At 69.3% G+C, this 102636-nt stretch carries 82 protein-coding genes and 2 tRNA genes (1 of these 84 cut by a window edge); 56 read left to right on the forward strand and 28 right to left on the reverse strand.

Translation table 11 applies throughout. The features are described from left to right. The 3 genes from ABE505_RS06670 to ABE505_RS06680 form a co-directional block, all read left to right on the forward strand. Nucleotides 1–424: the 3' end of an SPOR domain-containing protein gene (locus ABE505_RS06670; RefSeq protein WP_346443229.1), read on the forward strand. The gene continues 560 nt to the left of window position 1, outside the view; 424 of the gene's 984 nt are visible here — the last part of the coding sequence; its start codon lies off the left edge, out of view; the stop codon is at nucleotides 422–424. Between the two features lie 79 nt (nucleotides 425–503). Further along, a complete protein-coding gene (gene purF / locus ABE505_RS06675; RefSeq protein WP_346443227.1) occupies nucleotides 504–1970 on the forward strand; it encodes an amidophosphoribosyltransferase in 1467 nt (488 codons plus the stop codon). A gap of 8 nt (nucleotides 1971–1978) precedes the next feature. Continuing rightward, on the forward strand, nucleotides 1979–2794 hold the full coding sequence (locus ABE505_RS06680; RefSeq protein WP_346446164.1) for a ferritin-like domain-containing protein: 816 nt from the start codon (nucleotides 1979–1981) through the stop codon (nucleotides 2792–2794). 15 nt (nucleotides 2795–2809) lie between these two features. Here ABE505_RS06680 and lpxH read toward each other — a convergent pair whose 3' ends face one another. Further along, the gene (lpxH, locus tag ABE505_RS06685) at nucleotides 2810–3544 is read right to left on the reverse strand and encodes a UDP-2,3-diacylglucosamine diphosphatase (RefSeq protein ID WP_346443224.1); all 735 of its coding nucleotides are present in this window, start codon (nucleotides 3542–3544) and stop codon (nucleotides 2810–2812) included. A gap of 95 nt (nucleotides 3545–3639) precedes the next feature. Here lpxH and gltX point away from each other — a divergent pair, with 95 nt between their 5' ends. Both gltX and ABE505_RS06695 read left to right on the forward strand, forming a co-directional pair. Next, nucleotides 3640–5043: a glutamate--tRNA ligase gene (gltX, locus tag ABE505_RS06690; RefSeq protein WP_346443222.1), complete on the forward strand. Its 1404-nt coding sequence runs from the start codon at nucleotides 3640–3642 to the stop codon at nucleotides 5041–5043. A 136-nt stretch (nucleotides 5044–5179) separates the two neighbouring features. Then, nucleotides 5180–5677 carry a transcriptional repressor gene (locus tag ABE505_RS06695; protein ID WP_346443221.1) on the forward strand — a complete coding sequence of 166 codons (498 nt, stop codon included), beginning with the start codon at nucleotides 5180–5182 and terminating at the stop codon, nucleotides 5675–5677. 142 nt (nucleotides 5678–5819) lie between these two features. Here ABE505_RS06695 and ABE505_RS06700 read toward each other — a convergent pair whose 3' ends face one another. After that, entirely contained in the window at nucleotides 5820–8054 is a 2235-nt protein-coding gene (locus ABE505_RS06700) for a TonB-dependent receptor (protein ID WP_346443219.1), read from the reverse strand. Between the two features lie 73 nt (nucleotides 8055–8127). On the opposite strand from ABE505_RS06700, the gene ABE505_RS06705 reads away from it, so the two are divergent. Both ABE505_RS06705 and ABE505_RS06710 read left to right on the forward strand, forming a co-directional pair. Continuing rightward, on the forward strand, nucleotides 8128–8523 hold the full coding sequence (locus ABE505_RS06705) for a MerC domain-containing protein (RefSeq protein ID WP_346443217.1): 396 nt from the start codon (nucleotides 8128–8130) through the stop codon (nucleotides 8521–8523). A 109-nt stretch (nucleotides 8524–8632) separates the two neighbouring features. Then, a complete protein-coding gene (locus ABE505_RS06710) occupies nucleotides 8633–8815 on the forward strand; it encodes a 30S ribosomal protein THX (protein WP_047137582.1) in 183 nt (60 codons plus the stop codon). A 131-nt stretch (nucleotides 8816–8946) separates the two neighbouring features. Here the strand turns inward: ABE505_RS06710 and ABE505_RS06715 are convergent, their stop codons facing one another. Beyond that, nucleotides 8947–10173: a dipeptidase gene (locus tag ABE505_RS06715; protein WP_346443215.1), complete on the reverse strand. Its 1227-nt coding sequence runs from the start codon at nucleotides 10171–10173 to the stop codon at nucleotides 8947–8949. Between the two features lie 23 nt (nucleotides 10174–10196). Next, nucleotides 10197–11420, reverse strand: a complete 1224-nt coding sequence (gene hutI / locus ABE505_RS06720) for an imidazolonepropionase (RefSeq protein ID WP_346443213.1) — start codon at nucleotides 11418–11420, stop codon at nucleotides 10197–10199. Nucleotides 11421–11629: 209 nt separating this feature from the next. Between hutI and ABE505_RS06725 the strand changes: the two genes are divergently transcribed. Together ABE505_RS06725 and ubiM are read left to right on the forward strand one after the other, a co-directional pair. Next, a complete protein-coding gene (locus ABE505_RS06725; RefSeq protein WP_346443211.1) occupies nucleotides 11630–12877 on the forward strand; it encodes a formimidoylglutamate deiminase in 1248 nt (415 codons plus the stop codon). Nucleotides 12878–12975: 98 nt separating this feature from the next. Beyond that, nucleotides 12976–14160, forward strand: coding sequence for a 5-demethoxyubiquinol-8 5-hydroxylase UbiM (gene ubiM, locus ABE505_RS06730; protein ID WP_346443209.1), 1185 nt, complete (start codon nucleotides 12976–12978; stop codon nucleotides 14158–14160). A 64-nt stretch (nucleotides 14161–14224) separates the two neighbouring features. Here the strand turns inward: ubiM and ABE505_RS06735 are convergent, their stop codons facing one another. The 3 genes from ABE505_RS06735 to ABE505_RS06745 form a co-directional block, all read right to left on the reverse strand. Beyond that, nucleotides 14225–14761 (reverse strand): methylated-DNA--[protein]-cysteine S-methyltransferase, encoded by a 537-nt coding sequence (locus ABE505_RS06735; protein WP_346443207.1) that lies wholly within the window; start codon nucleotides 14759–14761, stop codon nucleotides 14225–14227. Beyond that, the gene (locus ABE505_RS06740) at nucleotides 14758–16278 is read right to left on the reverse strand and encodes an AlkA N-terminal domain-containing protein (RefSeq protein ID WP_346443205.1); all 1521 of its coding nucleotides are present in this window, start codon (nucleotides 16276–16278) and stop codon (nucleotides 14758–14760) included. Before ABE505_RS06740 ends, ABE505_RS06735 begins: the two co-directional genes overlap by 4 nt. Nucleotides 16279–16366: 88 nt before the next feature. Further along, nucleotides 16367–17644: an ectonucleotide pyrophosphatase/phosphodiesterase gene (locus ABE505_RS06745; RefSeq protein WP_346443203.1), complete on the reverse strand. Its 1278-nt coding sequence runs from the start codon at nucleotides 17642–17644 to the stop codon at nucleotides 16367–16369. Between the two features lie 215 nt (nucleotides 17645–17859). On the opposite strand from ABE505_RS06745, the gene ABE505_RS06750 reads away from it, so the two are divergent. Further along, nucleotides 17860–18177: a hypothetical protein gene (locus ABE505_RS06750; RefSeq protein WP_346443201.1), complete on the forward strand. Its 318-nt coding sequence runs from the start codon at nucleotides 17860–17862 to the stop codon at nucleotides 18175–18177. Between the two features lie 63 nt (nucleotides 18178–18240). Here the strand turns inward: ABE505_RS06750 and ABE505_RS06755 are convergent, their stop codons facing one another. Then, nucleotides 18241–18948 (reverse strand): ThuA domain-containing protein, encoded by a 708-nt coding sequence (locus ABE505_RS06755; protein ID WP_346443199.1) that lies wholly within the window; start codon nucleotides 18946–18948, stop codon nucleotides 18241–18243. A gap of 156 nt (nucleotides 18949–19104) precedes the next feature. On the opposite strand from ABE505_RS06755, the gene hutU reads away from it, so the two are divergent. The 8 genes from hutU (at nucleotide 19105) to ABE505_RS06795 (ending at nucleotide 27483) form a co-directional block, all read left to right on the forward strand. After that, nucleotides 19105–20778: a urocanate hydratase gene (gene hutU / locus ABE505_RS06760; protein ID WP_346443197.1), complete on the forward strand. Its 1674-nt coding sequence runs from the start codon at nucleotides 19105–19107 to the stop codon at nucleotides 20776–20778. A gap of 139 nt (nucleotides 20779–20917) precedes the next feature. Then, a complete protein-coding gene (locus tag ABE505_RS06765; protein WP_346443195.1) occupies nucleotides 20918–22630 on the forward strand; it encodes a leucine-rich repeat domain-containing protein in 1713 nt (570 codons plus the stop codon). A gap of 127 nt (nucleotides 22631–22757) precedes the next feature. After that, the gene (msrB, locus tag ABE505_RS06770; RefSeq protein WP_346443194.1) at nucleotides 22758–23222 is read left to right on the forward strand and encodes a peptide-methionine (R)-S-oxide reductase MsrB; all 465 of its coding nucleotides are present in this window, start codon (nucleotides 22758–22760) and stop codon (nucleotides 23220–23222) included. 127 nt (nucleotides 23223–23349) lie between these two features. After that, on the forward strand, nucleotides 23350–24723 hold the full coding sequence (locus ABE505_RS06775; protein ID WP_346443192.1) for an MFS transporter: 1374 nt from the start codon (nucleotides 23350–23352) through the stop codon (nucleotides 24721–24723). 148 nt (nucleotides 24724–24871) lie between these two features. Continuing rightward, a complete protein-coding gene (locus ABE505_RS06780) occupies nucleotides 24872–25240 on the forward strand; it encodes a hypothetical protein (RefSeq protein WP_346443190.1) in 369 nt (122 codons plus the stop codon). Nucleotides 25241–25551: 311 nt separating this feature from the next. Beyond that, nucleotides 25552–26067, forward strand: a complete 516-nt coding sequence (locus ABE505_RS06785) for an MgtC/SapB family protein (RefSeq protein WP_346443189.1) — start codon at nucleotides 25552–25554, stop codon at nucleotides 26065–26067. Between the two features lie 91 nt (nucleotides 26068–26158). Continuing rightward, on the forward strand, nucleotides 26159–26974 hold the full coding sequence (locus tag ABE505_RS06790) for a hypothetical protein (protein ID WP_346443187.1): 816 nt from the start codon (nucleotides 26159–26161) through the stop codon (nucleotides 26972–26974). A gap of 272 nt (nucleotides 26975–27246) precedes the next feature. Continuing rightward, entirely contained in the window at nucleotides 27247–27483 is a 237-nt protein-coding gene (locus ABE505_RS06795; RefSeq protein ID WP_241945614.1) for a hypothetical protein, read from the forward strand. A gap of 54 nt (nucleotides 27484–27537) precedes the next feature. On the opposite strand, the gene ABE505_RS06800 is transcribed toward ABE505_RS06795, so the two are convergent. The 4 genes from ABE505_RS06800 to ABE505_RS06815 all read right to left on the reverse strand — a co-directional run bounded on the left by ABE505_RS06800 (nucleotide 27538) and on the right by ABE505_RS06815 (nucleotide 29260). Beyond that, complete coding sequence (locus ABE505_RS06800; protein ID WP_346443185.1) at nucleotides 27538–27801, reverse strand: hypothetical protein; 264 nt, start codon at nucleotides 27799–27801, stop codon at nucleotides 27538–27540. A 153-nt stretch (nucleotides 27802–27954) separates the two neighbouring features. Then, the gene (locus ABE505_RS06805; protein ID WP_346443183.1) at nucleotides 27955–28203 is read right to left on the reverse strand and encodes a hypothetical protein; all 249 of its coding nucleotides are present in this window, start codon (nucleotides 28201–28203) and stop codon (nucleotides 27955–27957) included. Between the two features lie 98 nt (nucleotides 28204–28301). Next, nucleotides 28302–28697, reverse strand: coding sequence for an MAPEG family protein (locus ABE505_RS06810; RefSeq protein ID WP_346443181.1), 396 nt, complete (start codon nucleotides 28695–28697; stop codon nucleotides 28302–28304). 23 nt (nucleotides 28698–28720) lie between these two features. Next, nucleotides 28721–29260, reverse strand: a complete 540-nt coding sequence (locus ABE505_RS06815; protein ID WP_346443179.1) for a type 1 glutamine amidotransferase domain-containing protein — start codon at nucleotides 29258–29260, stop codon at nucleotides 28721–28723. A 178-nt stretch (nucleotides 29261–29438) separates the two neighbouring features. Between ABE505_RS06815 and ABE505_RS06820 the strand changes: the two genes are divergently transcribed. From ABE505_RS06820 to ABE505_RS06845, 6 genes are all read left to right on the forward strand, one after another. Continuing rightward, nucleotides 29439–31826: a DEAD/DEAH box helicase gene (locus ABE505_RS06820; protein WP_346443308.1), complete on the forward strand. Its 2388-nt coding sequence runs from the start codon at nucleotides 29439–29441 to the stop codon at nucleotides 31824–31826. A 10-nt stretch (nucleotides 31827–31836) separates the two neighbouring features. Next, nucleotides 31837–32709, forward strand: a complete 873-nt coding sequence (locus ABE505_RS06825) for a ribonuclease H-like domain-containing protein (protein WP_346443177.1) — start codon at nucleotides 31837–31839, stop codon at nucleotides 32707–32709. 339 nt (nucleotides 32710–33048) lie between these two features. After that, nucleotides 33049–34407 (forward strand): amino acid permease, encoded by a 1359-nt coding sequence (locus ABE505_RS06830; RefSeq protein WP_346443175.1) that lies wholly within the window; start codon nucleotides 33049–33051, stop codon nucleotides 34405–34407. Nucleotides 34408–34430: 23 nt separating this feature from the next. After that, a complete protein-coding gene (locus tag ABE505_RS06835; protein WP_346458270.1) occupies nucleotides 34431–35093 on the forward strand; it encodes a class I SAM-dependent methyltransferase in 663 nt (220 codons plus the stop codon). 73 nt (nucleotides 35094–35166) lie between these two features. Beyond that, entirely contained in the window at nucleotides 35167–36180 is a 1014-nt protein-coding gene (locus ABE505_RS06840) for an alpha/beta hydrolase (protein ID WP_346443172.1), read from the forward strand. Between the two features lie 113 nt (nucleotides 36181–36293). Then, on the forward strand, nucleotides 36294–37595 hold the full coding sequence (locus ABE505_RS06845) for a hypothetical protein (protein WP_346443171.1): 1302 nt from the start codon (nucleotides 36294–36296) through the stop codon (nucleotides 37593–37595). Between the two features lie 30 nt (nucleotides 37596–37625). Here the strand turns inward: ABE505_RS06845 and ABE505_RS06850 are convergent, their stop codons facing one another. Next, entirely contained in the window at nucleotides 37626–39464 is a 1839-nt protein-coding gene (locus ABE505_RS06850; protein ID WP_346443169.1) for an ABC transporter ATP-binding protein, read from the reverse strand. Nucleotides 39465–39604: 140 nt separating this feature from the next. Then, the gene (locus ABE505_RS06855) at nucleotides 39605–40633 is read right to left on the reverse strand and encodes an NADP-dependent oxidoreductase (RefSeq protein ID WP_346443167.1); all 1029 of its coding nucleotides are present in this window, start codon (nucleotides 40631–40633) and stop codon (nucleotides 39605–39607) included. A 76-nt stretch (nucleotides 40634–40709) separates the two neighbouring features. Here ABE505_RS06855 and soxR point away from each other — a divergent pair, with 76 nt between their 5' ends. After that, nucleotides 40710–41165 carry a redox-sensitive transcriptional activator SoxR gene (soxR, locus tag ABE505_RS06860; RefSeq protein ID WP_346443165.1) on the forward strand — a complete coding sequence of 152 codons (456 nt, stop codon included), beginning with the start codon at nucleotides 40710–40712 and terminating at the stop codon, nucleotides 41163–41165. A gap of 60 nt (nucleotides 41166–41225) precedes the next feature. Here soxR and ABE505_RS06865 read toward each other — a convergent pair whose 3' ends face one another. Next, nucleotides 41226–42986, reverse strand: a complete 1761-nt coding sequence (locus tag ABE505_RS06865) for a DUF2207 domain-containing protein (protein WP_346443163.1) — start codon at nucleotides 42984–42986, stop codon at nucleotides 41226–41228. A 203-nt stretch (nucleotides 42987–43189) separates the two neighbouring features. Here ABE505_RS06865 and ABE505_RS06870 point away from each other — a divergent pair, with 203 nt between their 5' ends. Further along, nucleotides 43190–43702 (forward strand): DUF4019 domain-containing protein, encoded by a 513-nt coding sequence (locus ABE505_RS06870; protein ID WP_346443162.1) that lies wholly within the window; start codon nucleotides 43190–43192, stop codon nucleotides 43700–43702. Between the two features lie 55 nt (nucleotides 43703–43757). On the opposite strand, the gene ABE505_RS06875 is transcribed toward ABE505_RS06870, so the two are convergent. After that, a complete protein-coding gene (locus tag ABE505_RS06875) occupies nucleotides 43758–43979 on the reverse strand; it encodes an RNA-binding S4 domain-containing protein (RefSeq protein ID WP_346443160.1) in 222 nt (73 codons plus the stop codon). Nucleotides 43980–44171: 192 nt separating this feature from the next. On the opposite strand from ABE505_RS06875, the gene ABE505_RS06880 reads away from it, so the two are divergent. Then, nucleotides 44172–45266 carry a sensor domain-containing diguanylate cyclase gene (locus tag ABE505_RS06880; protein ID WP_346443158.1) on the forward strand — a complete coding sequence of 365 codons (1095 nt, stop codon included), beginning with the start codon at nucleotides 44172–44174 and terminating at the stop codon, nucleotides 45264–45266. Here the strand turns inward: ABE505_RS06880 and ABE505_RS06885 are convergent. Together ABE505_RS06885 and ABE505_RS06890 are read right to left on the reverse strand one after the other, a co-directional pair. After that, complete coding sequence (locus tag ABE505_RS06885; protein ID WP_346443157.1) at nucleotides 45256–46197, reverse strand: DMT family transporter; 942 nt, start codon at nucleotides 46195–46197, stop codon at nucleotides 45256–45258. The genes ABE505_RS06880 and ABE505_RS06885 overlap by 11 nt on opposite strands. 76 nt (nucleotides 46198–46273) lie before the next feature. After that, the gene (locus ABE505_RS06890; protein ID WP_346443155.1) at nucleotides 46274–46864 is read right to left on the reverse strand and encodes a Fe-Mn family superoxide dismutase; all 591 of its coding nucleotides are present in this window, start codon (nucleotides 46862–46864) and stop codon (nucleotides 46274–46276) included. 116 nt (nucleotides 46865–46980) lie between these two features. Here ABE505_RS06890 and grxD point away from each other — a divergent pair, with 116 nt between their 5' ends. From grxD to ppnN, 5 genes are all read left to right on the forward strand, one after another. Next, on the forward strand, nucleotides 46981–47301 hold the full coding sequence (gene grxD, locus ABE505_RS06895; protein WP_241945631.1) for a Grx4 family monothiol glutaredoxin: 321 nt from the start codon (nucleotides 46981–46983) through the stop codon (nucleotides 47299–47301). Beyond that, nucleotides 47298–48056, forward strand: coding sequence for an SDR family NAD(P)-dependent oxidoreductase (locus ABE505_RS06900; protein ID WP_346443153.1), 759 nt, complete (start codon nucleotides 47298–47300; stop codon nucleotides 48054–48056). The genes grxD and ABE505_RS06900 overlap by 4 nt, the downstream gene beginning before the upstream one ends. Beyond that, complete coding sequence (locus ABE505_RS06905; RefSeq protein WP_183426170.1) at nucleotides 48053–48652, forward strand: YhgN family NAAT transporter; 600 nt, start codon at nucleotides 48053–48055, stop codon at nucleotides 48650–48652. The genes ABE505_RS06900 and ABE505_RS06905 overlap by 4 nt, the downstream gene beginning before the upstream one ends. A 259-nt stretch (nucleotides 48653–48911) precedes the next feature. After that, nucleotides 48912–52172, forward strand: coding sequence for a TonB-dependent receptor (locus ABE505_RS06910; RefSeq protein WP_346443150.1), 3261 nt, complete (start codon nucleotides 48912–48914; stop codon nucleotides 52170–52172). 115 nt (nucleotides 52173–52287) lie between these two features. Then, nucleotides 52288–53676: a nucleotide 5'-monophosphate nucleosidase PpnN gene (ppnN, locus tag ABE505_RS06915; protein WP_346443148.1), complete on the forward strand. Its 1389-nt coding sequence runs from the start codon at nucleotides 52288–52290 to the stop codon at nucleotides 53674–53676. A gap of 24 nt (nucleotides 53677–53700) precedes the next feature. Here ppnN and ABE505_RS06920 read toward each other — a convergent pair whose 3' ends face one another. Then, nucleotides 53701–54720: a histidine kinase gene (locus ABE505_RS06920; RefSeq protein ID WP_346443147.1), complete on the reverse strand. Its 1020-nt coding sequence runs from the start codon at nucleotides 54718–54720 to the stop codon at nucleotides 53701–53703. A 147-nt stretch (nucleotides 54721–54867) separates the two neighbouring features. On the opposite strand from ABE505_RS06920, the gene ABE505_RS06925 reads away from it, so the two are divergent. The 6 genes from ABE505_RS06925 to ABE505_RS06950 are packed head-to-tail and all read left to right on the forward strand — an operon-like array spanning nucleotide 54868 to nucleotide 61412. After that, nucleotides 54868–55395: a GspH/FimT family pseudopilin gene (locus ABE505_RS06925; RefSeq protein WP_346443146.1), complete on the forward strand. Its 528-nt coding sequence runs from the start codon at nucleotides 54868–54870 to the stop codon at nucleotides 55393–55395. After that, nucleotides 55386–55889, forward strand: coding sequence for a type IV pilus modification protein PilV (gene pilV, locus ABE505_RS06930; protein ID WP_346443144.1), 504 nt, complete (start codon nucleotides 55386–55388; stop codon nucleotides 55887–55889). The genes ABE505_RS06925 and pilV overlap by 10 nt, the downstream gene beginning before the upstream one ends. Continuing rightward, on the forward strand, nucleotides 55886–56740 hold the full coding sequence (locus tag ABE505_RS06935; RefSeq protein ID WP_346443142.1) for a prepilin-type N-terminal cleavage/methylation domain-containing protein: 855 nt from the start codon (nucleotides 55886–55888) through the stop codon (nucleotides 56738–56740). The genes pilV and ABE505_RS06935 overlap by 4 nt, the downstream gene beginning before the upstream one ends. A gap of 17 nt (nucleotides 56741–56757) precedes the next feature. Next, nucleotides 56758–57318, forward strand: a complete 561-nt coding sequence (locus ABE505_RS06940; protein WP_346446157.1) for a PilX N-terminal domain-containing pilus assembly protein — start codon at nucleotides 56758–56760, stop codon at nucleotides 57316–57318. A gap of 3 nt (nucleotides 57319–57321) precedes the next feature. Next, the gene (locus ABE505_RS06945) at nucleotides 57322–60981 is read left to right on the forward strand and encodes a PilC/PilY family type IV pilus protein (RefSeq protein WP_346446155.1); all 3660 of its coding nucleotides are present in this window, start codon (nucleotides 57322–57324) and stop codon (nucleotides 60979–60981) included. Between the two features lie 2 nt (nucleotides 60982–60983). Then, the gene (locus tag ABE505_RS06950; protein WP_346443137.1) at nucleotides 60984–61412 is read left to right on the forward strand and encodes a type IV pilin protein; all 429 of its coding nucleotides are present in this window, start codon (nucleotides 60984–60986) and stop codon (nucleotides 61410–61412) included. Nucleotides 61413–61588: 176 nt separating this feature from the next. Here the strand turns inward: ABE505_RS06950 and ABE505_RS06955 are convergent. Together ABE505_RS06955 and ABE505_RS06960 are read right to left on the reverse strand one after the other, a co-directional pair. Next, nucleotides 61589–61665, reverse strand: a tRNA-Asn gene (locus tag ABE505_RS06955). A 91-nt stretch (nucleotides 61666–61756) separates the two neighbouring features. Beyond that, nucleotides 61757–62284 (reverse strand): GspH/FimT family pseudopilin, encoded by a 528-nt coding sequence (locus ABE505_RS06960; RefSeq protein ID WP_346443135.1) that lies wholly within the window; start codon nucleotides 62282–62284, stop codon nucleotides 61757–61759. Between the two features lie 179 nt (nucleotides 62285–62463). Between ABE505_RS06960 and uvrB the strand changes: the two genes are divergently transcribed. The 6 genes from uvrB to nadS all read left to right on the forward strand — a co-directional run bounded on the left by uvrB (nucleotide 62464) and on the right by nadS (nucleotide 74781). After that, nucleotides 62464–64497 (forward strand): excinuclease ABC subunit UvrB, encoded by a 2034-nt coding sequence (gene uvrB / locus ABE505_RS06965; protein ID WP_346443133.1) that lies wholly within the window; start codon nucleotides 62464–62466, stop codon nucleotides 64495–64497. A 320-nt stretch (nucleotides 64498–64817) separates the two neighbouring features. After that, complete coding sequence (locus ABE505_RS06970) at nucleotides 64818–73430, forward strand: glucoamylase family protein (RefSeq protein WP_346443307.1); 8613 nt, start codon at nucleotides 64818–64820, stop codon at nucleotides 73428–73430. After that, nucleotides 73427–73684 carry a hypothetical protein gene (locus ABE505_RS06975; protein ID WP_346443131.1) on the forward strand — a complete coding sequence of 86 codons (258 nt, stop codon included), beginning with the start codon at nucleotides 73427–73429 and terminating at the stop codon, nucleotides 73682–73684. The genes ABE505_RS06970 and ABE505_RS06975 overlap by 4 nt, the downstream gene beginning before the upstream one ends. A gap of 2 nt (nucleotides 73685–73686) precedes the next feature. Next, on the forward strand, nucleotides 73687–74028 hold the full coding sequence (locus tag ABE505_RS06980) for a hypothetical protein (protein WP_346443129.1): 342 nt from the start codon (nucleotides 73687–73689) through the stop codon (nucleotides 74026–74028). A gap of 148 nt (nucleotides 74029–74176) precedes the next feature. Further along, a complete protein-coding gene (locus tag ABE505_RS06985; RefSeq protein ID WP_346443127.1) occupies nucleotides 74177–74491 on the forward strand; it encodes a hypothetical protein in 315 nt (104 codons plus the stop codon). Further along, complete coding sequence (gene nadS / locus ABE505_RS06990) at nucleotides 74491–74781, forward strand: NadS family protein (RefSeq protein WP_346443126.1); 291 nt, start codon at nucleotides 74491–74493, stop codon at nucleotides 74779–74781. The genes ABE505_RS06985 and nadS overlap by 1 nt, the downstream gene beginning before the upstream one ends. A 679-nt stretch (nucleotides 74782–75460) precedes the next feature. On the opposite strand, the gene ABE505_RS06995 is transcribed toward nadS, so the two are convergent. Further along, nucleotides 75461–75535 (reverse strand) — tRNA-Val (locus ABE505_RS06995). A gap of 143 nt (nucleotides 75536–75678) precedes the next feature. Then, nucleotides 75679–78399 (reverse strand): TonB-dependent receptor, encoded by a 2721-nt coding sequence (locus tag ABE505_RS07000; RefSeq protein WP_346443124.1) that lies wholly within the window; start codon nucleotides 78397–78399, stop codon nucleotides 75679–75681. A 214-nt stretch (nucleotides 78400–78613) separates the two neighbouring features. Here ABE505_RS07000 and ABE505_RS07005 point away from each other — a divergent pair, with 214 nt between their 5' ends. Continuing rightward, nucleotides 78614–81217, forward strand: coding sequence for an alpha-amylase family glycosyl hydrolase (locus tag ABE505_RS07005; RefSeq protein ID WP_346443122.1), 2604 nt, complete (start codon nucleotides 78614–78616; stop codon nucleotides 81215–81217). Nucleotides 81218–81409: 192 nt separating this feature from the next. Further along, nucleotides 81410–82507: a YncE family protein gene (locus ABE505_RS07010; protein WP_346443121.1), complete on the forward strand. Its 1098-nt coding sequence runs from the start codon at nucleotides 81410–81412 to the stop codon at nucleotides 82505–82507. A 93-nt stretch (nucleotides 82508–82600) separates the two neighbouring features. Here ABE505_RS07010 and ABE505_RS07015 read toward each other — a convergent pair whose 3' ends face one another. Beyond that, on the reverse strand, nucleotides 82601–84805 hold the full coding sequence (locus ABE505_RS07015; protein ID WP_346443119.1) for a TonB-dependent siderophore receptor: 2205 nt from the start codon (nucleotides 84803–84805) through the stop codon (nucleotides 82601–82603). Between the two features lie 174 nt (nucleotides 84806–84979). On the opposite strand from ABE505_RS07015, the gene ABE505_RS07020 reads away from it, so the two are divergent. After that, the gene (locus ABE505_RS07020; RefSeq protein WP_346443117.1) at nucleotides 84980–85909 is read left to right on the forward strand and encodes an oxygenase MpaB family protein; all 930 of its coding nucleotides are present in this window, start codon (nucleotides 84980–84982) and stop codon (nucleotides 85907–85909) included. Nucleotides 85910–85933: 24 nt separating this feature from the next. Here the strand turns inward: ABE505_RS07020 and upp are convergent, their stop codons facing one another. Both upp and ABE505_RS07030 read right to left on the reverse strand, forming a co-directional pair. Beyond that, nucleotides 85934–86566 carry a uracil phosphoribosyltransferase gene (gene upp, locus ABE505_RS07025; RefSeq protein ID WP_346443305.1) on the reverse strand — a complete coding sequence of 211 codons (633 nt, stop codon included), beginning with the start codon at nucleotides 86564–86566 and terminating at the stop codon, nucleotides 85934–85936. 115 nt (nucleotides 86567–86681) lie between these two features. Further along, a complete protein-coding gene (locus ABE505_RS07030) occupies nucleotides 86682–89495 on the reverse strand; it encodes a TonB-dependent receptor (RefSeq protein WP_346443115.1) in 2814 nt (937 codons plus the stop codon). 263 nt (nucleotides 89496–89758) lie between these two features. Here ABE505_RS07030 and ABE505_RS07035 point away from each other — a divergent pair, with 263 nt between their 5' ends. From ABE505_RS07035 to ABE505_RS07045, 3 genes are read left to right on the forward strand one after another with little or no spacing between them, the layout of a single operon-like run. Beyond that, the gene (locus ABE505_RS07035; RefSeq protein ID WP_346443113.1) at nucleotides 89759–90898 is read left to right on the forward strand and encodes a phytase; all 1140 of its coding nucleotides are present in this window, start codon (nucleotides 89759–89761) and stop codon (nucleotides 90896–90898) included. Between the two features lie 20 nt (nucleotides 90899–90918). Beyond that, complete coding sequence (locus tag ABE505_RS07040; RefSeq protein WP_346443111.1) at nucleotides 90919–92304, forward strand: metallophosphoesterase family protein; 1386 nt, start codon at nucleotides 90919–90921, stop codon at nucleotides 92302–92304. Beyond that, nucleotides 92301–92933 (forward strand): inorganic diphosphatase, encoded by a 633-nt coding sequence (locus tag ABE505_RS07045; RefSeq protein WP_346443110.1) that lies wholly within the window; start codon nucleotides 92301–92303, stop codon nucleotides 92931–92933. The genes ABE505_RS07040 and ABE505_RS07045 overlap by 4 nt, the downstream gene beginning before the upstream one ends. Nucleotides 92934–93041: 108 nt before the next feature. Here the strand turns inward: ABE505_RS07045 and ABE505_RS07050 are convergent, their stop codons facing one another. Together ABE505_RS07050 and ABE505_RS07055 are read right to left on the reverse strand one after the other, a co-directional pair. Then, nucleotides 93042–94472: an amidohydrolase family protein gene (locus ABE505_RS07050; RefSeq protein ID WP_346443108.1), complete on the reverse strand. Its 1431-nt coding sequence runs from the start codon at nucleotides 94470–94472 to the stop codon at nucleotides 93042–93044. A gap of 139 nt (nucleotides 94473–94611) precedes the next feature. Continuing rightward, complete coding sequence (locus ABE505_RS07055) at nucleotides 94612–96111, reverse strand: aminotransferase class III-fold pyridoxal phosphate-dependent enzyme (protein ID WP_346443106.1); 1500 nt, start codon at nucleotides 96109–96111, stop codon at nucleotides 94612–94614. A 180-nt stretch (nucleotides 96112–96291) separates the two neighbouring features. On the opposite strand from ABE505_RS07055, the gene ABE505_RS07060 reads away from it, so the two are divergent. From ABE505_RS07060 to secF, 6 genes are all read left to right on the forward strand, one after another. Further along, a complete protein-coding gene (locus ABE505_RS07060) occupies nucleotides 96292–96723 on the forward strand; it encodes an Lrp/AsnC family transcriptional regulator (RefSeq protein WP_346443303.1) in 432 nt (143 codons plus the stop codon). Between the two features lie 95 nt (nucleotides 96724–96818). Continuing rightward, entirely contained in the window at nucleotides 96819–97868 is a 1050-nt protein-coding gene (queA, locus tag ABE505_RS07065) for a tRNA preQ1(34) S-adenosylmethionine ribosyltransferase-isomerase QueA (RefSeq protein ID WP_346443104.1), read from the forward strand. 177 nt (nucleotides 97869–98045) lie between these two features. Then, nucleotides 98046–99182 (forward strand): tRNA guanosine(34) transglycosylase Tgt, encoded by a 1137-nt coding sequence (gene tgt, locus ABE505_RS07070; RefSeq protein WP_346443102.1) that lies wholly within the window; start codon nucleotides 98046–98048, stop codon nucleotides 99180–99182. Nucleotides 99183–99298: 116 nt separating this feature from the next. After that, nucleotides 99299–99637: a preprotein translocase subunit YajC gene (gene yajC / locus ABE505_RS07075; protein WP_183426274.1), complete on the forward strand. Its 339-nt coding sequence runs from the start codon at nucleotides 99299–99301 to the stop codon at nucleotides 99635–99637. A gap of 71 nt (nucleotides 99638–99708) precedes the next feature. Next, nucleotides 99709–101592: a protein translocase subunit SecD gene (gene secD, locus ABE505_RS07080; RefSeq protein WP_346443100.1), complete on the forward strand. Its 1884-nt coding sequence runs from the start codon at nucleotides 99709–99711 to the stop codon at nucleotides 101590–101592. Between the two features lie 13 nt (nucleotides 101593–101605). Then, a complete protein-coding gene (gene secF / locus ABE505_RS07085; protein ID WP_346443098.1) occupies nucleotides 101606–102568 on the forward strand; it encodes a protein translocase subunit SecF in 963 nt (320 codons plus the stop codon). Nucleotides 102569–102636 lie beyond the last annotated feature (68 nt).

Genomic DNA, 102636 nt, shown 5'->3' on the forward strand with positions numbered 1-102636 from the left:
GCTCGACGCCACCGCGACGCCGACACAGACGCCGACACAGACGCAGCCGCCTGCACCGACGCCGGCCCGGCCCACGCCGGCAACGCCACCGGCCGAGCCGACGCGCACCGCGCAGACGCCGCCTCCGGCGCCCAAGCCGGCGCCCGCCGCGACACCTGCCCCTGCGCCGGCGCCCGCGCGCACCGCCGAAGTGGGTTTCGTGGTGCAGCTTGGCGCCTTCAGCCAGGCCGCCGAGGCCGAACGGCTGCGCGATCGCCTGCGCAGCGCCGGCATCACCGCCTTCACCGACAGCGTCACGACCGACAAGGGGCGCCTGACTCGGGTCAAGGCCGGCCCGGTCGCCAGCCGCGGCGAGGCCGACCAGCTCAAGGCGCAGGTGCGCGCCAAGGTGGGCGTCGACGGTCTGGTGCGGTCGCATCCCTGAGGCCAGGGCCGAACGGGGCTTGCCCCTCTACTCTCTATTCAATGGCGCGCACCGCGCGCCCAGCAGGACTGGAATCGCCATGTGCGGGATCGTCGGGATCGTCGGAACCTCCGAAGTCGCGGGTGCGCTGTATGACGGCCTGACCGTCTTGCAGCACCGCGGGCAGGATGCGGCAGGCATCGCCACCGCCAATGGCACTGCGCTGCGCGTGCAGAAGGGCAACGGCCTGGTGCGCGACGTGTTCGATGCCAAGACGATGGCGCTGTTGCGCGGTCGCGTCGGCATCGCCCATTGCCGCTATCCGACCGCGGGCAGCGAGGGCAGCGACGAGGCCCAGCCGTTCTACGTCAATTCGCCGTTCGGTATCGCGCTCGCGCACAACGGCAACCTGGTCAACACCGACCAGTTGCGCCAGCAGGTGTTCGAGACCGATCGCCGCAACGTCAATACCGAGTCCGACTCGGAAGTGCTGCTCAACGTGTTCGCGCACGAGCTCGACCGCGAGAAGGCCTTGACCCCCGAGGCTGCGTTCCGCGCGATCGAGGGCGTCAACCGCCGTGCCCGCGGCGGCTACGCGGTCGTGGCGACCGTGCTGGGCCTGGGGCTGGTCGCGTTCCGCGATCCGCACGGCATCCGTCCGCTGGTGCTCGGCCGCCGGCAGAGCGAGGAGGGCACCGAGTATGCGGTGGCGTCCGAATCGGTCGCGCTCGACATCCTCGGCTTCGAGCGGCTGCGCGACGTCGAGCCTGGCGAGGGCATCGTCGTCACCGCGCGTGGCGAACTGCACCATCGCCAGTGCGCGCCGCGGCAGGCGCACGCGCCGTGCATCTTCGAGTACGTGTACTTCGCGCGTCCCGATTCGATGATCGAGAACATCTCGGTGCACAAGGCGCGCATGCGCATGGGCGTGACCCTGGGCGAGAAGATCCTGCGGCTGCGCCCCGACCACGACATCGACACGGTGATCCCGATCCCCGACACCTCGCGCGACTCCGCGCTGGAGATCGCCAACGTGCTGGGCGTGAAGTACCGCGAGGGCTTCATCAAGAACCGCTACGTGGGCCGCACCTTCATCATGCCGGGGCAGGGCGAACGCGCGAAGTCGGTCAAGCGCAAGCTCAATCCGATTCCGCTCGAGTTCCGCAACCGGGTCGTGCTGCTGGTCGACGATTCGATCGTGCGCGGCACCACGTCCAAGCAGATCGTGCAGATGGCGCGCGATGCCGGCGCCAAGAAGGTCTACCTGGCCTCCGCCGCCCCGCCGGTCCGTCACCCCAACATCTATGGCATCGACATGCCGTCGGTCGATGAACTGGTTGCGCATAACCGCACCGAGGCCGAGATCGAGTCGTTCCTGGGCTGCGACTGGTTGATCTACCAGGACTTGGCCGATCTCGAGGCGGCGGTCGCCGGGCCCAAGTTCCCCGACCTGCGCTTCGACAGTTCGTGCTTCAGCGGCGAATACGTCACCGGCATCGAGCCGGGCTACTTCGAGCGCCTGCGCCAGCTGCGCTCCGACGAGGCCAAGAACAAGCGCCGCGCGTGAGCGCGGCGGTGTCCGACGCGCCCGACCTGCTGGCCGCGGCGCGCCAGTGCCTGGACGCATGCGACCCCGACCTCAAGGTCGCATTGACCCGCCAGCACGCCGCGCGGCACCGCGATGGTAGGCTGCCGCTGCCCCTCGATCCGCCGCCGCCCGACCCCATCCGCATGCCCGGTCGGCCGCCGCGTCCGCGACTGGTGCATCCACGCGAATTGCCGCGGCGAGGGCTGGGCAGCGACGAGGGGCGCGCGGCGTTCCTGCACGCGATTGCCCACATCGAGCTCAATGCGATCGACCTGGCTTGGGACGCGGTCTACCGCTTTCGCGGCCTGCCTGATGCGTTCTACGCCGACTGGGTCGCAATCGCCGACGACGAGGCCCGACATTTCGTGCTGCTGCGCGATCGCCTGCGTGCGTTCGGCCGCGACTACGGCGATTTCGACGCGCACAACGGGCTGTGGGAAATGTGCGAGAAGACCGCACATGACGGCCTGGCGCGCATGGCGCTGGTGCCACGCGTGCTCGAAGCCCGCGGTCTCGACGTGACCCCCGGCATGATCGTCAAGCTGCGCGCGCTCGGCGACGATGCGACCGCCGACATCCTCGAGATCATCCTGCGCGAGGAAATCCCACACGTCGCGGCCGGCAGCCGCTGGTTCCGCTGGTACTGCGCCCGCGACGGCATCGCCCCCGAGCCCAGGTTCCGCGCACTGCTGGCCGATTACGCGCGCACGGTGCTGCACGGCCCGTTCAATCTCGACGCCCGCGCCGCCGCCGGATTCAGCGCCGAGGAACTCGCGGCCTTGCAGGCGGTGGCGCAAGGGTAGGGCATCGCCCGCCGTCTACAGCGCCGACAGGTCGAAGCGGCCATCGGCGCTCGCGCGCAGCACCGAGCCCTGCTCGAACCAGTCGCCGAGCACGATGCGACGGCAGGCGCGGCCGGCGACCTGCAGGTCGTGGATCGCGGGGCGGTGGGTGTGGCCGTGGATCATCGTGTCGATGCCGTAGCGGACGAACCACTCGGCGACGGTGGCCGGCGCGACATCGGTCACCGTCTCCATCGTGCCGGCCTCGCGCAACGCGGCCGCACGCGCCTGGCTGGCCGTGCGCGCCTGCTGCGCGAACGCCAGCCGCGCGGCCAGCGGCTGGGCGAGCATCTGCGCCTGCCAGCGCGGGTCGCGGGTCTGGGCGCGGATCGCCTGGTACTCGACATCGTCGGTGCACAGCAGGTCGCCGTGGGTCAGCAGCGCCGGCCGGCCATGGAGCAGAATCACCGCCGGGTCGGGCAGGATCCGCAGGCCCGCGCGCCGCGCCCAGGCGTTGCCGACGAGGAAGTCGCGGTTGCCGTGCATGAAGGCCACCGGCACGCCCGCATCCGACAGCGCGCGCAGACGGTCGGCGACCAGTGCGCCAGCCTCGGACGGATCGTCGTCGCCGACCCACGACTCGAACAGGTCGCCGAGTATGTACAGCGCCTCGGCCTGTCGTGCCTCGCCATCGAGGAACGCGGCGAACAACTCGGTGATCGCCGGGCGCGCCGGGTCGAGGTGCAGGTCGGACAGGAAGTAGGTCGTCATCGCGCCATTGTAGAAGCCCCTCCGCCCTGCGGTGCGTCCCGGTGACGGGGGCGGCGCGGGTAGAATGCGCGGTTTCCCTGTTCCGAGCGTTCCGCATGAGCTGCCGTACCCGCTTCGCGCCCAGTCCCACCGGCTACCTGCACATCGGCGGCGCACGCACCGCGCTGTACTGCTGGCTGGAAGCGCGCCGCCGCGGCGGGCAGTTCGTGCTGCGCATCGAGGACACCGATCGCGAGCGCAGCACGCAGGCCGCGATCGACGCGATCCTCGAGGCGATGGACTGGCTCGGCCTGGATTACGACGAAGGCCCGATCTACCAGACCCACCGCCTCGACCGCTATCGCGAGGTCGCCGAGCAACTCGTCGCCGACGGCAAGGCCTACTACGCCTACGAGTCGAAGGACGAGCTCGATGCCATGCGCGAGGCGGCGATGGCCCGTGGCGACAAGCCGCGCTACGACGGTGCCTATCGCGAGCGTGGCGAAGCGCGCCGCGAAGACCCGAACCGGGTGATCCGGCTGAAGAACCCGCTCGAAGGCACGGTCGTGTGGGAGGACAAGGTCAAGGGGCGCATCGAGATCGCCAACAGCGAACTCGACGACCTGGTGCTGTTCCGCCCGGACGGCTACGCGACCTACAACTTCGCCGTCGTCGTCGACGATCTCGACATGGGCATCACCGATGTCGTGCGCGGCGACGACCACGTCAACAACACCCCGCGGCAGATCAACATCTACCGCGCACTCGGCGCCGAGCCGCCGGCGTTCTCGCACCTGCCGATGATCCTCGACGAGTACGGCGCCAAACTGTCCAAGCGCACCGGCGCGGCGGATGTGATGCAGTACCGCGATGCCGGCTACCTGCCGCATGCGCTGCTCAACTACCTGGTGCGGCTGGGCTGGTCGCATGGCGACCAGGAGATCTTCTCGATCGACGAGATGCGCGCATTGTTCGATCTCAAGGACGTCAACGCCAAGGCCTCGCGTCTGGATCCGGCCAAGCTCGGCTGGCTCAACCAGCAGTACCTCAAGTCCGATGATCCGGCCGCAGTCGCCGCGCATCTGGTCTGGCACCTGCGCAACGATGGCTACGACCTGTCGACCGGCCCGGCGCCGGCCGATGTGGTGGTCGCGCTGCGCGACCGGGTGCAGACGCTCAAGGAAATGTCCGAGCGCGCGGCGGTCTGGTACCGGCCATTGACCGACTACGACGACAAGGCCGTCGCCAAGCATTTGAAGGCCGAAGCGCGGGCGCCGTTGGCCGACGCGCGTGCGCGGCTGCTGGCGCTGCCCGACTGGACGGCCGAGGCGATCGGCGTGGCGTTGCACCAGACCGCGGAGACGCTCGGGCTGGGCATGGGCAAGGTGGCCCAGCCGATGCGGGTGGCCATCACCGGCACCCAGGTCAGCCCGGACATCGGGCACACCGTCTATCTGGCCGGCCGCGAGGAAGCCTTGCGCCGGATCGAGGCCGCGATCGCGATGATCCCCGACGCCTGAACGCGCGCGGCGGTCGCCGCGGCGCTGCATGCGACGCGGAGCGCAGCACCTCCCGGGCCTCGTCGCGGCAGTAGGGGCGACGCGCGCTGCCAGGGCACGGCTTGAGTCCCCGCGCCGGCGCCTCCATCATCTAGGGATGGGAACGATCAACGCCTGCACGGATCCGCATCATCACGTCGACGACGCAGCCGGGTTCGTCCGTGCGGTCGAACGTGCCTGCAGCGAGCGGGGGCTGCGCCTGACGCCGATCCGGGGCCACGTGCTGGGCCTGATCGCCAAGGCCGGCAAGCCGCTGAAGGCCTACGACCTGCTCGACCAGGTCCGCGATGGTGGGGGGCCGGGCGCGGCGGCGCCGCCGACCGTCTACCGAGCGCTGGACTTTCTATTGGCCAACGGCTTCATCCACAAGTTGCAGTCGGTCAACGCGTTCGTTGCCTGTCACCATCCCAGCACCGCGCAGCATTCGGTGCCGTTTTTGATCTGCGATCACTGCCACAGTGCGGTGGAGCTGGAAGACGAAGCGGTGGTCGCCTCGCTCGATGCGCGCGCCCGCACGCTGGGCTTCGTGCCGCAGGCGCAGACGCTGGAAGTGCACGGCCTGTGCGCGCAGTGCGTGGACGTGGGCACCCTCTGAGCCGCGGCGGATCGGCCTGCATGCGCTGCGCAGGCGCAGGCCCGATGCAGGGCGTGCATGCAATGCCACGGCGCGGCGATGTCCCGCCCCGGCGAGCCGGGGCGGGAGGTGGGCACGCGGTGCCGGGCGGATCAGGGCGAGGTCAGAAGTACACGCGGATGCCGCCTGCGATCGTGCGGCCGGGCAATGGAGCGTAGTTGCGCAGCAGCGAGGTATGGGCGCGTGCCTCCTGGTTGGTCAGGTTGCGACCGTCCAGGAACAGTTCCCACTGCGTGCCGTCGGCCTCGCCCAGGCGCCAGGCGACACCGGCGTTGACCAGGGTGTAGCCCGGGCTCGGGTCCTCGAGCGCGGCGACGCGATCCTGCTTCTGGTAGCGCACTGCGCCGACATTCGCGCGCCAGCCGCCCAGGCTCCAGTTGAGGTCGGCGCCGATGCGCGCCGGTGCGATGCGTGGCAGGTTGCCGCCGAGCGGGATGTCGGCGTGGTAGTGGTGGGCGTGGTCGCCATGCGGCACGTCGAAGTGCACGTGTCGGGTCCCGCTGCCGTCGAGCTCGGCGCGCACGAGGTCGCCGAATACGCGCAGGTCGAAGTCGCCCGCGTCCGATTCGACCAGGTGGAACTTCGCCTCGGCCTCGGCGCCGCGGAATGTCGCATCGCCCTGCGTCCACAAGCGCACCGGGAAGCCCTGCTCGGCGACGCCGGTGTCGGCCAGGTAGGTGTAGCGGTCGAACCGGGTCTGGTAGACGGCGGCCTTGAACTCGACGCGGTCGGTATGCGCATGCAGGCCGACTTCCAGGCGCTGGCCGCGTTCGGTGCCAAGCTCCGCATCGCCGATCTCGATCGAGCGGGTGGCGATGTGCGGGCCAGCCGCAAACAGTTCCTCGTTGGTCGGTGCGCGCTCGGACACGTCCGCGCCCAGGCGCAGGTCGAAGACCTCCGACAGATGCCAGATCGCGGCGCCCGACAGGCTGCTGGCGTCGAACTTGCGCGATGCGCCTGCCGCCGGATCGATCTCCACACGTTCGTGGCGGCCGCCGAACTCGAGTTTCACCGGCCCCCATTCCTTCTCCTGCACGACGAACAGGCCCAGCGTATCGGTCACGCTCGGCGGCACGAACGCTTCCTCGCCCACGGCACTGAAATCGACGTGACCGACCTGCAGGCCGAATGCGCCGCGCCAGCCTGCGACCTCGTTTTGCACCGCTTCCAGGCGCGCCTCGGTGCCCTTGTTGGTGAAGCGCGTGGCTGCCAGCCCACCCTCGAGCTCGACGTGTTCGTAATCGTTGTAGGCCGCGCGCAGGTTCAATGCGCTCAGGAACGGCAGCGGATCGTAGATGCCGCCTTTGAGGTCGATCCGGTTCTGCACCATGTCGATGCGCACCGAGCCGTGGTCGTGGCCCTCTTCGCCATGGTCGTGATCGTGATGGCCGTGGTCATGGTCATGATCGTGGCCGTCGTCGTCGTGTCCATGGCCGTGATCGTCCTCGGCATGCACGTGCGCGCCATCGGGCAGCCCGTAGTTGGTGCGATAGGTGCTGACCGCGAGTCCCAAGTGGCCGCGCGTGCCGAACCAGGTCGCGCCGAGCGCGCCGGCGCGCGTGCGGATCGAACTGTTGGGCAGTCGTCCGTAGGCGTTCTCGGCCTCGTGGTCGTGATCATGGTCGTGATCGCCGTGATCGTGGTCGTCGGGCAGTTGGGCGTAGCCGGGGATGTCGAAGTCGCCGGTATTGCGGACCAGGCCGTCGACATGCAGCACTAGGTTGTCGCCGTTGACGCCATCGAGCCGGAACATCCCGCTGCGCTCGCCATTGCCGCTGGCCGCGCGCAGTTCTGCGCGGCCGCTGAGTGGACGGTCGGGGACGGCGCGCGCGATGCGGCCGTCGACGACGTTGACCGCGCCGCCGACCGCGCCGCTGCCGTAGAGCAGGTTGGCCGGCCCCTTGAGCACCTCGATCTGGTCGGCGAGGAAGGGCTCGATGCTGACCGCGTGGTCGGCGCTGACAGTCGAGGCATCCATGCTGCCGATGCCGCCGGAGAGAATCTGCACGCGCGGCCCTTCCTGGCCGCGGATGATCGGCCGACCGACGCCGGTGCCGAAGAAGCCGCTCTGCACGCCGGGCAGCGCCGAGACGGTGTCGCCCAGGTTGCCGGACTTGCGATCGTCGAGCGCGTCGCCATACAGCACTTCAATGGGATGGGCGAGATCCTCGGCATCGCCGCCCAGCGGAGTGGCGGTCACCTGGACACGGTCGAGCGTGGTCGGGTGGGCGTGGGTCTGATTCTGTGCAAGCGCCGCGGTGGCGGGCAGCAACAAGGCGATGGCGACGGTCAGCCGGGCGCGGCGCGGCGGGCGGGAGGGGGTGGGGAGGTTGTTCATGCGGATGGGGTACACTGGTGGTCAAGACGCGGATGTTATAATGTTGCGACAACCTTCGTATCCCCCAAAAGACATGCCTGCACACGATTCCGCCCTCCGACGGGCCGACCGCGTCGGTTTCGCTGCCTCGTTCCTTTGTGCGATCCATTGCGCCTTGTTGCCGCTGGCGCTGGCGTTGCTGCCTGCGCTGGGGCTCAACCTGGGCGGCTGGGTCGACATCGACCAGGCATTCGTCATATTCGCCACCTTGCTGGGCCTGACCACATTGACGCTCGGCTACCGCCGGCATCGCGCGTTCCGCGCCTGGTTCCTGCTGTTGCCCGGCCTGGCGCTGGTCTGGGCGGGCGCGTTCACCCATCTGCATGACCACACGCTCACCCATGCGGTGGTGATGACGATCGGCGGGCTGTTGTTGGCCGGGGCGCACCTGCTGAACCTGCGCCTGAGCCATCTTCACGGCACGCGCTGACGCATCGCGCGGCGCTGGCCGCATGCTAGAATTCGCGGTCTTGTGCGCCCGCCGGGCGCACATTCGCGTCTACCGCATTCAATACACGCAGGACATCAGGAGCAGATTCATGGGCAAGGGCGACCGCAGGACCCTCAAGGGCAAGCGCTACAACGCGAGCTACGGCAATTCCCGTTCGAAGGGCGTCGTCAAGGCCGCAGGCACCGCGACCGCACCGGTCGCCAAGAAGACCGGCACCAAGACCGTGGCCAAGGCCCCGGCCAAGAAGGCGGTCGCCAAGAAGGCCTCCTGACGCCCGGCTCCGGGTCCGGCGCTTGGCGCCTGGGCGGGGCCGACTGCAGGACGCGACCGGTGGCAACGCCGGTCATGCCGAAAGCCCCGCCCAGGCGGGGCTTTCGCGTATCTGCGTGCGGGGCTGCCGGCTCAGCGTCCGGCGCCCGCCTCGACCTCGGCCCACACCCGCAGCAGGTTGCCGCCGAGGATCTTGCGGATGTCGGCCTCGGCATAGCCGCGCGCCTGCAGGCCGGCCACAAGGTTGGGGAAGTCGGACACATCGCGCAGGCCCTGGGCCAGCGCGCCGTCGACGCCGTCGAAGTCCGAACCGATGCCCACGTGGTCGACGCCCAGCAGGCGCACGCCGTAGTCGATCTGCTGCAGCACCGATTCGAGCGGTGTCTGACGGGCGGGGTGCGCGGCGGCCCAGTCGCGTTGGAACTGTGCGGCATCGAGCGTGGGTCGTCCGGCGTCGGCGCGCTTGGCGTTGTCGGCGTCGAAGGCTGCGACCGCGTCGAACCAGGCCTGGGTGTCGGCAGCGGTCTGCGCATCGACGAACGCGGTGCCGAAGGGGATCTGCACCACGCCGCCCTTGGCGGCGATCGCACGGGCGAGCGCATCGCTGATGTTGCGCTCGAAGCCTGGCGTGAAGTGCCGGAATGCCGAGTGGCTGGCGATCACCGGGACCGTGCTCAGCGCGATCGCCTGCTCGGCCGCCGCATCGGAGACGTGCGAGACGTCGACCATGATTCCGAGGCGGTTCATCTGGGCAATGACTTGTCGCCCGAACGGGCTCAGCCCGTTCCAGCGGCGCGCTTTGCCGTAGGAGGCGTCGGCGACCCGGTTGGCTGCGCTGTGCGCGAGCGTGATGTAGCGCACGCCGCGGTCGAAGAAGGTCGTGAGCTGCGACAGGTCGTCACCGATCGGCGCGGCGTTCTCCATGCCCAGCGGCAACAGCACGCGTTGGTGACCGTCCGCTGCGGTGCGCAGGCGGTCGACGTCGCGTGGCGAGCGCAGGATCGCGAAGCGGTCGGGATGGCGCGCGGTCAGCGCCTCGACTGCGTCGATCTGCCGATGCGCGATCTCGCGCGCGGTGCCGGCCGTGTCCTGCGCGGCCGAGGTGTAGATCGACATGAAGGCCACATCCAGCCCGCCGGCGCGCGCACGCGGGTAGTCGAACTCGCGGTCGGGCGCGGCCTCGCCCAGGTCGGCCCAGCGGTCGAGCAGCACGCCGGGGGCATCGATGTGGGTGTCGACGATGATCGCATCCTGGGCGAGCTGGCGTGCGGCCTCATCGGCCTGGGCATGCGTCTGGGCGGCGGCCACGCTCAGTAGCGGGGCAAGGGCAAGGGCGAGGGCGAGCGGGAGCAGGCGCATGCGGATGGATTCCTTGATGAGAGTCAGGGCAGACGACGGCCGGCGGCGAAGGCCATCTCGCGCATCGGGCCGCCGAGCCAATAGACGAGTTCGGCCGGCTGCGCGAGGCGCCAGCAGGCGAAGTCGGCGCGCTGGCCGGGCACCAGGCGCCCGCGATCGCGCAGTCCCAGTGCTTGCGCCGCATGCACGGTCGCCCCGCGCAGCGCCTCTTCGGGGGTGAGCCGGAAATGGGTGACCGCCAATTGCATGGCCTGGCGCAACGACAGCAGCGGCGAGGTGCCGGGATTGCAGTCGGTCGCCACGGCCATCGGCACGCCGGCGGCGCGGAATGCGTCGAGCGGCGGCAGCCGGGTCTCGCGCAGCACGTGGAAGGCGCCGGGCAACAGCACCGCGACCGTGCCGGCCGCCGCCATCGCGTCGACGCCGGCTTGGGAGGTGTGTTCGACATGGTCGGCCGACAGGCCGTCGAACGCGGCCACCAGCGCGGCGCCATCGCCGTCGCTGAGTTGGTCGGCGTGCAGCTTGACCGGCAGGCCGAGTGCGCGTGCGACCTCGAACACCCGGCGTGTCTGCGCCGCATCGAAGGCGATGCGCTCGGCGAATGCGTCGACCGCGTCGACCAGGTCCTCCGCGTGCAGCCGCGGCAGCCACTCGCAGACCGCGTCGATGTAGGCGTCGCTGCGCCCGGCGTACTCGGGCGGCAGGGCATGCGCGCCGAGGAACGTGGTACGCACGGTGATGCCCAGGGCCTGGCCGATGCGCCGGGCGACGCGCAGCATCTTGCGTTCATGGGCGAAGTCCAGGCCGTAGCCGGACTTGATCTCCAGCGTCGTGGCCCCGTCGGCCAGCAGCGCGCGCGCGCGCGGCAACGACTGCGCGAGCAGCGCGTCCTCGTCGGCGGCGCGGGTCGCGCGCACGGTGGAGACGATGCCGCCGCCGCTGCGCGCGATCGCCTCGTAGCTGGCGCCCTGCAGCCGCTGTTCGAACTCTGCGGCGCGGTCGCCGCCGAACACCAGATGGGTGTGACAGTCGATGAGGCCCGGGGTCAGCAGGCCATCGGCCTCGATCACCCGGTCGGCCAACTGCGCCGCCGGCGCAGGCAGCGCGGCGCGGGGACCGACGTGCACGATCGTGCCGTCGCGCCAGCCCAGCGCGCCGTCCTCGATCAGCCCGTAGCCGGTCTCCTCGGCCAGTGTGACCAGGGTCGGCCCGACGATCAGCCCATCCCAGCGTTCAGTCGCCCCCATCATCGCCTCCATCGTTGTCGCCGGGCCAGTCGACGCCATCGCCATCGTTCGCGCCCGGCCGTTGCGCCGCCGGACACGCCTGTGCCACTACCACGAGAACGCGCAGCACGCGGCGCACACGAGCCGCAGCAAGCCCCAAGAATCGTGCATGCGATGCTCCCCCAGGGCAGACAGGCTAGCCTACCGCACTCGTTTCCGGAGTCACCCCGATGCCAGACCTGCCGACGGTTCCGATCCAGCGCATGCCCGCAGGCTGGCGCCTGCCGGGCATCGCCAACTTGCATTCGCACGCGTTCCAGCGGGCGATGGCGGGCCTGGCCGAGGTGCAGACCGATCCGGCCGATTCGTTCTGGACCTGGCGCGAGACGATGTACCGGATGGCCGCGCGCTTCGCCCCGGACACGCTGCGCGACGTCGCCACCCAGCTCTACGTCGAGATGCTCGAGGCCGGCTACACCGCCGTGTGCGAGTTCCACTATGTCCATCACGCCCCCGACGGCCAGCCGTATGCGCCGGCATCGGCGATGGCCGACGCCCTGATCGAGGCGGCCGAAACGACCGGCATCCGATTGACCCTGCTGCCGGTGCTGTACATGGCCGGCGGCTTCGACGGGCGGCCACTGGGGCCGCATCAGCGGCGTTTCGGCCACGATGTCGACGGCTATCTGCGGCTGTTCACCGATCTGTACGCGCGCCAGGGGGCGGGCCTGCGCGTGGGCTGCGCGCTGCACAGCCTGCGCGCGGTGCCGGCCGAAGCGATGGACGCGGTGCTGGGCGCGCTGCCGCAGCAGGCGCGCGTGCACATCCACATCGCCGAACAGACCGCCGAGGTCGACGACTGCGTCGCGGTGCGCGGGGCACGCCCGGTGGCCTGGCTGCTCGACCACGCGCCGGTCGATGCCCGCTGGACGCTGGTCCACGCCACCCATCTGGACGCGGACGAGGTCGCCGGCATCGCGCGCAGCGGCGCGACCGTCGCGCTGTGTCCGACGACCGAGGCCAATCTCGGCGACGGTCTGTTCCCGCTGCGTGCCTATCTCGATGCCGGCGGTGCCTGGGGCATCGGCTCCGACTCGCACATCTCGGTGTCGCCGGTCGAAGAGCTGCGCTGGCTGGAGTACGGCCAGCGCCTGACCAAGCGCCGGCGCAATATCGCGGTCGGTCCGCGCACGCCGAGCGTCGGCGCGACCCTGCTCGCCGGCGCCTGGGCCAGCGCCTCGGCCGCGACCGGATTCACGCAGCGCGACGATGCCGTCGTGCTCGATGCCGATGCGCCACTGCTCGCCGGCGCAACATCGACCGACGTCGCCGACCGCTGGCTGTTCGCCGGCAACCGGCCGCTGGTGCGCGAGGTCGAGGTCGCCGGCCAGCGGCTGGTCGTCGACGGACGCCACCGGCTGCACACGCAGGCGGCGCATGGTCACGCCGAGGCGATGCGTCGGTTGCTGGCGCAGTGAATGCCCGGCCGCTGCCGCACGATTTGATTCAGGTCAACGCCGGGCGCCGGCCGGCGTCGGTATCCTGCCGGCATCGTTCTTATGCTGGAGTCGTGCGCATGCAGGTCGACATCGCCATCGTCGGGGCCGGGCCGGCCGGGTTGTGCTTCGCCCGCGCGCTGGCCGGCACGGGGCTGAAGATCGTGCTGATCGAGCGCCAGTCGCGCGAGGCGATCGCCAAGCCTGCGTTCGACGGTCGCGAGATCGCGCTGACCCATGGCTCGCGCCGGATCATGGAGACGCTCGGCCTGTGGGCCCGGCTCGATCCGGCGCAGATCTTCGACCTGCGCGATGCGCGCATCCTCAACGGCGATGCCCAGACCGGCCTGACGATCACCGCCGGCGACGGCAACGGCCGCCAACTCGGCTGGCTGGTGCCCAATCACCAGATCCGGCAGGCGGCCTTCGACACCGTCGAGGGCCAGGCGGAGGTCGAGCTGGTCTGCGACACCGCGGTGCGCGGCGTCACCCATCGCAGCGACGGCGTCGAGCTCGCGCTCGATGGCGGCAAGACCGTGTCGGCGCGCCTGTTGGTCGCCGCCGACAGCCGGTTCTCGGACGTGCGTCGCATGCTCGGCATCGGGGCGCGTATGCGCGATTTCGGCAAGCGCATGCTGGTGTGCCGCGTCGCCCACGAGCGCCCGCACGACCACGTCGCCTGGGAGTGGTTCGGACATGGCCAGACGATGGCGCTGCTGCCGCTCGACGCCGGCCGGGCGTCGGTGGTGCTGACCCTGGCGCCGGAGGCGATGGCCCAGGTCGAAGCGATGGATGACGCCGCCTTCGCGGCCGATATCCAGCGGCGGTTTCTCGACCGACTGGGCACGATGACCACGGTCGGCACGCGCCACGTCTATCCGCTGGTCGGCGTCTATGCCGACCGCTTCGTCGCCGAGCGCGCGGCACTGATCGGCGATGCCGCTGTCGGCATGCATCCGGTCACCGCCCACGGGTTCAATCTCGGTCTGCAGGGCGCCGAGCGCCTGGCCGACGGGATCCGCCGGGCGCAGGACGCGGGCCGCGACATCGCCGGCCGGGCGGTGCTCGCACGCTTCCAGCGCCAGCATCGGGTGGCGACCTGGCCGCTGTTCGCCGCGACCGGCATCGTCGCCAGCCTCTACACCGACGATCGCGCACCGGCGCGATTGGTCCGCAGCACCACGCTGCGCATCGCGCAGCGCCTGACGCCGTTCCGACGCCTGATCGCTGCACACCTCACCCAGGACCGGCCGGCCCTGCGCTGAGCCGCTCGCGGCCGCGAACAACCGGTTTTCCCACGCTGCGTCGGGCCGATTCCGGGCAGGCCGGCTACGCGGCCGGCGCCACCGCGTGCGCGGCGAACAGGCCGTCGACGGCGGGCAGCGCGCCTTCGAGCGCGAGCAGGAACTGTTTGGTCGGCACGCCGCCGGCGAAGCCGGTCAGCGCGCCACTGGCGCCGATCACCCGGTGGCAGGGCACGACGATCGGGATCGGGTTGCGCCCGTTCGCGGCGCCGACCGCGCGGCTGGCAGTCGGCCGACCGAGGCCGCGTGCCAGCGCGACGTAGCTGGTGGTGGTGCCGTAGGGAATGCGTGAGAGCGCCTGCCAGACCGCATGCTGGAACGCGGTGCCATCGGCGGCGAGCGGCAGGTCGAAGTGGCGCAGCCGCCTGGCGAAGTAGGCGCGCAGTTGCGCCGCGGTTTCGCGCAGCAGCGCGTGATCGCCGGCCTGCCAGTGCGCGCGTCCGCGCAGCAGCGGTCGCGCTTGCGGGAAATCGATCGCGTGCAAGCCAGCATCGGAGGCGGCGAGCCGTAGTGGGCCGATCGGGGTGTCGAGCGAGGTCGTGAAGACGGGTGAGGGGCTCATCGGGGACTCCGGGGGCGGGCGACGGCGGGCGGGGCCGATAGCGCGGCATCGCGCCACAGGTGGAAGACCGCGTAGCCACGCCAGGGCCGCCAGGCCTGCGCGCGTGCTTGCAGCGCGCGCGCGTCGAGCCGGCTGCCATCGGTGGGCACGGCCTTCTGCAGCACGAGGTCCTGCGCGGGAAACGCGTCGGGATGGCCCAGCGCGCGCAGCGCGATGTACTGCGCCGTCCAGGGCCCGATGCCGGGCAATGCGGTCCAGCGGGCGACGGTGTCGTCGAGCGTGCGCGCCGGGTCGAAATCCACACGGCCCTCGAGCAGGGCCGCGGCGATCGCACGGATCGTCGCGATGCGGCTGCCGATCAGGCCGAGGCCATCGAAGTCGCCGTCGACCAGCGCCTCGGGGGTCGGGAAGAGGTGGGCGAATCCATGGGCGGCCAGCGTCTCGGGCAACCGATGGCCGAAGCGCTGCGACAACCGGGCGGTCAGCGTACGCGCGGCGGCCACACTGACCTGCTGGCCGATCACCGCGCGCACCGCGATCTCGAAACCGTCCCAGCCGCTGGGCAGGCGCAGGCCCGGACGGGCCTGCAGCAGAGGTGCCAGCCGTGGATCCTGCGCCAGGTGGGCGGCGATCGCGGTCGGCTCGGCGTCGAGATCGAACATCCGCCGCACGCGCCGCACGGTGTCCTGCAGCCGTGCCGGTGCGATGCCGTACAGCTCGAGCCGCAACGCATGCGCCGGCCCGGCCACCGTGGCCGGCCAATGCGAGACACGCAGCCAACCCGCCGCCAATGCGTCGCCCACGACCCGGGTGTAGCCGGCCTCGTCGATGCGTTCGATGCCTGGCAGCGCGCGGCTGCGCAGGAAATCCAGCATCGCGGCGAAGTCGTACGGCGGGCGGTAGCCGAGCCGGAGCACCAGTCCATCGCCGGCAACGGACGCCGAGGGCTGCCGACGCAGATCGCGCGGCGCCATGCGATAGGCCTCGCGGAATGCGGTGTTGAACCGGCGCAGGCTGGCAAAGCCGGCGGCCAGCGCGACTTCGGTGATCGGCAGTGCGGTTTCGGTCAGCAACTGCTTGGCGAACAGCAGGCGGCGCGTCCCGCGCACGCCGATCGGCGGCGCGCCCAGGCGCTCGACGAACAACCGCCGCAGTTGGCGTTCGCCCAGATGCAACTGCGCTGCCAGCGACGCCAGCGGCGCATCGTCGAGCGCACCGCGATCGATCAGCGCCAGCGCTCGCGCCACGACATCGTCGCCGCGGTGCCAGTGCCCGTCGCCGGGCGCCAGCTCCGGGCGGCAGCGCAGGCAGGGCCGGAAGCCGTCGGCCTGGGCCGCGGCCGCATTGGCGTAGTAGGTCACGTTCCCGGCCCGCGGCGGTGGCGCCGGACAGACCGGACGGCAGTAGATGCCGGTGGTGCGGACCGCGGTGAAGAACAGCCCATCGAAGCGCGCGTCGCGGCTCAGGCGGGCCTGCTCGCAGACGGCGGGATCGGGCAGGGCGGGGGGCGACGACATGCCCGCAGGCTAGCACCGCGCCCGGCGCGGGACTGGCCGTTTTCGGACACGAATGCGACGCGCCGCGCAGCGAGCGCGGTCGTCGCAACTAACGGCGATCGTCGGATCGCAGCGCAGGCAGCAGCGTCGCTGCGTCGCCGTCGTGCTCGGCCGGCGCCACGCCGATCAGCCGGGCCAGCAACGGGTAGACGTCGACGTTGTCGAAGCCATTCAGGACGATGCCGTGTCGGAACGACGGCCCGTGCGCGATGAACACCGCGCGCATCGAGGGCAGTGCCGGATCGAAGCCATGCGAGCCACGCGGCCCGACATCGCGCGTGGCGACGGTTTCGCGCGGCAGCGCGTCCCAGCCTTCGTGCATCTGGCAGACGATGGGCGGCACGCGTCGATGGCGGCCGTAGGCCCAGCGCGCCGGCAACGCCTCCTTGCGCCAGCAGTCGTAGCGCGGATGCGCGCCGAGCAGGCGCGCGGCGACCGTGGCCTCGTGACCGGGATGGGGCGCGATGCCCACGACCTGGCCGATCGAGACCACGCGCGCCTCCTCGGGCGCCACCATGTCCTCGACCGCGATGGCGTGCCCGGGCGCGACCTCGGCCATGCCGTGATCGGACACGACGACGATGTTCGTGCGATCGAACGCGCCGTGTGCGCGCAGACCGGCGACGAGTCGGCCGATCGCCGCGTCGACCTGACGCAAGGCCGCATGCGTCTGCGGGGCGTTGGGGCCATGGTCGTGGCCGGCCGAGTCCACATGCTCGAAGTACAGCGTCGCCAGCCGCGGGCGCGTAGCATCGGGTTCGGACAGCCAACCGAGCACCGTGTCCACGCGTGCGTCGAGTGGGCGGGTCTTGTCGAACGGCAGCCAGCGCGTCGGCCGCACGCCGCGCACTGCGGCCTCGCTGCCGGGCCACGACAGCGTGGCGGTCGCCAGCCCGGCGTTCTCGGACGTCACCCACAACGGCTCGCCGTCGTTCCACCAGGCCGCGTTCTCGACGGCCGCGCGGTCGGACAGCTTGAAGTCGCCGAGCGTGGCGTCGTGCATCGAGTTGTGGACGATGCCGTGGCGGTCGGGGCGCAGCCCGGTGACCAGCGTGTAGTGATTAGGAAAGGTCAGCGACGGATACGACGGCCGCATCCAGCCCTGCACGCCCCCGCGCGCGAGCGCGTCGAGATGCGGCGTTTCACCGCGCCCCAGGGAGTCGGGGCGCACGCCGTCGAGCGAAATCAGCAGTAGCGTGGGCCGCGGATCCGCGGCCGCGGGCGACGCGGCGCGGCTCGCGCAGCCAACCAGCACGAGCAAACTGCAAAGCACCACGGAAACCAGAACAGACGGCGCCATCCGGCGCACCAATGCGATATCGATCATCCCCACAGGATACCGAGCCCAAGTGACAGTCCAAAGCCAAAACCGGGGTCAGAGTGCAATTTCCTCAGCAACCCGGATCAGCGCGCATGTCCACTGAAATTGCACTCTGACCCCGGTTTTTGGGGCGAGGAATCTGAACGTTCAGCGGGCGCAGACCACGGGATGGAGTGGGGGGGCGTATCGTGCGCAGCAGGACCAGCAACCTGGAGTGCGCAATGAACAACAGATGGTGGATGGCGGCGCTGTGCGCCGGTCTGGCGCTGGGCGCGGTGTCGCATGGCGCTCTGGCGCAGCAGCAGGAGGAAGAGGAAGAGGCGGTGCGCGAGCGTGGCCAGCGTGCCAGCCCGTCTGATCGTTTCTGCATTCGCGAGACCGGGTCGCGGGTGACCGCGGCGCGTAACGCGCGGTCCAAGCGTGCCGAGCAGGAATGCGTCGACGGGGGCGGCCGGGTCTACACCCGCAGCGACATCGAGCGCACCGGCTCGGTCGACATCAAGGACGCGCTGCGCCGGCTGGATCCGTCGGTGTTCTGACGATACCGGCGGCACCGCAGTGCGCGAAACGCCCGGCATGTCCGGGCGTTTCTGCGTTCGGGCTCAGCAGTCGTCGGCCTGGCCGGTCGTCCAGCGCAGTCCCTGCAGCAGATGCGCGCGGAACACCGGATCGGCATACAGCGCCGGGTCGTGGCCGAGCCCGGTGTACCAGGCGCGGCCGCCGGCGCGGGTGTGGCACCACGCGATGGGATGGTCGTCGCCCATACCGCCGGCGGCATGCGAGTGCGGATCGACCGACGCGATCACCTGCACATCCGCACGCGGGTTGCGGCGGTAGTCGTAGATCTCGTCGACGACCCGCCAGTCGCGTCGGCCCAGCGGCGCCGGGTCCTGTTCGAACACCACGCGCACCGCCTGCAGTCCCTCGGGGTGGCGTGCGAACCAGGCGCCGACCAGCGCGCCGTACCACGGCCAGGTGTAGCCGCTGTCGGCGGCGGCGTGGATGCCCAGGTAGCCACCGCCGTGGGCGACATACCGTTCGAAAGCCGCCTGCTGGGGCGCCTCGAGTACCTCGCGCGTGGTGTGCGCGAACACGACCGCGCGGTAGCCGGCCAGTGTCGCGTCGTCGAACCGTGTCGGGTCTTCGCTCGCTTCGATCTCGATGCCGGCCTGCGCCCCGAGCGTGCGCAAGGTCTCGATCGTCGTGGGAATCGCGTCGTGGCGGTAGCCGGCGGTGCGGGTGAACACCAGCACGCGCGGGACGTCGGGCTCGGCAGTGGCGGCACGGACGGGCAATGGCGATGCGGCCATGGACGCGGACGCAGCAAGCAGGGCGAGGATGACGGGCGACGCGGAGCGCATGCGCGCGAGCATAGCGGCCGGCGGCCGCGGCATTCACGCCGCAGCGCGTCAGGCCGTCCGGGGCGCCGGTGCGATAATCGGCTCATCGCCCCATCGAGTGCCGCCATGACAGACGCCTCGCGCCACGACCCGTCCCGCACCATCCGCGCGCCCCGCGGCAGCGCCCTGACCTGCCGCTCGTGGCTGACCGAGGCGCCGTTCCGGATGCTGCAGAACAACCTCGATCCCGAGGTCGCCGAGCGCCCGGAGGATCTCGTCGTCTACGGCGGCATCGGCCGCGCCGCACGCGACTGGGCCTGCTTCGATGCGATCCTCGAGACGCTCAAGACGCTCGAGGACGACCAGACGCTGCTGGTGCAGTCGGGCAAGCCGGTCGGGGTGTTCCGCACCCATATCGACGCGCCCCGGGTGCTGATCGCCAATTCCAATCTCGTGCCGCACTGGGCGACGTGGGAGCACTTCCACGAGCTCGACCGCAAGGGCCTGGCGATGTACGGCCAGATGACCGCCGGCAGCTGGATCTACATCGGCAGCCAGGGCATCGTGCAGGGCACCTTTGAGACCTTCGTCGAGATGGGCCGCCAGCACTACGGCGGCGACCTGACCGGCAAGTGGATCCTGACCGCGGGCCTGGGCGGCATGGGCGGGGCGCAGCCGCTGGCCGCGAGCCTGGCCGGTGCGTGTTCGCTGACGGTCGAATGCCAGCAGAGCCGGATCGACTTCCGGCTCAAGACCCGCTACGTCGACGAGCAGGCCGCCGACCTGGACGATGCGCTGGCGCGCATCGCGCGCTACACCCAGGCGGGCGAGGCGAAATCGATCGCGCTGCTGGGCAACGCCGCCGAGGTCCTGCCAGAACTGGTGCGGCGCGGCGTGCGTCCGGACTGCGTCACCGACCAGACCAGCGCGCACGACCCGGTGCATGGGTACCTGCCGATCGGCTGGACGGTCGAGCGCTGGCTGGCCGAGCAGTCCGCCCATCCCGACGCGGTACGCGACGCGGCCAAAGCCTCGATGCGCGTCCATGTCGAGGCGATGCTGGCCTTCCACGCGCAGGGCATCCCCACCGTCGACTACGGCAACAACATCCGCCAGATGGCCAAGGACGAGGGGCTGGAGAACGCCTTCGATTTTCCCGGCTTCGTGCCCGCCTACGTGCGTCCGCTGTTCTGTCGCGGCATCGGCCCGTTCCGTTGGGTCGCGCTCAGCGGCGATCCTGAGGACATCGCCAGGACCGATGCCAAGGTCAAGGCGCTGATCCCCGACGACCCGCACCTGCATCGTTGGCTGGACATGGCCGCCGAGCGCATCGCCTTCCAGGGCCTGCCGGCGCGGATCTGCTGGGTCGGGCTGGGCCTGCGCCACAAGCTGGGCCTGGCGTTCAACGAGATGGTGCGCAATGGCGAACTCAAGGCGCCGATCGTGATCGGCCGCGATCACCTCGACTCGGGCTCGGTGGCCTCCCCGAACCGCGAGACCGAGGCGATGCGCGACGGCAGCGACGCGGTCAGCGACTGGCCGCTGCTCAACGCGATGCTCAATGTCGCCGGTGGGGCGACCTGGGTCTCGCTGCATCACGGCGGTGGCGTCGGCATGGGCTACTCGCAGCACTCGGGCGTGGTGATCGTCTGCGACGGCAGCGAGGCGGCCGATCGACGCATCGAACGCGTGCTGTGGAACGATCCGGCGACCGGCGTGATGCGGCATGCGGATGCCGGCTACGCCATCGCCGCCGATTGCGCGAAAGCGCAGGGTCTCGATCTGCCGATGCTCGCCTGACTGTGTCACCCTGGCGCGCAGGGCGCGCCGCGCTGGCAGAGACTGCGCAGCGATCGGGGGCGGGCGCATGGTGCATTGTGCGTGCGGCGGGTCTGGACACCAGGTCAGGCGCTAAGGTCCGACAATGGGGAGCGCGGCAATGAAGCGAATCGAGTGTCTGGCCGCATGCGCGGCGTGGCTGGTGGGCGTGGTGCCGGTGGCCCTGGCGGCGCCGGTCGAGCGCGGGACGTTCGTGCAAGTCTGTAACGCCGCCAGCCCATACACCCACCTGCGCGATGGGCCGAGCGCACGCCAGTATCCGGCGACGGCACGGATGCCCAACGGGCAACGCCTGCGCGTCGAGGGCACCCTCCTCACGCCGGAGGGGTATGGCTACCATCGCGTGAGCCTGCTGGACGCACGCGGCGGCACCCTGCGCAGCGGCTATGTGCACGACCAGACGGTCCGCGCCAGATGTGACCTGCCGGCAGCGCCGGATGCGGCGCTCGCGCGGCTCGCGGCCGCTCTGGCGGCCGACAATCCCAGTATCGACGCCGCCGACATCATGGCGGTCAATGCCGGCTTCGACGGCAAGACGCTCGATCTGATGCAACTGCCGCAGTTGCGTGATCTGTCCGCGCTGGCGGCCTTCGACGGACTCGAGTCGATCGACCTCAGCCGGTCTGGCGTGGTCGATGTCGCGCCGCTGGCGGGCCTGCGCTCGCTCAAGACCCTCAGCCTGTACGAGACCGCGGTGCACGACATCGCGCCGCTCTCGGCGCTGCGCACCCTGGAAACGCTCAACCTCCATGGCACGCGAATCGGCGACCTGGACGCGCTGTCGGGCCTGCCCGCGCTGCGCACGCTGTACCTGACGAGCAGTCTGGTGCGCGACATCTCCGCGCTCGCCACATTGCCCGATCTGCGGGTGCTGACGCTGTCGGAAACCGAAGTCCAGGATCTTTCGCCGATTGCCGCGCTCGGCGAACTGCGCCTGCTCAACCTCGCCAGCGCAGGCGTGCGCGACATCGGGTTCCTGCGCGACAAGCCCGCGCTCAGGACGCTGGATCTGGGGAACAACGCGATCGACGACCTGTCGCCGATCGCTGAACTTCCCGCGCTCGAAAGCGCCCTGCTCCACAGCAATCCGTTCACCGACATCACGCCGTTGGCGAGACTCAAGACGCTCAAGGTCTTGTCGCTGGCCAACAGCCAGGTCGCGGATTACCGGCCGCTGACCGGACTGACCGGATTGACCGAACTCGGGCTTGCCGGCAGCACGATCGCCGACCTCAGGCCGCTGGCCGGGATGCGACAACTCGAATGGCTGGCGCTGGGGGCGACCCGGGTTGCGCGCATCGAGGTCGTTGCCGGGATGCCGGCCCTGCGACTGTTGCATCTGCACGACACCCAGGTCGCGGCGCTCGCGCCGGTCGCGGGCCTGCGCCGGCTCGAACGGCTGTCGCTGACCAACGCACCGGTGCGGGACCTCTCGGCGCTGGCCGGCCATGCCCACCTCATCGACCTGGGCCTGCGCGGAACGTCGGTGACCGATTTCTCGGTCATCGCGGAATTGACGGCGCTCCAGACCCTGGACCTGGCCGACACCACGTTCGACGACATGGCAGCGCTCGCCCCGTTGCGGCTGCTCGAAACACTGGACCTGTCGCGCACGCCCGTCGAGGACGTTTCAGTGCTGGCCGGGCTGCCCAGCCTGCGCTGGCTGACGATGGAGGAAACGCGGGTGCACGATGTGTCGCCACTGCGCGCCATGCACGGGCTGCGCACGGTGCGGCTGGCGAAGTCGCCGGTCGAGGATGTCGGGGTGCTGAAACCGCTGGTGGACGCAGGGCTCGACCTGCGGACGGAGTAGCCCGTTGCACGCGTCACGTGGGCCTGCGTGGGCCGCCGAGCGGCGGGACGCGGCGCACGGGCCGGGGCTTGCAATGCGGTCTGTGCATCGCCAGCTTCTTGAGGGTCGATCGCCACCGGAGCATGCCGTGTCCTCGTTTGATCTGCGTCCGCCCAGCACCGCCGAGCGCACCGCCCTGGAAGCGGACCTGTCCGCCGACGAGCGCCGCGTGCTGCTGCACCACGGCACCGAGGCGCCGTTCTGCGGCGTGTTCCTCGACAACAAGCGCGAAGGCACCTACTGCTGTCGGCTGTGCGGCCTGCCGTTGTTCCGCTCAAGCGCCAAATTCGACTCGGGTACCGGCTGGCCGAGCTTCTTCGCACCGATCGACGAAGCGCACATCGGCCGCATCCGCGACACCAGCCACGGCATGATCCGCGTCGAGGAGGTCTGCGCGCGCTGCGGCAGCCATCTGGGGCACGTGTTCCCCGACGGGCCGCCGCCGACCTACGAGCGGCATTGCCTCAACTCGGTGTCGCTGTCGTTCGTGGCGACCGGCGAATCGCTGCCCGACCCGCTGGCACGCGGCGGTGCGGAGGCATCGCCCGCCTGATCGCTCACGTGCAGGCGAGGGCGCCGGGCACGCAGCGGTGCCCGGCCTGGGCACGTCGCGATCGCCGACATGCCTTTCCGCCCTGGACCTCTATACTCGCCCGCCCCCGACCCGGCGAGCCTTGCCCATGCGTGTGTCCAGCGATTCCGCGTCTTCCGCCGCGCCCAGCGCGACACCGCCCGGCAGTCTGCGCCGGTCGGTGTCGAATACGCTGAAGGGGTCTGCCGGCAACCTCGTCGAATGGTTCGACGTCTATGTCTACTCGGTGTTCGCGGCGTACTTCGAGTCGCAATTCTTCTCGCCCGAGGACAAGAACGCCACGCTCTACGTCTGGGGCATCTTCGCGATGACCTTCCTGATGCGTCCGATCGGCGCCTGGTACTTCGGCCGCTTCGCCGACCGCTACGGCCGGCGCCTGGCGCTGACGGTCTCGGTGTCGATGATGGCCGGCTGTTCGTTCGTCATCGCGATCACGCCGACGGTCGCCACGATCGGCATCGCCGCGCCGATCATCCTGCTGCTCGCACGTCTGGTGCAGGGCTTCGCGACGGGCGGCGAGTACGGCGCCAGCGCGACCTACATGTCCGAGGCCGCGATTCCCGGCCGCCGCGGCTTCCTGTCCTCGTTCCATTACGTGACGCTGGTCGGCGGCCATGTGCTGGCGCAGGCCACGCTGCTGGCGATGCTGCTGTCGCTCGACACCGCGCAGATTGCCGAGTGGGGCTGGCGCCTGGCCTTCGCCCTGGGCGGCGTCGCGGCGATCGTGGTGTTCTGGCTGCGGCGCACGATGGACGAGTCGCTGGAGACCGAATCGATCGAGGCCGCCAAGACCGGCGGCGCACGCGCCTCGGGGTCGCTGCGCGAACTGTTCGTCAACCAGTGGCGTCCGCTGCTGCTGTGCTTTTTGATCACCGCCGGCGGCACGATCGCGTTCTACACCTATTCGGTCAACGGCCCGAAGATGATCCAGACCGCGTTCGCCGGGGGCGATGCGATCACCGGCACCTGGATCAACCTGGCGCTGCTGGCCTTCCTGATGGTGCTGCAGCCGGTCGGCGGCTGGCTGTCGGACATCATCGGGCGCAAGTCGCTGCTGGTGTTCTTCGGCATCGGCGGCGTGCTCTACACCGGCTACATGGTGACCGCGCTGCCGCAGCAGACCAGCGCACTGTCGGCGTTCCTGATCCTGGGCGTGGGCTTTGTGATCCTGACCGGCTATACGTCGATCAACGCGGTGGTGAAGGCCGAACTGTTCCCCACCCACGTGCGCGCGCTGGGCGTCGGCCTGGGCTACGCGCTGGCCAACTCGGCCTTCGGCGGGACCGCGCCGGTGCTTTACCAGGCCGCGCTCAAGTCCGACCAAGTGACCGCGTTCGTGGTCTACGCGACCACGGTGATCGCGGTGTCGTTGGTGGTCTACGTGTTCTTCCTCAAGAACAAGAGCGCGAACTGGCTCGACGATGCGGAGGCCATGCGCGACCGCGGGCAGGGCGTGCGCTGAGGCGATTCGCTGAGGCGATGGCCAGCCCCCACCCCAGCCCTCCCCCGTAGGCGGGGGAGGGAGCAGGGCAAGGCGGCGGGCGTTCTGCTGCAGGATTCACATCGTCGGTTCTAGACTCGGCCTTCCTTCGTCTGGCGAGAGCCCACCCATGTTCAAGCGCATCGTTCCCGTCCTGCTCATCGCCCTGCTGGCCGCCTGCAGCGCGCCGGCCGAGCGCGACACCGTCCAGCCCAAGGCCGGTCCGGCGGTGGCGTCGGTGACCAACGAGGCCGACTGTCTGCGACGCGGCGGCGAGTGGAAGCAGCTGGGACGGGCGCCGGTGCCGCAGTGTCTGCTGCAGACCGTCGATGCCGGCAAGGCCTGCACCGACAGCCAGCAGTGCCAGGGTCAGTGCCTGGCGCCGGAAGGCACGGTCGACAGTGCGCGCGTGCAAGGCCGGTGCAGCGTCGACACCAATCCGTTCGGCTGCCAGCAGCGGGTGCGCGACGGCGTGGCGTGGACGATCTGCGTCGACTGATCCGGCGCGACCGGATCGACGCGATCTGACCCGCGGGGACGGCGCAGGCCGTCCCCGTTTTGCATTCCCGCCGCCGCGACCGGGGCGCGGCCGGCAGGGGGGCGATCGCTGACCGTTCAAGGCTTCGAGGCGGGCGGCGGCGCGCCGGCCCGGTGGTGGACGTGCGACCTGGGCCGCGAGGCGCGACAGCGACCATCACCGCGGTCAGACCCGACGCGCGCTAGCGTCCGGCGCACATCCCCCCTACGGAGTGCCCCGATGCCGATCGCGACCCGCCTCATTCGTCCTGCCGTGCCTGGAGGCCATGTGCGATGAGCGTGTTCGCTCAAGTGCTCGATGCCGTGGCCCGCGAACTGGCGTTGCCCGATCCCGACACCCTGACCACCATCGTGGTCCGCGTGCTGGTGGCCGCGCTGCTCGGTGGCATGGTCGGCTGGGAGCGTGAATACAAGGGCCGCGCGGCGGGACTGAAGACACACATCCTGGTCTCGATCGGTTCGGCGCTGTTCGTGCTCGCGCCATTGCTGTCGGACATCGACGGCGCCGAGGTGACCCGGGTGATGCAGGGCATCGTGTCGGGCATCGGGTTCTTGGGAGCGGGCGCGATCCTCAAGCTGGACAAGGGCGAGCGCATCGAAGGCCTGACGACCGCGGCCGGCGTCTGGATGACTGCGGCCATCGGCATGGCTGCAGGCATGGGGCAGGAGATGGTGGCACTGGCGACCACGCTTGTGGCGTTGCTGGTGGTCGGCGCGCTGCCTCGTCTGCAACGTTCGCGTGCGACGGCGGACCGACGCCCTGCGGACATGGCCGGGCGTGACAGCTGAACGCAACGGCCGCGCATTCCGGATTTCGCCACGGCGGCTTCATCCCCGGACCCGCACGGTGATCGCACATTCGAGCAACGGAGCCAAGCACATGACCAAGCAGGACGACATTCGTGACGGTGGCCGCGATCTCAATCGCGATCCGATCACCAAGACGCCCGGCGCTCATCCCGTCGGTGTCGGTGTGGGCGGCGCTGCGGGCGGCATGGCCGCCGGTGCTGCGGCCGGTACCGTGTTCGGGCCGGTCGGGACCTTGATCGGGGCGGCGGTGGGCGTGGTCGCCGGGGCGGCGATCGGCAAGGGCGTGGCCGAGCGGATCGATCCGACCGGCGAAGTGGAGTACTGGCGCCAAGCGCATGGCGACCGGTCTTACGTCAAACCTGGGCATGACTACGACCGCGATTACGCTCCGGCCTACGGCTTCGGCTTGCAGGCCCGCGAGGCCGATCGGACCCGCGGTTGGGACGAGTCGGAGGCGCAACTGCGCCGCGATTGGGAATCGGCCAGGGCCGAATCGAAGCTGGAATGGGAAGACGCGCAGCCGGCGGTGCGCGATGCCTGGGAGCGCACGGATCGGACGTACGCTCTGTACCAGCGCAGCGATGACTACTACGCCAAGGCGTTCGAGAATGCGCCCTACCGCAACGCCGACGACCGCTACGAGGATTACCAGCCGGCCTATCGTTATGGCGCCTACGCGCGTTCGCGTCATGCCGATCGTGAGTGGGACGACGCGCTTGCAGGCGAGCTTGCGCGAGACTGGGCATCGCGTCGCGGCAATTCACGCCTGGAATGGGATCGCGCCAAGGCCGCGGTGGAGGATGCCTACGTGTCGCATGACCGCTATACCAGCGGCGAGTACACTGGCAGCGGCCGCGACGACAACGACCGCTTCCGCGTCGGCTGACGCCTCCGATCGCCAGTGATTCCGCCACGGGCGCATCCTTCCAGGATGCGCCCGTCGTCGGTGCGCCCATGTCTGCAGGCCACGGTGTCGCTTCCACTGCGTGGCAGATGCGCGCGGGCATCGCGTTGCCAGCGTTCGCCAGTATGCTGGACAGGTCGGTTGCCGGCCTTGATGGCGCGTTTGTCGTCAAGGGAGCGGCATGGCGCATTCACATCACGCCGCGCCCTCGTCGCGGACCATCGCAGTCATTCCAACGCGCAGGAGATCGTTCCATGAGTGGACAGGGTTCGGCCGGCAATGTGATCGCCGCCATCTGCAGTTTCATCGTGCCCGGCCTCGGGCAACTGGTGCAGGGTCGGCTGCTATCGGCCGTGCTGTGGTTTCTGGCTGGCTGCATCGCATTCGCGATCACCTGGCTGCTGACGGTCTCGTTGCTGCCGTTCGGTTGGTTCATCGTCAGCGTGTTCTCGTGCATCAACGCGGCGTTGTACCGCCGTCCTGGGGTCTGACCACGCGTCACGCAACGCGCCCGGGGCCGAAGACGGCCCCGGGCACAGGCACGCTCACTTCGGCTCGCCGTTCTCCACACCGGTATCGCTGCGCACGTCGTCGGCGAACGAATGGCCATCGGCATTGCGATCGCCGATCTGGTCATCGAGTTCGGGGTCCAGCAGGTCGGCCTGGTCGTCGAGGCCGATGTTGTCGATCGCCGACTGCGAGCGCGGATCCTTCAGTGCCGGTCCGCGCGTCGGCGGCAGATCCTCGCGGTCGCGCAGCGACGATTCGTCGCTCGGGGCGTTGGGGCGGGTGGGGTTGGCCTTGCTCATGGCGATCTCCGGTCTGCGGTGCGGACACTATCGGTGCGACCGCGTCACGCGGGCGGCAAGAGCATGGCGTCGTGCTGTGGCCGGGGCCTGCCTGCATCGCGAGTCGATCGTGATGCCGCGCTTCCTCCCGTCGGGAGATGGTGCGAACGGATGTCAGACCGCGCGGCTGACCTGATCAATCGCGGCGCCGCGACGGCGATCGTGACGCGGGCGCGTGTCATGCGCCTGCCAGGCTGCCTGCACTTGCGCGCGGACGTCATGCCAGGCGCGCAGCCGGCCATCGAATTCCCAGACCCGCCGCAGCACCGGTTCGATCTCCTCCCAGGGGCGCTCGGGATACGAGGCGCGTCCATTGCGACCCAGCGAGAGCACCAACATGTGATCGGATTCGGAACGGGCCATCGGAATGTTGCCAGGAACTTGGGAGTGCGCAGGCTAAGGCGCGGATCGTCTGTTTTCCGTGAATCCAATGTTGGATTTCGATGACAGGACCGCCGCGTTCACAACAGCCCTGCAAGCACCATGACCAGCCCCACGGTCGCGACTGCCCAGATGGCGCTGCGCAGGTAGGGAATGCCGACGCCGTAGACCGGCAGATAGGCCACGCGCGCCCACAGATAGAGCTGCGCGCCCAGTGCGGTGGTGGCGTCGTGGCGACCGGCCAGCACCACCGCCAGCACCGCGGCGGCGAAGAACGGAAAGGTCTCGAGAAAGTTGCGGCTCGCCGCCGACAGTCGCTGCGCGGCGCCGGTCAGCGGTGGCACATGGCCGTCGCGATTGCCGGCATTCCACGCCATGCCGCGTTGCGCGGTGGAAAACCCGGCGGCGACCAGGACGTGGACCAAGCCGAGGGCGATCGACCCGGCCAACATCTGCAATTCGATCGTCATCGGCATGGTCTCCAGCGCAGTGTGCGGATTCAGCCTGCGACGGCCTTGACGATCGCGGCGTTGAAGGCCGGGATGTCGTCGGGCTTGCGGCTGGTGATCAGGTTGCCGTCGACGACGACCTCCGCGTCCTGCCAATCCGCGCCGGCATTGACCAGGTCGGTCTTGATCGATGCCCAGGATGTGACCTTGCGGCCCTTCGCCAGGCCGCTCTCGACCAGAAGCCACGGACCGTGGCAGATCGCGGCGACCGGCTTGCCACTGCGGCCGAAGGTGCGCACGAACGCGACCGCGTCGGCGTCCTTGCGCAGGTTGTCGGGGTTGATCTGCCCGCCGGGCAGCACCAGCGCGTCGTAGCGGCCGGGATCGGCCTTGGAAAGCGGCACGTCGACATCGACGCTGCGGCCCCAGTCCTTCTGGTCCCAGCCCTTGATCGAGGTCGCATCGCCAGGCGACACGACATCGACGTGGGCGCCGGCCTCGCGCAAGGCCTGTAGCGGTTTCTCGAGCTCCGACTGCTCGAAGCCGTCGGTGGCGAGAATGGCGATCGTCTTGCCGTCCAGGGTCTGCATCGGGGTCTCCAAGCGGGGGATCAGGAGCGCCCGATGCTAGGGCGCGGGCGGTCCTGCGCCCGTGAACGAAAGGCGCCTGCGGCCGCCGTCTCGCGTCGTGAGACGACGCACGGGCACGCTCGCGCCCCGCCTGCCGCCCGGAGCGTGCTGTCTGAACGCGATCCTCAAACCCGACTCGCTGCCTGCGACCACGGCCGGCACCGCGCCCGGCACTGCGCTTGCGACCAAGTTGTCGGCCAAGTACCCCGGGCGCATCACCGGCAGCCTGCTGTTGCCCGGCCAGCCGGGCCGCTACGCGCCGATGCCGGGCGAGGTGCCCGAAGCGCTGGCGCGCGCGCTGCGCAGCCGCGGCATCGACCGGCTCTACAGCCATCAGGCCCAGGCCTGGGCCGCGACCCAGGCCGGCCGCCACGTCGTGGTCGCCACGCCGACCGCGTCGGGCAAGTCGCTGTGCTACACGCTGCCGGTGCTGTCGGCAGCGATCGCCGCGCGCAGCAAGGCGCTGTACCTGTTCCCGACCAAGGCGCTGGCACAGGATCAGGTCGCCGAATTGCTGGAACTCAATGCCGCCGGCGAGCTCGGCCTGCGCGCGGCGACCTTCGACGGCGACACGCCCGGGGATGCGCGCCAGGCGATCCGCATCAATGGTGACATCGTCGTCAGCAATCCCGACATGCTGCATCAGGCGATCCTGCCGCATCACACCAAGTGGGCGCAGTTCTTCGAGAATCTGCGCTACGTGGTGATCGACGAGATCCACACCTACCGTGGCGTGTTCGGTTCGCACGTGGCCAATGTGATCCGCCGGCTCAAGCGGGTGTGCGCGTTCTACGGCGTGACCCCGCAGTTCATCCTGTGCTCGGCCACGATCGGCAATGCCCGCGAGCACGGGCGCGCGCTCATCGAGGTCGACGACGCGCAGCTCGAGGCGATCGACGATGGCGGCGCGCCGCGCGGCGACAAGCATGTGCTGCTGTGGAATCCGCCGGTGGTGAATCCGGACCTGGGCCTGCGCGCGTCCGCGCGCTCGCAGTCCAACCGCATCGCGCGGCTGGCGATCCGCTCCGGCCTCAAGACACTGGTGTTCTGCCAGACCCGGCTGATGGTCGAGGTGCTGACCAAGTACCTCAAGGAAGTCTTCGACCACGACCCGCGCAAGCCGCGCCGGATCCGCGCCTACCGCGGCGGCTACCTGCCGACCGAACGCCGCGCGGCCGAGCGCGAGATGCGCGCGGGCAGCATCGACGGCATCGTCAGCACCTCGGCGCTGGAGCTGGGGGTCGACATCGGCAGCCTCGACGTGGTCGTGCTCAACGGCTATCCGGGCAGCATTTCGGCGACCTGGCAGCGCTTCGGTCGTGCCGGCCGCCGGCAGCAGCCCTCGGTCGGCGTGCTGGTCGCCAGCTCCGAACCGATGGACCAGTACGTCGTGCGCCATCCGGAGTTCTTCGCGCAGGCCAACCCCGAGCACGCCCGGATCGAGCCCGACCAGCCGCTGATCCTGCTCGACCACATCCGCTGCGCCGCGTTCGAACTGCCGTTCGTCGATGGCGACATGTTCGGCCCGGTCGCGCCACTGCCGTGGCTGGAGGTGCTGGCCGAGTCGGGCGTATTGCATCACGAGGGCGATCGCTGGGAATGGATCGCCGACAGCTATCCGGCGCAGGCGGTGAACCTGCGCTCGGTCGCCGACGGCAACTTCGTGGTCGTCGATCGGACCGACGGTCGGCAGACGATCATCGCCGAGGTCGACTATTCGGCCGCCGCGCTCACGCTCTACGAGGGCGCGATCCACATGATCCAGTCCGAGCCGTTCCAGGTCGAGCGGCTGGACTGGGAAGGCCGCAAGGCCTACGTGCAGCGCACCCACGTCGACTACTACACCGATGCGATCGACTACACCAAGCTCAAGGTGCTCGACGATGCCGAGCAGGCGGACGCAGGGCAGGGCAGCGCACATCTGGGCGAGGTGCATGTGGTGCGGCGGGTGTCGGGCTACAAGAAGATCCGTTTCCACACCCACGAGAACATCGGCTACGGGCCGGTCAACCTGCCCGATCAGGAACTGCACACCAGCGCGGTGTGGTGGCAGTTGCCGCAGCGCGCGCTCGATGCCGCGTTCGATGCGCGGCACGAGGCGCTCGACGGGTTTCTGGGCGCCTCGTACGCACTGCATCTGGTCGCGCAGGTCGCGGTGATGGCCGAGAGCCGCGACCTGCAGAAAGCCGTGGGCAGCGGCGATGGCACGTGGTTTGCGACCGCCGACCAGCGCGGTCGCGGGCAACTGCGCGACGGCGAGGGCGCGGCACTCGACATCGCCGGGATCGGTCGTTTCGCGCCGACGCTCTATCTCTACGACAACTATCCCGGCGGCGTCGGTCTGTCCTCACCGCTGTTCGGGCGCCGCGACGAACTGCTGGCGCAGGCCGCGGCGCTGATCGATGGCTGCGGTTGCCGTGCCGGCTGCCCGGCCTGCGTCGGGCCGATCCTCGCGTCCGAGGAGGACACCGAGCGCACGCCGCGGCAGCTGGCCGCGCGCGTGGTCGACCTGCTGGTGAGCGCATGACGGGGCGCCCATGAGCGCGCTGGCCAAGCGGCTGGGGCTGCTGCGCAGCCAGGCCGGGACCGCGCTGCCGAGCGTCGCGCCGGCCCGGCCGATGGCGCCCGTGCTGCCGCCGCGCGCGCAGTGGCCGCGCGCCGATGCGCAACGGTCGCCAGAGGCGGTCGCCGAGCAGTTACGCAAGCTGATGAAGCTGCGCGCCCCGGCCGTGGCATCGCGTCCGGGCGCGACGGTCGATCGCACGCTACCTGGCGAAGAGATCGCGCCGGGTCTGCGCTATCTGGAACAGATGGCCCCGTGGCCGCATGACGACGCCGAGTTGGCGCTGCATGACATCCGCCATGACACCGTGCAGCGCGGCGACCTGCTTGCGTTCGACACCGAGACCACCGGCCTGGCCGGCGGCACCGGCACCCGTGCGTTCATGATCGGCGCGGCGGACGTCATCGATGGCCGGCTGCGGATTCGCCAGCTGTGCATCACCACGCTCGGCGCCGAGCGCGAGATGCTGAAGGTCTTCGCCGGCTGGCTGCGGCGCGAGACTGTCCTTGTGAGCTACAACGGACGCTGCTACGACCGTCCGTTGCTGACCACGCGCTACCGCCTGGCGCGGATGCGCGACCCGCTGATCGACCTGCGCCATGTCGACCTGCTGCACCCAGTGCGGCGCCGCTATCGCGGTGTCTGGGCCAATTGCCGCTTGGCGACCGTCGAGCGCGAGTTGCTCGGTGTGCTGCGCGAAGACGACCTGCCGGGCAGCGAAGCGCCGGCCGCGTGGCTGCGCTATCTGCGCGGCGGCAGCGCCGACAAGCTGCGTCGCGTCGGTCTGCACAATGCGCAGGACCTGCGCAGCCTGTTGGGCGTGCTCGAGGCGATGCGCGACCGCTGACGCCATGCGCGCCGTCGGCGGCTCGCCCCCACCCCGGCCCTCCCCCGCAAGCGGAGGAGGGGGAGCCGCACACCGACCTGGAAGCGGTCTTCAGTCCGCCGCCACAGTGCGCGAGTCTGCTGCCGCAGTGCGGGTCGCCCTCCCCAGTGCGCGCCGCTGCCACAGCGCGCGGCGGCGCTACCGCGGGCGGCCACTTGTGCGTGGGATCGCGCGTCGCGCCTCGATGTGCACGCGTGCGATGCTGCGGACGCGTTCACATGTCTGCCATCGCGGCAGTGCTTGAATCGGACGGCCCAGCGCCGGTTCGCCGACGGCGACCCTCCGTCACTCTGGACCCTCATGGACGCAAGCGAACGCCGGCCCGCGATGGCCGACCCTGCGCCCCCGCGTGCCACATTGCGTGCGCGCGATGCGTTCGCGATCACGATCGGTATCGTCGTCGGCGCGGGCATCTTCCGCACGCCGTCGCTCGTTGCCGGCGCATCGAGCAGCGAAGTGGCACTGCTGCTCGCCTGGGCCGCAGGCGGCGTGCTGTCGATCGTCGGTGCGCTGTGCTACGCCGAACTGGCCACGACCTACCCGCAGGCCGGTGGCGACTACGCCTACCTGCGGCGCGCCTATGGACCGCGCATGGCCTTCCTGTTCGCGTGGGCGCGAATGGCCGTGATCCAGACCGGTTCGATCGCGCTGCTGTGCTTCATCGTCGGCGATTACTTGGCGCAGCTGTTCGACCGCGGCGGTGGGGCATCGGCGCTGTACGCGGCCGCGGCCGTGATCGCGCTGTCGGCGATCAACTGGATCGGCACGCGCCACAGTGCGGCGGTGCAGACGTGGCTGACGATCGCCGAGATCGCTGGCGTGCTGGTGATCGTCATAGCGGGGCTGGCGTTTGCGCCGACCGACATCGCAGCGGTGCCGGGCAGCGGCGGTGACAGCGCGATCGGCCTGGTCCTGGTGTTCGTGCTGCTGACCTACGGCGGCTGGAACGAGGCGGTCTACATCACCGCCGAGGTCCGCGATGCCCGGCGCTGGATGCCGCGCGTGCTGGTGCTCAGCCTGATCGCGATCGCTGCACTGTACGTGCTGGTCAACCTGGCCTATCTGCGCGTGCTCGGCCTGGGCGGCATGGCCGAGCACAACGCCGTCGCGGCCGAGGTGATGGGCCGGGTGTTCGGGCCGAGCGGCGCGGCATTGATGAGTGCGATCGTGGTCGCTGCGGCGCTGACCTCGGCCAACGCGACGCTGATCACCGGTGCGCGCAGCGTGTACGCCGTCGGGCGCGATTTCCCGGCGCTGAGCGCCATCGGCCGCTGGGATGCGCGCAGCGGCGCGCCGCGTGCAGCGATCCTGGTCCAGGGCGTGCTGGCGTTGGCGCTGGTCGGGCTGGGCGCGTTCGCACGCGATGGCTTCGAGGTCGCGGTGGAGTACACCGCGCCGGTGTTCTGGCTGTTCTTCCTGCTGGTGGGCATCGCCCTGTTCGTGCTGCGCCGGCGCGAGCCCCAGCGTCCGCGCCCGTTCCGGGTGCCGTTGTATCCCGCACTGCCGTTGCTGTTCTGCGCGACCAGCGGCTACCTGCTGTACGCGAGCCTGGCCTACACCGGACGCGGTGCGCTGGTCGGCGTGGTCGTGCTCGCGGTCGGCGGGCTGCTGTTGCTCTGGCTTCGACCGTCCACCTGCCTCGAGGAGACCTCGCGATGATCCGATCGACCCCGTCCCGTTCCATGCGCGCGCTCTGCGTGCTCGTGCCCGCCTTCATGATCGCGTGCGCGCAGGATCCGCAGCCGCCGCAGGCCACGGCCGATACCGCTGCCGGCCTGCCCGCAGCGACGGGCGCAGACGGCGCGCCGACCGCGGTGCCGACCGTCACCGCCCAGATCGGCCCGGACTCGCCGTTCGCCGAAGGCGCGCCGCGACCGTCGCGCGAGCCCGACGTGATCTACGTGCCGACGCCCGAGCCGGTGGTCGATGCCATGCTCAATCTGGCCAAGGTCCGCGAAGGCGACGTGCTCTACGACCTGGGCTCGGGCGATGGCCGCATCCCGATCGCCGCGGCACAACGTTTTGGCGTGCGCGCGGTCGGCATCGACATCAACCCGGTACGCGTGCGCGAGGCGAACGCGAATGCCGAGGCGGCCGGTGTCACCGATCTGGTGACGTTCAAGGAGGCCGACCTGTTCCGGGAGGACATCAGCCAGGCCAGCGTGGTCACGTTGTATCTGCTGCAGAGCCTGAATGTGAAACTGCGCCCGAAACTGCTCGCCGAGCTCAAGCCCGGCACACGGATCGTCAGCCACGCCTTCGACATGGCCGACCAGTGGACGCCCGAGGCCACGCAGGAGGTGGACGGCACCCGCATCTATCTGTGGACCGTGCCCGCACGCTGAGCCGGGCCCGACGCTGTGCCCGGTCGATCGCGCCTGGCAGGATCGCGCCATCCCGCTGTATGAGGCTGTTCGCATGTCCCGCTCGTTGACCTTCGCGCTGTCGCTCGCCGCACTGTCGGGGGTGTCCGCTGCCGCCTTTGCGTCCAACGCCACCTCGCCCGACCGCGGCGGGCAGCAGGGCCTCGATGCGGCGTACCCGAGCCAGACGCATGCGCTGAGCTCGCAGGGCCAGGCGCTGTCGATGGCCTATCTGGACGTGCAGCCAGCGGGCACGGGCAACGGGCGCACGGCCGTGCTGCTGCACGGCAAGAACTTCTGCGCTGCGACCTGGGAGGACACGATCGCCGTGCTGGTCGCCGACGGCTGGCGGGTGATCGCGCCCGATCAGGTCGGGTTCTGCGGGTCGAGCAAGCCGCGCGGCTACCAGTTCTCGTTCGCCCAGCTGGCCGCCAACACCCACGGGCTGTTGCAGGCGCTGGGCGTCGAGCGCCCGGTGCTGATCGGCCACTCGATGGGCGGCATGATGGCGACCCGCTACGCGCTGCAGTATCCGGACGCGGTCGCGCAGCTGGTGCTGGTCAATCCGATCGGGCTCGAGGACTGGCAGGCCGAAGGCGTGCCGTACGCGACGGTCGACCAGTTGATGGAAGACGAGCGCAGGACGAGCGCCGAGCGCATCCGGGCCTATCAGCGCAAGGTCTATTACGACGGTCGCTGGGACCCGCGCTACGACCGCTGGGTCGAGATGCTGGCCGGCCTGTACGCCGGTCCCGACGGCGAGATCGTGGCCTGGAACCAGGCGCAGACCTCGGAGATGGTGTTCACCCAGCCGGTGGTGCACGAGTTTGCGAAGCTGCGCGTGCCGACGCTGCTGATGATCGGCGGCAAGGATCGCACCGCGCCCGGCGCCCATCGCGCGCCGCCGCCCATCGCCGCGCGGTTGGGCGACTATCCGGTGCTGGGGCGACGCGCGGCTCAGGCGATCCCCGATGCCGAACTGGTCGAGTTCCCGGCGCTCGGCCACGCGCCGCAGGTCGAGGCGCCCGCCCCGTTCCACGCGGCGCTGCTGCCACGGCTGGCCCGCTGAGCACGTTGGGCGCGGGCTGTCCGGCTGCATTCACATCGCATTCGAACGGTCGCCGGCCAAGTCCCTACACTGGGCGGATCATCTCGCGCCCCTAGCCGGAGTCCGTTTCCTCCATGTCGTCCTGGCGTTCGTGCCTGCCGTTGATCCTGTGCCTGGCCGTGGTCGGCTGCCAGCGCGCGCCCGCGCCCGTCGATGAGGCAGTGGAGACCGTCGAGGTGTCCAGCCCGGAGGAGGGCGGCGCGGTCAGCACGGCGCCGCTGGCGACCGAGGACCTGCCCGATGTGGCGCCGCTGCCCGCCGACACCGCCGATCCGGCCGAGGTCGACTGGTCGCCGATGACGCTCGAGGGCGCGACTGCGTCGGTGAGTTGCGAACTGGACTATGCCAACGCTGGCGATGGCGACGTGCTGAAGGCGTTCGACCGCGCGGCGCTGCGCGAGGCGATGGCGCCCTGCGCCGAGCGCGGGGTATTCCGGCTGCGCTTCAAGGGGCGCGTGACCCAGGATTTCACCCGGCTGATGCAACGCCTGGCTGCGGTCGCCGACGAGTTGAAGATCGACAAGCGGGTGCTCGATCTCGACTCGAGCGGCGGCATGGTCGAAGAAGCGATCCGCGCCGGCGACGTGATCGCCGAGTCGCGCTGGACGATCTGGGTGCGCGAAGGCGCGGCCTGCCATAGTTCCTGCGTGTTCCTGCTCGCCGGCGGCGACACCCGGCTGATCGGCGGCCGGGTCGGCATCCACCGGATCATCCGCATGAGCTCGAGCGCGTCGACGCGGGCCGAGCTCAACCGGGAACTGCGGGCGGTCTACGGCCGGGTCCGCGATTATCTGGAGCGCAATGGCGCCGCCGTCGCGGTCGCCGACCTGATGATGGCCGTGCCCAATCGCAGCCTGCGCATCCTCACCCCCGACGAGCTCAAGCTCTATGGCCTGGACGGGGTGAATCCGGCGCAGGACGACCTCGACCGGCTGCGACTGATGCGCAAGTGCGGCCAGGACTTCGTCGCGCGCCGCGATTCCTACATCCGCGCATTCGATGCGACCTGCAATGCACCCGATCGCGATGTCGAGGCGATGACCGCCTGCGGTCTTGAGTTGCGCGGACGCTTCGGCTTCCCGGACGCGCAGTGCCCGTCGGAGAGCCCGCTGTCGGAGTTCGACCTCGTCGGGGAGATGACCGCGGCCGCAGGCATCGCCAGCCGGCTGCGCATCCTCGGCGTGCCCAGCGGGACGCCCCGCCGCGCCGCCGAGCCGGCCCCCGCCGCGCCCGCGCCGCGCGAGGCGCGCACGCCGACGGCGCAGGGCGGCGATACGCCCGCCCGGCCGTCCGAGGCCTCGGCCGACGACAGCGAGGCGGCTGCGCCGACCGACGGCGCCGATCGTACCCAGACCCCGGCGCCAACGCCGGGGTGAGCGACGGGCGCGGCCCGTCGCGTCGTGAACTCAGGGCGCGTCGTCCTGCAGGAAACCGCCCGACTGCCGGCGCCACAACTGCGCGTAGATGCCGTCGGCCGCGATCAGCGCCTCGTGCGTGCCTTGCTCGACGATCCGGCCGCGCTCCATGACGATCAGCCGGTCCATCGCCGCGATCGTCGAGAGCCGGTGGGCGATCGCGATCACCGTCTTGCCTTCCATCAGCCGGTAGAGGTTCTCCTGGATCGCGGCTTCGGCTTCGGAGTCGAGCGCCGAGGTGGCCTCGTCGAGCACCAGGATCGGGGCGTTCTTCAGCAGCACGCGCGCGATCGCGATGCGCTGGCGCTGGCCGCCCGACAGCTTGACGCCGCGCTCGCCGACCTGGGCGTCGTAGCCGGTGCGCCCCTTGGCATCGCTGAGGCCGAGGATGAATTCGTGCGCCTCGGCGCGCCGTGCGGCCTCGATCATCTCCGCCTCGCTGGCATCCGGACGGCCGTAGAGGATGTTCTCGCGCACCGAGCGGTGCAGCAACGAAGTGTCCTGGGTCACCATGCCGATCTGCGCACGCAGCGAATCCTGGGTGACGGTGGCGATGTCGACACCGTCGATGCGGATCGTGCCGGCCTCGCGGTCGTAGAAGCGCAGCAGCAGATTGACCAGAGTCGACTTGCCCGCGCCCGACCGTCCGACCAGGCCGATCTTCTCGCCGGGGCGCACGTGCAGGTCCAGGCCCTCGATGACGCTGCGCTCGGCCTGGCCGTAGTGGAAATCGACGCTTTCGAAGCGGATGTCGCCGCGCACCGGCGGCAGCACCTGCGCGGCGGGCGCATCGTCCACGGTCGGCGCCAGCGAGATCGAGTTGATGCCGTCGCGCACCGTGCCGATGTTCTCGAACAGCGCCGAGAGTTCCCACATGATCCATTGCGACATGCCCAGCATCCGCAGCGCCAGCGCGATCGCCACCGCGATCGCGCCGGTGCTGATCGCCCCGCCATGCCACAGCCACAGGCCGAGCCCGCCGACCGAAGCGACCAGCAGCATGTTGAGCACGTAATTGCAGACGTTGATGATCGTCACCAGGCGCATCTGCCGATGCACGGTGTCGAGAAAGCCGTCCATCGCCTCGTAGGCGTAGGACTGCTCGCGCGAGGAATGCGAGAACAGCTTGACCGTGGCGATGTTGGTGTAGCTGTCGACGATGCGGCCGGTCATCACCGCGCGGGCGTCGGCCTGCTTCTCGGAGATCTTGCTCAGCCGCGGCACGAAAACGCGCATCAGCGCCGCGTAGCAGAGCACCCAACCCAGGAACGGCAGCATCATCCGCCAGTCGGCCGAGGCCGCGACCACCAGCGCGCCGGTCAGGTAGACCAGCACGTAGTTGCCGACATCCAGCAGTTTGATGACTGTCTCGCGCACCGCCAGCGAGGTCTGCATCAGCTTGGTGGCGATGCGGCCGGCGAACTCTTCCTGGAAGTAGGTCATCGACTGCCGCAGCAGGTAGCGATGCACGTTCCAGCGGATCCGCATCGGGAAGTTGCCCAGCAGCGTCTGGTGGATGATCAACGAACTGAACAAGGTCATCACCGGCAGGCCGATGAGCACCAGCACCGCCATCGCCGCAAGTCGCCCGCCCTCGGCATCGAGGAACGAGGCGGGCGTGTGCGCCGCAAGGCGATCGACCAGCGAGCCGACGTAGGCATAGAGCACGACCTCGGCGATGGCGATGGCCGCGGTGAACAGCGCCATCAGCAGCAGCCAGCGGCCGCTGCCGCGCACGTAGTGCATGCAGAACGCGAACAGCGTCCGCGGCGGCTGTTCGGGCGGGGCGGACGGGAACGGGGCGATGCGGTTTTCGAACCAGCGGAGCATGGGCGGTCCAGTGCGGCGCGCGCGTGCGCGCCGGTCTTCGTCGGGGGAGAGCGGGCATTGTCCGCGATGCGCCTGCGGCTGTCGCGGCGCCGTCGGCCGGTTGCATTCAGCCGGGCCGTGCAGCGTCGACGGCGCGCCCTCTAGGGAATGTCGAGCACCACACGCCCCAGGTGATGCGCGGTGAGCACGCGCTCGGCATCGGAGATCCGCGACAGCGGCAGGCGGGCCCCGACGTGCAGGTGGAACGGTCCGCGTTCGATCGCGCGGCAGGCCGCCTGCATCGAGGTCGCGCCGGCATGCGCACCGAAGCCGGTCGCGGCGATGTCTGCGCGCGCCGGTGGCGGCGTCACGCCGTGCGGCCAGGCGATGCGGCCGCCGGGCCGCAGCGCATCGACTGCGATCCGGGCGATGCCGGCATCGCTCGCGGTCAGCAACGAAGCGGTCGGGCCCTCAGGCGCGAAGATCCGCAGGGCCGCGGCGAGATCCTGACGGCGCCCGTCGATCGCCATGTCCGCGCCGAGCCGCTCGGCCAGCGCGATGCCATTGGCGCCCGACACCACGGCCAGCACCCGCGCGCCGCGCTGGCGGGCGAACTGCAGCGCCATGTGCCCGATGCCGCCGCTCGCGCCCAACAGCAGCAGCGTGTCGCCTGCGCCCAGGCCCAGCACGTGGGCCACGGCGTGCATCGCCAGGCCGCCATCGACCGGCAGCGCGGCGGCGTGGTGCAGCGGCAGGCGGGCGGGGATGCGCCAAGCGCGGTCGGCATCGACGAGCGCGAACTGGGCATGGAAGCCGTAGCGCGGGGCGCAAGGCAGCGCCAGGCCGCAGACGCGATCGCCCTCGCGCAGCCGTTGCACGTGGGCGCCGACCTCGACCACCGTGCCGGCGCCCTCCGCGCCGCCGATCCAGGGGGCGGACGCGTGCACGATGGTGCCGGGCAAGCGCCCGTCGCGCTCGAGGACGTCCCAGTGGCCGAAGCCCGCCGACAGCACGCGGATCAGCACCTGCTCAGGGCCCGGCAGCGGAATCGGCGTTTCCACCGGGATCCATGCGCCGCGTGCGCCCGGTGCGCAGGCGATCGCCTGCATCGTCTCCGGCCCGGCGTCGGCATGCGACCACGCGCAGGCCGGCGCCTGGATCGAGGGCGAAGAGCGGGGCTGGAGGGTCATTCGGGCTCCTGTCGGATTGCGGGGGGATGCCGGGCAGGGTAAAACCTCAACAAATGTTGAGGTCAAGGGGGGGCTGATGAGTCGGGAAGGATTGGGGACCCACGAGACGTTGTCGGTCGGCGAACTGGCTGCACGCAGCGGCGTGGCGGTCTCGGCCCTGCACTTCTACGAACGCAAGGGGCTGCTGTCCAGTACGCGCAATGCAGGCAACCAGCGCCGTTATCGGCGCGACGCGCTGCGGCGGGTGGCGGTCATCCGGGTCGCGCAGCGGGCCGGGATCCCGCTGGCGGCGATCGGCGAGGCGCTGGCGACCCTGCCCGACGGGCGGACGCCGACCCAGGTCGACTGGACGCGCCTGTCGCGTCACTGGCGGGCCGACCTCGATGCCCGCATCGCACAGCTCACGCGACTGCGCGACCAACTCGACGGCTGCATCGGCTGCGGATGCCTGTCGCTGCGGACTTGTCCGCTGCGCAATCCGGACGATGTCGCCGGCGCGCGCGGTCCCGGGGCGCCGTATCTGGAACGGTGATCCGGTGCTTGGCGTCTGCTGTGATGCGTCGGCCACCAGGCCCGTGGGTCGCCGCTGCGATCAGCGCGGCGCGTCGCCTTCGGCACCATGGCGACGGTGCTTGGCTCGTCGCGCGCTCGGCGTGCGTGCGGCGGCGATGCGACGGGCCAGGCCTTGCCCGACGGAGCGGCAGAAGCGATCCAGATCGGTGACGGCCACGCCCCGGTACCAGGGCAGACCGGCGACCGATGCGCTCGCGGCCGCAGGCCCGGCCGCCGCGGCGAACCTGCGGGTCCAGGCCGCTTCGACGTCGAGTGCGACGGCGTAGGGCAGCAGGAACGCGTAGTGGTGGACATCGTGCAGCGGCGGCGCAGCCTGGGCGTCGGATGCCCCGGGGCCGCCGGCGCCGGTCAGATAGCGGCGCAGGCCCTGGGCGTGCGCGAGCAGGCGACGGCCTTCGGCGGTGGGCGCACGCGCCCGCACCGCGAAGGCGATCAGGACCAGTCCCATCGCCGCGACGATCGCAAGCGTCGGTACCCAGGTGCCGGCATCGGCGGACAGCCACAGTGCGGCCGCGCCTGTGACCAGCGCAATCGCGAGCGCGGCGAGCAGATGGCCGCCGCGGGCGCTGAACAACGCAGGCTGGAAGCGGCGGCGCAGGGCGAGCTCATGCGCCCGCCAGGTCGCGCCGATGGCATCAGCCTGTGCCGGCTCGAGCACGATCGCGTCCTGCGGGCCGGCCAGCAGTGCGGTCAGCAGCGCGCGCTGTTCCAGGGTAGGCAGACGGTGTGCGCCGGTGCGGCTGCGCCGGACGCGCCAATGCATGCCCGCGCTCGCGCGCTCGCGCAGCAGGTGCACATGCTCGTCGACTGCAGCCGCAAGCAGATCCGAAGACAGGCAGCGCGCGTCGTAGCGCATGCGCAGCAGGTAGCGCAGCCCGCCCGGTGAGACACCTGGCGGAGGCACATCACGGAGCGTGGTGGCCTCCGCCGCAGGGCTGCGGCGGTGGCGGCGCTGCAGCACGAACAGGACGAGCAGGGTCGCCAGCCCGGCCAGTGCGATCAGCGGTCCGCGGTGGTCGTGCAGCCACCAGGCCAGGCGCTGCTGCCGGCTGGGCGGCGCGATCAGGCCCTTGGGGAAGGCCAGCGAGACCGTCCAGCCCGCCTCCGGCGGCAGCGGCCGCGCCAGCGTCCAGCGCGCGGTCCCGGCGGCCGACAGCGCCACGTGGAAGTCCCGGCCCGGCGCGTCCGCAGTGCCGGTGGCGCCATCGGCGTCCAGCGTCTCCAGCGGTACCGCGTCCGGCAACACGATGGTGATGCTGCCGCGCTCGATCGCCACATCCCGTGCGGGGGCGAGCGCCGGCAGATACACCGCGTCGTGATCGTCGAAGAACCCGAGCTGGCGTGCGGTCCGGTAACGCAAGGTGTAGACCGGCGTGGATGGGGTCGGCAGGCGGCGGGCATCGCCCACGCGCACGCGCATGCGGTTGCCGCTGCGCTCTGCGGTCCAGGGCGCCGGTCGGCCATCGCGCAGCACCTCGTACACGTCCAGGTCGACGACGATACGGGTCCCTGCCGGGTCGCGGTAACGGACCGGAATGTCGCGCACGATGCCGTGGCGGAAGATCCGCCCCTCAGCGCGGATCGCGATGCGTTCGGTGACGTCGAGGCGGCCGTCGGGCAGGACCCGGACCTCGATGTCGTCGGCCAGGATGCGTTCCTGCGCCCAGGCCGTGGGCACCGCGAGCAGCCATGCCAGCAACTGCCACCGCAGCGCCCGGCCCCACCAGCGTCTGCGCGGGCGGCTGGCGGAGGGCGCAGGCCCTGTCGTCCGGTCGCTCACGTAGGCAGCGTCGCGATGTTGGCGAGCGGGCGGCATCGCGTCGTGGTCGGGGCACGGTCGGCGGGCGCTGCGGGGCATGGCGGGCAGAGGGCTCAAAACCCCGAGCATACCCGCGCCACGCGTCGCCCCGCCCGCTTGCCGGCCCCAGCCCGAGGCGTACACTCGAGCCCTTCGACCCGTCTGCCGCCTGGAGCGTCATGCCCATGAACAAGCTGCGCCTGTCCCTGTCGATCGCCATGCTCGCCGCGGCCGCGTCTGCCGCCCACGCCCAGCAGCCCGCCCCGGCGGCGCCGCCAGCAGCGGCGCAACAGCCCGCGCAGCAGCCGGCCCTCACCGCCGAGCAGCAGGCGCAGATCGCGCGGCAGGATGCCGAGATCAGCGCCGCCGCGCTGCAGATCATGCAGATGATCGATGCCAACCGCGCCGGCGAAGTCTGGGACGGCGCGTCGGCGACAATGAAGGGTCTGGTGACGCGCGAGGACTTCGTGCGCCAGGTCGCCGCCGACCGCAGCCGGTTGGGTGCACCGGCTTCGCGCGACCGTCCGGTGGTGAGCCGGTCGCGGTTCGGCGCCGGCGAGTCCGTGCCCGAAGGGATCTATCTCAACGTCGCCTCGCCGACCAAGTTCGCCAACCACGCCCAGCCGATCCGCGAACTGGTGTCGTTCCGCTTCGACGACGACCGTACCTGGCGCGTATCGGGCTACAGCGTGCGCTGAGCGCGGAGACCCGCGCCGGCGACGGCGCGGGTGCTGCGTGGTCGATCGCGTGCGATCAGGCCGCGATCACGCGGATCGTGTGTTCGCCTACCCGCACCGTCTGGCCTGCGCGGATCTTGCAGGTCTTGCGCAGCTCGACCGCGCCGTCCACGCGCACCGCGCCGCTGGCGACCAGGGCCTTGCCCGCGCCGCCGCTCTCGCACAGCCCCTCGAGCTTGAGCAACTGGTTGAGTTCGACGTGCTCGCCTTCGAGCTGGAATTCGACGGGTGCGGGCATCTTGATCCTCCGGGCGGGCGGCCATTATCTCGGTCGGTGCGTCCTCCTGCGAGTGCCGGGTTCCGTGCGGGCGGTCACATCGTCGTCAGCCGTCGACATCGGCGTGCGCGGCCTGCGCTAGGGTGCTGGCACCGCAACGCTGGAGTCCCTGATGTCCGTTGCTCGCGTCCACTGCGCCAGGCCAACTGCACGATGATGCGCCCCGACCGGCCGGTGAACGAGGCCGAGCGCCAGGCGGCGCTCGATGCCTATCGCATTCTCGATACGCCGCGCGAGGCGGCCTACGACGACCTGGTGCGGGTCGCCGCGGCGATCTGTGACGCGCCGATCGCTGCGATCACCCTGGTCGACCGGGATCGGCAGTGGGTCAAGGCGGTCACCGGCTTCGACGCGGTCGAGACCCCGCGTGACGAGTCTTTCTGCGCGCAGACGATCCTGACGCCCGACCAGACCCTGGTGGTGGAGGACGCGACACGGGATGTGCGGTTTCGCCACCTGCCGATGGTCACCGGCGCCCCGGGCGTGCGCTTCTATGCCGGCGCGCCGTTGCGTTCGGCCGACGGACATGCGCTGGGGGCGCTGTGCATCGTCGATTCCCATCCGCGGCAGCTCGACGACACCCAGCGCGAAGCGCTCGAGGCGCTCTCGCGCCAGGCGTCGCGGTTGATGGAACTGCACCGCGTCAGCGGTGCGCTGCATCTGCAACTCCAGGAGCGGGCCTGGTACGAGCAGCAATTGCTGCAGTACCAGCAGGCGCTGGAACTGCAGAATGCAGACCTGGCCGAGCAATCGACCACCGACCCGCTGACCGGGCTGGCCAATCGGCGCGGCTTCTCCTGCACGCTCGAACAGGCGATCGGGCAGGCGCGTGCGCAGCGCGCGCCACTGTCGATCGCAGTTGTGGACATCGACCATTTCAAGGCGATCAACGATGCGCACGGCCATGCCGAGGGCGATCGCGTGCTGCAACTGCTCGGCGCGCTGCTGCGCGAAACCGAGGCGGCGCGCGGTCGCATCGCACGGCTCGGCGGCGAGGAGTTCGTCCGCCTGCTGCCCGGATGCAGCCTGAGCCAGGCGGTCGAAGTCTGCGACGCGATGCGCGCCTCGGTCGCGGCGATGCGGTCTCCGTTCGCCCTGACGGTCAGCATCGGTGTGGCCGATCTCGCGGCCGCCGACGATGCCGCCGCGCTGTTGTCGCGCGCCGATGCTGCGCTGTATCAGGCCAAGCGCAGCGGCCGCAACCGGGTCTGCGCACGCCCGGCCGGCGCAGGCGCACTCAGCGGGTGATCGATTTCGCCTCGCCGGTGCCGATGTTCTCGGCATGCACGATCCGCCGCGGGCGCGCGAGGACCGGATACACCAGCACGGCCGCCAGAATGATCGCGACCCCGGCGTAGAAGCCCGGCGCGAGCTCGCGTTGTTCGCCCAGCAGCACGATCGCCAGCGCGATCGCATAGACCGGCTCGAGATTGACCGCCAGTTGCGCGGCAAACGCGCTCATGTGGCGCAGTGCGACCAGCGACAGCGCGAACGGCAGCAGGGTGCAGGCGAAGGCCAGCAGCAGCAGCCAGGCCCCGTCGCGGGCGCCGGGCAGGGTCAGCAGGCTGCCGGCGAACGCCGGAAACAGCAGCGGCATCAGCGGCGCGAGGACGGTCAGCGTCAACGTGCCGGCGCCCAGTTCGAGTGCGGTGACCGTGAGCGGGTCGGCGCGTTCGACCAGGCGCTTGTTCATCGCGCCAAAGCACGCCACGAACAGTGCCGACAGGGCGCCGACCGCGATGCCCATCCGCATGCCGTCCGGCACGCCGCCCACGACGAGCGCCACGCCGGGCAGCACCGCCAGGCCCAGAGCCAGCTCGCGCCAGGAAAAGCGGCTGCGCGCCACCAGCGGTTCGATCAGTGCCACGAACACCGTCGCCAATGCCATGCAGGTGGCCGCGACCGACGCGTTCGCCAGCTTGACCGCGCCGTAGAAGGTCAGCCAATGCAGCGCGACCAGCGCGCCGACGCCCGAATAGGCCAGCAGCAGGCGGCCGGGCAGCGCGCGCAGCCCGCGCCAGACCCGGGGCAGCAACAGCAAGGTGCCGGCAACCAGCAGCATCCGCCACCACACCAGCGGCAGTGCGGGCAGGCTGATCAGCTTGCCGAGGATCGCGGTGAAGCCCCACAGCAACACACACAGGTGGATCTGCCACTGGGCTCTGGCGGTGGGTGTCATCGGGGCGTCTCGGCAAGGAGGCGCATTATCCGCGAGTTGTCCGCGAGCGGAAGGCGCTGGCGGCGGGGTGGTGTGGCTAGCCGCGCAATCGCGCTGCGACACTGTCCCAGCTGACGAGCTGCCAGAACGCGTCGAGATAGCGCTGGCGGTTGTCGCGGTAATCGAGATACCAGGCGTGTTCCCACAGCGAGGCGGCCAGCAGCGGCGTGTCGTCGCTGGTGAGCGGCGTCGCCGCATTGGCGGTGACCGCCAGGCCCAGCCGGCCGTCGCGGCGCTGGAGCAGCCACGCCCAGCCGGCGCCGAAGTGGCGCTGGGCCAGGGTGTCGAAGCGACTGCGCAGCGTGGCGACATCGCCGAAGTCGCGGGCGATCGCCTCGGCCAGCTTGCCCTTGGGCGCGCCGCCGCCGCCGGCTGCTGCGGGCTTGAGCGAATGCCAGTAGAAGGCGTTGTTCCACGCCTGGGCGGCATGGTCGAACAGCTCGCCATGCGCCTTGCGCACGATCGCCTCCAAGGAGGCCTCGGCCAGATCGGTGCCCGCCACCAGTGCGTTGACGCGCTCGATGTGCGCGAGTTGATGCCGGCCGTGATGCTGGTCCAGCGTCTCGCCGGACAGGTGCGGTTCGAGCGCGGTGCGATCGTAGGGCAGTGCGGCGAATTCGACAGGCATGGGGCGCGGAAATCTCCGTGGGGCGATGGCGTCGGGTGCGACGCGATAGAATGAGCGGATTCTAACCCCGACCGTCGCTGCCACCGCTGGCGACGCGCCCCTTTCGGAGTCGCCTCGTGTCGATCCTCGAACGCATCCAGGCCGAAATCGACGGCCATGCCGTCGTGCTGTTCATGAAAGGGACCCCGCAGTTCCCGATGTGCGGCCATTCTGCGCGCACGGCCGAGGCCCTGGCCGCGGCCGGGGCGCGCGATTTCCGCACCATCAACGTGCTCGAGGAGCCGGAGATCCGCGCCAACCTGCCCCGGTTCTCGAACTGGCCGACATTCCCGCAACTGTTCGTCCACGGCGAGCTGATCGGCGGCTGCGACATCACCCTGGAACTGCACGAATCGGGCGAACTGGCCCGCATCCTGGCCGAGGTGCTGAAGCCGTGACCGCGCCGGTGCTGGATATTCCGGTGCGCCCGGCCGGGCTCGCCGGGCGCACGATCCTGATCGTCGGCGCCCACGGCGGCCTGGGCGAGGCCGCGGCGACGGCATGCGCCCAGGCCGGGGCTTCGCTGGTGCTGCTCGGGCGCAAGGTGCCGCGGCTGAACCGGTTGCACGACCGGCTGCAGGCGCATGGTCAGCCGCCGGCGCTGTATCCGCTCGATCTCGAGGGCGCGGGGCCCGACGACTATGCGCAGATGGCCGAGCGCATCGAGGCCGACACCGGTCGCCTGGACGGCGTGCTGCACGTGGCGGCCCAGTTCTCGGGCCTGACCCCGCTCGAACACACCGACCCGGCGGCGTTCGCGCGCGCGCTGCACGTCAACCTGACCGCGCGCTGGTGGCTGACCCAGGCCTGCCTGCCGTTGCTGCGCCGGGCGGCCGACAGCGCGGTGGTGTTCGCGATCGACCCGCCGGCCCGCACGGGCGGCGCCTACTGGGGCGGCTACGGCGTCGCCCAGGCCGGACTGGAGACGCTGGTGCGCATGCTCCATGCCGAGCTCGCCAATTCTGCGGTGCGTGTCAGCGGCCTGTCTCCGCCGCCGATGCGCACCGGCCTGCGCAGCCGCGCGCACGTCGAGGAAGACGACCGGCTGGCGCAGGATCCGGCGCGGGTTGCGCCACGTTGCGTCACCTTGCTGTCGGCGGCCGGCGCCGCCCATCGCGGTCAGGTCTGGTCGCCCGACGGAGTCGCGGCATGACCGTCGCTTCGGCCGCGCTGTTGTTGTTCCTGATTCTCGATCCGCTGGGCAACATCCCGGTGTTTTTGAGCATGCTGCGGCGGCTCACGCCGCAGCGCCAGCGCGTGGTGCTCGCGCGCGAACTGCTGATCGCGCTGCTGGTGCTGATGCTGTTCCTGTGGGGCGGCAAGTACGCGCTGGAGATCATGCACCTGCGCCAGGAGTCGGTCGCGATCGCCGGCGGTATCGTGCTGTTCCTGATCGGCATCCGCATGATCTTCCCGCCCACAGGCGGACTGATGGGCGAGATCCCCGATGGCGAACCCTTCATCGTGCCGATGGCGATCCCGCTGGTCGCCGGCCCCTCGGGCATGGCCGCGGTGATGCTGATGGGCAGCAATGAGCCCGACCGGCTGGGCGAATGGAGCCTGGCGCTGTTGATCGCCTGGGGCGCGACCGCCGCGATCCTGTTCTCGGCCACCTACCTCTACAAGCTGCTCGGCGCCCGCGCGCTGACCGCCCTGGAGCGGCTGATGGGCATGCTGCTGGTGGCGATCTCGGTGCAGATGCTGCTCGACGGCATCGTCGGCTTCCTGCGCGACGCGCCGGCAGTCTGAGGCATCGGCGATGTGACCGGATCGCGACGGGCGGTCCGGTGCGTCGCACAGTGCCCGGAGAAAAGCCAACGGATTCAGCTGGTTGCGCGGCGCGTCCGGTGTCATGGCACTGTCACCGAACCCGACTACCGTGTTAACCTGTTCTTAACCACTCGCGCGGTAGCGCGCGCCGTGGCAGGGGACCCCACTCGCTTACCGACCTGACCGTCGCCGCGCCGCAAGGTGCGCGCCGCTATCCACGCATCGAGGCTAACCACCCATGAAACACCCGAATCGCGCCCGACTTTCGAAACTGTCGCTTGGCCTGATCGTCGCACTTGCCGCCGCCCCTGCGTTCGCGCAGAGCACCTCCGCCGGCGTCGGCGGACAGGTCACGGGCGCCGGCGGCCAGCCCGTCACGGGCGCCGAAGTGACCATCGTCCACACCGAGTCGGGCACGGTCAGCCGCGCCACCACCGATGCCAGCGGCCGCTACAACGCGCGCGGCCTGCGCGTCGGCGGTCCGTACACGATCACGATCACCAAGGCGGGTGAGGGCACCAAGACCGAAGAGAACGTGTACCTGTCGCTGAGCCAGATCAGCACGGTCAACGCCTCGCTCGACAACGACGTGACCACGCTCGGCACGGTGGTCGCCACGGCAATCGGCGGCGGCTCGGAAGTCTTCAGCGCCACCAAGATGGGCACCGGCACCAACGTCAATCGCGACGTCATCGAGGCGCTGCCGTCGGTCGGCGGCAACATCCAGGACTACATCCGCCTCGACCCGCGCGTCGCGCAGGTCAACAAGGCCGATGGCCAGATCTCGGTGGGCGGCCAGAACCCGCGCTACAACGCAATCCGCGTCGACGGCGTGTCGGTCAGCGACACCTTCGGCCTGGAGGACAACAACCTGCCGACGCGCCGCCAGCCCGTCGCCATGGATGCGCTCGAAGCGATCAACGTCGATATCTCCAACTACGATGTCACCATCAGTGGCGCCACCGGTGCGGTGATTGATGCGGTCACCAAGTCGGGCACCAACGAGTTCAGCGGCTCGGTCTACGGCGCTTACCGTGACGGTGACTGGTTCGGCAAGGATCCCGAAGGCTTCAAGTTCGACGGCTTCGAGAAGGAGCAGACCTACGGTGTGACGTTCGGCGGCCCGATCCTGAAGGATCGCCTGTTCTTCTTCGCCAACTACGAGAAGCAGGAGTGGAAGGCGCCCGGTTCGAGCCTGGCCGACAGCGCCGTGGGCACCGGCGCGATTTCGCAGGCGCAGGTCGACGAGGCGGTCCGCATCGCCCGCGACGTGCACGGTTTCGACGCCGGCGGCCTGGGCGACACCGACGGCAGCACGACGATGGAAGAGCGTGCGGTCAAGATCGACTGGAACATCACCGACAACCATCGCGCCAGCTTCCGCTACAGCGAGGTCGACCAGAGCCAGCTGCGGACGCCGTCGACGAGCGGCACGATCATCAATCTGAGCTCGACGCACTACCAGCAGGAAAAGTCGATCAAGAACTACGTCGCGCAGATGTTCAGCGACTGGAGCGAGAGCTTCTCGACCGAGTTCAAGGTCTCCTACCGCGATTACGCGTCCCAGCGCGTGAGCCCGAACACGCTGGCCAACATCAAGATCTACTTCGAGGGTGACGACGCCAACCCGACCGGGCGCTTCATCCAGATGGGCCAGGACATCAGCACCCCGCTGAACCTGCTCACGACCGAGACCTGGACCGGCTACGGCGCCGGCGTGTTCTCGTTCGCCGATCACGAAGTGAAGTTCGGCGTCGACTACAGCACCAACGACGTCTACAACATGTTCGTCCAGAACGCCTACGGCACCTACGCATTCTACGAGAGCGGCCTGCTCGCCGAAGGCAACTTCGCCAGCGGTCGCTGGAGCAGCTACCAGTTGCATGCGCCGCAGCCGGGCGCGGGGATCAACTCGATCGCCGCGTCGTTCAAGTACAAGGAGCTGGGCCTGTTCGTGCAGGACACCTGGTTCGTCAACAATAACCTGACCCTGACCTTCGGCCTGCGCGCCGACAAGCCCAGCGTCGGCGGTCGTCCCAGCTTCAACCAGGCCGCGTTCGATGCCTTCGGCTACGACAACAGCTACGCGCTGGGCAAGGACGAGTGGCTGGTGCAGCCCCGCTTCGGCTTCAACTACACCTTCGACAGCGAGCGTCCCACGCAGTTGCGCGGCGGCCTCGGCCTGTTCCGCGGCACCTCGCCGCAGGTGTGGTTCGGCAACGCCTACAGCAACACCGGCCTGAACTACGTCCGCTACGATCTCGAGCTCGGCGACGCGGTCGACTGGCGCACGCTGCCGTTCGAGCCCAACGGCCTCGACCAGACGCGTCCCACGGGTGCGGGGGCGGGTGGCGAGATGAACGTCAACTTCGTCGGCCCCGATTTCGAGCAGCCCTCGGTGTGGAAGGCGAACCTGGCCATCGACCACGAACTGCCGTGGTACGGGCTGGTGGCGTCGGCCGAACTGCTGGCCACCCAGGTCAAGAGCGCGCTGTTCTACCGCAGCATCAATATCGGCGAGTCGGTCTTCAAGGGGCCCGACGGGCGCGACATGTACTACAACCCGGCACGCATCGGACGCAGCTGGACCTCGTCGGCGAACCGCTATCGTCGCAACACCGATTTCGGTCAGGTGTTCTTCCTGGACAATACCGACAAGGGCGAGAGCCAGCAGTTCACCCTCTCGCTGGAAAAGCCCTGGTCGCCCGACGGCCACTGGTCGTGGAACGTGGGCTACACGTTCACCAACTCCAATTCGGTCAGCGACATGACCAGCTCGACCGCCGGCTCGACCTGGAACTACAACTACATCTTCAATGCCAACGAAGACGTGGCCTCGACCTCGCGCTACGAGATCCGTGACCGCTTCTCGGCGTCGCTGAACTGGCGTCACAACTTCTTTGGCGACTACAAGACCTCGGTGGGCGTGTTCTACGAGGGTCGTACCGGTCGTCCCTTCAGCTACGTCTTCACCAACGACGCCAATGGCGACGGTCGCAGCGGCAACGACCTGTTCTATGTCCCCAACGCACCGGGCGACGTGCTGTTCGGCAGCCTGAGCCCGTCGGGCGTGTTCACGCCGGATCCGGCGATGGAAAGCCGGTTCTTCGAGTGGCTCGATCAGAACCAGGACCTGCAGCGCTACCGCGGCGGTCACGTCGACAAGAACGGCGGTCGCGCCAGCTGGGTGAACAGCTTCGACATCCGCGTGAGCCAGGAGCTGCCCGGCTTCTTCGATGGCCACAAGTCGGAGATCTGGCTGGACATCATGAACGTTGGCAACCTGATCAATTCCGATTGGGGTCATATCTACGACTACGGCTTCTTCGCCAACCGTCGTGTGCTGACCGCCGCCGGGATCTACGACGGCAAGTACGTCTACAGCAATTTCAATCCCAGTCGCGTCGAATCGGCGACCATCGCCAATAACTCCAACAGCATCGGCAACACCGGCGTATCGCAGTGGTCGCTGCAGTTGGGCTTCCGCTACAAATTCTGATCGGACGCCTTTGCTGAAGCGTCGGGAAACGGCCGGGGAAACCCGGCCGTTTCCGTTTGTCCGGGCGGCTGCGCTACAGTGCCGCACCCCTGAAAAAAAGCCGAAGAAGAAGCAGATGAGCGAGACGAATGTGGCGGCGACGGCGCTGCCGGTGGTGAATGCCTACGTGTACCCGCGCGGTGGGCTGGATGTGCTGTCGCGCGACGAGGTCGCGCGCCTGAAGGACGCCTCCAGCGGCGGCATGCACGACCTGCTGCGGCGCTGCGCCCTGGCGGTGCTGACCAGCGGCAGCGCCTCCGACGACCCGCGCGCGGCGCAGGAGCTGTACCCCGATTTCGACATCCAGGTGCTGCAGCAGGACCGCGGCATCCGGATCGAGCTGATCAACGCGCCCGGCATGGCCTTCGTCGACGGCCAGATCATCCTCGGCGTGGCCGAGCTGCTGTTTGCGGTGGTCCGCGACCTGGCCTACACCGCAATCGAGCTCGGGCCCGAGTACGCGGCCGATCTCGAGTCGTCATCGGGCATCACCAACGCGGTGTTCGGCCTGCTGCGCAATGCGCGCCTGCTGCAGCCCGGCGACCCGAACATGGTGGTGTGCTGGGGCGGCCACTCGATCAGCCGCGCGGAGTACGACTACACCAAGCTGGTTGGCTACCAGCTCGGCCTGCGCGGCATGGACATCTGCACCGGCTGCGGCCCGGGCGCGATGAAAGGGCCGATGAAGGGCGCCAACGTCGCCCACGCCAAACAGCGCCAGTACCCGGCGCGCTACATCGGCATCACCGAGCCGGGCATCATCGCCGCCGAGTCGCCCAATCCGATCGTCAACCAGCTGGTGATCATGCCCGACATCGAGAAGCGCCTCGAGTCGTTCGTGCGCCTGGGCCACGGCATCATCGTGTTCCCCGGCGGCGTGGGCACCGCCGAAGAGATCCTCTACCTGCTGGGCCTGCTGCTGCAGGAAGAGAACCGCGATATCCCGTTCCCGTTCATCCTGACCGGGCCGACGGCGTCGGCGCCGTACTTCGAGCAGATCGATCAGTTCATCCGCCTGACGCTGGGCGAAGAGGCCGCGTCGCGCTACGAGATCATCGTCGCCGACCCCGAGAAGGTCGCCAAGCGCATGTCGGCCGGCATCCGCAAGGTCAAGGAGTACCGGGTCGCGCACAAGGACTCGTTCTACTTCAACTGGTCGCTGACGATCCCGCTGGACCTGCAGCGTCCGTTCGTGCCGACCCACGAGGCGATGGCCGCGCTCGACCTGCACCACGGCCGGCGCCCGCACGAGCTGGCGGCGGACCTGCGCCGCGCGTTCTCAGGGATCGTCGCCGGCAACGTCAAGGAAGACGGCCTGCGCCGGGTCGAAGAGTACGGCCCGTTCCAGATCCACGGCGACCGCGACATCATGCAGTCGCTCGACGCGCTGCTGCGCGCGTTCGTCGAGCAGCGGCGCATGAAGATCTCCGGCGAGTACCGCCCCTGCTACGAAGTCATCGCCTGATCCCGGCGGCTGCCGACCGGCGCCTCAGGTGCCGGTCGGCAGCGTGACCGTCGCACTGAAGCCGTCGGCCTCGGGGCGGGTCACCAGCGAGGCTCCGGGTGTGAGCGCGGTGAGCCGCGCGCGCACTGCGTCCAGCCCGATCCCGTGGCCGCTCGATGCGGCCTGCGTCTGCGCTGCGAGCGGATTGCCGATCCGGATCGTGACCCGGCCCGGCTGTATCGACACCGTGATCTCGACCGTGCCGCCTTCCAGGCGCGGCTCGACGCCGTGCTTGATCGCGTTCTCTACCAACGGCTGGATCGCCAGCGCCGGGACGGGGGTGGCCGCAACCATGTCCATCGCCTCGGGTAGCGTCCAGCGCACCTCCAGCCGGTTGCCGAAGCGCAGCGACTCGATCTCCAGATAGCGCCGCACGAGCGCCAGTTCTTCCGAGAGCGGGATCACACCCGGGCCGCTGAAGGCCGCGCGGAACAGGTCGGCCAGATCGAGCAGCAGGCGCTCGGCTTCCTCCGGGCGGTCGTGGACCAGCGCGGCGCCGGTGTTGAGGGTGTTGAAGAGGAAATGCGGATGCAGACGTGCGCGCAGCAGCTCGAGCTCGGCGGCATCGGCGCGGGCCGACGACTGCAGCGCCCGCCAATAGTTCTGGTAGATCAGCAGCGCCAGCAGCCCCGCGATCGCCGCCAGCGCCACGACCCGCGCCAGAAACCGCAGCGGCGACTCGGACGCCATCGGTCCGCCGGCGAGCTGCCAGCCCGCCCAGGCGACAGTCGAGGCGACCGCCACCAGCAGCGCGAGCATCGCCCAGGACCAGGCCTGGGGCGGCAGACGCAGCAACAGCGGGCGTGCGAGCCGTACCGTGCCGAGCAGCACCAGCACAATCCACAACACCGCCAACGACGTGAGCCCGAACCGGATCGGCCAGTCGGCATCCAGCGGCCGGGCGAGGCTGAGCATCGCCGCCAGCGCCTGGCTCGACAGCACCACGGCGACCAGCACGGGCGCGGTGAACAGGGCGAGCAGTGGGTGGAGCCGGGGCGCAGGCATGGCGGCTGAGGGGCGGGGCGGGACCGCCATCGTGCCGCAAATGGCGCCGACGCGACCGTTCGGGGCGCAGCAGTGACCATCCGTCGGCCGCCGCTGGCATCCAGACCTGACGCCCTTTAGTGTGCGGCCGATCGGATGGGGGATGCTATGCGCAGTGGTGGACGCCGCCCGCAGGGGCGCATCGGAGCGGGCGGGTTCTCGCTGGTCGAACTGATGGTGACGGTCGCGGTGCTCGCGATCCTGTCGGCCGTCGCCGTACCGTCGATGACCGGCCTGATCAATGCCAACCGGCTGTCGAGCGCATCGAGCGAGCTGGTGGCCGCCGTGCAGTTCGCGCGCTCGGAGGCTGTCCGCCGCAATGTCCAGGTCAAGCTGTGCGGCACTGCCGACGGGGCGACCTGCACCAAGGCCGCGGCGTGGTCCGGCTGGCTCGTCATCGACGAAAGCGGCGAAACGCCCGAGGTGTTGCGCACGCTGGTCGCGCCGGAGAGCCTCCAGATCAGCGGCCCGGCCAATGGCGTCGTGTTCCGGCCCTCGGGGCTGCTGGCGGCGGCATCGTCGCTGACTGTGTGCATGCCGACCACGAACCCCTCGAGCAACCAGCGCGTGATCACCATCAACGTCAGCGGAAGCGCCCGCAGCAGCAGCAAGGATGGGAAGGGACAATGCGCCTGACCGGATACCCACGACGCACCCTGACGCCGCCACGCGGCCAGCGCGGTGTGAGCCTGATCGAGGTGCTGGTCGCCGTTGTCGTGCTGGGCATCGGCTTGCTCGGCACCGCGGCGCTGCAGGCGGTCGCGATGCGGGCGGGCCAGAGCTCGCTGGAGAGCAGCATGGCGGTGGTGCAGACCAATTCCATCATCGAGGCGATGCGCGCGAATGTCGCGCAGGCCAGCAGCTACAACATGGCAATGACGTGTAAGGTCCCAGCCGCGGCTGGCACCTTGGCCCAGCGGGACTTGCGCGACTGGATGATCGCGCTCAAGACCACGGTCGGCGCCGGTGCGGCCAGCGCAACTGGCGGCACGGCGGCCGCGGCGCTGGACGACACCACCTGCGCCAGCATCAGCGGTTGCCCGGAGGCCTGCTCGGTCGTTGTGCAATGGGACGACTCGCGCGCCCGTGGCAATGCACAGCGTCAGGTCAAAACGGTGACACGGCTATGACCGGCGCCGGTTTCCAGGCGCGCAACCGCGCCGCGGGTATGGCGCTGGTCGAGCTGATGATCGCCATGGTGCTGGGCTTGCTGGTCGTCGGTGCCGCGTTCGCGATCTTCCTGTCCAACCAGCGCAGCTACACCGCCAACGAGGATCTGAACCGGATCCAGGAGAATGCGCGCATCGCGCTGGACCTGATCGCACGCGATATCCGTGCCGCCGGGGGGGCGGCCTGTTCGAGCGCATCGGAAGTCGCCAGCTCCAACAGCAACGCGCTGTTGTTCCGCGACACGCCGATCACGGGCAGTGCCAGCACGTTGCGGGTCGCATCGGGTGAGGATGCTGCGTACAAGATTGCGTCCGCGTCGGCCACCAGCCTGACGCTGGCCCCCGGCCAGCTCACCAAGGCGTCCACCGTGTTCAGCACGGGCGACGTCTTGCTGCTCTGCAACGCGCGCAAGACCTTCTTGGTCACCGCGACCGGCGTCGGCGACCAGGACATCAGTTTTGCCGCGCTGCCGTCCGGATATGATCCCGCGGCCGATCCCTATGCGTCGCTCGCGACGGTGGCACTGGCCCGGTTTCGCGACGTCACCTGGTCTGTCGCCAACAACGCCAACAACAAGCCGTCGCTGTTCGTCAAGCGCGGTAGCGGCGCTTCCGAGGAAGTGATCGAGGGCGTGCAATCGGTCGCGTTCTCGTATCTGGACAGCAGCACCGGCATCTACTCGACGACGCCGAATTTCGCGAACGTGATCGCAGTCCGGGTCGAGCTGGTGCTGCAGGGCGCGGCCGTCGATGGCAGTCCGCTGCTACGGCGTGCGTCGAGCGTGATCAGTGTGCGCGGGAGAACCCTATGACACTTTCAGGACGATGGATGCCGCCAGGTGTCCGCCTTGCGTCCGGCCGCGCTTCCGAGCGCGGTATTTCTCTGATCGTGGTGATGGTGCTGTTGGTCATCACCGCGCTGTTGGGCATCGCGATCCTGCGCAGCGCCACGCTGCAGGAGCGCATGAGTGCGAACACCCGCGACCGCTCGCTCGCGTTCGAGGCGGCCGAGGCCGCCTTGCGCTATGCGCAGAAGAACGTGCTCGACGTCGCGCCCGATGCGTTGGCGCCCAACCTGACCTGGGCCAGCATCGTGCCGACCGCCGCGCACTGCGCCAACCTGGGGGTGTGTCCCACAGGCTCCGAGGCTGTCTGGAAGCCGGTACCTACCGGCGCGTTCAACGGCGAGGGCCTGGTGTCGCAGCCGGAGTACTGGATCGAGTATCTAGGCACCGGCCCCGGTTACCAGGGCAGCTGCGAGGTGGTTCCTGTGCCGCTCGACTGCCATAGCCCGATTTTCCGCATTACCGTCAAGAGCGAGGCAGTGGGGCGCGCACAAGTCGTGCTGCAGGCCAACGTCGTTAGCCGCATTCCGCAGCCGGGAGCCTGAAGCATGTCCACCTCCCGTCCTGTCCGTCGCCGCGCAACAGCCTCGCAGCATCGTTGGTGGTCTGGCCCGGTCGCGTGTCTGGTGACGTTGCTGGCATTGCCTGCCAGTGCGGGCATCACCATTCCCGACGATCCGTTGACCACTGCCAGTCGCGTCGCGCCGAACATCCTCTTCATTCTCGACGATTCGGGGTCGATGGCGTTCGAGACGATGCCCGACAACCCGCCGAGCACTTCGACGCCCGACGTCTCCAACAGTGCGTACACGCGCAATTCGTTGTCCTACAACCCCGCCATCACCTATCTGCCGTGGCGTCAGGCGGACGGGACGCGCATGAGCGGCGGCACGAGTTTCAGCGCGGTCTATGGCAGCTTCAATCTGGTCGGCGGAAACACCATCAACCTCGCCAATGCCTCAAGCTGCCGACGCTACAACCGCAACAGCAACTCCACCAACGACGAACTCTCTTGGGGCGGCACGCAGGTGTGCGGTGGCATGCAGACGTTCTATGTGCCGAAGGACGCGTCGAGAACGGAGGCGTCGTACCTGAACAACGGCGAGAACTACTACCGCTACCAGATCAGCGGCGACGATGTCGTGCGCAGCGAGTACGGTGCGGTGTCGTCGAGCACTGGCAATGTGGCCGGATATCCGGTGTCGGGCCTGTCTGCGAACCGCGAGCAGGCACTGTCCTACACCGTTGTCGTTCCGGCGGGCACCACCGCGCTCACCATCGCGATCAGTGGCGGCTGGGGCGACGCCGATCTTTATGTTCGCCTCAACGCCCAACCGACCTCGTGGAACTACGATTGCAGACCTTACGCGAGCGGCAACAACGAGAGCTGCACGTTCAACCCACCAGCCGGCGGCGGGACCTACCATGTCGTCGTCAATGCCTACAGCAACTTCAATAATGTCACGCTCAGCGCCGTGACCAGTAACAACAACCGGTGTTCGTCGGGGACGGGCCCGCGGGATTGGATCAATTGTCAATCCGCAACGCCCACAGGCCGCACCATTGCGGCCGAGCAGACGAATTATGCCACCTGGTTCTCCTATCACCGGACGCGGATGAAGGCCGCGAAAGCAGGGGCGTCGGAAGCATTCGCTGACCTCGACAGCCGCGTCCGCGTGGGATTTCGCACGATCTGGGACCGCAACAGCTTCGACATCCCGGTCACCGACGGCAATGACGGGCGCTTCGTCGACAATCCCGGGGGGCAGGGCACCTCGGCAACGACCTCGCGCTCGACGTGGTATTCCCGGCTGCAGAACGTGATTGCCTACAATGGCACGCCGCTGCACGGCGCACTCGACTCGGCCGGCCGGTACTTCAGCCGCACGGACGCGCAGGGTCCTTACGGTCCGCAGGCGACATCCGGGCAGTTCTCGTGTCGCCAGAACTTCGCGATCCTCACCACGGACGGCTACTGGAACGACACCAGCAACAATTACAGCGTCAAGGTCGGCGATCAGGACGGCACCGCCGGTTCGACCATCAGCGGCAGCAACAACCAAAGCTACCGCTACAGCCCAAGCGCGCCCTACATGGACGGCTACTCGGACACGCTGGCCGACGTGGCGATGCGTTACTGGAAGGCGGATCTGCGGACGGACCTTGCCAACAATGTCCCGACCAACTCTGCCAATCCTGCGTTCTGGCAGCACATGGTGACGTTCGGCATCTCCATCGGCCTCAATGGCAACAAGCCTTGGTCGAGCGTCGGGGCGGTGCCGTCGGACGCCACCTGGGAAGATCCGACGGATCATGAAGATGCTGACCGCATCGACGACCTGCTGCATGCAGCGGTCAACGGCCGCGGAGCGTTCGTCGCTGCGTCCAATCCCGAGGAGTTCAGCGCCGGCCTCCAGGGCGCGCTCGCTGCGATTTCGCAGCGTACGAGCTCGTTCTCCAACGTCACGTCTAATTCGGTTTCGCTCGACACCGGCTCGCAGGTTTTCAATGCCAGTTACGTGTCCGGCACGTGGACGGGTGCGGTGACCGCGCGTACCGTGACGCAGACCGGCGTCGCGAACGCGGTCAGCTGGACGTCGACACTCCCGGCCTGGGCCTCGCGCAAGATCTTCACCGTCAGCGGAAGCGCGGGCGCGACCTTCCCCAGCACCGCACAGGTCACGGCGCTCGCGCGTGGAGGCGGCCCGTCGAGTTATCCCGTCACCGGTGAGAACAACGCCAATTATCTCAAGGGGCAATCGATCCTGGAGGAACGCAACGGCGGTACGCTGCGCAACCGTGCGTCGATTCTCGGCGATATCGTCGGTTCGTCGCCCGCCTATGTGGGGGACACCAATACGCTGTATGTCGGTGCGAACGACGGCATGCTGCACGCGTTCGATGCGGCCAACGGGCAGGAACTGTTCGCCTACGTTCCCGGCATCATCGATATCTCCGCATTGTCGACGCTGAGCCGACCCGATTACACGCACCGCTACTTCGTTGACGGACCGGTTTCGGTGACATCGCGGACACTGACGCCGGGCAAGAATCTGTTGATCGGCGCGCTGGGTCGCGGCGGCAAGGGTGTATTCGCACTCGACGTGAGCGCGCCGAGAGCCGCAACCGCAACGAGTGTCTACAAGTGGGAGTTGAAGGACACCACGACTGGCAGCGACGGCAACATGGGACTGGTCATGGGGAAACCCTTGCTGTCGAAGGTCGCCGGTGGTCGGGTTGCCGCGGTGCTGGGCAATGGCGTCAACAGTTCGCGTGAGAAGGCCGTTCTGATCGTGCTCAATGTCGAAACCGGAGAGATCATTCGGCAGATCGATACCGGTGTCGGGTCGACTCAGACGCCAAACGGGCTGTCGGCGCCAGTCGGCGTCTATGGTGCAGATGGCCAAACGCTCGCTTATGTCTACGCGGGCGACATGCTCGGCAACGTGTGGAAGTTCGATCTGACGAGCAGCAATTCGACACTGTGGAGCGCCAAGCGGCTGTTCACTGCGCAGGATGCCAATGGAACCTCGCAGCCGATCACCGGTGCGCCGACCGTGACCACCAATCCGACGACCCGCAAGCGCTGGGTGTTCTTCGGCACCGGACGCTACCTGACGACCGAGGATGCGGATGCCCGCAATACTGCGGTGCAGACGCTCTACGGCCTCATCGACGACGATCCCACGACGCCGCCCACGCGTGCTGATCTGACGCGACGCACCATCACTGTCCAGAGCACGACCGTCAGCGGCTTGGCGGCGCGCGCCTTCGAGGCCCGCAGCGCGCTGCCGGCCAACGCGAAGGGGTGGTACATCGACCTGCCTGGCAGCGGCGAGCGGATCGTCCAGGATGCGCAGATCGTGTCCTCGTTCCTGGTCACGGCCAGTGTGATGCCATCGGGTAACGCTTGCGACGCTGATGGCTCGGGCTTCATCAACGCGCTCGACGCATTTACCGGCACCAGCGCCGGCGGCTCGTATTTCGACCTCGATGGCGACGGGCAGACAGACGATGCCGCCGTGGTGTCTGGCAGCAACCGTCTGCCCGTCGGCTCGGTTAATCCCGGCGTCGGCATGCCGACGCTCCCCAACCTGCTGCGTGGTCGTCTTGTCGTCGGGGGGACCGGCGGGTCCGACCTGCGCACGCTCGGCACCTCGCGTCCCCGCTGGGATCGCGTATCGTGGCGCGAGATCCGAGGAGACTAACGATGACGCACGCGTTCTTCGTCCGCTGGCACGCGCACCGTCGCGCGCAGACGGGCTTCTCGCTGATCGAACTGATGATCGTGGTCGCGATCATCGGCATCCTGGCTGCGATCGCCTATCCGAGCTACCTGCAGCACATCGTCAAGACCCGCCGCGCGGCGGGCACTGCATGTCTGATGCAGGCAGTGCAGCAGATGGAGCGTTTTTACACGACCAACCTAACGTACACGGGCTCTCCGTCCAGCTTTCCCTGCGACAACGAGGCGGCGACGTACTACACCGTGAGCCAGGTGACGGGCTCCGCTGGTGCCAGAACCTACAAGCTCAGCGCGGCGCCCAAAGGGGGGCAGGAAAATCAGGACAAGACGTGTGGCACGTTGACCATCGACCACAAGGGCGAGCGTACGCCCACGACGTCCGGTTGTTGGTGAGGGCGCTGCACGACGCCAGCGTCATGTCGTACTGAGACGAGTTTGGGGTGCGTGCGATGGCGACGCCGGCGACGTCTCACGGGGCAGTTCGGCCAGTCGCAGATGACCGTCGTATTGGACGGCCGCAATAGTATTGGACACAAAAAAGGCCCGCATCGCTGCGGACCTCTTGAATTTGGCGCCCGAAGTTGGACTCGAACCAACGACCCCCTGATTAACAGTCAAGTGCTCTAACCGGCTGAGCTATTCGGGCGGGGACGCGTAGTTTAAGGGTTCGTCGCGGGAGGTCAAGCGCTCCCGAGGAGGCGTGGCACAGCCGGGACGGGTGCGGGAGGACGAGGTCGTCAGCCCATGCCGCATGGGACCGCGTCCGGGCGGCGCTCGGTCCGCACGCGCCCGGCGTTGTTGACGATGAGCCGGCGCTGGACGCGGCCGGCGCTGCAGACGGCGACGGTGAGGTTGGTCCCGACGCTGCGGCCGTCGGGCCGGTAGCGCACGAAGGGGCGGTTGGCATCGAAGGCGAGGGCGCCGGTCGCCAGCCCCGGCGGCCTGGCGATGCGCAGCAGGTCGTGGTCGGCGTCGGCGGCGAGATTGCGGTCCGGGTCCCGCAACACCACCCAGCCCAGTGTCCAGATGCCGTCGTCGCGGCATCGGTTGTCCTCGGTGCGCGGGCAGACGACGACGCTCTTGCCGCCGGTGACGGCGGCACTGCGGGCCAGGGCCAGGTCGGCCCTGAGGTGCTCGGCAGCCGATATCGCGCGATAGGCCGCCACTGCCTGTGCAAAGGCGGGCACTGCGACTAGTGCGAGTACCAGCAGCACGCCGACCGCGCACATCAGTTCGAGCAAGGTGACGCCGCGTTCGCGGTGCATGGCCGATCCTCCTGAACGGGAGCGATCAGCATGGGCAGTCCGGGTTGCGGCTTCGCTCGGTGCAGGCCGCCTCCACGGGTCGGAAACCTCCGGCTGCTATCGTCGGAGGTTCCCGTGGTGGCGGTTGTCGCCTGCGGCGGTCGCCCCCATTTGAACTGCTCCCTCGCATCGCAGACGCCATGAACGACGCCATCCAACCCGCCGGCTTCCAGCTCGTCTCGCCGTACCAGCCGGCGGGCGACCAGCCGCATGCGATCGAGCAACTGGTCGAGGGCTTCGAGGCCGGTTTGGCGCATCAGACGCTGCTTGGCGTGACCGGCTCGGGCAAGACCTACACCATTGCCAACGTGATCCAGCGGGTGCAGAAGCCGACCCTGGTGATGGCGCCCAACAAGACGCTGGCGGCGCAGCTCTACGGCGAGTTCAAATCGTTCTTCCCGCACAACGCGGTCGAGTACTTCGTCAGCTATTACGACTACTACCAGCCCGAAGCCTACGTGCCCTCGTCGGACACCTACATCGAGAAGGACAGCTCGGTGAACGAGCACATCGAGCAGATGCGGCTGTCGGCGACCAAGGCGCTGCTCGAGCGTCGCGATGCGATCATCGTGTGCACGGTCTCGGCGATCTACGGCCTGGGCGATCCGAACGAGTACTTCCGGATGGTGCTGCACATGGTGCGCGGCGAGCGCATCGACCAGCGCGAGCTGATCCGGCGGCTGACCGAGATGCAGTACAGCCGCAACGACCACGAGCTGCGCCGCGGCACCTACCGCGTGCGCGGCGAGACGATCGACGTGCACCCGGCCGAGTCGGATGCCGAGGCATTGCGCATCGAGTTGTTCGACGGCGAGATCGAACGCATCACCCAGTTCGACCCGCTGACCGGCGAGACCCGGCGCACGCTGCAGCGCTACACGATCTATCCCAAGTCGCACTACGTGACCACGCGGCGCACGACACTCGACGCGATCGAGGCGATCAAGGCCGAGTTGCCGCCGCGGTTGGAGCAGTTCTACGCTGAGAACAAGCTGGTGGAGGCGCAGCGGTTGCAGCAGCGCACCCAGTTCGACCTGGAGATGATGGCCGAGGTCGGCTACTGCAATGGCGTGGAGAACTACTCGCGCCATCTGACCGGGCGCATGCCCGGCGAGGCGCCGCCGTGCCTGTTCGACTACTTGCCGCCCGATGCGCTGCTGGTCATCGACGAGTCGCATGTCACCGTCCCGCAGATCGGGGCGATGTACAAGGGCGACCGTTCGCGCAAGGAGACCTTGGTGAACTTCGGTTTCCGGCTGCCCTCGGCGCTGGACAACCGGCCGCTGAAGTTCGAGGAGTGGGAAGGGCGCTCGCCGCGGGCGATCTTCGTCTCAGCCACGCCCGGCAGCTACGAGATGGAGAAGTCGCAAGGCCAGGTGGTGGAACTGGTCGTGCGCCCGACTGGCCTGATCGACCCAGTGGTCGAGATCCGGCCGGTCGCGACCCAGGTCGACGACGTGCTCGGCGAGATCCGCGAGCGCGTGGCGATGGGCGACCGGGTGCTGATCACGACGCTGACCAAGCGCATGGCTGAGAACCTGACCGAGTACCTGAGCGAACACGACGTCAAGGTGCGCTATCTGCACTCGGACATCGACACTGTCGAGCGGGTGGAGATCATCCGCGATCTGCGGTTGGGCAAGTTCGACGTGCTGGTGGGCATCAACCTTTTGCGCGAGGGCCTGGACATGCCCGAGGTGTCGCTGGTCGCGATCCTCGATGCCGACAAGGAGGGCTTCCTGCGTTCGGGCGGCTCGCTGATCCAGACGATCGGCCGCGCCGCCCGTAACCTGCGCGGCAAGGCCATCCTGTATGCCGATCGCATCACCAACTCGATGCAGACCGCACTCGACGAGACCGACCGCCGACGCCAGAAGCAGGTCGAGTACAACGCCGAGCACGGCATCACGCCGCGCTCGGTCGCCCGCGCGATCGTCGACATCATGGAAGGCGCACGCGCCGAACCCGAGCTCGAGAAGAAGGGCCGCGGCAAGAGCCGCAAGGTCGCCGAACCTGTCGAGACCTACGCGGCGCTGTCGCCCGACAAGCTCGCCGCCAAGCTCAAGTCGCTCGAGCAGCAGATGTACCAGCATGCGCGCGACCTCGAGTTCGAGGAGGCCGGGCGCATCCGCGACCAGATCCAGAAGATCAAGGCCGCCAGCCTGATCCAGTGAGCCGCCTGCGGGTCCGCTGTGCGGCTGCCGAACCGGTGGCTGGCGCCGCTCCATCGGGCGCGTCGGTCGCGGGGCTGCGCAGCGGGGGCGCCCCTCGGCGCCGGCGACACGTCGATCCATCGTCACGCCCGGATCTTGGGTGGGTGCAATGATGGAGACGAGGGCCGTCGGGCCCGACGGGTTCTTCTATGGTCGCTGCTTCAAGGATGTTCCGCCGTTGGTGGCGCCTACGCAGGAACGCGCGGTTGGGGCACGCCGCGCTTCCCGCCGACGCCGGGACGGAAGCGCCGCTGCGCGCGCAGCTGTTGAGTGCCGAACAGATGGAACTGCACGGCAGGGCGCTGGCGCTGGGCCATGCGATCCAGTCCCGCCGCGTCCCTGACCGCCTGCTGGCGCGACTGAGCGAGAACGCGGCGCTGCTCGAGGATGCACGGACCTTCTTGTCGCTGATGGTGCGCGACGAAATCCGTATCACGCCCGCGGGCGAGTGGTTGCTCGATAACTATCATCTGATCGAGGAGCAGGTGCGGCTGGCGCGCCGGCACCTGCCCAAGGGCTACAGCCGCGAACTGCCCGCACTCTCTCACGGGGCATTGGCTGGCCTGCCGCGGGTCTACGATCTGGCGATGGAGGCAGTGGCGCATGGCGACGGCCAGGTCGATGCGACGACGTTGAGCCGGTTCGTCGCCGCCTACCAGTCGGTGACCCCGTTGACGCTCGGCGAGCTGTGGGCGATCCCCATCATGCTGCGCCTGGCTGTGCTCGAGAACCTGCGCCGCATGGCGGTGCGGGTGATGCGCGATGGCGAGGATCACCGTCTCGCACGCCGCTGGGCCGAGCGACTCAATGCGACTGCGGCGCGGTCGCCGCGCGACGTGGTGCTGGTCGTCGCCGACCTGGCGCGCAGTGCCCCGCCGGCGACCGGGGCCTTCGTCGCGGAACTCACCCGCGGCTTGCATGGGCGGGGAGCGCTGCTGTCGATGCCGCTGACGTGGGTCGAACAATGGCTGGCCGAGGCGGGGCTGCGCATCGATGCGCTGGTCCATGCCGAGAGCCAGCAGCAGGCCGCCGACCAGGTGTCGATCGGCAACAGCATCGGCAGCCTGCGCTTCCTGGCGACGATGGACTGGCGCGAGTACGTCGAGACCATGAGCCTGGTCGACGCGGTGTTGCGCGAGGATCCCGCCGCGACCTATGCCCTGATGGATTTCGGCACACGCGACCACTATCGCCATGCCGTCGAGCGGATGGCGCGGCGTGCGGGCGTCGATGAGGTCGAGGTTGCGCGGGCCACGCTGCGCCTGGCACGGACCCATCCCGCCGAGGCGATCGAGGCGCACGTGGGCTACTACCTCGTCGACGACGGGGTCGGGCAGACGGTCGCCGCGCTGGCGTCGGTGCGCGGACGCGCGCCGATCCGGATCGTGCCTCGCACCGTCCCGCTGCCGGTCTATCTCGCGCTGATCGCCGTCGTCGTCGCGCTCGCGGCCAGCGGCCTGCTGGGGCAGTCCGGCGCGCGCGAAGTTGCCTGGGCGCCGGTGTGGCTGCTCGCCGTGTTGGGCGTGCTGGTGTTCAGCGAACTCGGCATCGCGCTGACCAACTGGCTGGCGACGGTGGTGGTACCGCCCAGACCGCTGCCGCGGCTCGATTTTTCGGAAGGCATCCCCGCCGCGTCGCGCACACTGGTGGTGGTGCCGTGCATGTTCGGCGACATCGGCACAGTCGATGCGCTGGTCGAGGGGCTCGAGGTGCGGTTCCTCGCCAACCGCGATGCGCATCTGCATTTCGCCCTGCTCAGCGACTATCTCGATGCCGACCACGCGCAGTTGCCCGGCGATGCCGACGTGCTGGCGCATGCGGCGGCGGCGATCGCGGGCCTCAATCAGCGTTATCTGGGCGACAGCCCGGCACCGGGCGGCGACCGCTTCTTCCTGCTTCACCGGCCGCGCAAGTGGAATGCCGGCGAAGGTCGCTGGATCGGCGAGGAGCGCAAGCGCGGCAAGCTTGCCGCGTTGAACGGGCTGCTGCGCGGCGCCGGCACCAGCGCGTTCGAGCAGGTCGTCGGCCGGGTCGATGTGCTGGCGAACGTGCGGTACGTGATCACGCTCGACACCGACACCCGGTTGCCGCGCGATGCGGCACGTGCGTTCGTCGGCACGCTCGCGCATCCGCTGAATCGCGCCCGCTTCGACCCGCAGCGCCAGTTGGTCACGCGCGGCTACGGCATCCTGCAGCCGAGCGTGGGCAGCAGCTTCAGCGGTCGCCGGATCAGCCGTTACGCGCGCATGTACGGCAGCGAGCCGGGCATCGATCCGTACACGCGCACGGTGTCGGACGTCTATCAGGACTTGTTCGGCGAGGGCTCCTTCGTCGGCAAGGGCATCTACGATGTCGATGCGTTCGAGCAGGCGCTGCACGGGCGCCTGCCCGACAATCGCATTCTCAGCCACGATCTGCTCGAGGGCTGCTACGCGCGGGCCGGCCTGGTCAGCGACGTGCGGCTCTACGAGGATTACCCGTCGCGCTATGCCGCCGACGTCAAGCGCCGTCACCGTTGGATCCGCGGCGATTGGCAACTGCTGCCCTGGCTGCTGCCGTGGGTGCCGAGTGCGCGCGGCCTCGTGCGCAATCCGTTGTCGACGCTCTCTCGCGGCAAGCTGCTCGACAACCTGCGTCGCAGTCTGGTGCCGGTCTCGGCGCTGGCGCTGCTGCTGTTCGGCTGGATGACGCAACCCGCGCCACTGCCCTGGACGCTGTGGCTGCTGGCGGTGTTCTTCGCGCCGGTGCTGGTGCCCGCCCTGCGCGACCTGCTGTCGAAGCCGGCGGACATGCGCCTGGACACGCACCTGCTGCAGGTCGGCGATGCGACCGGCCGCGGGCTGTTGCGCGCGCTGGTCAACGTGGCGTGCCTGCCGTACGAGGCGATGTTCAGCCTGTCGGCGATCGCGCTGACGCTGTGGCGGACGCTGGTCAGCGGTCGCCACTTGCTGCAATGGAATCCGTCGAGCGAAGTCGAGCGGACGCTGGGCAGAGGCATGGCGGCGGAACTGCGCACGATGTGGCCCGCATCGCTGCTGTCGCTGGTCACGGCCGTGACGTTGTGGCGCCTGCAGCCAGGGGCGCTCTGGGTCGCTGGCCCAGTGCTGGCGCTGTGGGCCGTGTCCCCGCTGCTGATGGCCTGGCTGGGCCGCGCGCCACCGCAGCGCAGCGCCGAACTGTCCGCGGCCCAGCGGGCCTTTCTCGGCCGGCTGGCCCGGCGCACCTGGGGATTCTTCGAGGTCAGCATCCGCGCCGAGGATCACTGGCTGCCGCCGGACAACATCCAGGAGCATCCCACGCTGGTGGTCGCGCGGCGCACCTCGCCGACCAATATCGGACTGTCGCTGCTGGCGCATCTCGCTGCATGGGACTTCGGGTATCTGCAGGCCCCGGCCCTCATGCGGCGCACCGGGCAGATGTTCGCGACGCTCGACAGGCTGCCGCGCCATCGCGGCCACTTCTACAACTGGTACGACACCGAAACGCTTGCGCCGTTGCCGCCGCGCTACATCTCGACCGTCGACAGCGGCAACTTGGCCGGACATCTGCTGACCCTGCGGCAGGGGCTGCTGGGGCTGATCGATGCCCCGGTGCTCGCGCCGCAGACATACGCCGGCCTGGCCGACACGCTCGGGGTGCTGGTGCAGGTGGCCAACGCACAGGCACGCGCGACCGGCCCCTGGACCGCCGCGGCCGGTGCGCTGGAAGCGGCGCTGACCCGTGCGATCGGCTCGCCGCCATCCACGATGGCCTCGGCCCTGTCCACGCTCGAGGCGCTGCGCGCACTGGCCGCGCCGCTGGCGGAGATGGCGCCTGCAGCCGACGACCCGGCCGCGGCCGATGACGAGGTCGCGCAGTGGGCAGAGCGCCTGCGGACCGCGTGCGACGAGGCGCGCGACGCGCTGTCGGACTGGCTGCCGGCGGCCGATGCGGTCGCCGGCCGGGACGACGGGCCGACGACCGCGGGCACGATCCCGTCGCTGCGCGTCCTGTGCGCCCCGGGCAACGATCCGGTGGTGCGCAAGCGCGCTCGCACCCGGGTGCGCGAGCTCGAGCGTCTGGCGCACGTGGCGGGCCAGTTCTCGCTGATGGAATACGGCTTCCTCTATGACCGGGCGCGGCAACTGCTGTCGATCGGCTACGACGTCGACAACCGACGTCTCGACCAGGGCCATTACGACCTGCTGGCCTCGGAAGCGCGGTTGTGCAGTTTCGTCGCGATTGCGCAGGGCCAACTGCCGCAGGACACCTGGTTCGCACTCGGCCGGCTGCTGACCGAGGTCGACGGCGATGCGACGCTGATGTCGTGGAGCGGCTCGATGTTCGAGTATCTGATGCCGCAACTGGTGATGCCCAGCTATCCGGACACACTGCTCGACCAGACCGCCCGACATGCGGTCAACGCGCAGATCGCCTATGGCCGCCAGCACGAGGTGCCGTGGGGGATCTCCGAGTCGGGCTACAACACCGTCGATACGCGGATGAACTACCAGTACCGCGCGTTCGGCGTGCCCGGGCTCGGGCTCAAGCGTGGACTCGGCGAGGATCTGGTGATCGCCCCCTACGCAACGATGATGGCGCTGATGGTCGCGCCCGAGGCGGCCACCCAGAACCTGCAGCGGCTCGATGCCGCGGGCTTCTCCGGGCGCTTGGGCATGTTCGAGGCAATCGACTACACGCCTTCCAGGCTCCCGCGCGGTCAGACCCATGCGGTCGTGCGTTCGTTCATGGCCCACCACCAGGGCATGGGATTCCTGGCGCTCGATCACCTGCTGCGCGAACAGCCGATGCAGCGCCGCTTTGTCGCCGATGCGGAGTTCCAGGCGACGTTGTTGCTGCTGCAAGAGCGCGTGCCACGCACCGGTGTGGTCCGTCCGCACGCCTTGGAGTCGGTCGGGGTGCGCGGTACTGCGTCGGTCGGCGAGACGCGTCTGCGGGTGTTCCGCACCCCCGACGCCTCGCGGCCCGCCGTGCAGATGCTGTCGAACGGCCGCTTCCACGCCTTGCTTACCGGGGCCGGCGGCGGCTACCTGCGTCGGCACGACATGGCCGTCACCCGCTGGCGTGAGGACGGCACGCGCGACCACTGGGGCGCGTTCTGCTATCTGCGCGATGTCGAGGACGGCGACGTGTGGTCGGCTGCCTACCAACCGACCTGCGTACCGGTCGAACACTACGAGGCGATCTTCTCCGATGCCAAGGCCGAGTTCCGCGGGCGCAGGCGGGGCCTGGAGACGCACCTGGAGATCGCCGTTTCGGCCGAGGACGATATCGAGCTGCGGCGGCTGCGTCTGAGCAATCGCTCGCGCCACGCGCGTACGATCGAAGTCACCACCTATGCCGAGGTGGTGCTGGCACCTGCGATCGTCGACGAACTCCATCCCGCCTTCGGCAACCTGTTCGTGCAGACCGAGATCGTGCGCGAGAAGCAGGCACTGCTGTGCACGCGGCGTCCGCGCGCGCGCGACGAAACGCCGCCGTGGATGTTCCACCTGCTCGCTGCGCACGGCGCCGATATCGTCGGGATCTCCTACGAGACCGACCGCGCGCGCTTCCTCGGACGCGGCAACACACCCCGCGAGCCGCAGGCCATGCGCGTTCCCGGTGCGCTGTCGGACACCGCAGGCTCGGTGCTCGATCCGATCGTCTCGATCCGGGTCCGGATCACGCTGGCGCCGGAGCAGACCGCGGTGCTCGATCTGGTCACCGGCGTCGGCGATGACCGTGACGCCTGTGCGGCGCTGATCGACAAATACCGCGACCGCCGGCTCGCCGATCGCGTGTTTGACCTGGCCTGGACCCACAGCCAGGTCGTGCGCCGACAGATCAACGCGTCGCAGGCCGATGCGCAACTCTACGAGCGCATCGCCGGGTTGATGGTGTTCGCCCATCCGTTCCTGCGCGCCGACAGCGCAGTGCTGCTGCAGAACCGGCGTGGGCAGTCCGGCCTGTGGGGGCACTCGATTTCCGGCGACCTGCCGATCGTGCTGGTGCAGATCGCCGATGCCGAGAACATCGAGCTGGTGCGGCAGATGGTTCAGGCGCACGCCTACTGGCGGCTCAAAGGGCTCAATGTCGATCTGGTGATCTGGAACGAGGACCAGGCCAGCTACCGCCAGCAGTTGCAGGAACAGATCCTGGGCCTGGTGTCCGCAGGGCCGGAGGGCAACGTGCTCGACCGGCCTGGTGGGATCTTCGTGCGGCCGGCGCAGCAGATCTCCCAGGAAGACCGCATCCTGGTGCAGTCGGTCGCCCGGGTGATCGTGAGCGACCAGCACGGCACGCTGGAAGCGCAGGTCGGGCGCCATACAACGCCCGAGCGCGAGGAGCCGCTGTTGGTGGCGGATGCGGACAGCTTCGCGACCGTCGACGAGCAGGGCATCGACGCCGGCCGCCATGGGCTGCCGCCGCCAGGCGCGCCGCCCGGTCCGGCCGAAGACCCGTGGCCGTTCGAGGCGGTGGCCGAGGCCGCACTGTTCGACAACGGCACCGGCGCGTTCGCCGCTGACGGCCGTGAGTACGTCGTCGTGCTCGACGAGGGCGCCAGCACGCCGGCGCCTTGGTCCAACGTCATGGCCAATCCCAGGCTCGGCACGGTGGTCAGCGAGAGCGGCCCGGGCTACACCTGGTTCGAGAACGCGCACGAGTTCCGGCTGACGCCTTGGCATAACGATCCGGTGTCCGATGCGGCGGGGGAAGCCTTCTATCTGCGCGACGAGGACAGCGGTCATGTCTGGTCGCCGATGCCGCTGCCGCGGCGCGGGCGCGGTGCCTACCGGACCCGGCACGGCTTCGGCTACAGCGTCTACGAGCACGTCGAGGACGGTATCGCCAGCGAACTGTGGATCTATACGGCGCTGCGCGATCCGGTGAAGTTCTCGGTGCTCAAGCTGCGTAATCTCTCCGATCGTGCGCGACGGCTGTCGGCGACCGGCTACGCCGAATGGGTCCTCGGCGACCTGCGGGTGAAGACGCAGATGCACGTCGTCAGCGAACAGGACCCAGCGAGCGGTGTACTGACCGCGCGCAATCCCTACAACACCGAGTTCGCCGGGCGCGTCGCGTTCTTCGACGTCGACGGCGATCGCCGCAGTTTCACCGGCGACCGGACCGAGTTCCTCGGTCGCAACGGCAGCCTGCGCAATCCTGACGCGATGCGCCGGACGCGGTTGTCCGGCCGGCTCGGCGCGGGACTCGACCCGTGCGCCGCGATCCAGGTGCAGGTGGACCTGGGGCCGGGCCAGGCGGCCGAGACCGTGTTCCGGCTCGGCATCGAGGACGATATGCCCGCCGCCCTGCAACTTGCGCAGCGGCTGCGCGGTTCGGCGCCGGCCCATGACGCGCTCGATGCGGTGCGTTTGCACTGGCTGCAGACGCTCGGCAAGGTGCGTGTGGAGACGCCGGACCCGGCCACGGACCTGATGGTCAACGGCTGGCTGATCTACCAGACGCTGGCGTGCCGCTATGTCGCGCGCAGCGGGTACTACCAGTCCGGCGGCGCGTTCGGGTTCCGTGACCAGCTCCAGGACACGATGGCGACGGTGCATGCGGTGCCGGCGCTGACGCGCGCGCATCTTCTGCTCAGCGCCGCGCACCAATTCCCGCAGGGCGACGTGCTGCACTGGTGGCACCCGCCGGCCGAACGCGGCGTACGCACGCGCTGCTCGGACGACTACCTGTGGCTGCCGTTGGCGGCGTGCCGCTATCTCGAGGCGACCGGCGACGACAGCGTGCTCGACGAGCGCGTCGGTTACATCGAGGGCAGGCTGGTCAATGCCGACGAGGAGTCCTACTACGACCTGCCGGTGGCCTCCGGGCGCGTGCAGTCGCTCTACGACCACTGCGTGAGTGCGCTGGTGCGCGGGATGGCCCTGCTCGGCGAGCGCGGACTGCCGCTGATGGGAACTGGCGACTGGAACGACGGCATGAACCGGGTCGGCGAGGGCGGACGCGGCGAAAGCGTGTGGCTGGGCTTCTTCCTGTTCGACGTCCTGCAACGTTTTTCCAGCGTCGCCGAGGCGCGCGGCGACGCGGCGTTCGCCACCACCTGCGCGGACGCGGCGACGCGGCTGCAGCGCGATCTCGAAGCCCACGCCTGGGATGGCGGCTGGTACCGGCGGGCGTGGTTCGACGACGGGACCCCGATCGGCTCGCGTGACAGCGACGAATGCCGGATCGACTCGATCTCCCAGAGCTGGGCGGTGCTGTCGGGCGCAGCCGATCCCGAACGTGCACGGTTGGCGATGGCCGCGCTCGAGACCCACCTGGTCAAGCGTGAGGCCGGCCTGATCCAACTGCTCGATCCCCCGTTCGACCGGACCGCGCACGACCCGGGCTACATCCGCGGCTATGTGCCTGGTGTGCGCGAGAACGGCGGCCAGTACACGCACGCCGCGGTGTGGTCGGCGATGGCATTCGCGGCGCTCGGCGACCGCGAGCGCGCATGGGACCTGGCGCGGATGATCAATCCCATCCACCACGCCGCGGACGCGGCCGGCGCGGCCGTCTACAAGGTCGAACCCTACGTGATGGCGGCCGATGTCTACGGCGTCGCGCCGCATGTCGGCCGCGGCGGTTGGACCTGGTACACCGGCTCGGCTGGCTGGATGTATCGGTTGCTGACCGAATCGCTGCTCGGTTTGCGGATCCGTGGACAGACGCTCGAGATCGCGCCGTGCGTGCCCGAGGCGTGGCCGGGCTACCGGATGCAGTTCCGAAATGGTGACGCGTTGTACCGAATCGAGATCGTCCAGACCGATATCGGGCCAGCATCGTTGACGCTCGATGGCGTGCCCCAGGACGGCCTGCGGATCCAGCTCGAGCGTGCCGCCGTGCGGCGCGAACTCGTCCTGCAATGGCCACGCGGCGAAGCCGGCGGGGCGGCGACCGCATGAGTCCCGGTTTGCCCGACGAACTGGAAGCGGCGTTGGACGAACTGGCCGGCATGCTGCCGGTGTGGCTGGAGAAGCTGCGCGTGCGCGAGGCGTTCGACCCTCAGTTCGAAGCCCTCGCGCAGCGCATCCTCGTCAAGGCCAGGACCGACGACGAACGGCGCTGTGTACAGCGCCGGCTCGATGCGATGCTGGCCCGGCACGGCATCGTGCGTCGCAGTTGGCGGTTGTCGAGGCATCCAGGCCCAAACCGCTGACCTTGGGCGACTTCATCGCGGAGCAAGACGCGTCATGGGCGAAGGCGAATCAGAAGTCCGTCCAGGCTAGCGTGGATGCGATCGAAGCCACGTTCGCGAAGTCGGTCAATCAGGCTAAGGGCGCTGACGATAGCGGTGTGCGCTACCTGACGCCCGACGAGGAGAGGCGGTTGCGCAAGGCACTGACGAAGCGCGAGGGCGCGCGTAGAGCCAGAATGCCTGGCGCGTCGAGCGTGGCACCGAGGGCCATCCGCGATTTGGCCGACTTCCGGTGTCATGACTTGCGCCACGCGTTCGCAGAGCGCCTGGTCGTGGCGGACGTGGACCTGAATACCGTGCGCTAACTGGGGGGCACCTCGATATCAAGATGACGCTGCGCTATGCGCATCTGGCCCCGGACAAGCTCGCCGAAGCGGTCGCCAGATTGGCCTCCTGAACTGCCTAGGTATACGCCATTGACGTACTGTCGGCCGCTGGCGTAAATTCGCATCCATGATCTTCATCGAAACTCCCATCTTCACAGGGCTTCTGTGCGAGTTGCTGACGGATGATGAATATTCGAGCTTCCAGCAATGCCTGATAGGCAACCCGCATGCGGGGGATGTCATCAAGGGCACAGGGGGCCTTCGCAAGGTGCGCTGGGCAGCTGGGGGCAAAGGTAAGCGCGGTGGCGTGCGGGTGATCTATTACTTCGTGGACGAGGCCGACCAGATTCGGCTGCTGCTGATCTACAAAAAGGGCGTTCAGGACGATCTGACCGCAGTGCAACGCAAGCAACTCAAAGCGATCAAAGACGGGTGGACATGATGGATAACAATCTCTTTGCGCAGCTCTTGGAGAGCATGGAGCAGATGGGCGAGATCACGCGCGGTGAGCGCGCTCCGTCCCGCGAGTTCCACGTTGATGCCGTACAGGTCAAGAAGGTCCGTGCATTGACTGGCCTTTCACAGTCCAAGTTTGCCAAGGTGATCGACGTTCCTGTCGGCACCCTGCGCAACTGGGAACAAGGCCGCCGTGATCCGACTGGGCCAGCAAAGGTGTTGCTGCGTGCAATCCATAACGATCCCAAGCACGTCTTGGAAGCGCTGACAGCCTGACCTTTTCAAGCGTCGCCGCCGATACAACAAACCCCGCCATGTGCGGGGTTTTTCGTGTGGGCGAGAGGGCCGAGGCGGCGGCGAAGCTCGGCGGTACTGAAAACGAATCGGGCTGTCTTCCTTGGTCGCTGGTGGATTTGCCGGTCGTGCCACCCGCGACAAAACACCGGTAGCCGGAGCGGGGCATACATCCTCGACGCGGGGGGCTCCTGGCCATCCTTTGGCCCCGTGATCCGGCAACCGCCCCCCGCGTTCGGGGCATCGGCCTCCGCCATGGGCGATCCTGGCGGGGCCTTCTTGTCAAAGCGTCGTTTCGACGAGGATCTCGTTCAGTTCCTGCTCGCTGAGTGTCCCGGATTGCTGCAGTGTCGAGATGAGCGTCCCGAGAACCTTCGCATGGGCGTAGACCGATCGCGCAACGTCTCGCGGCGCTTCGTCGGCACCGAAGCCGATCAGAAGCCGATCACATGCAGCACACGGCTTGGGGTGTCGAGATGCGGATAGGTGCGTTGCTCAACGAACTCTTCGAAGTGCGGTATGCCGACCCTCCTTGGTTGCAGATGGCAGTGTAGCGACCTGCGGCGACAGCGATTTGCGCATACCTTGCACTTACGAAAAACCCGGCTCGATGGCCGGGTTTGTCTGATTCCACGAAAGCGTCTGTCTTCCAGCTGTTTCGTGGTGGGCGGTACAGGGTTCGAACCTGTGACCCCTACCATGTCAAGGTAGTGCTCTACCGCTGAGCTAACCGCCCGGTGTTGCTGTCCCGCCGCTCGGGCGAGGTCGCGCATTCTAGCCCAGTCATCGGAGGCGCACAAGCATGTCCCGGGGGGATCGCCTGTGCCCGACGTCCCCGCCCTCCGGTCGCGCGGGGAGGCGCCGCGCGGCCGGTCCGGGTCAGAAGCGGTAGTTGACGCCCATCAGGTACGTGCGGCCGTAGTCGTAGAACTGGTTGGGGCGCTCCTGCAGGCTGTCGAAGGTCGAGCGGAAGGGCTCGTTCTCCAGGTTGTTGACCTGCAGCAGCAGCGACAGGCCCGCCAGGCGGCCGCTCTCGAAGGCGTAGCCCAATTGCAGATCGGTCACGGTCTCGCCGGTGAACATCACCTTGGTGCGATCGCCGCCGGCGCCCTGGACTTCGCCCAGGAAGTCGGAGCGGCTGCGCTGCGACACGCGGGCCGAGAAGCCGTAGCGCTCGTAGTACAGCGCGACGTTGGAGACGTACTTCGACAGGCCGGGCAGGGGCTCGGAGCTGTCGGGGCCATTGGGCGCGATGTCGCTTTCGGTGTCGGAGTAGTTGCCCATGAAGCCGAAGCCTTCCAGCGGCGCCCACAGCAGCCCCAGCGGGAACGACACGGCGAACTCCCAGCCCTTGATCGTGCCGCCCTCGCCATTGACCGGCTGGCTGTACTCGCCGATCCAAGACGGCGGCAGGTTGCCGGGCAGTTCGGCAGGCAGCGGCAACTGGCTGAAGTCGAACGCGGTGGTCTGCCGATAGATGTAGGTCTTGAGGTCCTTGTAGAAGTACGCCGCACTGACGTAGCCGCGTCCGATCGACTCGTTGCCGAAGTACTTCTCGTACGAGAGGTCGTAGGCATTGGCCAGCCAAGGATCGAGCTCGGGGTTGCCGCCGCTGCCGGTCCAGCGGTCGCGGCTGCGGTCGATGCTGTAGCGGCCGCCGGCGGTCAGTTCGTCCATGCGCGGGCGCGCCATCTGGCGTGAGGCGCCCACGCGCACGAACTGCTCGGCCGGCAGGCCGAACGACAGGTTCATGCTCGGCAGGTAGTGCACATGGTCGGCGCCGCGCTCGCTCGGCGCTTCCAGTGCGACGCCTTCGAACGTCGCCACGCCGGTCGAGCGCTGGCTGGCGTTGACCACCTGCACGCCGACGTTGCCCTTGAGCGGCACCGGGCCGAGGTCGGTGTCGATGTCGGCCTGGACGTAGAGCGTGCCGATCTCTTCGTGGATGTCCCAGTTCTTGTCGTTGATCGCTGCATCGTCCTTGCGCCATGGGCGGTAGATCCCGGCGGCGAGCATCGCGCGCTCGTCCAGGTCGAGGAGCGAGGGAATGCCGGCGAAGCCGAATGCGCTGTTGCGCACGTACTGGCCGGGAATCGCGACGCTGAGATCGCCGGTACAGGCGTCGGTGACGCACAGCGTGTATTCGGTCGATGCGCGGCTCTTGCGACGGTCGGTGATGTTGCCGCCCAAGCGCAGGGCAGACAGGAATCCGCTGTCGAAGCGACGCTCGAGGTCGATCCGGAACGCACTGATCTGGTCGCGGACCTCGAAGTTCTTCAGGTAGCCGGCCTGGTCGCGCTCGCCGCCCCAGCGGTCGGGGTCGCGCAGGACGAAACCGCCCGGCGCGCCCAGGTCGTAGTCCAGGTCGATGTCGTACCAGCCTTCGGGATTGAACACGTAGCGGCCCGAGCTGGTGACGCCGGCCGGCGGTGTGGCGTAGATCTCGAACAGCTGCTCGGCGCGGCGCGCGCGCGAATGGCTGACGTCGGTGGTCAGCGTCCAGTTCGCGTTGACCTCCAGTTCGGTGTTCCAGCCGAACGACAGCAGGCGGTCGTCCATCGTGTTGCTGTCGTTGCGCAGTACGATCGGCGCGATCTGCGACCAGGTCGAATCGATCGTGGTGCCGTCGGGGCTCAACGTGGCCTCGTCGAGAGTCGCCCGACCATAGGCCAGGCCGGTCTGCAGGCCGTACTTGTTCTCTTGCCGATCGAACTGCGAGTAGAACAGGTCGATGGTCGAGTGCAGGCGTTCGTTGGGCTGGAACTCGAGCACCGCCATGTAGCCGTCGCGGCGGTTGCTGCCTTCGATCGCGTAGGCCGCGGTGCCGCCGAGCACGGCGTTGCCCTCGTAGCCTGCGTACTCCTTGTTGAAGTTCCACGACTCGAACTGGTGGCCAAGGTTCGGGCTGTCGAGGCGAGCATAGCCAAGGGCGATGCCGACGGTGTTGTCGGCGAACTGATCGATGTACGAGATGCTGGCGCGGCTGCCGTATTCCTTGTCGTCGCCGAGCTTGTTCATATCGCCGCGCACGTTCACCGCGATCGCGCGCTCGCCGAACGCCAGCGGGCGGACGGTCTTCATGTTGACCGTGCCCGACAGGCCCTGACCGACCAGCTGCGCGTTGGTGGTCTTGTGCACCACGACCTGGCTGATCAGTTCGGACGGGTACTGGTCGAACTCCACTCCGCGGTTGTTGCCGAAGCTCACCTGCTCGCGGCCGTTGAGCAGTGCGGTGGAGAAGTCACCGGCGAAGCCGCGGATGTTGAGTTCCTGCGGGCGGCCGCCGAAGCGCTGCGCCGAGATGCCGGGCAGGCGCGCCAGCGAGTCGGCGATGCTGGTGTCGGGCAGCTTGCCGATGTCCTCGGCCGAGATCGCCTCGACGATGGTGTCCTCGGCCTGCTTGGTGTCCATCGACCGTTCGATGCCGCGGCGGATGCCGGTGACGCGCACGCTGTCGAGCTGCACGGCGTCGCCGGCTTGCGTCGAGGCGTCGTCGGTCGCGTCGGTGGATGGGGTGGTCTGCGCGTGTGCGCCGGTTGCGAGCATCAGCAGTGCGGACGACAGCGCAACGCTGAGCAGGTTGCGATCGAGCTTCGACATCTCCCCTCCCAAGGGTGTCCAGCAGGCAGGTGTTCGGGGCGTGCCGTCCGCTTTGGAACTGGATCGATCGGCCACGCTCCGCGATTGGCGGCCATGGTAGTGCCGGGGTTCGGACGCGGCGGCGCACTGCATACGTATTCATGGCGCATCGCGGTGGCGCTCGTCGACGATGTGGCATCGATGGCACTGGGAGGTGGCGATGGAAAACGGTGACATGCAACGGCGCACACGCGCGTGCGTGCGGGGCCTCGCGCTCGCGTGTCTGTCCTTGATTGCCGGTGCGGCGAGCGCGGGCGATCTGCACGTGCCGTCGCCCGATTGGCGCGACCAGATCGTCTACTTCCTGATGATCGACCGCTTCGACGACGGCGATCCGTCCAACAACGACCAGGGCACCGGCGAGTACGATCCCAAGGACCCGGCGCGCTACAGCGGCGGCGACCTGGCCGGTGTGACCCGTCGGCTCGACTACGTGCAGGGATTGGGCGCGACGGCGGTGTGGATCACCCCGCCGGTGGCGCACCAGTGGTGGAACGAGGCGACACGCTACGGTGGCTATCACGGCTACTGGGCGGACGACTTCTCCGCCATCGATCCGCACTTCGGCACGCGCGAGGACTACCGCGCCCTGTCGCGCGGTCTGCACGGCCGCGGCATGTACCTGATCCAGGACATCGTGGTGAACCACACCGCGAACTACTTCGGTTATCCCGGTGGCTGGCGCGCGGACGATCCGGCGGCGGGATTCGTGCGCTTCACTGATGCGCGCGGGCGCCAGGCGCCAGTGCAGCCGCCGTTCGACCGCAACGACGCGCGCGATCCGGCGCAGCGCCGCGATGCGATCTACCACTGGACGCCCGATATCGTCGATTTCACCGACCGCACGCAGGAGTTGACCTATCAGCTCGCCGGCCTCGACGACCTCAACACCGAGCACCCCCAGGTCCGCCGCGCGCTGCGGCGCAGTTACGGCGATTGGATCCGCGATGTCGGCGTCGACGCGTTTCGTGTCGACACCGCGTTGCATGTGCCGGCGGACTTTTTCGACGATTTCCTGCATGCCGACGATCGCGATGCGCCGGGGATCTTTGCGATGGCGCGCGCGACCGGCCGCGAGGATTTCCACGTCTTCGGCGAGGGCTTTGCGATCGACAAGCCGTTCGAGGACAGCCAGGCGCGCCGGCTCGAGGCCTATATGCGCACCGAGTCCGGCGGCGAGCGCTTGCCCGGCATGATCAACTTCCCGCTCTACGGCAGCCTCGGCGACGTGTTCGCGCGCGGCGAGCCGACCGCGGTGCTCGGCCACCGCATCGCCAGCATGGTCGCGCTGCATCCGCGCCTGCACTGGATGCCGAGCTTCGTCGACAACCATGACGTCGACCGGTTCCTGGCCGGCGCCGACACGCGTGCGCTGCGCCAGGCGTTGTTGGCGATGATGACCCTGCCGGGCATTCCCACGCTGTACGCCGGCACCGAGCAGAGGTTCACGGGGCGCCGCACGGCGATGTTCGCCGGCGGCGTCGGCGCGCAGGGCGATGCGTTCGACACCGCCGCACCGCTGTATCGCGAGATCGCCGCGATGTCGGCATTGCGGCTCGACGATCGGCTGTTCTCGCGCGGCGCGCCCGAGGTGTTGCGCGACAGCGGCGGCGGGCCGGGCGCGTTGGTGTGGGTCACCCGCCACGACGACGCGCTCGCGCTGGTCGCGTTCAACACGGCCGATGCGCCGGTGTTGGTCGATGCGCTGGAGACCGGGCTGCCGGCCGGGACGCGGCTGGAGGGCGTGTTCGGGCTCGATGGCGATCCTGCGCCGATGACCGTCGCCGCCGATGGCCGGCTGACGCTGGTGCTGCCGCCGCGTGCGGGCCTGGTCTGGCGGCAGCGCGGCAGCGAGGCGCCGCCGGAGGCACCGCAGGGCACGGCGCCGAAGATCGAAACCTTGCCGCCGACCCCGTGGCGCGACGACGTGGTGCTGCGCGGACGCGCCGCGCCCGGCGACGTGTTGCAGGTCGTGGTCGACGGCGATCTGCAGCGTGCCCCGCGGGTCGTGGCTGGTGCCGATGGTCGCTGGACGACGACGCTGCGCACCGACAGCTGGATCGATCCGGCACGCACGCATCGCCTGGTGCTGTGGCGCGAGACCGACCGGACTGTCTCGACAGCGCAGCCGTTCCGGGTCGAGCGCCGATGGCGGGCGGCTGCGCGCACGGACGATCCGGCCGGCGACGATCACGGCCTGGACGGGCGCGTGGTCTATCCCCTCGGCGGCCAGTGGCGTACGCAGCGGCAGGGCGACCTGCGCGCGATGGACGTGGAGACCAGTGGCGGTGCGTTGCGCGTGACCCTGCGCATGGCGAGCGTCACCCAGGGCTGGAATCCGCCCAACGGCTTCGACCATGTCGCGCCGGTGGTGTTCATCGAACTGCCCGATCGCGCACGCGGCAGCGAGTTGATGCCCCAGCAGAATGCGCGCCTGCCCGACGGGATGCGCTGGCATTACCGCATCCGCGCGCACGGCTGGTCGAACGCGCTGTTCTCGGCGCAGGGCGCTGACGCCGACGCCGAAGGCACGCCCCAGGCGCAGCCGGCACGTATCGAGGTCGACCCGAAGGCGGCGACGATCCGGTTCACGCTGCCGGCCTCGTCGCTCGGCGATCCGGTCACGCTCACCGGCGCACGCGTGCACGCGGTGACCTGGGACTACGACGACGGCTTCCGTCCGCTACGGCCGGAGGCGAGTGCGTCGGCTTTCGGGGGTGGCGACGGCCACCACGATGCCCGCGTCCTCGATGCGGTCGGGCCGCTGCGGCTACGGTGATCGCCACCGGGATGGACAAGGTCGGGGTTCATTGAGAGAATGAGAATCGTTCCCGACAAGGGGCGTCGTGATCCGAAGCCGGTCAACGATGCATACGGTCCCGGCCGATCGCCGGGGCATGCTTCCGGCGACTCGATGCCGGCCGGAGGCCCCGAGCGGGCGCCGTCCTCCTGCCCAGCCGAGTCCATGCCCATGATGCCGTCCTCCCGTCCCCGTTCCCTGCTGACCGCCGCGACTGTGCTCGCGCTCGGCCTGTCGTCGCTTGCGCATGCCCAGCAGGCGCCGGCAGTCGCAACGCCTGCCGCGACCGCGACGGCGTTGCCCGATGGCGCGCTGCGTCGCGATCTCGCGCGCGGTGTCTACGAAGCGCGTTATAGCCAAGCCGCGAACGCCCTGTTCGTGGCGTCCGCGGAAGCCGCGCCCGACACCAAGGGCGGGGTGATCTACCGGCTCGATCCGGTCACGCTGGAGACGCGCGGCAAGACCCATACGGACCTGCGCAACTTCGCCATCGCGACCGATGCCAAGGGCGAGACGCTGTACGTGACCAACAGTGTCGAGCGCGGTCTCACTGCGATCGATGCGGCCAGCGGCGAGGTCAAGGGCCGGCTGCGCTTCGAGGACAAGGCGTCCGACGGCACGTACTACGGGCCGCGGCAGGTGATCCTCGACGAGGCCAGCGGCACGCTGTATGTCGGCGGCGTCGGCGCGCCGGGGCTGATCTGGGTGGTGGACGCGGCCACGTTGACGCTGCGCGCCACGATCGGCGATGCCGGCAAGTGGGTCACCGGGCTGCTGCTCGATCCGGCGGCCGGCCGGCTGTACTCCGCCAACGGGGACGGCGAGGTGCTGGTGATCGACACGGCGACCCACACCATCCAGCACCGCTGGACGCCCGGCGACGGGAAAGAGTACCTGCTGCTCAACCTTGCCCACGACCCGGCCACCCACCGCCTGTTCGTCACCGACCACTCGAAGGGCGCCACGGTGCTGGTGTTCGACACGCGCAGCGGCCGGGTCGAGCGCAGTCTGCCGGTCGGCGATTCGATGGGCATCAAGCTCCATCCTGCGCGCAGGGCGCTCTATGTGACCCATCGCGACCAGGGCACGGTCAGCGAGCTCGACGCCGACAGCTATGCCGTGCGTCGGACCTGGACGCTGCCGCCCAATCCCAACAGCCTGGAGGTCGCGCCCGACGGCAAGGCGCTGTACGTGACGGTCAAGGCGCCCTTCAACAAGGATTACACCGCCAGCGCACTGGAAAGCGTGGTCCGCATTCCGCTCGAGTGATCCCGCGTCGTCGGCGGCGTCCCGGTCGCAGGACGCCGCCGCCGTTCGCAGGACATCCGAAGGGACGCCGCGGCGTCCCTTCGTCGTTCGGCATTACAGCGCGAGCGAGACCGACAACGTGACCGTGCGCGGCGCCGCCAGCACCAGGTAGTTCGCACCCGAGGTGCCGCCGGTCGAAGCCCAATAGGCGCGGTCGAAGACGTTGTCCACGCGCGCGCGCAGCGTCCAGTCGCGGCCGCCGGCCTCGAACGCGTAGCGCGTGCCCAGGTCGAACCGCGTCCAGGACGGCAGTTCCAGCGCGTTGTCTGCGCGCGCCGCCTGGCGGCCGGTGTGCACGGCACGCGCATCGAGCGTGAGCCCATCCACGCCGGGAACATCCCAATCGATGCCGGCGTTGGCCTGCACGTCGGGCACGCCGATCACGTCGTTGCCCTCGTTGATGCCGCCTTGGGTGCGGCGCAGTGTGGCGTCGAGCCAGGTCAGCCCGCCGAGCACGCGCAGGCCGTCGGCCGGCTGGCCGTAGACACTCAGCTCCAGACCCTGGTTGCGTTGTTCGCCGTCGGCACGGACCCGGTAGTCCTGCTCGATCGCATTCGGCTTGGCGATGCGGAACACCGCGGCGCTCGCACCCCAGCCGCCGGCGCCGTACTTGGCGCCGATCTCGTACTGCTTGGAGCGGAACGGGTCGAGGATCTCGCCGGCGTTGACGATCGGGGTACCGTCGGCGCTGGTCTGCGCGACGGTCTGGCCGGGCAGCAGCGCTTCGGCATAGTTGGCGTACAGCGAGACCTGGCGGCCGAGCTTGAACACGACCGCTGCCACCGGCGTGACCGCGCTGTCGTCGTACCGGTCGAGGGGGGCGCCGGTGGTGTGGTCGTAGCTCGACTGGCGCAGCGTCTGCCGGCGCGCGCCCAGCGTCAGCAGCACGCGCTCGTCGGCCAGGCGCAGCGTGTCGGCGATCGCATAACTCGCGGTCTGGGTGCGGCTGGTGGTCAGCGGATCGGCCATGTCGCCGACTGCGGGGCGCGTCGGCGGCAGCGGCGTCGCAACCGGCGCATACAGCGAGCCCACCGGGCGGCGTGTGCCGGTCGCGAAGGCATTCTGCGAGTCGAGATCGAAGAACGCGCCGGTGATGCTGACGCGGTGGCCGACCGCGCCGGTCCGGAACTCGGTGCGCAGGCCGACCTCGCCGGTGCGCAGCAGGTCCTCGCGGACATTGTCGAAGCGCGATGCGGTCAGGGCGCCTGCGGTGTCCACCCGCGGGTTGGCCAGCACGTTGTGCTCGCGGCTGTCGCGGATGCCGACCGCGGCCCAGGCCGTCGTGGTCTTGCTGAAGTCGACCTCGCCGCGGACCACGCCAAACAGGTCCTCCTCGTCGGTGAAGGTCCACGGCTGGGCGAAGTTCACGTCGGCTGCGGGCGCCTTCGGGATCAAGCCGGTGGGCGTGACGCTGGGCCGTGGGGCGTCGATGCGGTGGTCCTGCCAGCCCAGGTCGGCCGAGAAGCGCGCGCGTTCGCCGCGGTAGTCGACGCCAAGCGCCAGTACGCCGAGTTCGCGGGCTTCGTCAAGCACGGTGTCGCCGTCGCGGCGCACGGCGTTGGCGCGCACGCCCCAGGCGCGGTCGGCGCCGAAGCGACGCGACACGTCGGCCGCGGCATAGCCCTGGCCGTTGCTCTCGTAGCCGAGCGTCAGCCGGGTCAGGTCGTCGTCGCCGGCGCGCTTGGGCACCAGGTTGAACGCGCCGCCGATACCGCTGCCGCCGGGCGCCGCGCCGTTGATGAAGCTGTTGGCGCCGCGAAACACCTCTACCCGCTCCAGGAACTCGGCGGCGACGTACTGTCGCGGCAGCAGCCCGTACAGGCCGTTGTAGCTCATGTCGTCGGAGTACACGGGCAGACCGCGCACGATGTACAACTCCTGGAAATTGCCGAAGCCGCGCGCGACCCGCACCGCCGGATCGTTCTGCACGACGTCGGCGACGCTGCGCGCCTGCTGGTCGCGCATCAGCTCGGCGGTGAAGTTGAGGCTGTTGAACGGCGTATCCATCAGGTCCAGGTTGCCGAACAGGCCGACCCGCCCGCCAGTGGCGACCTGGCCGCCGGCGTAGGCGGGCGGCAGCTCGACCTGCGAGCCGTCGGCGGTCACCAGCACGGTGTCGAGCGTGCGCGTCGGCGTGTCGGGCGGAGCGTCCTGGGCGAGTGCGGGCATCGCGGCGATGCAGGCCAGCAGTGCGAGCGCGAGCGGGGCACGGCGCGCGCGCAACGACGCGGCCGGGGCGGGAGACGGAAGAGCGGGCATGGCGAAGCGGTCCTGTCGGCAAGGGGAGGCGGCATGGCTGGCTGAGGGCCGGGGCCCCTGGCTGACGGAGCGGCGCGGACGGGCGTGGACGCGTCGGCGACGGATGTGAATTGTCGCATGCGGCATGATCGGCATCGACGCTGTCGTCGACGCTGGCTCGATAGCCTGTCGGGCATGGACGCATCCCGCCCTGGCTTCGCCGCACCGCTGACCGCCGCGCTCCGTCGTTGGGTGCTGGGCGTGTTCCCGCGCGGGCAGAGCGGGATCGACTACGACACGCCGGCAGGCGACCCGGGCTTGTTCGGTCCGGACACGGTCACCTGGCGAATCCATGCCGATTTTCCGGGCATGCTCGCCGGCGGTCTGTGCGCGCTGCTGCTGCAGACGCTGCATCCGCGCGCGCTGGCCGGTGTGTGGGACCACTCCGAGTTCCGCACCGATCTCATCGGGCGGTTGCGCCGCACCACCGCCTTCGTCGCGGGCACCACGTATGCCGGCACCGCGCAGGCGCATCGGCTGATTGCGCGGGTGTCGGCGATTCACCACCAGGTGCGCGGCACCACCGCCGATGGTGTGCCGTACGCGGCCGATGATCCCGCGCTGCTGACCTGGGTGCATGCGACCGAAGCCTATGCGTTTCTGCAGGGGTTTCGCGCCTACGCCGGACTGCCCACGCCCGACGGGATCGACGACCGCTACTACGACGAGTCGCGCCGCGTGGCCGAGGCGCTGGGTGCACGCAAGGTGCCGACCAGCGGCGCGGCGATGGTCGAGTACTTCGCCCAAGTGCGCCCGGAACTGCGATTGGACGCGCGTTCGCGCGAGGTGCTGGCGGTGCTGCGCGGGATCCGCCTGCCAGTGCCGGGCGGAGCGCTGTTGCGCGGGGTGTTCATCGGCGCCGGTGCCGCGCTGCTGCCGCGCTGGGCCGAGGCGTTGCTGGAGATCACACCGCTGCAGCGGCTCCACAACCGCGTCTGTGCATGCGTGCTGCGCGGCCTGGCGCCGCTGTTGCGCATGGCGCTGCCCGACGGCATCGCCCCGCGTGCGTGCCGGCGCGTCGGTGTGTCGCCAGACATCCTCCGGCACTGGCCGGAGGTGGGCTGAGGGCGCCGACGCGCGGCGCGCCGTTCAGTCGATGCGGGTGCCGAAGATCTTGTCGCCGGCATCGCCAAGCCCGGGCAGGATGTAGCCGCGTTCGTCCAGGCGCTGGTCGATCGAGGCGGTGTAGACCTCGACATCGGGATGGGCGGCCTCGAGTGCGCGCAGCCCCTCGGGCGCGGCGACCAGGAACAGGCCCTTGATGCGGCTGGCGCCAGCCGCCTTGAGCATCGCCACAGTGGCGATCAGCGTGCCGCCGGTGGCGAGCATCGGGTCGAGGATCAACGCGGTGCGGTCGGCCATGTCGCCGACAAGGTTCTCGTAGTAGGGCACCGCCTGCAGCGAGGCTTCGTCGCGCTTGATGCCGACGACGCTGACCTTGGCCGCCGGGATGAGTTCGAGCACGCCGGGCAGCATGCCGATGCCTGCGCGCAGGATCGGCACCAGGGTGATCTTGCGGCCCTTGATGCGCCGGATCTGCACCGCGCCGGCCCAGCCGTCGACGGTGGCGTCCTCGGTTTCCAGGTCCGAGGTGGCCTCGTAGGTCAGCAACGTGGCCACTTCGGCGGACAGTTCGCGGAAGGTCTTGGTGCTGTTGTCGGCGCGGCGCATCAGTCCGAGTTTGTGCTGGACCAGCGGGTGGCGGACTTCGACGATCTTCATGGGCATCGGGAACGAGCGGGCGATGCCGACAGGATAGGGCACGCGCGGCGCCGGGTCCGCCCCGAGAGCCGGCGCCGGTCCGGTCCCAGGGCGACGCCGCGGCCGCGCCGGACGATCAGAACTGGTAGCGCACGCCCGCCAGCCACGACCGGCCGAACCCCTCCATCTCCAGCACCCGGTTGCGCTGGCCCTGGAAGCGGACCTGACGTGTGTCGCGCAGGTTGTTGATCTCGCCGAACACGCGCCAGCCCGCGCCGAGCGCCAGGCTCGCCGAGAAATCCAGGCTCGCGCGGTCGTCCCAGTAGATGTTCAGTTCGGGATTGCTGATGTCGAACGCCTGGATGAAGCGTGAGCGCTTGTTGTACGCCAGGCGTGCATCCAGACCCGCGCGTGCGTAGGTCAATGCGATGTTGTAGTTGTCGCGCGAGGTGCCCGGCAGTTCGGTTTCCCCCAGGTCGAACGGCAACTGCGCCTCGGACTTGGCGTAGGTGTAGTTGGTGTAGACGCCCAGACCCGCGAGCGCGCCGGGCAACTGGTCGAAGGTCTGCTGCCAAGTCAGTTCCGCGCCGTAGATCCGGCCGCGCTTGCCGTTCTCGGCGCGGGTGATGCGCAGCGTCTGGCCGCCGCTGGTGGCCTCTTCGTGTGAGGCGAGGAACAGCGGGTCTTCGATGCGCTTGTAGAACAGCGCAGTCGAGACCAGGCCCAGGGGACGCAGATAGTGCTCGAACGACAGGTCGAGGTTGTGCGCATAGGCCTCGCGCACCAGTGGGTTGCCTTCTTCGATGGCGATGACGTTGCGGTCGTCGGCCTCGCCGAGGATGCGGTAGGGCGCGGTGTGCATGAAGTCCGGGCGGTTGAGCGCGGTCGAGTACGAGGCGCGCACGATGCGGTCTGGGCCGAGCTCGTAGCGCAGGTGCACGCTGGGCAGGAGGTTGCCGTAGCGGCGGCCGGCCGAGACCGGCGTGGCCACCCCGGTGCCCTCGTCGAATGCGGTCGCCATGCCTGTGGTCTCGGTGCGCTCGTAGCGCACGCCGGCGACCATCGTCAGCGCGTTCCAGGTCGCGTCCAGGCGCGCGTAGCCTGCGTACACGTTTTCTTCGGCGCGGTAGTCGCCGGTCAGCGAATCGGGAATCAGGCGCTTGTAGGCATCGCTGTCCTTCAGTGGTCCGGCGTAGAGATCGAAGATGTCGCGGCAGAAGCGCCGGCCGGTCAGGAAGTAACCGAAGTTGTTGGACAGGCTGTCGCAGAGCATGTCCGAGTAGGCGATCCCCAGCGCGTCGAAGTCGTCGCGCTTGCCATTGCGGTAGCGCTCGTCGTCGAACTGCTTGTCGCGCAGTCGGGCGCGCACGCCGATGCGCAGGTCGCCGGTTTCGCCGACGAACGACTGGGGCCGCGCCAGGTCCAGCCGCAGGCCGGTCTCGGCCTCTTCGCTGGACTCGAAGCGGTCGTTGAAGCGGCGAAACGCATACCAGGCCTCGGGCAGGTTCACGCCGGTGGCAGGCGCGTCGTCACGGCCGCGGATCGTCCAGACCGGGAAGTCGGGATTGGCGTAGTCGTAATCGAGCTGCGGCCGCACGGTGGCGCGAAAGATGTACTGCTGACGCGGATCGGTGACCTTGGTGGCTTCGCTGCGCGAGGCTTGCCAGTCGAGCTTCCAGGTCTCGCCCAGATAATGCTCGCCGCCCAGGTTGTAGGTCCGGATCGTCTTGTCGTAGGTGCGTTCGCGCAGTTCCTTGTCGAAGGTCGCGCGCGCGGTGCCGGCGGTTTCGTCCGAGCCCGCGGTGTGCCGGTCGAGCGCGATCGTCAGGTTGTCGCGGAACTCGCGGTCGACGAAGTTCGCATCCGAGGCCACCAGGTAGACCAGGTTGTCGGGATCGATGCGGATGTCGAAGCGTCCGGTCAGGCCCTTGCGGGTACGCGTGCCTTCGTAGTCCTTGATCTGGATCTCGGTGGGTGCGAAGCCCGCGTCGACGCGCTCGTACAGGCTCTCGACGTTGTCGGTGAAGCGGCCCTGCTTGCTGAGCGAGCCGGAGATCAGCACGCCGATGTTGCGGTCGGCGCCGAAGCGGTTGCCGATCGTGGCGTTGTAGCGCGCGTTGTCGCCATCGCCCAGTTGGTACGCGCCGCCGGCGACTGAAGCGCGCAGGGTCAGTCCGTCGCGGTCGAGCGCGCTCTGGGTGCGGATGTTGATGTTGCCGGCGATGGCGTCTCCGTCCATGTCCGGTGTCAGTGCCTTGGTGACCTCGAGCGCGGAAATCACGTCGGACGGGATGGTGTCCAATTCCACGCCGCGGCTGCCGGCATCGGGGTTGGCCAACTGCACGCCGTCGATCGAGACGGTGGTGAATTCCTTTGGCGCACCGCGCACGCTGACGTAACGGCCTTCGCCCTGGTCGCGCTCGATCGACACGCCGGAAATGCGCTGGGTGGACTCGGCGATGTTGTTGTCGGGGAACTGGCCCAGCAGGTCGGCCGAGACGACATTGACGTAGTGAGTGGACGTGCGCTGCTGGTTGAGCGCGCGCGCCTGGGCATCGCGGCTGGCGCGGACCTCGACGACGCCCAAGTCGGTCGCGCCGGCAGCGCTGGTCAGCGCGATCTCGATACGCGCGCCGCGGCTGTCGCCGACCGTGACCTCGGTCTGGTAGGCGCCGTAGCCCAGATAATCCACACGCAACGTGTGGCGGCCCGCGGGCAGGCCGACGACACGGAACAGGCCTTCGCCATCGGTGCTGGCCTGACGGCCGCCGACGGTGACGAGTGCGCCTTCCAGCGCGATGCCGCGCGAGGCCTCGCGGACCTGACCGACGAGCGTGCCGGCCATCGCGGCGACGCCGTCGGCGGCGGTCTGTGCATGGGCGGCGGACGGGGTGGCTGCGAACAGCGCGGCGGCGATCGCCACGGCGATCGCGGTCTGGGTCGATGTCATCGAAACTCCGGGAAGTGGCAAGGGCGCGTCGGCCTGCGCGCCCCCTTTGGCGTGGTGCAGGCCGGTGTTCACGAGCGCCTCGGGAACGTTTCGAAAAGTCTGGGTCAGTTGTGTTGCCGATTCATGATGGCGATGCTGCATGTGCGCCATCGCAGTGACATGCCGGTGTCATCGTCCGTCCACACAATCCGCGGTCGCCGCAATACGGCATGACCGTCGCGTGACCGTTGCGCGTCCCCGATGACACGACTTCCTGGTGATCCATGACAAGGCTTCCCTTCGTCCCTTTCCGAACGTGGGCGATCGCATCGCTTGCGCTGTGCATCGCAGGCTGTTCTGCGTCCGCGCCCAACATCGCCGGCCAGCCGAGCGCCGAGGCCCCTGCGACGCCGGCTACGCCCGGACGCGACCTGCCGATCGTCGAGGAAGCGTTCGTCAGTGCGCTGACCCCCGAGGACAACATCGACTCGCCGGCGGCATGGGCCGCGCCCGATGGCCGGGTGCTGGTGATCGCGACGGCGAAGTCCACCGACCGTCTGGTCGTCTACGACGGGGCGAGCGGCGAGACGCTGCGCACGTTCGGCGCTTCGGGCAGTGGGGCCGGTCAATTCCGGCGTCCCAACGGCATCGCGGCGATCGACGACCTCGTGTTCGTCGTCGAGCGCGACAACCACCGCGTGCAGGTGTTGCGGCTGCCGGACTTCGCGCCAGTGCTCGCGTTCGCCGCGCAGGACCTGGTCAAGCCGTACGGGCTGTGGATCGACCGCGCCGGCGAGGGGTATACGGTCTATGTCACCGACGCCTATGACGATGGCGAAGATGCGCAGGGCCACGATGTGCTGCCGCCGCTCGACAAGCTCGACCGGCGCGTGCACCGCTATGCGCTGCGCCCCGATCGCGGGACGTTCGCGGTGGAGGCGCTGGGCGCCTTCGGCGACACCACGGCCGACGGCGCACTGCGGGTGGTCGAGTCGATCTGGGGCGACCCGGCGAACGATCGCCTGCTGATCGCCGAGGAGGACGAGACCTATGCCAACGAACTGAAGGTCTACGACCTGGCCGGCCGCTACGCCGGGCGCACGGTCGGCCGCGATGTGTTCCAGGCGCAGGCCGAGGGCATCATGCTCAAGACCTGCGCCGATGGCGGCGGCTGGTGGATCACGACCGAGCAGGGCAAGGGCCGGACCGCGTTCCACCTGTTCGACCGGCGCTCGCTTGCGCACGTCGGCGCCGTGGTCGGAAAGATCGTCGCCAACACCGATGGCATCTGGCTGCACGACGCACCGTCGGCGAACTTCCCCGACGGCGCGCTGTATGCGGTGCACGACGACCAGGGGTTGGTCGCGTTCGACTGGCGCGCGATCGCGCAGGCGCTGTCGCTGCCCGCGTGCGGGCGGTCCTGATCATGGGAGCAAGCCTCGTCATGTCTCTGTGTTGGCGTACAGCGCTGCTCACGCTGGCTTTGCTTGCGCCTGCGGTTCACGCCGAGGCGCCGCGACAGCCTGAGCCCAACACCCGCGTGCCTGAGGGCGATCGCGGACACGCCGCAACCGCATATCCGGACCGCATTGCGGCCTCGCCCGCGCAGGATGCAGCGACCGGGTTCGCGGTCGCCTGGCGGACCGACGCGCGCGTGCGTGCGCCGCAATTGCAGATCGCGCCGGCCGACGACACGCCGGACATCGCGGGTGGGCGCGCACGCACGATCGTCGCCGCCACCCAGTCGCTGCATACGCGCAACGCCGTCGCGCACCAGCACCGCGCCGATGTCGACGGCCTGACGCCCGATACGCTGTATGCCTGGCGCGTGCAGGGCCACGGCACATGGAGTCCCTGGTTCCACTTTCGCACCGCGGCCGCAGAGGCCGCGCCGCTGACGGTGCTGTACTTCGGTGACACCCAGAACCAGAACACTGCGCTGGTGACCCGGGTGATCCGCGAGTCGCGGCGCTGGGCGCCGGACGCGAAGCTGGCGCTGTTCGCCGGCGATCTGGTGTCGGGCGGCGGCGCTGGGCAGGGCGCCGACGACGACGAGTGGGCCGAGTGGTTCGAGGCCGCCAGCGGCCTGCCCGAAGACATCGCAACCGCGCCGGCGGCAGGCAACCACGAGTTCCACGACGAGCACGAGGACACACCGCAGGAACGCCGGGTGCTGTCGCCACACTGGCCGGTGACGTTCGCATTGCCGCGCAACGGCGCGCCCGGCGTGGAAGCGACGACGTACTGGTTCGACTACCAGGGCGTGCGCTTCGTCGTGCTCGACGGCACCTCGATCCTGGATCTGGGGACCGGTCCGGCGCAGGCGCAGTGGCTGGACCGCGTGCTGGCCGACAACCCGCACCGCTGGAGCGTGGTGCAGATCCACCAGCCGCTGTACGCACTGCGCGCCGACCGCGACTACGCGTCGCTGCGCGCACACCTCGCCCCGGTGCTGCGCAGGCACCGCGTGGACCTGGTGCTGCAGGGGCACGACCACGGCTACGGCCGCCGCGCGCTGGATGCGAACGGCGATACGCCACAACTCCTGGTCAGCGTGGCCGGCGCCAAGCAGTACCGCCTGGGGCCGCAGGCGCTGGCGACGATGGCACCGATCGCCGAGGACACCCAACTGTTCCAGGTGCTGCGCGTCGATGGCCCGGTGCTGCGCTACGAGGCGCGCACGGCGACCGGTCGGCTGTACGACGCGTTCGAACTGCACGACGACGATGGCCGCAAGCGGCTGGTCGAGCGGGAGGATGGCAGAATCGACACGCGGCGCTGCACGCGCGAGGGCTCGCTGAAGGGTCGCGCCGACCGGTGCTGGGAATGAGCGCGATGCACGGCACGCGCTTGGGTACGGCGGTGGTCACGCTGATGCTGGGGGCAGGGCTGAGCCTGGCGGGGGCAGCGACCTGGGCGGCCGGCCCCGCGGGTCATCCCTTCCACGCGCGCCAGCCCGACCCGTCGACGCATGACGCACTGCTGGTGGTGGAAATCCCCGCCGGCGGCATGGTCAAGTACGAGATCGGCGCCGAGGACGGCCTGCTGCACGTCGATCGCTTCGTGTCGATGCCTGTCGTGTATCCGGCGAACTATGGCGCGATGCCAGGCACACGTGCCGGCGATGGCGATCCGCTCGATGCGCTGGTGCTCACGCGTGCGCCGGTGCATCCCGGCGCGCTGCTCCGGTTCCGGCCGCTGGGCGTGCTGCGCATGCGCGACGGCGGACAGGCCGACGAGAAGATCGTCGGCGTGCCGGTCGACGACGTCGACCCGACCTATGCCGGGGTGCGCGATCTCGCCGATCTGCCGGCCGCCGAACGCGCGCGCATCGAGGCGTTCTTCCGCGTCTACAAGGACCTGCCCGAGGGCAGCAGCGCGGTGACCCTGCACGGCTGGGGCGACGCCGCCGCCGCGCGCGCGCTGATCGGTGACGCGATCGAGGCTGCGGGGCGCTGAGGCGACCAGTCGAGGGCCGGGGCCGCGCGGCGCGGTAGAGAACAGGCGGGGCCGTTGATGGCCCCGCTGCGAATCGGGACACCTTGTCGGCCAGCGTGGTCTACCGGCTCAGCCCTCGGCGTCTGCGGCGTGGGCCTCGCGCGCGAGGCGCAACGCAGCCTCGACCGATGCCCATGCCTGGGGCAGGTCGACCTGCGCGCCGTCGGCCCAGACCGCCTGGATGGTGCGGGTGGCGCGGATGTCGGCCAGTGGGTCGCCGCTGACGACGAGCACGTCGGCGCGCGCGCCGGCTTCGAGCCGGCCGAGATCGGACCGGCCCAGGATGTCGGCGGCCACATGGGTCGCCGCCTGCAGTGCCTGCACCGGGGTCAGGCCCATGCGTACCAGGGCCTCGAGTTCCTGGTGCAGCGCCGGACCGGGCAGCATGTAGGGCGCAGCGGGCAGGTCGGAGCCGGCCCCGACGCGGACCCCGGCCGCCAGCAGGCGCGGCAGCAGCGCGGCCATCAGGGCCTGGTCGGCACGCGCACGGGCCTGCACTCGAGGCTCGGCGAGGATGCCCGACAGCGCCGGCCAGTGCTCGGCGACGTCGACGGCCAGGCGGTCTGCACCGGGCAGGTCGTCGCGAGTCAGGCTGTCGGGCGTCGCGAACTGGATGCCGTTGGCCGTCGTCGGCACCAGGGCGACGCCGGACTGCGCGAGCTCGGCGACGATCCGGTCGAGCAGGACCGGATCCAGCGTGTCGGCGGCCGGATCGCCGCCCAGTCGCTGGTACGCCAGCGCGGCGCCGCCGAGATGTTCCAGCGTGCCGACGCCGGCGGTGGCGGCCTGCAGCGCATCGACATGGGCGCCCGACAGCCCGCGCGTCAGAACCGTGCCGAGATCGGCCATGACCGGCAGGCCGTGACGCGCGGCGGCCTGTGTCGCGGCGTCGAAGACTGCGGGTGGCAGTTGCTCGTAGAGCTTGATCCAGTCCACGCCGGCCGCGGCCAGGGCGTCGACGACGGTGGCGGCGTCGTCAGGCGAGGTCAGTGTGATCGCGGGCTGGGTGCCCAGGGCCGCCGCATCGAACGGCGCAGGGCCATCGGGGGTCAGGACACTGACCGCACCGTCGAGCAGCGGGCCGGTCGCGAACAGGCGCGGCGCACCCGGCGTCGCGCGCAGGTCGGCGAGCATGTCGAGGGTGTTGCCGGCATCGCGGATCGTGGTGACGCCCGACGGCACGAAGGCGCCGATGAAATGCGGCCGTGCATGCACGTGCAGGTCGATCAGTCCGGGCAACAGCAGGGCGTCGCCGTAATCGTGTTGCGCGGCCGCGTCGTCCCAGGCGCAGGTGTGGCGCGCGCCGGCACAGCGCACGCGCGCACCGGCGATCACCACGACGCCCTGTTCGAGCACCGTGCCGGCACGCGCGTCGAACAGACGGCCGAGCAGGACGGCATCGGCCGGCGGTTCCACAGCCGGCGTGGCGCTGTCGTGGCCGCAGGCCGAGAGAAGAAGCGCCGCGCACGGCAGCGCGAGCAGGACGGAACGTCGAATCATGGTCACCACGCTGTCGGAAGCAAAGCGCGCGGATCGATGGCGACGGCGCACGTCCTCCGGGCGCATCGGACGGCTCGGTGGCCGCGTCTGCGCCCGGGCGGACGCAGACCGGCGCCGGCCGCGCGGGGCGCCGACCTTATCAGGCCGCGGCGGCGTCCGTCTGGCGGGGGCCTTCGCGCAGCGCCTTGCCGACCATGTCCACCAGCAGCGCAAGTTCGTCGTCGCCGATCGCGAAGTGCGGGGTGAAACGCAGCGAGTTCGCGCCGCCGTGGATCACGCCGATGCCGCGCTCGCGCAGCCATTCCTCGGTCGAGCCGGCGCCGTAGCACTTGTACCGGGGATCGAGCTCGCAAGAGAACAGCAGGCCGGTGCCCTGGACCTGGGTGATCGCGCCGCCCGCTTCGGCGCGCAGCGCTTCCAGCCGCTCGATGGCACGGCGCCCGGCCTGACGGATGTTGGCGCGGATCTCGGGCGTGAGCTGCTCGAGCACCGCGCAGGCCACGTCGAGCGCGCGGGGATTGGCGGTCATCGTGTTGCCGTAGACGCCGCTGCGGTACAACTGCGCGGCGTCTTGCGAGACCGCGAGCACCGACAGCGGGTACTGGCCGGCGTTGAGTGCCTTGGAATAGGTCTCCATGTCCGGCGCGTCGAGGCCTTCGAACCCGGGATAGTCGACGACCGACAGCACGCCGTGCGCGCGCAGGCCGGCCTGGATCGAGTCGACCAGCAGCAGGCTGCCGTGGGCGCGGGTGAGCTCGCGCGCGGCGGCGTAGAACGCGGGCGGCAGCGCACGGCCGGGATCGCCTTCGCCCATCACCGGCTCCAGGAACACGGCCTCGACGAACCACCCGTTCGCGTCCGCATCGGCGAACGCCTGCCGCAGCGCGTCGGCGTCATAGGGCGGGATGGTGATCAGCGAGTTCTCGTCGCGGAAGCTGGCCAGGTACTTCTTGTAGGTCGCGCGCGAGGAGTCGGAGTACAGCGCCGGGCGCTCGGTGCGGCCATGGAAGCTGCCCTTGACCACGATGCGCTTGATCGTGCGCCCCGCATGGCGGCCGCCCGGGTCGGTCTGGATGCGGGTGTTGATGTCGGCGATGCGTGCGGCCAGGCCCACCGATTCTGAGCCGGAATTCAGGCACAGGAAATGGCTGTACGGGCAGCCGCCGTCGCGGGTGTGGCCGATCTCGCGGCGCAGCGCGCGGTCGAGCCGCAATTGCGACAGGTGCGGGGTCATGATGTTGGCCATCGGCACCGGCCGCGCCATCGCCTCGAGCACCGTCGCGGGGGTGTGGCCGAAGCCGAGCATGCCGTAGCCGCCCGAGTCATGCAGCACCGCCCCCTTGAGGGTGACGATCCACGGGCCGCGTGCGGCCAGCGCGACGTAGGGGTTCACTGCGTCGCCGGGGTAGAAGTTGACGTAGCCAGCCTGCACCGTGCGGGCTTGGGCGTCCTCGTCGAGGTCGAGCAGGTCGGCGAACTCGCCGCCGATCCGGGCGTACTCGTCCGCGGCGGCCTGCAGCGCCTCGACGAGTGCGGGGTGGCGCGCGGCGTAGGTCTCGACGACATCGTCGGGCAGGCCGGTCGTGCGGCGTGCGCCGCCATGGGCACGCAGGGGGGCGAGGATACGGGTCACGGACATACGGTGGACTCCCAGGTCGGCAGGCGGGCCGGTGGGCGGGCGCGGGCTCGCGATGATGGGCGAGACCGGCTCCCCAGCCGGTACGTCCCCTCTATTATCTGGACGATTCCGTCGGCCGGTAGCGACGGATCGCCGAATCGCTGCTAGGATTTCGGCGCATCGCCGAATCTATTCGTGAAAATGTCCAGCGAGCCTGCCGACGTCCGCCTGCTGATGCTGTTGCGCGAGAACGCACGGCTGTCGACCGCCGAGATCGCGCGACGACTCGGGCTGTCGCGCACGACGGTGCAGAGCCGGATCGAGCGGCTCGAGCGCGACGGCGTCATCAACGGCTACACCGTGCGGGTGCGCGACGACTTCGAGCAGGGGCACATCCGCGCGCAGATCATGATCAGCGTCCGGCCCCGGCAGATGACCCCGGTGGTGACCGCGCTGCGCGCGATCGATGCGGTGCGCACGCTGCATTCGGTCAGCGGGCCCTACGACCTGATCGCGCTCGGCGTGGTGCCGACCGTCGCCGACATGGACGTGCTGACCGACCGGATCGGCTGCCTGGAGGGCGTCGAGCGCACGACCTCGTCGATCATTCTGTCGACCAAGTTCGAGCGGTAGACGTCCCACGCCTGCCGCTCCACCCGGCGCCCATGGCGCCACCGCGCCCGTCGCCTCGACCTACAATGGCCGCCCCTTCCGATCGTCGGCGCCTCTTGAAGAAGTCCGATTTCCATTTCGACCTGCCGGACGCGCTGATCGCGCAGGCGCCGCTGGCCGAGCGTTCGGCCAGCCGGCTGCTGGTCGTGCCGCCTGCCGACGGCGCGTTCGACGATCGTCACGTGCGCGACCTGCCCGAGCTGCTGCAGCCGGGCGACCTTCTGGTGTTCAACGACACCCGGGTGATCCCGGCGCGGCTGTTCGGGCACAAGGACAGCGGTGGACGTGTGGAGATCCTGATCGAGCGCCTGCTGCCCGGCAACGAGGCGCGTGCGCAGATCGGCGCCAGCAAGGCGCCCAAGGCGGGGGGGCGGATCGTGCTCGACGGTGGCGGCAGCGCCGAGGTGCTGTCGCGCGATGAGGGCTTCTACCACCTGCGCTTCGAGGTCGGCGACGCGCTCGAATCCTGGTTGCTTCAGGCCGGACGCATGCCGCTGCCGCCCTATATTCGGCGCGAGCCGGGGCGCGACGACGCCGAGCGCTACCAGACGGTGTTCTCGCGCGAGGTCGGCGCGGTCGCGGCGCCGACCGCGGGCCTGCATTTCGACGATGCCTTGCTCGAGCGGCTGCGTGCGCGGGGCGTGGCCTTCGGTCACGTGACCCTGCATGTGGGCGCCGGCACCTTCCAGCCGATGCGGGTGGACGATATCCGCCAGCACCGCATGCACAGCGAGTGGCTCAACGTCGGTGCCGAACTGGTCGCGCAGATCCGGCGCACCCGCCAGGCCGGTGGCCGCGTGATCGCGGTCGGCACGACGGTCGTGCGTGCGCTCGAGAGCGCGAGCGTCGAGGGCGAACTGCACCCGTTCTCGGGCGAGACGCGGATCTTCATCTTCCCCGGTTACCGCATCCGCAGCGTCGATGCGATGGTGACCAACTTCCACCTGCCCGAATCGACGCTGTTGATGCTGGTCTCGGCCTTCGCCGGCCGCGAGCGCATCCTCGCCGCCTACGCGCATGCGGTCGCGGCGCGCTACCGGTTCTTCTCCTACGGCGATGCGATGTTGCTGTGGAGCGCCGAGGCGTCTGCGCAGCCGGCCGGCTGAGCGGGCGGGCCTCGCCGGGCCGCACGCGGCGGCCCGGGGGCTGCGGAGGATCGCGCCCAGATTGCCGGTGCGCCGGTCGGCCAGGCGTCCCAGGCCTCGCCTTCGCCATCCGGCCAACGGGCGGCGGCGATCCATGGCGTCAGGGTCGGGCGCGGACGGACCGGTCATACTAGCGGGATGTCCAGAATGTCCTTTCAGCTGCTCGGCAGCGACGGCGCGGCGCGGCGCGGCCGTATCGATTTCCCCCGCGGCACCATCGAAACCCCCGCCTTCATGCCGGTCGGCACCTACGGCACGGTCAAGGGCGTGCTGCCGCATCAGATCCGCGCGCTGGGCGCGCAGATCATCCTGGGCAACACCTTTCATCTGTATCTGCGCCCGGGCCTGGAGGTCATCGAGGCGCACGGCGGCCTGCATGGCTTTGCGCGCTGGGACGGGCCGATCCTGACCGATTCGGGCGGTTTCCAGGTGTTCTCGCTGGCGCACAAGCGCAAGATCACCGAGGAAGGCGTGACGTTTTCGGCGCCGACCGACGGTTCGCGGGTGTTCTTGGGGCCCGAGGAGAGCATGCGCATCCAGAAGACGCTCGACTCGGACATCGTGATGATCTTCGACGAGTGTCCGCCGGTGCAGATCGACGGCAAGCCGGTCGACCCGCGCGTGGTCGAGCGCTCGATGGAACTGTCGCTGCGCTGGGCCGCGCGGTCCAAGCGTGCGCACGAGGGCAACGACGCCGCGCTGTTTGGCATCGTGCAGGGCGGCGTGCACCACGACCTGCGCACGCGCTCGGCGCAAGGACTCCAGGCCATCGGCTTCGACGGCTATGCGATCGGCGGGCTGGCGGTCGGCGAAACCGAGGCCGAGCGCAACGCGATGCTCGACCACACCTGTCCGCAATTGCCGGGCGACCGTCCGCGCTATCTGATGGGGGTGGGGCGTCCGGAGGATCTGGTGGAGGCGGTCGCCCGCGGGGTGGACATGTTCGACTGCGTGATGCCGACCCGCAACGCCCGCAACGGGCATTTCTTCACCTCCACCGGCACGATCCGCATCCGTAACGCGAAGTTCGAGAAGGATCTGCGCCCGATCGAGGAAGGCTGTGGCTGCGAGGCCTGCGCCGGCGGCTACAGCCGCGCCTATCTGCGCCACCTGGACCGCTGTGGGGAGATGCTGGGGCCGATGCTGGGCACGCTGCACAACCTCTGGTATTACCAGCGCCTGATGGCGGACATGCGTGCCGCGATCGAGTCGGGAACCTTCGCCGCGTTCCGGGCGTCTTTCTATCGCGCCCGGACCGGGAATCCGGACGCCTGAGCCGGGCCTGACGGCTCGGATCGCCCGATTTTCACCCCCGTCCACGCCCCGGCCTGCGCCTCCGGCCGGCCGTGGCATAATCGCCTGCTGCCTTTTCGACCCTGATGGATGCCCAGATGAATCTGCTGGACCTGCTGATCGCCCCCGCCCACGCCGCCGCCGGGGCGCCCGCCGCGCCGAGCATGCTGTCGACGCTGGCTTTCCCGATCATCCTGATCGCGATCATGTACTTCTTGATGATCCGCCCGCAGATGAAGCGGACCAAGGAACACCGCGCGATGCTCGACAAGCTGTCGGTCGGCGACGAGGTGATCACCAATGGCGGCATCGCCGGCGTCGTGCGCGCCATCGGCGAGAGCTTCATCACCGTCGAGATCGCCGAGCGCGTCGAGATCCGGGTCCAGAAGGGCGCGGTCGGCAACGTGCTGCCCAAGGGCACCCTGAAGTCGGCCTGATTTCCTGATTCTGCCGGGGCTTGCCCCGGCAACTCTCCCGGCGCCGTCTGCGCGGCGCCCGAGGCAAGCCAATGCTCGAATTCCCGCGCTGGAAATACGTCCTGATCCTGCTGGTGCTGGTGCTGGCCGCGCTGTACGCGCTGCCCAACGCCTACCAGAAGAATCCGTCGATACAGATCACCCCGAGCACCAGCGAGGCGCGCATCGACGATGCGCTGCGCCAGCAAGTGGACGGCCTGCTCAAGGACGCGGGCGTGACGCCGGTCGGCACCGAGGTCGACGACAGCCACCTGCTGGTGCGCCTGCACGATGCCGATGCGCAGACCGCGGCCGCCGACACGCTTCGTCCGGCGCTGGGGGAGAACTATTCGGTCGCCCTGAACCTGGCCTCTACCGTCCCCGACTGGCTGTCGCGCTTCGGCGCCCGGCCGATGTCGCTGGGTCTGGACCTGCAGGGCGGCGTGCACTTCGTGATGCAGGTCGACCAGGCCGCCGCGCTGCAGAAGCGCGTCGACGGCTACGCCGACGGCATCCGCACCGTGCTGCGCGACAACCGCATCGGCTATTCGAGCGTCGAGCGCCGGGCCGACAACAGCATCGGCGTGGTCCTCAACGAGGGTGCCAACGTCGCCCAGGCACGCCAGCACATCGCCACCAGCCTGGCGAGTGCGTCGGGGCAGGGGGTGGCCGGCAGTGGCCCGCAGATCGCCGTCGACGGCAACCGCATCACCGTGCGCCTGTCGCAGAGCGAGATCGCCCGCATCGCCACCGACGCGGTCGAGCAGAACCGCACCGTGATCTCCAACCGCATCAACTCGATCGGCGTCGCCGAGCCGGTGCTGCAGCGCCAGGGCGAGGACCGTCTGGTCATCCAGCTGCCCGGCCTGCAGGACACCGCCGAGGCCAAGCGCCTGATCGGCGCGACCGCGACGCTGGAGTTTCGCGCGGTGACCGGCGATGAGAACCAGGCCGCCGCTGCGGTGGCCTCGGGCAGCGTCCCGGCCGATTCGCGCGTGTACTACGACGAGAACAACCGCCCGCTGCTGCTCTCGCGGCGCATCCTCGTCTCGGGCGACCAGCTGATCAACGCCAATCCGCGGACCGACCAGCAGACCGGCATGCCGTCGGTCAGCATCACGCTCAACAGCGCGGGCGGCAAGCGCATGCTCGACCACACGCTGGAGAACGTCGGCCAGCGCCTGGGCATCGTCTACGTCGAGCGCATCCCGACGGTGCGCGTCGTCAATGGCGAGGAAGTCCGTTCGGCACGGACCGTCGAGCGCGTGATCAGTTCCTCGACGATCCGCGGCGTGTTCGGACGCGAGTTCCAGACCACCGGTCTGAGCCGCGACGAGGCCAACGACCTGGCCCGCCAGCTCAAGGCCGGCGCACTGGCCGCACCGATGGACTTCGTCGAAGAGCGCGTCGTGGGCCCGAGCCTGGGCGCGGAGAACGTCGAGCGCGGCGTGACCGCGGTGCTCTACGCGTTCGTGTTCACGCTGATCTTCTTCATGCTGTACTACCGCATGTTCGGCATCGTCACCTGCCTGGCGCTGATCCTGAACCTGCTGATCGTGGTCGCGGTGATGTCGCTGTTCGGCGCCACGATGTCGCTGCCCGGCTTCGCCGGTCTGGCGTTGTCGATCGGCCTGTCGGTGGACGCCAACGTGCTGATCAACGAGCGCATTCGAGAGGAGCTCAGGGCCGGGATGCCGCCCAAGGCGGCGATCGTGACCGGCTACGAGAAGGCCTCCGATACGATCTTCGACTCCAACCTGACCGGCATCATCGCGGGTATCGCGCTGTACGCCTTCGGCACCGGCCCGCTGCAGGGCTTCGCGGTCACGCTGGTGATCGGCATCATCGCCTCGATGTTCACCGCGATCGTCGTCTCGCGCGCGCTGGTCACGCTGATCTACGCGCCGCGCAAGAAACTCAAGTCCCTGGCGATCTGACGGGAGAGACCCCATGAAAATTTTCCCGTTGACCCTCGTTCCCAGCGATACCCGCATCGACTTCATGCGGCTGCGCCATGTCTGGGTTTCGATGTTCGCCCTGCTGTTCGTGGCCTCGATCGCGGTGATCGGTCTGAAGGGCTTCAACTTCGCCCTCGACTTCACCGGCGGTACCGCGGTGAACGTGCGCTTCGAGCAACCGGTGAGCGTCGACGAGGTGCGCGAGCGGCTCGAGACCGCCGGCATCGCCAATGCCCAGGTGCAGACCTTCGGCAGCGGCAACGACCTGCTGATCCGCGTGCGCGGCGACGAGCAGGCGAGCGTGGACGGCAACACCCAGCTGGCGCAGCAGGTGCTGGCGGCGGCGACGAGCGACAGCAATCCCGGCCGGATCCTGAGCACAGAAGCGATCGGTTCGCAGGTCTCGGGCGACCTGCGCAAGAACGCGATCTACGCGGCGATCTTCGTGCTGGTGGGCTTCCTGCTCTACATCAGCGTGCGCTTCGAGTGGAAGTTCGCGGTCGTGGCCAGTGTGACCACGCTGTTCGACGTGCTGGTGGTCGCCGCGCTGTTCTCGCTGACCGGTCGCGAGTTCGATCTGACCGTGCTTGCGGGTCTGCTGTCGGTGATGGGCTTCTCGATCAACGACACCATCGTGGTGTTCGACCGCGTGCGCGAGAACTTCCGCGGCGTGCGGGCCGAGCCGCTGGAGATCTTCAACCGCTCGATCAACCAGACGCTCTCGCGCACGATTATCACCTCGCTGGTGTTCTTCCTGTCGGTGCTGGCGCTGTTTCTCTACGGCGGCGGCTCGCTCGAAGGTCTGGCGCTGACGCAGATGATGGGCGCGGTCGTGGGCACCTTGTCGTCGATCTTCATCGCCTGTCCGCTGCTGACCTACGGCGTGCTGCGCGTCACCAAGCAGGACCTGTTGCCCAAGGCCAAGGACGAAGTGGCCCTGGCACGCCGGCCGTAAGGCCGGCGGCCGGGTCAAAACCGGGGTGAGAGTGGAATTTTTGGCAGGCGAAAATGAAAAATATACCC

Origin of the sequence: Luteimonas sp. TWI382 (assembly GCF_039674545.1) — a bacterium.
Lineage (GTDB): Bacteria > Pseudomonadota > Gammaproteobacteria > Xanthomonadales > Xanthomonadaceae > Luteimonas.

Coding starts and splice junctions, on each gene's coding strand:
- upp (WP_346443305.1), bottom strand. CDS start 86,566: ATGAAGATCGTCGAAGTCCGCCACCCGCTGGTCCAGCACAAACTCGGA.
- ABE505_RS06775 (WP_346443192.1), top strand. CDS start 23,350: ATGCGTGTGTCCAGCGATTCCGCGTCTTCCGCCGCGCCCAGCGCGACA.
- yajC (WP_183426274.1), top strand. CDS start 99,299: ATGAATCTGCTGGACCTGCTGATCGCCCCCGCCCACGCCGCCGCCGGG.
- ABE505_RS06875 (WP_346443160.1), bottom strand. CDS start 43,979: ATGCCCGCACCCGTCGAATTCCAGCTCGAAGGCGAGCACGTCGAACTC.
- ABE505_RS07030 (WP_346443115.1), bottom strand. CDS start 89,495: ATGACATCGACCCAGACCGCGATCGCCGTGGCGATCGCCGCCGCGCTG.
- ABE505_RS06735 (WP_346443207.1), bottom strand. CDS start 14,761: ATGAGCCCCTCACCCGTCTTCACGACCTCGCTCGACACCCCGATCGGC.
- ABE505_RS06830 (WP_346443175.1), top strand. CDS start 33,049: ATGGACGCAAGCGAACGCCGGCCCGCGATGGCCGACCCTGCGCCCCCG.
- purF (WP_346443227.1), top strand. CDS start 504: ATGTGCGGGATCGTCGGGATCGTCGGAACCTCCGAAGTCGCGGGTGCG.
- ABE505_RS06815 (WP_346443179.1), bottom strand. CDS start 29,260: ATGCAGACCCTGGACGGCAAGACGATCGCCATTCTCGCCACCGACGGC.
- ABE505_RS06810 (WP_346443181.1), bottom strand. CDS start 28,697: ATGCCGATGACGATCGAATTGCAGATGTTGGCCGGGTCGATCGCCCTC.
- ABE505_RS06790 (WP_346443187.1), top strand. CDS start 26,159: ATGACCAAGCAGGACGACATTCGTGACGGTGGCCGCGATCTCAATCGC.
- ABE505_RS06855 (WP_346443167.1), bottom strand. CDS start 40,633: ATGACCCTCCAGCCCCGCTCTTCGCCCTCGATCCAGGCGCCGGCCTGC.
- tgt (WP_346443102.1), top strand. CDS start 98,046: ATGTCCAGAATGTCCTTTCAGCTGCTCGGCAGCGACGGCGCGGCGCGG.
- ABE505_RS06975 (WP_346443131.1), top strand. CDS start 73,427: ATGAGTCCCGGTTTGCCCGACGAACTGGAAGCGGCGTTGGACGAACTG.
- ABE505_RS06715 (WP_346443215.1), bottom strand. CDS start 10,173: ATGCGCCTGCTCCCGCTCGCCCTCGCCCTTGCCCTTGCCCCGCTACTG.
- ABE505_RS06740 (WP_346443205.1), bottom strand. CDS start 16,278: ATGTCGTCGCCCCCCGCCCTGCCCGATCCCGCCGTCTGCGAGCAGGCC.
- soxR (WP_346443165.1), top strand. CDS start 40,710: ATGAGTCGGGAAGGATTGGGGACCCACGAGACGTTGTCGGTCGGCGAA.
- secF (WP_346443098.1), top strand. CDS start 101,606: ATGAAAATTTTCCCGTTGACCCTCGTTCCCAGCGATACCCGCATCGAC.
- ABE505_RS06750 (WP_346443201.1), top strand. CDS start 17,860: ATGAACAACAGATGGTGGATGGCGGCGCTGTGCGCCGGTCTGGCGCTG.
- ABE505_RS07045 (WP_346443110.1), top strand. CDS start 92,301: ATGAGCGCGATGCACGGCACGCGCTTGGGTACGGCGGTGGTCACGCTG.
- ABE505_RS06705 (WP_346443217.1), top strand. CDS start 8,128: ATGCCTGCACACGATTCCGCCCTCCGACGGGCCGACCGCGTCGGTTTC.
- ABE505_RS06700 (WP_346443219.1), bottom strand. CDS start 8,054: ATGAACAACCTCCCCACCCCCTCCCGCCCGCCGCGCCGCGCCCGGCTG.
- ABE505_RS06960 (WP_346443135.1), bottom strand. CDS start 62,284: ATGCACCGCGAACGCGGCGTCACCTTGCTCGAACTGATGTGCGCGGTC.
- ABE505_RS06885 (WP_346443157.1), bottom strand. CDS start 46,197: ATGACACCCACCGCCAGAGCCCAGTGGCAGATCCACCTGTGTGTGTTG.
- ABE505_RS06925 (WP_346443146.1), top strand. CDS start 54,868: ATGCGCAGTGGTGGACGCCGCCCGCAGGGGCGCATCGGAGCGGGCGGG.
- ABE505_RS06765 (WP_346443195.1), top strand. CDS start 20,918: ATGAAGCGAATCGAGTGTCTGGCCGCATGCGCGGCGTGGCTGGTGGGC.
- ABE505_RS06970 (WP_346443307.1), top strand. CDS start 64,818: ATGGAACTGCACGGCAGGGCGCTGGCGCTGGGCCATGCGATCCAGTCC.
- ABE505_RS07000 (WP_346443124.1), bottom strand. CDS start 78,399: ATGTCGAAGCTCGATCGCAACCTGCTCAGCGTTGCGCTGTCGTCCGCA.
- ABE505_RS07050 (WP_346443108.1), bottom strand. CDS start 94,472: ATGATTCGACGTTCCGTCCTGCTCGCGCTGCCGTGCGCGGCGCTTCTT.
- ABE505_RS06905 (WP_183426170.1), top strand. CDS start 48,053: ATGACCGTCGCTTCGGCCGCGCTGTTGTTGTTCCTGATTCTCGATCCG.
- ABE505_RS06785 (WP_346443189.1), top strand. CDS start 25,552: ATGAGCGTGTTCGCTCAAGTGCTCGATGCCGTGGCCCGCGAACTGGCG.
- ABE505_RS07020 (WP_346443117.1), top strand. CDS start 84,980: ATGGACGCATCCCGCCCTGGCTTCGCCGCACCGCTGACCGCCGCGCTC.
- ABE505_RS06805 (WP_346443183.1), bottom strand. CDS start 28,203: ATGGCCCGTTCCGAATCCGATCACATGTTGGTGCTCTCGCTGGGTCGC.
- secD (WP_346443100.1), top strand. CDS start 99,709: ATGCTCGAATTCCCGCGCTGGAAATACGTCCTGATCCTGCTGGTGCTG.
- ABE505_RS06910 (WP_346443150.1), top strand. CDS start 48,912: ATGAAACACCCGAATCGCGCCCGACTTTCGAAACTGTCGCTTGGCCTG.
- ABE505_RS06880 (WP_346443158.1), top strand. CDS start 44,172: ATGATGCGCCCCGACCGGCCGGTGAACGAGGCCGAGCGCCAGGCGGCG.
- ABE505_RS06945 (WP_346446155.1), top strand. CDS start 57,322: ATGTCCACCTCCCGTCCTGTCCGTCGCCGCGCAACAGCCTCGCAGCAT.
- ABE505_RS07035 (WP_346443113.1), top strand. CDS start 89,759: ATGACAAGGCTTCCCTTCGTCCCTTTCCGAACGTGGGCGATCGCATCG.
- hutI (WP_346443213.1), bottom strand. CDS start 11,420: ATGGGGGCGACTGAACGCTGGGATGGGCTGATCGTCGGGCCGACCCTG.
- gltX (WP_346443222.1), top strand. CDS start 3,640: ATGAGCTGCCGTACCCGCTTCGCGCCCAGTCCCACCGGCTACCTGCAC.
- ABE505_RS06940 (WP_346446157.1), top strand. CDS start 56,758: ATGCCGCCAGGTGTCCGCCTTGCGTCCGGCCGCGCTTCCGAGCGCGGT.
- ABE505_RS06870 (WP_346443162.1), top strand. CDS start 43,190: ATGAACAAGCTGCGCCTGTCCCTGTCGATCGCCATGCTCGCCGCGGCC.
- ABE505_RS06935 (WP_346443142.1), top strand. CDS start 55,886: ATGACCGGCGCCGGTTTCCAGGCGCGCAACCGCGCCGCGGGTATGGCG.
- ABE505_RS06800 (WP_346443185.1), bottom strand. CDS start 27,801: ATGAGCAAGGCCAACCCCACCCGCCCCAACGCCCCGAGCGACGAATCG.
- ABE505_RS07010 (WP_346443121.1), top strand. CDS start 81,410: ATGATGCCGTCCTCCCGTCCCCGTTCCCTGCTGACCGCCGCGACTGTG.
- ABE505_RS06745 (WP_346443203.1), bottom strand. CDS start 17,644: ATGATCGATATCGCATTGGTGCGCCGGATGGCGCCGTCTGTTCTGGTT.
- ABE505_RS06825 (WP_346443177.1), top strand. CDS start 31,837: ATGAGCGCGCTGGCCAAGCGGCTGGGGCTGCTGCGCAGCCAGGCCGGG.
- ABE505_RS07005 (WP_346443122.1), top strand. CDS start 78,614: ATGCAACGGCGCACACGCGCGTGCGTGCGGGGCCTCGCGCTCGCGTGT.
- ubiM (WP_346443209.1), top strand. CDS start 12,976: ATGCAGGTCGACATCGCCATCGTCGGGGCCGGGCCGGCCGGGTTGTGC.
- ABE505_RS07060 (WP_346443303.1), top strand. CDS start 96,292: ATGTCCAGCGAGCCTGCCGACGTCCGCCTGCTGATGCTGTTGCGCGAG.
- ppnN (WP_346443148.1), top strand. CDS start 52,288: ATGAGCGAGACGAATGTGGCGGCGACGGCGCTGCCGGTGGTGAATGCC.
- ABE505_RS07015 (WP_346443119.1), bottom strand. CDS start 84,805: ATGCCCGCTCTTCCGTCTCCCGCCCCGGCCGCGTCGTTGCGCGCGCGC.
- ABE505_RS06835 (WP_346458270.1), top strand. CDS start 34,431: ATGCGCGCGCTCTGCGTGCTCGTGCCCGCCTTCATGATCGCGTGCGCG.
- ABE505_RS06950 (WP_346443137.1), top strand. CDS start 60,984: ATGACGCACGCGTTCTTCGTCCGCTGGCACGCGCACCGTCGCGCGCAG.
- ABE505_RS06755 (WP_346443199.1), bottom strand. CDS start 18,948: ATGGCCGCATCGCCATTGCCCGTCCGTGCCGCCACTGCCGAGCCCGAC.
- ABE505_RS06845 (WP_346443171.1), top strand. CDS start 36,294: ATGTCGTCCTGGCGTTCGTGCCTGCCGTTGATCCTGTGCCTGGCCGTG.
- ABE505_RS06725 (WP_346443211.1), top strand. CDS start 11,630: ATGCCAGACCTGCCGACGGTTCCGATCCAGCGCATGCCCGCAGGCTGG.
- ABE505_RS06850 (WP_346443169.1), bottom strand. CDS start 39,464: ATGCTCCGCTGGTTCGAAAACCGCATCGCCCCGTTCCCGTCCGCCCCG.
- ABE505_RS06890 (WP_346443155.1), bottom strand. CDS start 46,864: ATGCCTGTCGAATTCGCCGCACTGCCCTACGATCGCACCGCGCTCGAA.
- ABE505_RS06920 (WP_346443147.1), bottom strand. CDS start 54,720: ATGCCTGCGCCCCGGCTCCACCCACTGCTCGCCCTGTTCACCGCGCCC.
- ABE505_RS06695 (WP_346443221.1), top strand. CDS start 5,180: ATGGGAACGATCAACGCCTGCACGGATCCGCATCATCACGTCGACGAC.
- lpxH (WP_346443224.1), bottom strand. CDS start 3,544: ATGACGACCTACTTCCTGTCCGACCTGCACCTCGACCCGGCGCGCCCG.
- ABE505_RS06840 (WP_346443172.1), top strand. CDS start 35,167: ATGTCCCGCTCGTTGACCTTCGCGCTGTCGCTCGCCGCACTGTCGGGG.
- nadS (WP_346443126.1), top strand. CDS start 74,491: ATGGATAACAATCTCTTTGCGCAGCTCTTGGAGAGCATGGAGCAGATG.
- pilV (WP_346443144.1), top strand. CDS start 55,386: ATGCGCCTGACCGGATACCCACGACGCACCCTGACGCCGCCACGCGGC.
- ABE505_RS07055 (WP_346443106.1), bottom strand. CDS start 96,111: ATGTCCGTGACCCGTATCCTCGCCCCCCTGCGTGCCCATGGCGGCGCA.
- ABE505_RS06710 (WP_047137582.1), top strand. CDS start 8,633: ATGGGCAAGGGCGACCGCAGGACCCTCAAGGGCAAGCGCTACAACGCG.
- ABE505_RS06780 (WP_346443190.1), top strand. CDS start 24,872: ATGTTCAAGCGCATCGTTCCCGTCCTGCTCATCGCCCTGCTGGCCGCC.
- hutU (WP_346443197.1), top strand. CDS start 19,105: ATGACAGACGCCTCGCGCCACGACCCGTCCCGCACCATCCGCGCGCCC.
- ABE505_RS06795 (WP_241945614.1), top strand. CDS start 27,247: ATGAGTGGACAGGGTTCGGCCGGCAATGTGATCGCCGCCATCTGCAGT.
- ABE505_RS06985 (WP_346443127.1), top strand. CDS start 74,177: ATGATCTTCATCGAAACTCCCATCTTCACAGGGCTTCTGTGCGAGTTG.
- ABE505_RS07040 (WP_346443111.1), top strand. CDS start 90,919: ATGTCTCTGTGTTGGCGTACAGCGCTGCTCACGCTGGCTTTGCTTGCG.
- uvrB (WP_346443133.1), top strand. CDS start 62,464: ATGAACGACGCCATCCAACCCGCCGGCTTCCAGCTCGTCTCGCCGTAC.